Source organism: Streptomyces sp. NPDC008079 (genome assembly GCF_042957385.1).
In the GTDB taxonomy this organism is placed as follows: domain Bacteria; phylum Actinomycetota; class Actinomycetes; order Streptomycetales; family Streptomycetaceae; genus Actinacidiphila.
Genome location: NZ_JBIBIC010000020.1, coordinates 57,672 through 164,236, shown reverse-complemented (window position 1 = coordinate 164,236; position 106,565 = coordinate 57,672). Strand labels below are relative to the sequence as shown.

The 106,565-nt window shown below is 72.1% G+C and carries 72 protein-coding genes and 1 riboswitch; of the genes, 42 read left to right on the top strand and 30 right to left on the bottom strand.

The genetic code is table 11. The features are described 5' to 3' along the window. Positions 1-363: 363 nt before the first annotated feature. Positions 364-1,083, top strand: coding sequence for a chaplin family protein (locus ACFZAM_RS31150; RefSeq protein WP_391050741.1), 720 nt, complete (start codon positions 364-366; stop codon positions 1,081-1,083). Here the strand turns inward: ACFZAM_RS31150 and ACFZAM_RS31145 are convergent. Further along, positions 1,053-2,051, bottom strand: a complete 999-nt coding sequence (locus ACFZAM_RS31145) for a YihY/virulence factor BrkB family protein (protein WP_355347663.1) — start codon at positions 2,049-2,051, stop codon at positions 1,053-1,055. The genes ACFZAM_RS31150 and ACFZAM_RS31145 overlap by 31 nt on opposite strands. 176 nt (positions 2,052-2,227) lie before the next feature. Between ACFZAM_RS31145 and ACFZAM_RS31140 the strand changes: the two genes are divergently transcribed. Next, on the top strand, positions 2,228-3,313 hold the full coding sequence (locus tag ACFZAM_RS31140; protein ID WP_355347666.1) for an S-(hydroxymethyl)mycothiol dehydrogenase: 1,086 nt from the start codon (positions 2,228-2,230) through the stop codon (positions 3,311-3,313). Between the two features lie 85 nt (positions 3,314-3,398). After that, the gene (locus tag ACFZAM_RS31135) at positions 3,399-5,165 is read left to right on the top strand and encodes an ATP-binding cassette domain-containing protein (protein ID WP_391050739.1); all 1,767 of its coding nucleotides are present in this window, start codon (positions 3,399-3,401) and stop codon (positions 5,163-5,165) included. Positions 5,166-5,256: 91 nt separating this feature from the next. Here ACFZAM_RS31135 and pgm read toward each other — a convergent pair whose 3' ends face one another. After that, a complete protein-coding gene (gene pgm, locus ACFZAM_RS31130) occupies positions 5,257-6,897 on the bottom strand; it encodes a phosphoglucomutase (alpha-D-glucose-1,6-bisphosphate-dependent) (protein ID WP_355347672.1) in 1,641 nt (546 codons plus the stop codon). 222 nt (positions 6,898-7,119) lie between these two features. On the opposite strand from pgm, the gene ACFZAM_RS31125 reads away from it, so the two are divergent. Beyond that, positions 7,120-8,652 (top strand): MFS transporter, encoded by a 1,533-nt coding sequence (locus ACFZAM_RS31125; protein ID WP_355347675.1) that lies wholly within the window; start codon positions 7,120-7,122, stop codon positions 8,650-8,652. 91 nt (positions 8,653-8,743) lie between these two features. Here the strand turns inward: ACFZAM_RS31125 and ACFZAM_RS31120 are convergent, their stop codons facing one another. From ACFZAM_RS31120 to ACFZAM_RS31090, 7 genes are all read right to left on the bottom strand, one after another. Continuing rightward, positions 8,744-9,196 carry a MarR family transcriptional regulator gene (locus tag ACFZAM_RS31120; RefSeq protein WP_391050737.1) on the bottom strand — a complete coding sequence of 151 codons (453 nt, stop codon included), beginning with the start codon at positions 9,194-9,196 and terminating at the stop codon, positions 8,744-8,746. A 29-nt stretch (positions 9,197-9,225) separates the two neighbouring features. Beyond that, complete coding sequence (locus tag ACFZAM_RS31115; protein WP_391050750.1) at positions 9,226-10,845, bottom strand: MFS transporter; 1,620 nt, start codon at positions 10,843-10,845, stop codon at positions 9,226-9,228. A 202-nt stretch (positions 10,846-11,047) separates the two neighbouring features. Beyond that, complete coding sequence (locus ACFZAM_RS31110) at positions 11,048-11,560, bottom strand: DUF664 domain-containing protein (RefSeq protein ID WP_355347681.1); 513 nt, start codon at positions 11,558-11,560, stop codon at positions 11,048-11,050. A 254-nt stretch (positions 11,561-11,814) separates the two neighbouring features. Next, positions 11,815-13,248 carry a ricin-type beta-trefoil lectin domain protein gene (locus ACFZAM_RS31105; RefSeq protein ID WP_355347684.1) on the bottom strand — a complete coding sequence of 478 codons (1,434 nt, stop codon included), beginning with the start codon at positions 13,246-13,248 and terminating at the stop codon, positions 11,815-11,817. A gap of 267 nt (positions 13,249-13,515) precedes the next feature. Then, positions 13,516-17,799, bottom strand: coding sequence for a discoidin domain-containing protein (locus ACFZAM_RS31100; protein ID WP_391050735.1), 4,284 nt, complete (start codon positions 17,797-17,799; stop codon positions 13,516-13,518). A 373-nt stretch (positions 17,800-18,172) separates the two neighbouring features. Next, a complete protein-coding gene (locus tag ACFZAM_RS31095; protein WP_355347690.1) occupies positions 18,173-18,544 on the bottom strand; it encodes an STAS domain-containing protein in 372 nt (123 codons plus the stop codon). Between the two features lie 235 nt (positions 18,545-18,779). Further along, on the bottom strand, positions 18,780-19,286 hold the full coding sequence (locus tag ACFZAM_RS31090; RefSeq protein WP_355347693.1) for a MarR family transcriptional regulator: 507 nt from the start codon (positions 19,284-19,286) through the stop codon (positions 18,780-18,782). Positions 19,287-19,488: 202 nt separating this feature from the next. On the opposite strand from ACFZAM_RS31090, the gene ACFZAM_RS31085 reads away from it, so the two are divergent. Then, positions 19,489-20,667, top strand: a complete 1,179-nt coding sequence (locus ACFZAM_RS31085; protein ID WP_355347696.1) for a PP2C family protein-serine/threonine phosphatase — start codon at positions 19,489-19,491, stop codon at positions 20,665-20,667. A 67-nt stretch (positions 20,668-20,734) separates the two neighbouring features. Here the strand turns inward: ACFZAM_RS31085 and ACFZAM_RS31080 are convergent, their stop codons facing one another. Then, on the bottom strand, positions 20,735-21,949 hold the full coding sequence (locus ACFZAM_RS31080) for an aromatic acid exporter family protein (protein ID WP_355347699.1): 1,215 nt from the start codon (positions 21,947-21,949) through the stop codon (positions 20,735-20,737). A 231-nt stretch (positions 21,950-22,180) separates the two neighbouring features. Between ACFZAM_RS31080 and ACFZAM_RS31075 the strand changes: the two genes are divergently transcribed. From ACFZAM_RS31075 to ACFZAM_RS31065, 3 genes are all read left to right on the top strand, one after another. Beyond that, positions 22,181-24,346, top strand: coding sequence for an NPCBM/NEW2 domain-containing protein (locus ACFZAM_RS31075; RefSeq protein WP_391050731.1), 2,166 nt, complete (start codon positions 22,181-22,183; stop codon positions 24,344-24,346). 332 nt (positions 24,347-24,678) lie between these two features. Continuing rightward, on the top strand, positions 24,679-26,799 hold the full coding sequence (locus tag ACFZAM_RS31070; RefSeq protein ID WP_391050749.1) for a discoidin domain-containing protein: 2,121 nt from the start codon (positions 24,679-24,681) through the stop codon (positions 26,797-26,799). 375 nt (positions 26,800-27,174) lie between these two features. Further along, positions 27,175-28,659, top strand: a complete 1,485-nt coding sequence (locus ACFZAM_RS31065; protein ID WP_391050729.1) for a hydrolase — start codon at positions 27,175-27,177, stop codon at positions 28,657-28,659. Between the two features lie 42 nt (positions 28,660-28,701). Here the strand turns inward: ACFZAM_RS31065 and ACFZAM_RS31060 are convergent, their stop codons facing one another. From ACFZAM_RS31060 to ACFZAM_RS31050, 3 genes are all read right to left on the bottom strand, one after another. Continuing rightward, entirely contained in the window at positions 28,702-30,843 is a 2,142-nt protein-coding gene (locus ACFZAM_RS31060) for a SpoIIE family protein phosphatase (protein ID WP_391050727.1), read from the bottom strand. 326 nt (positions 30,844-31,169) lie between these two features. After that, positions 31,170-31,718 (bottom strand): hypothetical protein, encoded by a 549-nt coding sequence (locus ACFZAM_RS31055; protein WP_391050725.1) that lies wholly within the window; start codon positions 31,716-31,718, stop codon positions 31,170-31,172. Between the two features lie 732 nt (positions 31,719-32,450). Next, positions 32,451-32,639: a hypothetical protein gene (locus ACFZAM_RS31050; protein ID WP_391050723.1), complete on the bottom strand. Its 189-nt coding sequence runs from the start codon at positions 32,637-32,639 to the stop codon at positions 32,451-32,453. Positions 32,640-33,357: 718 nt separating this feature from the next. On the opposite strand from ACFZAM_RS31050, the gene ACFZAM_RS31045 reads away from it, so the two are divergent. From ACFZAM_RS31045 to ACFZAM_RS31005, 9 genes are all read left to right on the top strand, one after another. Next, entirely contained in the window at positions 33,358-34,185 is an 828-nt protein-coding gene (locus ACFZAM_RS31045) for a peptidoglycan-binding protein (RefSeq protein ID WP_391050721.1), read from the top strand. A gap of 414 nt (positions 34,186-34,599) precedes the next feature. After that, the gene (locus ACFZAM_RS31040; protein WP_391050720.1) at positions 34,600-36,780 is read left to right on the top strand and encodes a hypothetical protein; all 2,181 of its coding nucleotides are present in this window, start codon (positions 34,600-34,602) and stop codon (positions 36,778-36,780) included. A gap of 159 nt (positions 36,781-36,939) precedes the next feature. After that, positions 36,940-38,541, top strand: coding sequence for a GT4 family glycosyltransferase PelF (gene pelF / locus ACFZAM_RS31035; protein ID WP_391050718.1), 1,602 nt, complete (start codon positions 36,940-36,942; stop codon positions 38,539-38,541). Beyond that, positions 38,538-40,295: a hypothetical protein gene (locus ACFZAM_RS31030; RefSeq protein WP_391050716.1), complete on the top strand. Its 1,758-nt coding sequence runs from the start codon at positions 38,538-38,540 to the stop codon at positions 40,293-40,295. The genes pelF and ACFZAM_RS31030 overlap by 4 nt, the downstream gene beginning before the upstream one ends. A 91-nt stretch (positions 40,296-40,386) precedes the next feature. Continuing rightward, the gene (locus ACFZAM_RS31025) at positions 40,387-41,388 is read left to right on the top strand and encodes a GDP-mannose 4,6-dehydratase (protein WP_391050714.1); all 1,002 of its coding nucleotides are present in this window, start codon (positions 40,387-40,389) and stop codon (positions 41,386-41,388) included. A gap of 89 nt (positions 41,389-41,477) precedes the next feature. Beyond that, positions 41,478-42,191 (top strand): sugar phosphate nucleotidyltransferase, encoded by a 714-nt coding sequence (locus ACFZAM_RS31020; RefSeq protein ID WP_355347729.1) that lies wholly within the window; start codon positions 41,478-41,480, stop codon positions 42,189-42,191. A gap of 6 nt (positions 42,192-42,197) precedes the next feature. Then, a complete protein-coding gene (locus ACFZAM_RS31015; protein ID WP_391050711.1) occupies positions 42,198-43,160 on the top strand; it encodes an NAD-dependent epimerase/dehydratase family protein in 963 nt (320 codons plus the stop codon). Further along, positions 43,157-43,843, top strand: coding sequence for a spherulation-specific family 4 protein (locus ACFZAM_RS31010; RefSeq protein WP_355347735.1), 687 nt, complete (start codon positions 43,157-43,159; stop codon positions 43,841-43,843). Before ACFZAM_RS31015 ends, ACFZAM_RS31010 begins: the two co-directional genes overlap by 4 nt. Next, positions 43,840-44,814, top strand: coding sequence for an endo alpha-1,4 polygalactosaminidase (locus ACFZAM_RS31005; RefSeq protein WP_391050709.1), 975 nt, complete (start codon positions 43,840-43,842; stop codon positions 44,812-44,814). The genes ACFZAM_RS31010 and ACFZAM_RS31005 overlap by 4 nt, the downstream gene beginning before the upstream one ends. A gap of 18 nt (positions 44,815-44,832) precedes the next feature. Here the strand turns inward: ACFZAM_RS31005 and ACFZAM_RS31000 are convergent, their stop codons facing one another. After that, the gene (locus tag ACFZAM_RS31000; RefSeq protein ID WP_391050707.1) at positions 44,833-47,463 is read right to left on the bottom strand and encodes a glutaminase domain-containing protein; all 2,631 of its coding nucleotides are present in this window, start codon (positions 47,461-47,463) and stop codon (positions 44,833-44,835) included. 62 nt (positions 47,464-47,525) lie between these two features. Further along, positions 47,526-49,970 (bottom strand): RICIN domain-containing protein, encoded by a 2,445-nt coding sequence (locus ACFZAM_RS30995; protein ID WP_391050705.1) that lies wholly within the window; start codon positions 49,968-49,970, stop codon positions 47,526-47,528. Positions 49,971-50,401: 431 nt separating this feature from the next. Between ACFZAM_RS30995 and ACFZAM_RS30990 the strand changes: the two genes are divergently transcribed. The 8 genes from ACFZAM_RS30990 to ACFZAM_RS30955 all read left to right on the top strand — a co-directional run bounded on the left by ACFZAM_RS30990 (position 50,402) and on the right by ACFZAM_RS30955 (position 59,899). Then, positions 50,402-51,493, top strand: coding sequence for an ABC transporter substrate-binding protein (locus ACFZAM_RS30990; protein WP_355347747.1), 1,092 nt, complete (start codon positions 50,402-50,404; stop codon positions 51,491-51,493). A gap of 328 nt (positions 51,494-51,821) precedes the next feature. Then, positions 51,822-53,534 (top strand): ATP-binding cassette domain-containing protein, encoded by a 1,713-nt coding sequence (locus tag ACFZAM_RS30985; protein ID WP_391050703.1) that lies wholly within the window; start codon positions 51,822-51,824, stop codon positions 53,532-53,534. Beyond that, on the top strand, positions 53,531-54,499 hold the full coding sequence (locus ACFZAM_RS30980) for an ABC transporter permease (RefSeq protein WP_391050701.1): 969 nt from the start codon (positions 53,531-53,533) through the stop codon (positions 54,497-54,499). Before ACFZAM_RS30985 ends, ACFZAM_RS30980 begins: the two co-directional genes overlap by 4 nt. An 8-nt stretch (positions 54,500-54,507) precedes the next feature. Then, on the top strand, positions 54,508-55,542 hold the full coding sequence (locus ACFZAM_RS30975; RefSeq protein WP_391050699.1) for an ABC transporter permease: 1,035 nt from the start codon (positions 54,508-54,510) through the stop codon (positions 55,540-55,542). Positions 55,543-55,643: 101 nt separating this feature from the next. Next, positions 55,644-56,660, top strand: coding sequence for a LacI family DNA-binding transcriptional regulator (locus tag ACFZAM_RS30970; RefSeq protein ID WP_355347756.1), 1,017 nt, complete (start codon positions 55,644-55,646; stop codon positions 56,658-56,660). 183 nt (positions 56,661-56,843) lie between these two features. Further along, the gene (locus ACFZAM_RS30965) at positions 56,844-57,968 is read left to right on the top strand and encodes a galactose-1-epimerase (RefSeq protein ID WP_391050696.1); all 1,125 of its coding nucleotides are present in this window, start codon (positions 56,844-56,846) and stop codon (positions 57,966-57,968) included. Then, positions 57,965-58,387: an NTP pyrophosphohydrolase gene (locus tag ACFZAM_RS30960; RefSeq protein WP_391050694.1), complete on the top strand. Its 423-nt coding sequence runs from the start codon at positions 57,965-57,967 to the stop codon at positions 58,385-58,387. Before ACFZAM_RS30965 ends, ACFZAM_RS30960 begins: the two co-directional genes overlap by 4 nt. 105 nt (positions 58,388-58,492) lie before the next feature. Then, positions 58,493-59,899 (top strand): AlkA N-terminal domain-containing protein, encoded by a 1,407-nt coding sequence (locus tag ACFZAM_RS30955; protein WP_391050692.1) that lies wholly within the window; start codon positions 58,493-58,495, stop codon positions 59,897-59,899. 117 nt (positions 59,900-60,016) lie between these two features. On the opposite strand, the gene ACFZAM_RS30950 is transcribed toward ACFZAM_RS30955, so the two are convergent. Continuing rightward, positions 60,017-61,132 (bottom strand): DUF5954 family protein, encoded by a 1,116-nt coding sequence (locus tag ACFZAM_RS30950; protein WP_391050690.1) that lies wholly within the window; start codon positions 61,130-61,132, stop codon positions 60,017-60,019. A gap of 113 nt (positions 61,133-61,245) precedes the next feature. After that, positions 61,246-62,427, bottom strand: coding sequence for an ROK family protein (locus ACFZAM_RS30945; protein WP_317452715.1), 1,182 nt, complete (start codon positions 62,425-62,427; stop codon positions 61,246-61,248). Between the two features lie 157 nt (positions 62,428-62,584). Here ACFZAM_RS30945 and ACFZAM_RS30940 point away from each other — a divergent pair, with 157 nt between their 5' ends. From ACFZAM_RS30940 to ACFZAM_RS30925, 4 genes are all read left to right on the top strand, one after another. Further along, positions 62,585-63,760: a Gfo/Idh/MocA family oxidoreductase gene (locus ACFZAM_RS30940; RefSeq protein WP_355347772.1), complete on the top strand. Its 1,176-nt coding sequence runs from the start codon at positions 62,585-62,587 to the stop codon at positions 63,758-63,760. Between the two features lies 1 nt (position 63,761). Next, complete coding sequence (locus ACFZAM_RS30935) at positions 63,762-64,682, top strand: sugar phosphate isomerase/epimerase (RefSeq protein ID WP_355347775.1); 921 nt, start codon at positions 63,762-63,764, stop codon at positions 64,680-64,682. 117 nt (positions 64,683-64,799) lie between these two features. Continuing rightward, a complete protein-coding gene (locus ACFZAM_RS30930) occupies positions 64,800-65,543 on the top strand; it encodes a sugar phosphate isomerase/epimerase (RefSeq protein WP_355347778.1) in 744 nt (247 codons plus the stop codon). Continuing rightward, a complete protein-coding gene (locus ACFZAM_RS30925; RefSeq protein WP_391050687.1) occupies positions 65,540-66,643 on the top strand; it encodes a Gfo/Idh/MocA family oxidoreductase in 1,104 nt (367 codons plus the stop codon). Before ACFZAM_RS30930 ends, ACFZAM_RS30925 begins: the two co-directional genes overlap by 4 nt. 144 nt (positions 66,644-66,787) lie before the next feature. Here the strand turns inward: ACFZAM_RS30925 and ACFZAM_RS30920 are convergent, their stop codons facing one another. The 7 genes from ACFZAM_RS30920 to ACFZAM_RS30890 all read right to left on the bottom strand — a co-directional run bounded on the left by ACFZAM_RS30920 (position 66,788) and on the right by ACFZAM_RS30890 (position 78,996). Then, complete coding sequence (locus tag ACFZAM_RS30920; protein WP_355347784.1) at positions 66,788-68,326, bottom strand: aldehyde dehydrogenase family protein; 1,539 nt, start codon at positions 68,324-68,326, stop codon at positions 66,788-66,790. A gap of 258 nt (positions 68,327-68,584) precedes the next feature. Then, positions 68,585-70,834 (bottom strand): RICIN domain-containing protein, encoded by a 2,250-nt coding sequence (locus ACFZAM_RS30915; RefSeq protein WP_391050685.1) that lies wholly within the window; start codon positions 70,832-70,834, stop codon positions 68,585-68,587. 162 nt (positions 70,835-70,996) lie between these two features. Further along, positions 70,997-71,833: an undecaprenyl-diphosphate phosphatase gene (locus ACFZAM_RS30910; protein WP_355347787.1), complete on the bottom strand. Its 837-nt coding sequence runs from the start codon at positions 71,831-71,833 to the stop codon at positions 70,997-70,999. 133 nt (positions 71,834-71,966) lie between these two features. After that, on the bottom strand, positions 71,967-73,520 hold the full coding sequence (locus ACFZAM_RS30905) for a chitinase (protein ID WP_355347790.1): 1,554 nt from the start codon (positions 73,518-73,520) through the stop codon (positions 71,967-71,969). 230 nt (positions 73,521-73,750) lie between these two features. Next, positions 73,751-75,133 carry a S8 family serine peptidase gene (locus tag ACFZAM_RS30900; RefSeq protein ID WP_391050682.1) on the bottom strand — a complete coding sequence of 461 codons (1,383 nt, stop codon included), beginning with the start codon at positions 75,131-75,133 and terminating at the stop codon, positions 73,751-73,753. Between the two features lie 213 nt (positions 75,134-75,346). Next, complete coding sequence (locus ACFZAM_RS30895) at positions 75,347-76,231, bottom strand: ABC transporter permease (protein ID WP_391050747.1); 885 nt, start codon at positions 76,229-76,231, stop codon at positions 75,347-75,349. Positions 76,232-76,245: 14 nt separating this feature from the next. Next, positions 76,246-78,996: an alpha/beta fold hydrolase gene (locus tag ACFZAM_RS30890; RefSeq protein ID WP_391050680.1), complete on the bottom strand. Its 2,751-nt coding sequence runs from the start codon at positions 78,994-78,996 to the stop codon at positions 76,246-76,248. A gap of 160 nt (positions 78,997-79,156) precedes the next feature. Between ACFZAM_RS30890 and ACFZAM_RS30885 the strand changes: the two genes are divergently transcribed. Next, positions 79,157-79,606, top strand: coding sequence for a nuclear transport factor 2 family protein (locus tag ACFZAM_RS30885; RefSeq protein ID WP_355347799.1), 450 nt, complete (start codon positions 79,157-79,159; stop codon positions 79,604-79,606). Between the two features lie 327 nt (positions 79,607-79,933). Here ACFZAM_RS30885 and ACFZAM_RS30880 read toward each other — a convergent pair whose 3' ends face one another. Next, on the bottom strand, positions 79,934-80,575 hold the full coding sequence (locus tag ACFZAM_RS30880; protein ID WP_391050678.1) for an LAETG motif-containing sortase-dependent surface protein: 642 nt from the start codon (positions 80,573-80,575) through the stop codon (positions 79,934-79,936). A gap of 282 nt (positions 80,576-80,857) precedes the next feature. Between ACFZAM_RS30880 and ACFZAM_RS30875 the strand changes: the two genes are divergently transcribed. Beyond that, positions 80,858-81,538, top strand: a complete 681-nt coding sequence (locus ACFZAM_RS30875) for a hypothetical protein (RefSeq protein WP_391050676.1) — start codon at positions 80,858-80,860, stop codon at positions 81,536-81,538. An 8-nt stretch (positions 81,539-81,546) separates the two neighbouring features. On the opposite strand, the gene ACFZAM_RS30870 is transcribed toward ACFZAM_RS30875, so the two are convergent. The 3 genes from ACFZAM_RS30870 to ACFZAM_RS30860 form a co-directional block, all read right to left on the bottom strand. Further along, on the bottom strand, positions 81,547-82,779 hold the full coding sequence (locus ACFZAM_RS30870) for a VWA-like domain-containing protein (RefSeq protein WP_391050745.1): 1,233 nt from the start codon (positions 82,777-82,779) through the stop codon (positions 81,547-81,549). A 245-nt stretch (positions 82,780-83,024) separates the two neighbouring features. Beyond that, complete coding sequence (locus ACFZAM_RS30865) at positions 83,025-84,332, bottom strand: AAA family ATPase (protein ID WP_391050674.1); 1,308 nt, start codon at positions 84,330-84,332, stop codon at positions 83,025-83,027. Between the two features lie 121 nt (positions 84,333-84,453). Next, on the bottom strand, positions 84,454-85,815 hold the full coding sequence (locus ACFZAM_RS30860; protein WP_391050672.1) for a hypothetical protein: 1,362 nt from the start codon (positions 85,813-85,815) through the stop codon (positions 84,454-84,456). Between the two features lie 422 nt (positions 85,816-86,237). Here ACFZAM_RS30860 and ACFZAM_RS30855 point away from each other — a divergent pair, with 422 nt between their 5' ends. The 3 genes from ACFZAM_RS30855 (at position 86,238) to ACFZAM_RS30845 (ending at position 91,151) form a co-directional block, all read left to right on the top strand. Next, positions 86,238-89,168, top strand: a complete 2,931-nt coding sequence (locus ACFZAM_RS30855; protein WP_391050670.1) for a discoidin domain-containing protein — start codon at positions 86,238-86,240, stop codon at positions 89,166-89,168. A 111-nt stretch (positions 89,169-89,279) separates the two neighbouring features. Beyond that, complete coding sequence (locus tag ACFZAM_RS30850; RefSeq protein ID WP_355347198.1) at positions 89,280-90,284, top strand: aldo/keto reductase family protein; 1,005 nt, start codon at positions 89,280-89,282, stop codon at positions 90,282-90,284. Between the two features lie 159 nt (positions 90,285-90,443). Continuing rightward, complete coding sequence (locus ACFZAM_RS30845) at positions 90,444-91,151, top strand: phosphatase PAP2 family protein (RefSeq protein ID WP_391050667.1); 708 nt, start codon at positions 90,444-90,446, stop codon at positions 91,149-91,151. Here ACFZAM_RS30845 and ACFZAM_RS30840 read toward each other — a convergent pair. Further along, positions 91,133-92,452, bottom strand: coding sequence for a transglycosylase family protein (locus ACFZAM_RS30840; protein ID WP_391050666.1), 1,320 nt, complete (start codon positions 92,450-92,452; stop codon positions 91,133-91,135). The two genes, ACFZAM_RS30845 and ACFZAM_RS30840, sit on opposite strands and share 19 nt — an antisense overlap. Positions 92,453-92,615: 163 nt before the next feature. On the opposite strand from ACFZAM_RS30840, the gene ACFZAM_RS30835 reads away from it, so the two are divergent. The 8 genes from ACFZAM_RS30835 to ACFZAM_RS30800 all read left to right on the top strand — a co-directional run bounded on the left by ACFZAM_RS30835 (position 92,616) and on the right by ACFZAM_RS30800 (position 105,004). Beyond that, a complete protein-coding gene (locus ACFZAM_RS30835; RefSeq protein ID WP_391050664.1) occupies positions 92,616-93,641 on the top strand; it encodes an MsnO8 family LLM class oxidoreductase in 1,026 nt (341 codons plus the stop codon). Positions 93,642-93,664: 23 nt separating this feature from the next. Then, entirely contained in the window at positions 93,665-94,561 is an 897-nt protein-coding gene (locus ACFZAM_RS30830) for an MBL fold metallo-hydrolase (RefSeq protein WP_355347186.1), read from the top strand. Then, positions 94,558-95,631, top strand: a complete 1,074-nt coding sequence (locus ACFZAM_RS30825; RefSeq protein WP_391050661.1) for an inositol-3-phosphate synthase — start codon at positions 94,558-94,560, stop codon at positions 95,629-95,631. Before ACFZAM_RS30830 ends, ACFZAM_RS30825 begins: the two co-directional genes overlap by 4 nt. A 170-nt stretch (positions 95,632-95,801) precedes the next feature. After that, on the top strand, positions 95,802-97,148 hold the full coding sequence (locus tag ACFZAM_RS30820) for a D-alanyl-D-alanine carboxypeptidase family protein (protein ID WP_391050659.1): 1,347 nt from the start codon (positions 95,802-95,804) through the stop codon (positions 97,146-97,148). 135 nt (positions 97,149-97,283) lie between these two features. Next, positions 97,284-99,407: a restriction endonuclease gene (locus ACFZAM_RS30815; RefSeq protein WP_391050657.1), complete on the top strand. Its 2,124-nt coding sequence runs from the start codon at positions 97,284-97,286 to the stop codon at positions 99,405-99,407. Positions 99,408-99,784: 377 nt separating this feature from the next. Continuing rightward, positions 99,785-100,939, top strand: coding sequence for a transcription termination factor Rho (rho, locus tag ACFZAM_RS30810; protein ID WP_355347174.1), 1,155 nt, complete (start codon positions 99,785-99,787; stop codon positions 100,937-100,939). Between the two features lie 140 nt (positions 100,940-101,079). Beyond that, a complete protein-coding gene (locus ACFZAM_RS30805) occupies positions 101,080-101,922 on the top strand; it encodes a phytanoyl-CoA dioxygenase family protein (RefSeq protein WP_391050655.1) in 843 nt (280 codons plus the stop codon). 10 nt (positions 101,923-101,932) lie between these two features. After that, entirely contained in the window at positions 101,933-105,004 is a 3,072-nt protein-coding gene (locus tag ACFZAM_RS30800; protein ID WP_391050653.1) for an AAA family ATPase, read from the top strand. A 179-nt stretch (positions 105,005-105,183) separates the two neighbouring features. On the opposite strand, the gene ACFZAM_RS30795 is transcribed toward ACFZAM_RS30800, so the two are convergent. Further along, entirely contained in the window at positions 105,184-106,149 is a 966-nt protein-coding gene (locus tag ACFZAM_RS30795) for a peptidoglycan DD-metalloendopeptidase family protein (RefSeq protein ID WP_391050651.1), read from the bottom strand. A gap of 3 nt (positions 106,150-106,152) precedes the next feature. After that, positions 106,153-106,368, bottom strand: a riboswitch (cyclic di-AMP (ydaO/yuaA leader). Positions 106,369-106,565 lie beyond the last annotated feature (197 nt).

The window sequence follows — 106,565 nt, the reverse complement described above, 5'->3', positions numbered from 1 at the left end:
CTTTTTTTTTTTGTAGTCGCCCGCGCCCCCGGTGCACGGGGGGCGCCACCCACCCCCCCCCCCCCCCCGGCGGCCCCGGGGGGCGCCCACCCCCCGGGGGCCCCCCGCCGCTGTCGTGTCGGGACAATCCGTTACCACGTTCCATCGGCCGCTCATGGGTAATTCATAGGAATAGCGGAACCGATAGCCGGAATACCGGGAAAAGTGCTGGCCGCACGTCCTGTCGGCCCGTCAGGGACGAGGCCGCGACACGGTCACTCGTTGGGGTGATTTATCCGTCGGCCATGACCTGATTGGCCCTGAGCGCGTTGTCTCCGGTGCGGGCATGCGGCCCGTGAGGATTTCCGGAAGGCAGGAAAGCGTATGAACAGGGTTGCCCAGAAGGGACTCGTCACCGCCATGGTCGCCGGCGGTCTGTTGGCGGGCGCCGGGTATGCCCAGGCCGATTCGGCCGCCCAGGGTGACACCACCGGATCGCCCGGTGTCCTGTCGGGCAATTCGGTGGAAGTGCCCGTCTCCATTCCGGTGAATGTATGCGGAAATACGATCAATGTGATCGGTTTGCTGAATCCGGTGACGGGCAACGCGTGCGCCAACACCTCGGCTCCGGCCGCCACGCACTCCTCCCCCGGTGCCAGGCCGGGTCGGCACGCGGGCGCACCGGCCGATGAGCGCGCGGTCCCCGCCGGGACGAACTCGGGCTCGGGCGGCGGCGCACACGCGGCGGGCGGCACCCGTAACTCGCCCGGCCTGCTGTCGGGCAACAGCATCCGGCTGCCGATCGACGTGCCCGTCAACATCACCGGCAACAGCGTCAATGTCGTCGGGATCGGCAACCCCTCCACCGGCAACACCTCGACGAACGGCTCGACTCCGCCGGTCGTCAAGCCCACTCCGGTGCCGACCACCCCGCCCGCCCCGGCCCACACTCCGGTGCCCGCGCCGCCGAACGTCGAGGACCCCGCGGCCCCGACGCTGGCGCACACCGGTGCGGACGGCCTGCCGTACACCGCCGGTGGCAGCGCCGCCCTGCTGCTCGGCGGCGTCGTGCTCTACCGCCGTTTCCGGCCCGGCCGCGGCTGAACCGGCAGCGGTGCGACGTCCGGGGCCGCTTCCGGCGTCTTGGACGCCGCCGGGGCCTCCGGCGGCGGCGCGGCCTTGCCGTCCAGTGCCCGCTGGGCGTTGAAGTGGGCGCCGACCAGCAGGGCCAGGTTGGAGAACCACAGCCACACCAGGAAGACCACGGTGCCGGCCAGCGGGCCGTAGAGCCGGTTGTACGTGCCCGCGCGGGCGGTGTACGCGGCGAATCCGACCGAGGTCAGCAGCCACAGCAGGACGGCGAGGGCGCCGCCGGGGGCCATCGCGCGCAGGCCGCGGGTGCCGCGGGGACCTGAGCGGAAGAGCACCAGGACCAGCGCGGCGGCCAGCACCAGCAGCAAGGGCCAGCGCAACACCCGCCAGGCGGTGATCACGGGGGTGTTCATGTGCGGCAGCTCCCCTATCCGGTGGGCGACCTCGCCGCTGACCACCAGGCTGCTGGCGCTGCACACCAGCAGGACGAGCAGCGCCACCGAGGTGATCACGATGCGCGGGGCGGTGCGCCAGGCGGGGCGGTGGTCGGTCACCCGGTACATCGAGTGCAGGGCGCGCCGGAAGACGCTGGAGTAGCTGCACGCCGACCAGACGGCGCCCGCGCTGCCGATGATCACCAGGGAGAGGGTCGCGGACCGGTCGTCGGCCATGTCCTGGAGCGCGGAGGCGACGATCGGCCGGGACGCGGTCGGGAGCAGGGAGGTGACCTCGGAGGCCAGCTGGTTCTCCGAGGCACCGCCCGCCAGGCCCAGCACCGACACGGTGACCAGCAGCGCGGGGAAGAGCGCGAGCACCGCGTAGTACGTGAGGGCCGCCGCCCGCTCCGTGGCGTCCTCCTCCCATGCCGCCCCTATGGCGCGGCCGAGGGCCCGGATGGCGCGGAAGGTCGCGACGGTCTTCGGCAGCCGTCTTCTGTCAGCCGGCCGCGTGCCGCGGACCGCGCTGTCCTCAGTGGTCAAAAGTGCCCCTCACAGCGTCGAGCGGTAGGCGACCCGTGGCCCGCAGTGACGTATGCCCGGTGCCGGTCCACCCATGTGCGCCTTTCCGGGTACTGCCCGCCGCGGGGTCGCGGCACCTATCGTCGGCAGCGAACAGTGGCCGAACGCTGGGCACACGACGAAGGGAAGGACCGGACATGGCACAGGAAGTCCGCGCAGTGATCGCACCGGGCAAGGGCGAGCCGGTACGGGTGGACACGGTGGTGGTGCCGGATCCGGGGCCGGGCGAGGCGGTGGTGCGGATCCAGGCGTGCGGGGTCTGCCACACCGACCTGCACTACCGGGAGGGCGCGATCAACGACGACTTCCCGTTCCTGCTCGGGCACGAGGCCGCCGGCGTGGTCGAGACCGTCGGCGACGGCGTCACCGAGGTCGCGCCGGGCGACTTCGTGATCCTCAACTGGCGGGCCGTGTGCGGCCGGTGCCGCGCGTGTCTGCGCGGGCGCCCCTGGTACTGCTTCGACACCCACAACGCGAAGCAGAAGATGACGCTCAAGGACGGCACGGAGCTGTCGCCCGCGCTGGGCATCGGCGCCTTCGCGGAGAAGACGCTGGTCGCGGCCGGGCAGTGCACGAAGGTCGACCCGGCGGTGTCGGCGTCGGTGGCCGGGCTGCTCGGCTGCGGGGTGATGGCCGGGATCGGCGCGGCGCTCAACACCGGGAACGTGGGCCGCGGCGACTCGGTCGCGGTCATCGGCTGCGGCGGCGTCGGCGACGCGGCCGTGGTGGGATCGCGGCTGGCCGGTGCGGCCAGGATCATCGCCGTCGACATCGACGACCGCAAGCTCGCCACGGCGTCCGCGATGGGCGCCACGCACACCGTCAACTCCCGCGACCGTGACGCCGTGGAGGCGATCCGCGAGCTGACCGGCGGGAACGGCGCCGACGTCGTGATCGACGCGGTCGGCCGCCCGGAGACGTACAAGCAGGCGTTCTACGCGCGCGATCTGGCCGGGACGGTGGTCCTGGTGGGGGTGCCGAGTCCGGAGATGACGCTGGAGCTGCCGCTGTTGGACGTGTTCGGCCGCGGCGGCGCGCTGAAGTCGTCGTGGTACGGCGACTGCCTGCCGTCGCGGGACTTCCCGATGCTGATCGACCTGCATCTCCAGGGGCGCCTGGACCTGGGCGCGTTCGTCACGGAGACCATCGCGCTGGACGAGGTGGAGGCGGCGTTCGCGCGGATGTCCGAGGGCGACGTATTGCGTTCGGTCGTGGTGCTGTAGCGGCTCTAAGGTGAAGGCGGGCGCATGCGCGATGAGGCGCATGCGCGCACCTGTACTGCGAAGACGTCATTTCGAGGAGCCTTCAATGGCGCTGCCGCAAGGCACGCTCAGCCACCGCTACCGCGGCGAACACCCCGTCCGTACCCTCCTCTACCTCTTCGAACCCGACCGTCGCCGGGTCGGGTTCGCCGTACTCGCCTTTTTCGCCAAGCACACCCCCGTCTGGCTGCTGCCGCTCATCACGGCCAACGTGGTCGACGTCGTCGTGCAGCACCGGCCGATATCGGTGCTGTGGTGGAACTCGGCCGTCCTGCTGGTGATCCTCAGCCTCAACCTCCCGCTGCACCTGGCGTACGTGCGCTGCATGCAGGGCTCGATCCGCAGGACCGGCACCCGGCTGCGCACCGCGATCTGCCAGCGGATGCAGCAGCTCTCCATCGGCTACCACTCCCGTGTCAGCGCCGGCGTGCTCCAGGCCAAGGTGATCAGGGACGTCGAGACCATCGAGACGGCGGCGCAGCAGACCGCCGACAACGGTCTGGCCGCGATCGCCACCCTGAGCGGCGGCCTGGTGGTGATCGGCATCCAGGCGCCCGCCTTCCTGCCGGTCTATCTGATCGTGGTGCCCGCCTCCGCGATGCTGGTGGTGCGGCTGCGCCGCCGGTTGCGGCACGACAACGAGTCCTTCCGCCAGCAGGTGGAGCAACTGTCCTCGCGGGTCAGCGAGATGACGACCCTGATCCCCATCACCCGTGCGCACGGCCTGGAGAACACCGCGCTGCACCGGGTGGACCGCACGCTGGGCGAGGTGCTGCACGCGGGGCTGCGGCTCGACCGGCTCAACGGGTGGTTCGGCTCGCTGGCCTGGATCCTGCTCAACGCGATCGGTGTGGCCTGCCTGGCGGGCTCGGCGCTGGTCGCCTACTACGGCTGGCTGAACGTTTCGGCGGGCACCGTGGTGATGCTCAGCGCGTACTTCTCCAGCCTCACCGGGTCGGTGACCACGCTGCTGACGCTGACCCCGCAGATCGGCAAGGGCCTGGAGTCGGTCCGCTCGATCGGCGAGGTGCTCCAGGCGCCCGACCTGGAGCAGAACGACGGCAAGGCCGAAGTGAAGGGCGTGGTGGGGCACTTCGAGTTCCGCGGGGTCGGCCACACCTATCCCGAGAGCGACCGGCCCTCGCTGGTCGACTTCGATCTGGACGTGCGGCCGGGCGAGACGGTCGCCCTGGTGGGCGGTTCCGGCGCGGGCAAGTCGACCGTGCTCAATCTGGTGATCGGCTTCCTGCGGCCGACGCATGGGCGGATTCTGCTCGACGGCGTCGACATGGAGGATCTGGACCTGCGCGACTACCGGACCTGGCTGTCGGTGGTGCCGCAGGACTCGATCCTGTTCGAGGGCACCGTCCGCGACAACGTCACCTACGGCATGACCGATGTGCCGGAGGAGAGGGTCAGGGCGGCGCTGCGGGACGCCAACGCGCTGGAGTTCATCGACCGGATGACCCACGGTCTCGACACCGTCGTCGGTGAGCGGGGCGCCCGGCTCTCCGGCGGGCAGAAGCAGCGGCTGGCCATCGCCCGCGCGCTGATCCGCGACCCGCGCGTGCTGGTCCTGGACGAGGCGACGTCCGCGCTCGACTCCCGCTCGGAGGCGCTGGTCCAGCAGGCGCTGACCCGGCTGGTGCGCGGCCGTACGGTCTTCGTGGTGGCCCACCGGCTGTCCACGATCCGCAACGCCGACCGTATCGTCGTCCTGGACGAGGGCCGTATCGCGGAAGTCGGACCGCACGCCGAGCTGGTGCGCGGCGGCGGCGCGTACGCGGGTCTCCAGGCCGCCCAACTGGCCTGAGCCGCCCGCGCGTCGAAGGGCCTGTCGTCCCTCACCCGACGGAGCGGAGCACGCGCTCCGGGGTCGCTCCGTCGGGTGGAGGGCGCGGCCGTCAGCCGTTCAGGGCACGGGCGACGATGGCCTGTGCCTCCTCCTGGACGGTGGCGAGGTGGTCGTCGCCGAGGAAGGACTCGGCGTAGACCTTGTAGACGTCCTCCGTCCCCGAGGGCCGCGCGGCGAACCAGGCGTTGTCGGTGCTGACCTTGATGCCGCCCAGGGCCGCGTTGTTGCCGGGGGCGTGGGTGAGCACGGAGGTGACGGGGTCTCCGGCGAGTTCGGCGGCGGGCACCTGCTTGGGCGAGAGCTCGGCGAGTACGGCCTTCTCCTCGCGGGTCGCGGGCGCGTCGATCCGCGCGTAGGAGGGGGCGCCGAAGCGCTCCGTGAGGTCCGCGTAATGCTCGGACGGGGTGCGGCCGGTGACGGCGGTGATCTCGGCGGCCAGCAGTGCCAGCAGGATGCCGTCCTTGTCGGTGGTCCACACCGAGCCGTCGCGCCGCAGGAAGGACGCGCCCGCCGACTCCTCGCCGCCGAAGGCCAGGGTGCCGCCGAGCAGCCCGTCCACGAACCACTTGAAGCCGACCGGGACTTCGGTCAGCGGACGGCCGAGGTCGGCCACCACCTTGTCGATCATCGAGGACGACACCAGCGTCTTGCCGATCGCCAGGTCGGGCCGCCACTGCTCGCGGTGCCGCGACAGATAGGAGATGGCGACGGCCAGGTAGTGGTTGGGGTTCATCAGGCCGCCGTCGGGCGTGACGATGCCGTGCCGGTCGGCGTCCGCGTCGTTGCCGGTGGCGATGCGGTACTCGTCCTTGCGGGCGATCAGCGACGCCATCGCGTACGGCGACGAGCAGTCCATCCGGATCTTGCCGTCCCAGTCGAGCGTCATGAAGCGCCAGGTGGGGTCGGCGACCGGGTTCACCACGGTCAGGTCGAGGCCGTGCCATTCGGCGATCCGGCCCCAGTACTGGACCGACGCGCCGCCCAGCGGGTCCGCGCCGATCGTGACGCCCTCGCGCCGTACGGTCTCCAGGTCGAGCACCGACGGCAGGTCGTCCACGTAGCGGCCGAGGAAGTCGTAGCGCCCGGTGGTGTCGGCGGCGAGCGCCCGGGTGTACGGGACGCGGCGCACGCCCTTGAGGCCGTCGGCGATCAGCTCGTTGGCCCGGTCCTGGATCCAGCCGGTGGCGTCGGAGGCGGCGGGGCCGCCGCTCGGCGGGTTGTACTTGAAGCCGCCGTCCGCGGGCGGGTTGTGCGAGGGGGTGACGACCACGCCGTCGGCGAGGTGGGTGGTACGGCCCCTGTTGTACGACAGGATCGCGTGCGAGACGGCCGGGGTGGGCGTCCAGCCGTCGCTCTCGTCGATCAGCACCGAGACCTCGTTGGCGGCGAAGACCTCGAGCGCGGTGACCCGCGCGGGCTCGGACAGCGCGTGCGTGTCGGCGCCGAGGAAGAGCGGTCCCGTGGTGCCCTGCGCGGTGCGGTAGTCGCAGATCGCCTGGCTGGTGGCGGCGATGTGGTCCTCGTTGAACGCGGTGTTCAGCGACGAGCCGCGGTGCCCCGAGGTGCCGAACGCCACCCGCTGGCCGGTCTCGCCGGGGTCCGGGTGCAGCGCGTAGTAGGCCGTGATCAGGCGGGGTACGTCCACCAGGTCGTCCGGCCGTGCCGGTGTTCCGGCGCGCTCGTGCGGCATCCGCGTCTCCTTCGCTGCGTCATCGGTCGGGCCTGCCCTGACCATTCTTACCCCCGATGCGCGCCGGTGATCAGCGGGCGCGGTCGCGGTCGCGTGGCGGGCACGGTCGGGGATGCGCGGCGGGCGCGGTCGCGGGTGCGCGGCGGGCGCGGTTTTCACGGTTGCCGCGGCGCGGGGCCGCGACACTCACGCCTCGGCTCCCGGCGCTCTATGGTGACGGTCATGAGTAATCCGGAGCCGCCCGCCGAGGGTGTGCGGCTCTCCTCGGCGACCGGGCGCTGGGTGCTGGCCTGCTCGGTGCTCGGCTCGGGCATGGCGATGCTGGACGGCACCATCGTCAACATCGCGCTCCCCCGGATCGGGGAGGGCCTCGGCGCGACCCTGGCGGCGCTCCAGTGGACCGTCAACGGCTATCTGCTGACGCTCGCCGGGCTGATCCTGCTCGGCGGCGGCCTCGGTGACCGGTACGGGCGCAGGAAGGTCTTCGTCATCGGCGTCGTCTGGTTCGCGCTGGCGTCCGCGCTGTGCGGCGCGGCGCCCGACAGCGGCGTGCTGATCGCGGCGCGGGCGCTCCAGGGCGTGGGCGGGGCGCTGCTGACGCCCGGTTCGCTCGCCCTGGTGCAGTCCACGTACCGCCCGCAGGACCGCGCGAAGGCGGTCGGCGCCTGGTCGGGCCTCGGTGGCGTGGCGGGCGCGATCGGCCCGTTCCTCGGCGGCTATCTGGTGGACGGTCCCGGCTGGCGGTGGATCTTCCTGATCAATCTGCCGCTGGCGGCGGTCGTGGTGGCCATCGCCGTCCGGCACGTGCCGGAGAGCCGCGACCGTACGGCGAGCGGGAGCTTCGACATCCTGGGCGCGGTACTGGCCGCGCTCTGCCTCGCGGGCGTCACCTACGCGCTGATCAGCGCGTCCGGTCACCCCTCCCCCGTCGCGGTCGCCGTGCCCGCGGCGGCGGGTCTGGCGTGCGGCTGGGCCTTCCTGCGCACCGAGCGGCGCCGCCCGTCCCCGATGCTGCCGCTGTCGGTCTTCGCCTCGAAGCTGTTCACCTCGATGAATCTGGTGACGCTCTGTCTGTACGCGGCCATCGGCGGGGTGTTCTTCGTGCTGCCGGTGCAGCTCCAGATCGCCGCCGGGTACAGCGCGCTGCGCGCCGGTCTCGCGACGCTGCCGGTGACCGTCCTGATGCTGCTGCTGTCCGCGCCCGCGGGCGCGCTCGCCCAGCGGATCGGGCCGCGCTGGCCGCTGACGGTCGGTCCGCTGGTCACCGCGTGCGGCCTGCTGCTGCTCACCCGCGTGTCGCCGGACACCTCCTCGTACGTCGTCGACGTGCTGCCCGCCGTCGTCGTCCAGGGGCTCGGCATGTGCCTGTTCGTGGCGCCGCTGACCGCGACCGTGCTGGCCTCGGTGGAGGTCGATCACGCGGGGGTGGCCAGCGGGGTGAACAACGCGGCGGCCCGCGTGGCGCAACTGCTGATCGTCGCGGCCCTCCCCCTGGCCGTCGGCCTGTCCGACCACGCCTACCGGTCGCCGCACGCGGTGAACTCGGCGTTCGGGAAGGCGATGCTGATCTGTGCGGGCCTGTGCGCCGTCGCCGCGGTGCTGGCCGCGGTGCTGGTGCCGTCGGGTGCGCTGCGCGAGGACGGGGCGAAGGGGCCGCTCGCGCAGCCGGAGTGCGCGCCGCACTGCGGTGTGCTGGCGCCCCCGGTCGAGCCGGGCCGGCCCGAGCGGCCCGGACAGCCGGAACAGCCCGCCTGAGAGGCGGGGGCAGCCGCGGGGGCAGTTCGTAAGGGCCGGACCGCCGGGGCCGGACCGTGAGGTCCAGACCGCCGGGGTCAGTCCGCCCGGGTCAGTCCGTCGGGGTCCGTTCGGTGAGGAGCAGTTCCAGGACGGGGAGCGCCGCGTCCAGCATCGCGCGCTGCTCGTCGGTGAGCCACGCCATCCTCCGGGCGAGCAGTGCCGCCCGCTCGCGGCGGATGCGCTCCAGCAGGGCGCGTCCTTCCGGGGTGATGCTGACGAGCCAGGAGCGGCCGTCGGAGGGGTCGGCCTCCTTGCCGATCAGCCCGGCCTCCGACAGCGGCCTGACCGTACGGGTCAGGGAGGGGGCGGCGACCTGTTCGCGGGCGGCGAGTTCACCGAGCCGGATGGGGCCGAACTGCCCGATCCTGGCCAGCGCGGAGAGCTGCGCGTACGTCAGGTTGAGGTCGTCGGCGGACGCCTGGGCGAGCTGGCGGTAGAGCCGGGCCACGATCAGCGCGACCGCGGCCGGAGTGGCGCCCCCGCGCCCGTCGGGGTGGTCCATGGCGGGGGGCGCCTCCTCGGTCGGTTCGGTTACTCCTGCGGGGCGTGGGCCGCGCGGACGGCGCGGCTGCGGATCAGTGACGCGCCCGCCGCGACCAAGGACATCACGATGGCCAGGGCGAACACCACCACGAGGCCGTCGTGGAACGGCCCGGAAATCAGGTGCGGGAAGAATTCACGGCCGGTGAGCGTGTGCTGGTTGGCCGCCGGGAGCTTGCCGAGCAGGTCGGGGCCGAGCAGGTGCTGGATCGGGTTGTAGCCGAGGAAGGCCGCGAAGAGCGTGCCGACCGGCGGCAGATTGGCGATCTCGTGCGCGTTCGCCCCCGGCACGCCCTGGGCGACCAGGCCGCTGCTGAGGGTGCCGGGCAGCGAGCGGGCGAGTCCGGCGACCATGAGCGAGAAGAACACGCCGATGGAGAGCACCATGCCCGCGTTCTGGAAGGTGGCGCGCATGCCGGAGGCGGCGCCGCGGGCCTCGGCGGGCACGCTCGCCATGATGATCGAGGTGTTCGGCGCCGCGAACAGACCGCCGCCGACCCCGTTGAGGAAGATCAGGAACGCGAAGGCCAGATAGTTGAAGTCGGTGGGGAGCAGCAGCAGTCCCGCGAAGGACGCGGCCATCACGACGAATCCGGCGGCGGCGAAGAGCCTGGCGCCGTACCGGTCGGAGAAGTAGCCCGCGATGGGCCCGGAGACCAGGAAGCCGACGGTGAGCGGCAGCAGGAAGATACCGGCCCACAGCGGGGTGTCGACGTAGTCGTAGCCGTGCAGGGGCAGCCAGATGCCCTGGAGCCAGATGATCAGCATGAACTGGAGGCCGCCGCGGGCGATGGAGCCGAGCAGGGTGGCCGCGTTGCCGCCCGCGAAGGCCACGTTGCGGAACAGGCCGAGCGGGAACATCGGCTCGCGCACCTTGGCCTCGACGAGGCAGAAGACTGCGAGCATCGCGACGCCGCCGATCAGGCCCGCGAGCACCCAGGGGTTGGTCCAGCCCATGGTGTGGCCGCCGTAGGGCTGGATGCCGTAGGTGATGCCCGCGAGCAGCGCGGTCAGGCCGACGGCGAAGGTGACGTTGCCCCACCAGTCGACTCTGGCCTTGCGGCGGATGCCGGTCTCGTGGAGCGAGCGGTAGGCCCAGACGGTGCCGATCAGGCCGATCGGGACGTTGACCCAGAAGATCGAGCGCCAGTCCCACTCGGAGAGCAGGCCGCCGAGGACCAGGCCGATGAAGGATCCGGCGATGCCCGCGACCATGTTCACGCCGAGCGCCATGCCGCGCTGGCGGGCCGGGAAGGCGTCGGTGATGATCGCGGCCGAGTTGGCCATCAGCATCGAGCCGCCGACGGCCTGGGCGACGCGCCAGCCGATCAGCCAGAGCGCGCCGCCGCCGCCCTGCATCGGGTCCAGGGAGAGGATCACCGAGGTGACGGTGAAGATCAGGAAGCCGGAGTTGTAGATCTTGACCCGGCCGAGGATGTCCCCGAGCCGGCCGAGGGTGACCACGAGGACCGCCGTGACCAGCATGTATCCCATCAGCATCCAGAGCAGATAGCTGACGTTGCCGGGCTGGAGGGGGTCGAGGTGGATACCGGTGAAGATCGCGGGGAGCGAGATCAGCACGATCGAGGAGTTGATCGTGGCGATCAGCATGCCGAGCGTGGTGTTCGACAGTGCCACCCACTTGTAGCGCGGATGGTCGGCCGCTATGCGCGGTGGCCTCCGTTGTATTCGTGCCGCTGGCTCTTCGGCCGTCTTCTCGCTCGCCAACCCTCACACCCCACAGGTCGCGCAGGTACTTAACTTAGGTTAAGTAACTCTAACACCGAAGGGTGAACGGCCGACGCCGACGCCGTCACCGCCTGCGCATCAGCAGCCCCCGCAGATACGCCGCCTGCCCGGCGTGCTGGAGGTCGTCGGAGACGACGCTGATCAGGCGTACACCCAGGGTCACCGGCGGATTCCAGCGCTTGTCCACGACGCGGTCGAGGTCGTCGTCGGTCAGCTCCCGCACATGGCGGACGGTGTTCTCGTATACGGCGTCGTGGTAGCCGGTGAGCAGGTCGGCGGAGCTCACCCGGACGGCGGCGACGTCGTCCGGACCGTCGCCGTAGCCGATCGCCCCGGCGGGGAAGGGCAGGTCGAAGCGGGCGTCCCAGCCCTGCGCGGTCCAGGCCTGCTCGGTGCCCGCGACCTCGGCGACATGGTCGTCCTGGACGCGGGTCAGGTGCCAGATCAGCCAGCCGACGCTGTTGGCGCCCTCGTCCACGCGGAAGGCCAGCTCTTCGGGGGTGAGGCCGTCCACGGCGTCGTGGACCACTTCCTGGATCCGGCCGAAGGCGTCGGCCAGCAGTTCCGTGCTGTTCATCGGGGCTCCTCGTGAAGGATCGACAGCGGGCCACCGATGACAAGCGGCGGCGCCCCCTACTCCTTCCCGCCCCGCGCACATACTCCGCAATATCTCCGTACCGCAGATTTTTTACGTATCCACGTCGATTGTTTGCGAGGAGCCCCGTAAGATCACTGCCGTACAGCGCACCGGTCCCGGGCGGGTGACATCGTCCCCGCCCGGGACCGGTCGATTCGACTGTCCGCTCAGCTAGCGCTCAGCGGACGCGCGGGTCACGAAGGCAGCGTCCACTGCTGGTTCGCGCCGCCCGCGCAGGTCCAGATCTGGAGCCGGGTGCCGTTGGCGGAGCTGGGCCCGGTCGCGTCCAGGCACTTGCCCGAGCCGGTGTTGACCAGGGTGCTGCCGCTGCGGGTCCACTTCTGGGCGGCCGTGCCGTTGCAGTCGTAGAGCTGCACCTGGCTGCCATTGGCGGTGCCCGCCGCGGCCACGTCCATGCACTTGCCGAGAGCCTGGAGCGAGTTGTCGCTGCCGACCGTCCAGTTCTGCGCGGTGGTGCCGTTGCAGTCGTAGAGCTGGACCGCCGCGCCGTTGGCGCTGCTCGCGGAGGCCACGTCCACGCACTTGTTGGCGTAACCGGACCGGATCGGCCCGGTGGCGCCGCCGGTGGGCGGCGGAGTGGTGCCGCCGCCGGTGATGGCGTTGAAGATGCTGGAGAACTGGTACTGCGACTGGGGTGTGCCGCTGCACGAGTCCGACAACTGGCCGTTGGTGGCGCATGCCTTGTCACGGCCGAGCGACCAGAAGGACAGCTCCTGGATGCCGTTGTTCTTCGCGAAGGTCTCCAGCGACTGCGCGTTGGCGGTCGAGAAGACCTCGTTGGTCGAGTCGTTCACCCCGATCATGGGGGTGTTGCCCTCCATCGCCCAGAGCTGCGCGGAGGTCTTGGTGTTCCAGATGGCGCCGAGCTGGCTGTGCAGCGCGGTGGCCGCGCTGATGGCCGCCTGGCCCATGTCCATCGACGGCCCGTAGTCCATCGTCATGATGTTGACGAGGTTGACGTTGAGGCCGTTGCTCTTGGCGTTGTTCAGCAGGCTGAGCGAGTTGGACTCCAGGCCCGTGGGGTTGACCGGGAGCGTGTAGTCGATGTCGAGCTTCTTGCCGGCCGCCGCGTACTCCTGCTGGAGCTGCGCGAGGGCCTGGTTGCGCCGGTCGTTGGCGGTGGTGTTGTTGAGCGCGCCGCCCTCGATGTCGAAGTCGAGGCGGGTCAGGTTGAGTCCGTCGATCACGCGCTTGTACTGGGTCTTGAGCGCGGCGACCGACGTACAGGAGATGCCGATCTCGGTGCCGCCCGCGCCGCCGAAGGAGGCGATGACATCGCCGCCGCCGGACCGCAGGGTGTTGATGGCCGACGTCCAGCTCGCGTCGGTGACCGAGGTACTGCCGTTGAAGGTGGCGTTGCAGCCGCCGCCGTCGATGACGAACGCGAGGGTGAAGTACTTCAGCCCGGTGGCGTTCTTCACCGCCGCCAGCGCCGACGGGGAGTTCCAGACCTCGGCGTAGGGCGCCGCGTACTGCGCGGGGAAGCCGGGGCCCGGATTGGCCGCGGCCTGCGCCGGAGCGCCCGCGGCCAGCAGCAGTCCCGCCGCGAGTGCGGGGACGGCGGCGAGTGCGGTCAGCGCCTTGAGCCGAATGCGCGGTCTGTTCATGGGGGGAGACCTTCCGGTAGCGGACAGCCGGACCCGCGCACCCGGATCGGTTCTGATCCGTGAACGGCGGACTCCGACATGACTGAGGGCGCATCGGCGAAGGTAGGACTAGACCAATGCCACGTCAAGCCCTCACGTTCACCAACTGAAGACAACCGCACGCCTTTTGCTCTCCAACCCCGCCCGTGAACGCATGCGGGAGGTGCCCGCGTTCGAGAGCCGAACGCGGACACCTCCCAGCTGACGGCCGCTCCTCAGCGGCTGCCCTTAGTTGTTGACCTTGATGGTGAAGGTCGAGGTGGTGTTCTTGATGTCCTGGAAGTTGTCGCTCAGGTGCAGACCGTTGAAGGTGACGGAACCAACGGCCGGTCCCTGACCGGCCTCCGGCAGCTCATTGGCCCACAGACCGAATCCCGACTTCGCGTCGTACGCGTCACCGCTCTTGTGGGCACCGGTGATCGAGATGTTGGTCAAGATGGTGTCCGTGATCGGGAACTGCGGCTGACCGCCCACGTAGTTGGTCTGGAACATGATGCCGCTGTACGTCGGATCGGTGATGTCCACATCGCTGATGCGGATTCCCTGGAACACCTTCGAGGCCGAGAACAGCCAGATGGCGGGGAAGGTCTGGCCGTTCCAGAAGTGACCGCCCGTTCTGGCGAGCGACACGTTCTGGATGTTGGTCGGCACGGTTCCGAAGCCGTTCATCGCGTAACCGAAGTCCAGCGAACTGACGGTGATTCCGGAGTAGACCAGGGTGTCCGCGATGTAGATGTTCCGGAAGGTGTTGTTGTACCCGCCGTACACCGCGACGCCCGCCGCGCGCCAGGTCAGCAGCGACGTCAGGTTCTCGAACACGTTGTTCTTCTCGTCCGCGCCGCCGGCGTCGATGGCGGAGAACAGCGCGAAGCTGTCGTCACCGGTCGCCCGCGACTCGTTGTTGAAGACGTGGTTGTCCGTGGAGCCGTTCGTCATGTTGACGCCGTCGGCGAACGTGTCACGGATACGGGAGTTGCTGATCACCATGTTGTCGGTGTTGGCACCCCAGTACATGCAGACCGTGTGCTCGACCCAGATGTTGTCGATGGTCATGTTGGCCACGTTGGAGAGGTCGAAGACCTTTCCGGGACCGTCGATGCGCGAGGTGTAGTTGCCGAAGAACGCGAATCCGGAGAACGTCGTCCCGTTGGCGGTGGCGTCCGCGCGGAATCCGGCGTCGGTGTTCGACTGGTCGGCCGGAGTGCGGAAGCGGGTGAACCACGGACCGGCGCCGATCACCTTGATCGACCGGCCGTAGACCTGGAACTTCTGGGCGGTCGAGTAGTCACCGGTCGGCAGGTAGACGCCGAGCTTGGTGGTGTCCTGTCGCGCCGCGTCCAGGGCGTTCTGCACGTCCTGCTGGGTGAAGCCGGCCGGCACGACGTACTTCGTCGGGTCCGGGTTCGGGATCACCGTGGCCTGCTCGGTGTTGATGAAGTCGATCGCGTACGTGCTGGTGTTCGCGGCGTCCTTCTGGAGCTTGATCGTGCTGCCCGCCGGGACGGTCGTCCCGAGCAGCAGGTTGGCCTCGTCGTAGATGTGACGGGGGCCGCCCGCACCCGGGCTGTTGCCGGGGCCGGTCTCGTTGCCGTACAGCCAGGCGTACTTGGACGTCAGGTCGATGGCCTTGAGGAACGTGCCGTTGACGTAGACGTTCAGGTTGGAGTTGATGCCGTCGCCGCCCGCGGCGTCCGGGATGGAGTAGCGGACCACCAGCGTGTTGGTGCTGGCGCGGGTGGTGAAGGACACCGACTGCCCGGTGGAGTTGAGCGTCACCGCCTTGCGGCCGGACGCCTCGCCCGCGATGTCGCCGACGGTCCGGTTGGGACCGACGACCTGGGCGCCGCCGCCGAGCACGCCGTCCTCGGCCTCGTACGAGTCGTACGGCATGTTGGCGCCGCGACCGACGAAGAAGGACAGGGTGCTGGTGTTGTTGGCCTGCTTGGTCGCCACCTCGTTGGCGTCGACGGCGATCACCGTCTTCACGGTGTACTTGCCGTTGACCGCGGTCCAGCTACCCAGGTTGATCGGGCTGGTGGTCGCTCCGGCCGCGATGGCGCCGCTGTAGGAGCCGGTCAGCGTCTTGATGACACTGCCGGTGGTGGCGTCGGCCAGGGTGAGCGTGACGTTGTGCGCGCCGCTCGCCGAGGCCACGGTGCCCTGGTTCTTGATGGCCACCGAGAAGTTGACGTTGTTGCCCGCCGACGGGTTGCCCGGCGACCAGGCGACCGGCGAGGCCACCAGGTCGGAGGTGTCGACCGGCTTGACCACCAGGGCGGTGGGGTTGGTGTAGCTGTTGTTGGTCTCGTTCTGCTCGACGACCTTGTTGGACTCGTCGACCTTGGCGGTGAGCTGGTAGCTGCCCGCGTCCTTCGCGCCGATGTTGGCGGTCACGACGCTGCTCGCGCCCGCGGCCAGCGCGCCGACGGTGCCGGTGCCGACCTTGGTGGTGCCGAGGTAGAAGTTGACGTCGGTGGAGGCCGCCGCGTCGGTGCCGATGTTCTTCACCGTCGCGCTGAGCGTGATCGGGTCGGTCTCGATCGGCGAGGCGGGCGAGGCCGTCAGGGAGCTGACGGTCAGATCGGGGTTGGGCCCCGGTACGCCGATGACCTGGAACTCGGCCGCCTGGCCGCCGCCCGCACCGGTGTTGGAGCTGAAGGTGAGGCGCACGTCAGCGACCCGGCCGGAGACCGGGATCGTCACCGAGTTGCCGGTGGACGGGCTGAAGTTGTACGCGGTCGCGGGCGAGAGCTGGGTGAACGTGCTCGCGCTCTGCTCCCGGCCGGAGACCGCGATGGTCTGGGTCCGGTTGCCCCACGAGGCGTCGGGGTTGAGCTTGACCACCACGGAGCTGGTGTCCACGTTGGAGCCCAGCGAGACGGTCAGGGTGCTGGTGCCGCTGCCTTCCCAGTACGTCGACAGGCTGTCGTCGTTGGCGTTGGCGGCGACGAAGTTCTGCACGGTGGCGGACGCGACGATCGGCTTGCCGACCGCCAGGTTCGTACCGCCGACGCTGGTGCCGTTGCGGGTCACCGTGTTGCTGTTCGCCGACTCGTTCCCGGCCGCGTCCTTGGCCCGTACGAAGTACGAGACGGTCGCGGTGTCGGGCTGGCTGTCGGTGTAGGTCAGCACGTTGGCCGCGGTGGTGGCGATCTGGCTGCCGTTGCGGAAGACCTCGTAGCCGGTGACACCGACGTTGTCGCTCGACGCCGTCCAGGTCAGCTTGATCTGGCCGGAGGCGGGCTGGGTGTACGCCAGGCCGCCCGGTGCGGTCGGCGCCTGCGTGTCACCCGAGGTGCCGGTGCGCGTCACGGTGTTGCTGTGCGCCGACTGGTTGCCCGCCGCGTCCTTGGCGACCACGTAGTACGCCACGGTCGCGGTGTCGGGCTGGCTGTCGGTGTACGTCAGCACGTTCCCGGCCACCGAGGTACGCAGCGCGCCGTTGGCGTACACGTCGTAGCCGGTGACGCCCGTGTCGTCGGTGGAGGCGCTCCAGGTCAGCTTGACCTGGCCGGACGCGGGCTGGGTGTACGCCAGGTTGGCGGGCGCGGTCGGCGCGGTGGTGTCACCGGTCGTCGGCCCGTACACCTCGAACTCGGATATCTGGCCCGCGGGCCAGCCGGTGTTGCCGGTGATGTTCAGCCGGACGTACCGGGTCGTCGTCGAGTTGAAGTTGATGGTCACCGTGTTGGCCGACGACGGGTTGAAGGAGTAACCCGCCGAGGCGACGATGTCGGTGAACGTGGTGCCGTTGGTGCTGCCCTGGACGGCCAGGGTCTGCGTGCGCGTCGACCAGCTCGTGGCCGGCGGCAGCTTCAGCACGACCTGGTTGACCGCCACCGCGGAACCGAGGTCGACCCGGAGCCACTGCGGGAAGGCGTTGTTGGAGCTCTCCCAGTACGAATTCGCGTCGCCGTCAACGGCGTTGCCCGAGCCGTAGACGTCCGCGTGGCTGGACTCCGCGGTCGGCTTGCCCTTGGCGAGGTTGACCGTCGAGGCCGCGGCGGCCTGCGCGGTGATCTCGGAGAGCTGGGCGGAGGACCCGGCGGAGTTCCCGGTCACCTCGGCGCGCACGTAGTGCGCCATGGAGGCCGGGAAGGAGATCTTGACGGTGTTGCCGGTCGACGGGCTGAAGGTGTACTTCGCCGAGCCGACCAGGGTGTTGAAGGTCTCGCCGTCCTCGCTCGCCTGGATCGAGAGCGTCTCCGACCTGGACTTCCACCCCGAGGGGACCTTCAGCCGCACCTGGTCGATGCGGGTGGTGCGGCCCAGGTCGATCTGCGCCCACTGCGGCAGGGACTTGCCCGAACTCTGCCAATAGGTGTTCTGGTCGCCGTCGTTGAGGTGGGCGGCGCTGTTCTTGCCGCTGGTGCTACTGACCGAGACCGCGCTGTCGGTCGCCGGACTTGGCTCTCCCGATGCCATGGCGGGAAGAGCGGACCCGCCCAGGAGCAGCAGGCTCGTCGCGGTCACCCCCGCCATCAGCCGTGGGATGGAGCGCTTCGTTCTCATAGCGTCCCTCTATGTCGTGTCCGGCGCTTCGTCGCGACCGGAGCGGTGGGAGGTTCAGGAGACGGACTATCCGAAACGTGCGGGTTGAGCATATGAAGTTGCGCTCTTCCCATGCAGATCCATCGTTGTTCTGCGAAAAATTTGCGTTTGTGTTGGCAGAGTGTTACAGACGCGCTACGGCGGCGTCTACGCCTCGGAAGGCAACGATTCATGCCATGGCAAAGCCAGTTGGCGGACCTGCCGGTTTCCGGACATGCCTGAGCGCCCGCGCGTGGGCGGGTCGGGTGACAGTGGGTACGCGTGAGAGCGGTCTCACGTCACAGCGGGTTCGCCCCCGTGCTTCAGGGGAAGGCGCGCAGTGCGGCGCCGAGCGTTACGCGCGGTCGTCGGAGCCGGCCAGCGCCTCTTCGACGGAGTCACGGACGGCCAGCACCATCGGCAGTCCGACCAGGCCGAAGAGCCGGGCGACGAAGGGAGAGGGAGCGGCGAGCCACAGGCGACCGGGGCCAAGATCGACATCGGCCCGCAGCAACTCGTTCACCGTGGAGGAGTCACAGAAAGTGACCTGCGACAGATCGAGCACCACGCGGGGCGCGTCGTCGCGCCTGGCCGCGGCCAGCGCAGCCCGCAGCGGCTCCAGGGTTTCCAGGTCGAGCTCGCCGCGCAAGGCGAGGACCAGCGCGGTCCCGGCCCGGCGGACGGCCACCTCGACCGGTCTCCCGGCACCCTCTCCGCCACCGCTCACAGCGCTTCCTTCACTCTCTGCCGCACCGGCGGCCGTACGAGGCGTTCCGTCGCCCCCGTGCTGCCCGACATGCGCAGTCACGCGAGCCACCCTAGTAAGATCGTTGCCACTTGACAACAATATCCATCGGACAAGAGTCTGTGCCGACGCACACGTGTTCGTGTCACGGCATGGGTGCGGGTCGGGATGCGAGTGCGCGGGCGACAGCGCCCGGGGCGGGGAGCGGTGCGTGATGCTAGGCGGAGTCCGCCGCACGGCGTGCGGGGTCGGCGGTGGTCGCACCGGGTACGGCCGCACCGGCGGCGGCACGGCGGAAGGCCGTCAGTCCCTCGGCGAGCGCCGCCAGCTCGTCCGGCGCCATCCGGCCCAGCACGGCCTTCACCTCGCGGGCCCTGAAGTCGCGGAATTCGGCGAGTGCCGCGTGCCCGCGCCGGGTCAGCCGCAGTTCCACCTCGCGGCGGCTGGTCGGGCTCGTCTGCCGGTCCACCAGACCGACCGCCTCCAGCCGGTCGCAGAGCCTGCTCACCGAGGACGGCCGCGATCCCAGCGCGTCGCCCAGTGTCCGCAGATTGGCGCCCTCGTACTGTTCGATCGCGAACAGCGCCCGCACCTGCGACGGTGACAGGGGGCCGGACGGTGCGGCCTCCTGGCCTCTCCCCCACAGGACCTCCAGCAGTTCCGACACAGCACTGGCTTCATGAGCGACCTGCTCATGGCGGTGAGGCGGAACGATGTGGGGCACCTGGCCACTGTGCCACTGACGACGGCGGTTTGTCAGCCTGCGCCTCCCCGCACCGGCCCGCTGCCACCCGCCGCGCCCCACCTCGTCACCCCGCCCTCACCTCGGCCGCCGTCCCCGACCCCCTTCACCGCCGCCGTCCGTCAGCACCGCTTCAGCCCCCCACCCGCCGTCTCTCCCACCGATAGCAAAGGCTGTCCCGCCCGTGACGAACTTCCTGGCCGTAGAACGCGCTCTGCGCTCCGCGGCTCCCTACGCTCTGCTGGACACCGCGCGCACCGCGCTGGCCGAGCACTACGGCACGGTCTCGGCCGACCTGCTGCTGGCCGACTACAGCACCACGGTGCTCCAGTCGGTCGACGTCTCGGCGCCCGCCAGGCTCTCGCTGCCGGTGCACAACACCCCGCAGGGCAGGGCGTTCGGCAGCCAGCAGCCGGTGGAGCAGCGCGCGGGGCGGGACGGCGAGGTCACCGTGCATCTGCCGGTCACCGTGCGCGGCGACCGGCTGGGCATCCTCACGGTCGTGCTGCCCGCCGACCGGCACGCCGTGCAGGGCGTCGGCGAGCTGGCCGAGGTGGCCGAGCTGCTCGGACGCGAACTGGTGGTCGCCGAGCGGGACACCGACCACTATCTGATCGCGCGCAGGGCCACGCGGCTCACCCTGGCGGCCGAGATGCAGTGGGAGCTGCTGCCGGGCCGCGCCTTCGCCCGGCCCGAGTACGCGCTCGGCGCCCAGCTGGAGCCCGCCTACGCCATCCACGGCGACAACTTCGACTGGTCGGCCAGCCCGGACACCCTGACCCTGGCCATCACCAACGGCATGGGCGCGGGCATCGACGCGTCCCTCCTGACCAGCCTGGCCGTCAACGCGCTGCGCAACGCGCGCCGGGCGGGCATCGGCATCGCCGACCAGGCCGCGCTCGCCGACCAGGCCCTGTGGTCGCGCTACCGCGGCGCCGCCCACGTCGCCACGCTGCTGCTCTCCTTCGACGTGCCCAGCGGTGTGGTGCAGGTGGTGGACGCCGGGTCGCCCCGGCTGTGGCGGCAGCGCGGCAAGACCGTCGAGCGGGTGGCATTCGACGAGCAGCTGCCGCTCGGGATGTTCGAGGAGACCCTCTACGTGGCCGAGGAGTTCCAGGTGCTGCCCGGCGACCGGCTGCTGTTCGCCAGCGACGGCGTCTACGCCACGTACTCCCCCGAGGGCGACGCGTACGGCGACCGGGCGCTGATCCGCGGCCTGTCGGCGACGAGTCTGCTGCCCGCCGCCGACGTGCCGGGCGCGGTGCTGCGCGAGCTGCCCGACTACCGGGGGCACGAAGCGGACGACGACGCGCTGGTGGTCTGCCTCGACTGGTTCGGCCCGCAGGAGGAGACCGGGGCCTGAGCCGTACGGTCGTATACGGTCGCCGCGCACGTCAGCCGTACGTTGACGCGAGTTCGCGCGCCGGCCGTCAGCGCAGGACCGCACGGGCGGCGCCCAGCCGCTTCTTGATCATGTGCAGCCAGGGGTGCCGGTCGCTCTGCTCGCGCGAGTAGCGGTCCAGCTCCTCCACCAAACGCTCCGACCGCTTCTCGACGGCCAGCTCGTCCAGGATGCGGTCGACCTCGGCCAGCAGCGCGCCGTGTAGCTGCCACTGCCGGGGGTGCTCGCGCACCTTGGCGAGCAGCAGCTGGGCGGTCCTGTCACGGCTGGCCGTGCTGTCGGTGAGGGCCTGCGCCAGCTGCTCCTCCGCCGACTGCGCGTTGGCCGCGACCTGGGTGGTGATCAGTACGGCGAAGCTCTCGATCGCGTGCGCCACGTGGTCGAACAGCTCCTCCAGTTCGACGGCGACGTCGTCGGGGAACAGCGACTCCTCGGTGCGGTGCTTGGCGAGGTCGGTGAGGGTCCTGGACAGCACGCGCAGCACCACCGCGCAGATCTCCAGGGTGTCGAGCCCCGTCCGCAGCACGATCCGGGAGAGCACGCCCTCGCGGACCCGCGGATTCCACCGCAGGCTGTCCTCCGCCTGCCGCAGCGAGGCGTCGACCTCGACGATGTCGTGGTCGACGCGGCGCGCCTCGTGCAGCCGGGCGGCGGCGCGCTCGACGGGGAGGTGTCCGGCCAGCTCGCCGCCCATGTCGCGGAAGAGGGCGCCCATCCGGCGGGACAGCGACTCGATGGAGCCGCCCGCGGACTGCACCCAGACCGGCGGCGCGAACAGCAGGTTGAACAGCAGGCCGACGCCCGCGCCGATCAGCGTCTCCAGCACCCGGTCCCACGCGGTGTCCGCGACCCGGGTCACGCCGAGGACGAGCATCGCGCTGATCGCGACCTCGGGCACGAACTCGCCGACCCGTACGACGCGGCCGATCAGCAGCGCGCTGAAGATCGTCAGACCCAGGCTCCACCAGCTCAGCCCGACCAGCGCGCTGAAGCCGATGGCGATCAGGACGCCGACCACCACCGAGTTCACCCGCCGGATGCCGGTGGTCAGCGTGGAGTAGAGGGTGACCTGGACGACCAGCAGAGCCGTCAGTGGCGCGGTCAGCGGGGCGGGCTGCGGGGTGAGCTGGACGGCGGCGACATAGGCGATGACGGCCGCGGCGGTGGACCTGAGGGTCTGGGCCGCGGCCGGTTCCGTGGTCCACCGGACCAGCTTGACCATGGGTTCTGGTACGTCGGGCATCCCGTGCACGTTCCCGCTCTCGGCGATCTCAGTGGTCCGGGCCCACCCTAAAGTCGATCTCCTCCGGAACGGCCGGTGGCGCGCCTCGTACGGTCATTCGGGATTGGCGCACGGCACTTCGGGGTTCACCGCACCGCGCTTATTGACATGCTCACGCTGCACCGCTGAAATGTGGTTGCTTTCGTTCGACCCCGTTGGATTGTGCGCCATTGAAATGACTCGGAGCCGCACATGCCGCACGAACGACACACCAAAACACACCACCTCCGGCAGCGTCTCGCGGCCTCGGCCGCGTCGCTCACCCTCGTCGCCGGGGCGGGAGCCGGACTCACCGCACTGGCCGCGACCGCCGCCGTGACCGCTCAGATCGCCGCCGCGCCACCGGCCGCGGCCCTCGACAACGGCCTGGCCCTGACCCCGCAGATGGGTTTCAACAACTGGAATTCCACCGGCTGCGGGTCCCAGTTCAACGAGGCGATGGTCAAGGGCATCGCCGACCTCTTCGTCTCCCAGGGCCTCAAGGCCGCCGGATACACCTACGTCAACCTGGACGACTGCTGGGCGCTGCCCAGCCGCGACGCCTCGGGCAACCTCGTCGCCGACCCCGTGCGCTTCCCCGACGGCATCAAGAACGTCGCCGACTACGTCCACTCCAAGGGGCTGAAATTCGGCCTCTACTCCTCCGCGGGCACCAAGACCTGCAACAGCGCGGGCTTCCCCGGCGGCCTCGGCCACGAGCAGCAGGACGCCAACCTGTGGGCGTCCTGGGGCGTGGACTACCTCAAGTACGACAACTGCAACAACAACAACGTCGACGCGCAGCAGCGCTACAAGGCGATGGGCGACGCGCTGAAGGCCACCGGCCGGCCGATCCTCTACAGCATCTGCGAATGGGGCTCCAACCAGCCGTGGAACTGGGCGCCCGCGGTCGGCAACTCCTGGCGTACGACCGGGGACATCAGCGACTCGTGGTCCAGCATGATCAACATCGCGCACCAGAACCAGCAGCTCGCGCCGTACGCCAAGCCCGGCGCGTGGAACGACCCGGACATGCTGGAGGTCGGCAACGGCGGCATGACCGACACCGAGTACCGCACCCACTTCAGCCTCTGGTCGGAGATGGCCTCGCCGCTGCTGATCGGCAGCGACATCAGGACCGCGTCCGCCGCCACGCTGACGATCCTGAAGAACGCCGACGTGATCGCGGTGGACCAGGACCCGTTGGGCAAGCAGGGCTCGGTGGTCTCCTCCTCCGGCGGCCTCGTGGTGATGTCGAAGCCGCTGGCCAACGGCGACCGCGCGGTGACGCTCACCAATGAGAACGCCTCCGCCCAGACCGTCAGCACCACCGCGCAGGCCGTCGGCGTCGGCGGCGCGTCCTCGTACGCGCTCAAGGACCTGTGGTCCAAGGCGACATCGAGCACCGGCGGCACGATCAGCGCGTCGGTGCCCGCGCACGGCACGGTGATGTTCCGGGTCACCCCGGGCAGCCCGGTGCCGCCGCCGACCGGGCTCAACGAGCTGAGCGACCTGTCGTGGACCTCGGCGGTGAACGCCTGGGGCCCGGTCGAGCGCGACCACAGCAACGGCGAACAGGCCGCGGGCGACGGCAGGACGCTCACCATCGGCGGGACCACGTACGCGAAGGGACTCGGGGTGCACGCGCCCAGTGACATCTCCTACTACGTCGGCGGTCTGTGCGGAAAGCTGACCGTGGACGTCGGGGTGGACGACGAGGTGGGGAGCAACGGCTCGGTGGACTTCCAGATCTACCGCGACTCCACCCTGGTCGCCGACAGCGGGACCCGTACGGGCAACGACGCGGCGGCGCACCTGACCGCCGACCTGACCGGAGGGACGACGCTGCGGCTGGTGGCCACCGACGCGGGCGACGGCATGAACTACGACCACGCCGACTGGGCCGACGCCAAGATGGCCTGCGGCAAGGGCCCTTCGGCCGGCACGCACGCCCTCAGCGACCTCAACTGGTCGTCGGCGGTGAGCGGTTGGGGCCCGGTCGAGCGCGACCGCAGCAACGGCGAACAGGCCGCGGGCGACGGCAGGACGCTCACCGTCGGCGGCACCACGTACAGCAAGGGGCTGGGCGTGCACGCGGCCAGCACGGTCGTCTACTACCTGGGCGGCGGGTGCTCCTCGGTCACCGCCGACGTGGGGGTGGACGACGAGGTCGGCAGCAAGGGCTCGGTGGACTTCCAGATCTACCGCGACTCGACGCTGGTGGCCGACAGCGGGGTGGTGACCGGCAGTGACACGGCCCGGCATCTGACGGCCGCTCTGGGCGGCGGTACGGAGCTGCGGTTGGTGGTCACCGACGGCGGCAACGGCAACGACTCCGACCACGCCGACTGGGCGGGGCCGGTACTGACCTGCGGCTGACGCGCAGGACTGGACCAATCATGGCGGCGGAGATTTTTCTCCGCCGCCATCGTCATGTTCACCGTCTCAAGCTCTTGCACACAGCGACAAGCCGCTTAACTCCCTTATCGGGACGAGTGGTTCGTTGACCCTTCGAGTGTCGACATCAAGGCGGGTCCGAGTGAATTCGCGGGGCGAATCTCGTTCACTTTCTTGACGTGTCAGCAACAGCGCCGTAATCATCGCAGCATTCAGAGAGCGCTCTCTCGCTCGGCGACCAATCAGGAGACGCCGTGATCGGCAACCCCCCACAGACCCTTCCGTCCCCCACGACACGATTCCCCAGATCGCTGATCTTCGCCTTCGTCGCGGCCCTCGTCGCGACGCTCGCGCTGGCGGTCTCACAGACTCCGGCCAAGGCCGCGGGCACCCTGCTCTCGCAGGCGAAACCGGCCACCGCCTCCTCCACGGAGAACGCGGGCACTCCCGCGTCGGCCGCGGTCGACGGCGACCTCGGCACCCGCTGGTCCAGCGCGGCGGCCGACCCGCAGTGGCTCCAGGTCGACCTCGGCGCCACGTCCACCCTCTCCCAGGTGGTGCTCAACTGGGAGACGGCGTACGCGAAGGCGTACCAGATCCAGGTCTCGGCCAACGGCACGACCTGGACGAACGTCTACAGCACCACGACCGGCGCCGGCGGCACCGAAACCCTCGACGTCACCGGCTCCGGACGCTACGTCCGGATCAACACCACGGCGCGCGCCACCCAATACGGCGTCTCGCTCTGGGAGTTCAAGGTCTACGGCTCCACCGGCACGGGCAACGCGGCCTGCGGTACGGCCAACTCCGCGCTGAACAAGCCCGCGACGGCCTCGTCCACGGAGAACGCGGGCACCCCCGCGTCGGCCGCGGTCGACGGCAACATGGGCACCCGCTGGTCCAGCGCGGCGGCCGACCCGCAGTGGCTCCAGGTCGACCTGGGCAGTTCGCAGAACGTGTGCGGTGTCCAGTTGAGCTGGGAGACGGCGTACGCGAAGGCGTACCAGATCCAGGTCTCGGCCAACGGCACGACCTGGACGAACGCCTACTCCACCACCACGAGCCCCGGCGCGACCGAGCTGATCACCCTGACCGGCACCGGCCGCTACGTCCGGGTCTACACCACCGCGCGCGCCACCCAATACGGCGTCTCGCTCTGGGAGTTCCAGATCTTCACCGGTGGCGGCGGCAGCACGACCCCGCCGACCACTCCCCCCACCACACCCCCGACCACCCCGCCCACCACGCCGCCGGGCGGCGCGGTCCTGCTGTCGTACAACAAGCCGGCCTCCGCCTCGACCTACCAGAACGCCAATAGCTGCGTCGGCTGCACGCCGGCCAAGGCGTTCGACGAGGACCCGGCCACCCGGTGGGCGACCAGCGACACCAACGGCTGGGTCGACCCCGGCTGGATCAGCGTCGACCTGGGCGCGACCGCGCACATCACGCAGGTCGTCCTCCAGTGGGACCCGGCCTACGCGACCGCGTACCAGATCCAGGTCTCGCCGGACAACACCAACTGGACGAGCATCTACTCCACCACCACCGGCAAGGGCTTCAAGGAGACCCTGAACGTGGACGGCACCGGCCGCTACGTGCGGATGTACGGCACCGCGCGCAGCAACGGCTACGGGTACTCGCTGTGGACCTTCGACGTCTACGGCACCGGCGGCAACCCCACCGCGCCGCCCGCCCTGCCGCCCGACCCGGGCAACCCCACGCACCTGGTGTGGAGCGACGAGTTCAACGGCGCCGCGGGCACCAAGCCGGACACCGGCAAGTGGACCCAGGACATCGGCGGCGGGCAGAACGGCGAGCTGGAGTACTACACCAACGGCGACAACACCTCGATGGACGGCAACGGCAACCTCGTCATCGAGGCCAGGAAGGAGAACGTCCAGGGCCACCAGTACACCTCGGGCCGGATCAACACCTCGGACCACTTCAACTTCACCTACGGCCACGTCGAGGCGCGGATCAAGGTGAGCGGCACGCAGGGTCTGTGGCCCGCGTTCTGGATGCTGGGGTCCAACTTCAAGACGGGCACGCCGTGGCCCAACTCCGGTGAGATCGACATCATGGAGCACGTCGGCAAGGTCGCCGACTCCGTCTACTCCACGCTGCACGCCCCCGCCTACAACGGCGGAAACGGTTACGGGTCCCCGTACACCCTCGCGGGCAGCGACTTCGCCTCGGACTTCCACACCTACGCCGTGGACTGGGACTCCCACCACATGACGTTCTCGGTGGACGGCCATGCCTTCTTCACCGCCGACAAGGCGACGGTGGAGGCGACCAGGGGTCCGTGGGTGTACGACCACCCGTTCTACATCATCCTCAACAACGCGGTGGGCGGTGACTGGCCCGGAGCGCCCGACGCCACCACGGTCTTCCCGCAGCGCATGCTGATCGACTACGTGCGCGTGTCGCAGTAACCGCGACGCCGCGCCCGCCGCGGTAGGCGCGTCCGCCTCCCCGTATGTGATGACGGTTCACACGGGGAGGCGGACGTATGTCCGGGGCAGGGGGGTTGCCGGACCGGGGGTTCGGGGGTCAGGGGGTTCGGGGACCATGGGGTTCGGGGACCGCGATCCGCGCTCCGGCGCACCGGGCGGCAATGTTGTCAGGGTCGCGTCATGAGCCTAGAGTGACGCGCGGAGTTTCCGGCCCCCACCCACCGGACGCGCGCGGCGAGAGCCGACCGGCAGCATTCACCCGCTCGTAACGCACGGCACATCAGTCACAGGTTCTACGCGCGCAGAATCATCTCCCGCACCCCCACTGACCGCCCCCCACCTGGAGGTTGACGGATGCTTGGAACCCGTGTGCCCCGCAGCCGTGTGCTGATCGGCGCGGCAGCCGCACTGGGCGCGATCGCGCTCGGCGCGGCCGGTCTCAGCGGCGGCTCCGCTCAGGCCGCCCCCGGCGCCCCGGTCGCGCCGGCCGCGGCGACGACGCACCGCGTGCTCTTCGACAACACCAAGGCCGAGACGGCCGGGAACGCCGACTGGATCATCAGCACGAGCCAGCCCGACCCGCTCGGCCAGAACGCCAACCCCACCAAGGAGACGGACTGGACCGGCGCCTTCTCCGCCTGGGGCGTCGCGCTCCAGAAGGCGGGCGGGTACACCCTCAACACGCTGCCGTCCGGCCGCACGATCACCTACGGCAACAGCTCCAACGCCCAGGACCTCAGCAACTTCGACACCTTCGTGCTGCCCGAGCCGAACGTGAAGCTGAGCGCGGCCGAGAAGACCGCCGTGATGAAATTCGTGCAGAACGGCGGCGGCCTCTTCCTGATCTCCGACCACAACAACAGCGACCGCAACAACGACGGCTGCGACTCCCCCTGCGTCATCAACGACCTGCTGACCAGCAACGGGGTCGACAACACCGACCCGTTCGGCTTCTCCGTCGACCTGCTGGACATCAGCACCGACAATCCGCGGGCGATCAGTGACGCGTCCAACCCGGTGCTGCACGGCCCGTTCGGCAATGTGACGGGCAGCATCCTGCGCGACGGCACCACCTTCACCCTCAAGCCCGCCGACAATCCGAACGTCAAGGGGCTGCTGTACAAGACGGGTTCGTCCGGCAACACCGGCGCGTTCTTCGTCACCAGCACCTTCGGCAGCGGCCGGGTGGCGATCTGGGGTGACAGCTCACCCGCCGACGACGGCACCGGCCAGTCGGGCAACACCCTCTACAACGGCTGGGACGACCCGGCGGGCACCGACGCCGCGCTCGCGCTCAACGCGACGGCCTGGCTGGCGGGTTCGGGATCGGGCAGCACGACGCCGCCCACCACTCCCCCGACCGGCGGCACCTGCACCGCGCGCCAGCTCCTGGCCAACCCCGGCTTCGAGTCCGGCACTTCGTCGTGGACGGCGACCAGCGGCGTCATCAACAACAACGCGTCGCAGGCGGCGCACAGCGGCTCGTACAAGGCGTGGCTCGACGGATACGGGACCGCCACCACGGACACCGTCGCGCAGTCGGTGACCATCCCGGCGGGCTGCGCCGCGAGTCTGAGCTTCTGGCTGCACATCGACACCGCGGAGACCGGCACCACCGCCTACGACACGCTCAAGGCGCAGGTCCTGAACTCCTCCGGCACCGTACTGAGCACCCTGGCCACGTACTCCAACGTCAACGCGGCCTCCGGCTTCCAACAGCGCACCTTCGATCTGGGCGCGTACGCGGGGCAGACGGTCACCGTCAAGTTCACCGGGACCGAGGGCTCCAAGCTCCAGACCTCGTTCGTCATCGACGACACGGCGCTGAACGTGAGCTGAGCGCGGCCGCGGTACGGGCGGCCGGGTCCCGGGAGTGGGGGCTCAGCCGTCCGTACCGGTCTCGTCCGGGTCGAATTCGCACCAGACGGCCTTGCCGTCGCCGCGCGGCTCCACGCCCCAGCAGGCGGCGAGCGCGTCGATCATCAGCAGGCCGCGGCCCGAGGTGGCCGCCTCGCCGGGCGATCTGCGGCGCGGCCAGACGCTCGACCGGTCCTGGACCGACAGCCGCACCCGGCGTACCGGTTCCGGCAGCACCTCAAGGGTGAGGACGGCGCCGCCCTCGGTGTGCAGCAGCACATTGACCAGCAGCTCGCCCGCGGCGAGTTCCACGTCGTCGGCGAGGTCGGCCAGGCCCCAGTCGGTGAGCGCCTGCCGCAGGGCGGACCGGGCGTCGGCCAGGCCCTCGGGGTCGGCCTGGTGGACGTAGCTGTGCATCCGCGGGGCGCGCGGGGTGCCGGTGTCGGGGGCGCGGCGCAGGATCAGCAGCGCGACGTCGTCGCCCGAGCCCCAGCGCTCCCAGAGGTTCTCCGCGAGGTGGTCGGCGAGCGCCTCGGCGGGCTGCGGGCCGAAGTGCACCGCCTCGGCCAGCGCCTCCATACCGATGGTGATGTCCAGACCGCGCTCCTCGACCAGGCCGTCGGTGCAGAACACCAGCGTCTCGCCGGGCACCAGGTCGATCCGGGTCTCGGGGAACTCGTGCAGTTCCAGGGTGGTGGCCAGGCCCAGCGGCAGGCCGCCGCGCACATTCGGCCAGCCCGTACGCCCGTCGGTGTGCCGGATCAGCGGCCCGAGGTGGCCCGCGCGGGCGGCGGAGACGGAGCCGGTGGCGAGGTCGATCTGCGCGTAGGCGCAGGTGGCGAAGCGCTCGGTGTCCAGTTCCGCCAGGAAGCGGGAGGCGCGGGCGAGCACGGTGGACGGCGGGTGGCCCTCGGCCGCGTACGCGCGCAGGGCGATCCTGAGCTGGCCCATCACGGCGGCGGCGTGCGTGTCGTGGCCCTGCACGTCGCCGACGACCAGGCCGACCCGGTTCTGCGGCAGCGCGACCACGTCGTACCAGTCGCCGCCGACCTCCCGCCCGCTGCGCGCCGCGTGGTAGCGGACGGCGATCTCGGCGCCGTCGACGCGCGGGATGTGCCGGGGCAGCATCGCGGCCTGGAGGCCGGTGGCGAACTCCCGCTCCTGGTCGAAGAGGATCGCGCGCTGGAGGGACTGGGCCAGGATGCCCGCGAGCGTCATGTACAGCTCGCGGTCCTCCGGCCGGAATTCGGTGCGGTCGTGGTAGAAGAGCGCGAGGCCGCCGATGGAGCGGGCCTGGGCGACCAGCGGCAGGAAGGCCGCCGCGAAGTTGCTGTCGGAGTCGACGCCCGCGCCGGGCTTCATCTGGGCGCGCAGCAGCGGAAACTTCTCGGCCAGCGCCGGGAAGTCCGTGGCGAACCGCGGCTGCTGCGTGATGACGGCCTGGGTGAGCGGCAGCGAGTCGTCGAGCCGCCGCAGCCGCAGCCCCTCGTAGAAGGACATCTCCCGGCCGCTGAAGGCGACCACCTTGAGATTGCCGGTCTCTATCAGGCCGAGCGTCAGTCCGTCGGCGCCGAAGCGCTCCAGGCCGCCCGCGCCGGTGAGTACCGCGATGACGTCGTCGACCGTGACGGCCGTGGACAGCGCCTCGATCGTACGGCGCACGATCGAGGGCAGGCTGCGGCGCTCGTGCCGTGGCGGCGGGGTGCTGGGCGCGGGGGTCTGGGTCAGCTCGGCGGTCGCGTCCCTGACGATGCCCAGGACGCGGTACGCGTTGCCGAGGTCGTCGCGCAGGATGGCGCCCTGGGTGTGCGTCCACTGCTTGGCGCCGTCCCTGCGGGTGACCTGGAAGTATCCGCCGTAGCTGCGGCGGCCCGCTTGCAGGGCCCTGCGCAGCGCGATGTCGAGGCGGGCGCTCTCCTCCGGGGTCACCCGCAGCACCAGCGAGTCGATCCGGCCGTCGAATTCCTCCGGGCGCAGGTCGAAGACGTCCAGTCCCGCCTGGTCGAGGTCGAAGGTGCCGAGGTCGAGGTCCCAGTCGAACGTGCCCATGCCGTTCATGGCAAGCCGCTCCCCGGGGCCGATCTCCGGGGCCGTCGGCAGACCCGTCGGGAAAGGCCCCACGCGGGGGTCGTAGCCGCCACCTGGTGGCCGCTTGCGTGCCGTCATGCACCTGCTCCGGGGTCGGGCGGCGGTCATCTGACCACATCCGCGAGGCGGGCCACACGGACCACCAGGATAGCTTTGGCATGATTTATCGCCATGAGGGACATTATCCAGCGTCCCACATTCCGCCACGGGGCCGCGCTTCCGGCTTCTAGGCGGCTCGTGCAGGCGGCTCGTGCAGGTGGCTCGTACGGGCCGCTCGTGCAGGCCGCTCGTACGGGCCGCTCGTACGGGCCGCTCGTGCAGGACTCAGTCGGGGCCCCGTGGGGATGCGCGTCAGGTGCGCGTGGACGACCGCGCGAGGGAGCCTCGCGGGCGGCGGTACGCCGTCAGCCGCGGGTGGCGCGTCTGCGGCGGACGACGAGCACGCCCGCGGCAGCGACCAGGACGCCGCCCGCCAGGATCTCCCGCGCGTTCGGGGCGGACACATCGCCGCCGAGGCCGGTTCGCACCGCGCCGGTCCGCACCGCGGCGGTCGGCTTCGTACCGGTGGACGTCGTACCGGTGGACGTCGTACCGGCCGCGACGGTCAGCGCGGCGGTGCCCCGCTGGCTCCCGCAGGTGAAGGTCACGTCGTACCGCGCGCCGGGCTTGGCCTCGCCGTCCACCGTGGCGGTGGCGACCTGCCCCGGCCCGTGGCCCTTGCCGAGGGTCACGTCGCCGAAGAGCGCCGGGGCCGAGGCGGTCGCCCGGCCGGCGCAGTCGGTGGCCGTGAGGGTGACCTTCCCGCCGGGCACGACGGTGGTCGGCGAGACGCCGAAGCCGAAGGACGTGAGGTCGGAGTCGGCCCGCGCGGCGGGTGCGGCCAGGGCCAGCGCGAGCGCCGTTCCCGCGACGAGGGCGGCCGTTGTCCGTCCGGGGGCACGTCCAGAGCGCATGCGGTCTCTCCACGCACCGGGGCGGTCTGGCGACCGCTCATGGGGGGACCGGCACGCTCCCCACCCAACCCGGCACCGTCGCTGTCCGCCTTCCCTGCCGCCGCCTCAGGCCGTCCGGCTCCTCCCAACCCCCGTACCGCCGCGCCTCCTTGCCCTCGCCCGCCCCGTTCCCGGCCTCCGACCCATCCGGGTGACACCTCATCCCGTCGGCCGGGCGCTCACCCCCAAACACCCGATGGGCCATTCGGCCGCCGTCCCCGCACCGCGCGGAACGCGGTTCCCCAAGGCCGCCGCGAGGTGCCCTGGCCCTGCGCAAGGCAGTGTCGTGAGGGGCCTGGGGCCGCGTTCGATGTGCGGCTGCCGCCACGGGGGCGCGACCGGCCACGACGCTCCCGCATGTCACCACCCGCCCCGGAGGGGCATTCCGGTCGGTCCCCGGACCACCCGCCGGTGGGGGCCGGTCGCGCAGTTCCCCGCGCCCCTAAGGGGCACGTCCCGGCCCGGAGCGGCTGCCGCCGCGTAGGCGCAACCAGCCACGACGCCCCCGCACGTCACCACCCGCCCCGGAGGAGCATTCCGGTCGTCCCCGGACGACCCGCCGGTGGGGGCCGGCCGCGCAGTTCCCCGCGCCCCTACGGGGCACGTCCCGGCCCGGAGCGGCTGCCGCCGCGTAGGCGCGACCAGCCACGACGCCCCCGAAGGTCACCGCCCGCGCCCCTGAGACGGGAGCCGTCAGGCGGTCGGGGTGAGGACGGACAGGACGACGAGGCCGGGCCGGGAGCGGGCCGGGGCAGGGGGACCGACCGCGGGAAAGCGGTCGACCAGGGCGTCGAAGACGCGATACGCGCTGGCCTCGTCGCGCGCGGTGATCAGGACGTGCACCACACCAGGTTCCCGAAGGTCTTCCCAGTCCTCTGCCATCACCGGCTCCTTCCGCCGTGGATCGGTCCCCCGGACAGACAACGCGCCGTGGGCGCGCAGTTGCGGGCGCCGGCGCGGTTCACTCCCACGGGAGCGCGCGCGGGGGCGTGCGGCATAGGCGCGCGATGACCGGGTACGTGTCGTGACCAGTCGGCGAGGATCACGAAGAGGTCCTCGCCAGGACCTTCGGAGGCAGCGATGACCAACCCCGTGCCCGAGCCCTTCCCGACGCCGGGGCCCGATCCGTTCCCGTCGCCGGTGCCCGGTCCCACCCCCGGCCCGGGTCCGGTCCCGGTGCCGGATCCGACGCCGACACCTCCGGGACCCGAGCCGGTGCCTCCCGGCCCGGCGCCCGACCCGGTGCCGCCGACGCCTGAGCCGAGTCCCGCGCCGCCCCCGCCGCCGCCGTCGATGTACTGAGCACCGCCGCCGTACCGCCGGTCGCCGGGCCGGACGCGCAGCAGAAACGATAATTCTGCCCCGTCGGGCCCGGCCGCGGGCGACAACCGTGGATCACGCACGGTGCCGCTGCGCCTGTTGATACGAAAGAGGGGACGCCGAGGGACCGGTTCGGCCCGTCGGCTCCCCGATGGCTCACCCTTGTCCGCGGATGTCAAGGCCCCCTTGGCGGGGCCACCTTGTTACCGCACCCTGGGGTGCGGAAGTTTTCGCGGGTGGGGATGATCCGGCAGTGGCGTGAGTGAAACCGGTGATGGACATGGAAGACGACAGGGCGGGGCGGCGGGCAGCGGACGGGGAGCGTCGGTACCGGCCGGACCGCGCGGCGACGGCGGTGGCGGCACCCGAGTCCCGAGGCGGCGGCCAGGAGCCGCCGGATGTGATCGACGTGGTGTTCCCCGTGCCGGGGGCCGAGGACACCGGCCGCGCGGCGGCCGCTGGACCCCGCGGCGGGCCCGCCCGACGTGAACGGCTGCGCGAGCGCCCGCTGTTGCTCGGCGCCGTGTCCATCGCCGCGGTCGCGGTGGCGGCGGTGGTCGCCTGGCAGGTGTGGCCGCAGTCGCCCGGCGCGACGGCGCCCGACCGGCCGGCTCCCCCGCCCTCCAGCACCCGGCCGCTGACCAGCGGCGGGATATCCGGCCACGCGGCCGGACCGCTGCCCTCGGCCGGCGGCCACACCGGCCGGGCCCCGGCCGCCGACGGCGATCCGACCCGTCGGGCCACGCCACCGGCCGGGCCGTCAGCGATGCCCGGAAGCGGAGCGGAAACCGGGACCGGGCACGGGAACGGCTCCCCCGCGCCGGGGTCGAGCGTGACCGGCGCGCCGCCCACCACCGCCCCCAGCGACTCCCCCGCGCCGAGCGCCACGGCCCCAACTCCCCGCACGCTCCAGGCGGGTGACACCGGATCGGATGTGACCGATCTTCAGCGGCTGCTGTTCGCGCAGGGAATCACCTATGTGTCGCCCACCGGGGTGTACGACGACGCCACCGTGCGCGGTGTGACGCAGATTCAGCGGGACCGCGGAATCACCTGTGACCCCACGGGTGTCTATGGCCCCTGCACTCGCGCCGCATTGGCCCCGTAACCGCTTTCCGCACGGTCTCGCCCCGGTACGCCCCCGCTGTGCGCCTTATACGCCCCGCGTATTCCCCTCGTTCTCCGGGAATTCGATTCGATCATTTTCCGGTCATTTTCCACCACGCGGACGATCGATCCTCACCACGGTCGAGAAAATCGCAAATCCGAGCGATGATTCATCATTCAGGTCGATAATCCTTTCGCGCCGTGCTCATGTCATTCAGTAAACTCGCAGGTGGGAAGGGTCGGGCAGGCGCGTCACGCCGTTCGGTTTCCCCTGCCTTCCGGCCACCTCCGCAGAATGGTCACAAGTCCTCCGCACCGTGCCCCACGATGGTCCCCGTAATTGCGGCCGGGATTCGGCCGCTGCCAGTAGGAAGACGCTGAGCCGATTCATGCCGTCTTCCGGGGGAGGAAAACTATGGGCAGAGCATTGCGTGCTGCCGCTCTGAGTTCAGCGGCGGTTCTCGTGGCCCTGGGGGTGGCACCGAGCGGGGCGCAGGCCGCGACACCGCCCCGTATCGATCTGAGGGTGCTGGTCGTCGACGACGGCGGACCGGCGACACAGGCCATCACCGCGGAACTCGACGGGGCGGGGACCCCGTACACGAGGATCGATCTCAACCAGGCGGGCCGGCCGACCATCAACGCCGCCTACCTCAGCGACACCGTGAGCGGCCGGGCACGCGCCAAGTTCCAGTCGGTGGTGCTGCCCAACGACAATCCGTTCGGGGCGGGTTCCGCCGAGATGGCCGCACTGGCGGCGTACGAGACGGACTTCGGCATCCGCCAGGTGGACGCGTACACTTACGCGCAGCCCGGCGTCGGGCTGAACTACGCGCAGGATCCGGGGTACATCGGCCAACTCGACGGCATTCAGGGCCAGGTGACGGCGCAAGGCACCGCGGGCGACTTCGGTTACCTCAAGGGCGCGGTGCCCTTCGAGGACAACGACCCGAACGTGGCCGAGAGTTACGGCTTCCTCGCGACGCCGCTGGCGACCCAGGCCGCCGGGGCGACCTTCACCACGCTGGTCGACGCGCCGATTCCGGACAGTTCGGCGCGCGGTGTGCTGGTCGGGCAGTACAACCACGACGGGCGCAGCGAGTTGGTGCTGCCATTCGTCTACAACCAGTACCAGCGGCAGTTCCGGCTGCTGGCGCGCGGGATCGTGGAGTGGATGACCCAGGGCATCCACCTCGGCGCCGACCGCAACTACTTCGAGGTGCAGGTCGACGACATCTTCCTGGCCGACGACCGGTGGAACACCACCCTCAACTGCACGCCCGGCGACGTGGACTGCCCGATCGGCACCGGTGAGGACACCGATCCGATCCGGATGACCGCGGCGGACGCGCAGTACGCCAAGCAGTGGTCGCAGGCGCACGGCCTCACCCTCGACTTCGTCTTCAACGGCGGCGGCAGCGAGGACTGGAAGGCCGACCACGACACCACCGTCGACCCGCTGGCCACCCAGCTCCTGGCCGACAAGAGCGCCTACCGCTGGGTCAACCACACGTATCTGCACCCCTTCCTCGGCTGTGTCCAGGACGTCAGCGTGGTGCCGTGGGTCTGCGGGACGGACGCCTCGGGGAATGTCCAGTGGGTCAGCAAGGCCGACATCACGGCCTCGGTGCAGGACAACCGCAACTGGGCCGCCTCGCACGGGCTGTCGCTGAACAACCAGGAGCTGGTGACCGGTGAGCACTCCGGGCTCAAGGTGCTGCCGCAGCAGCCGGTCGACAATCCGAACCTCGCGCCCGCGCTGACCCAGCTCGGCGTGAAGTACCTGGCCAGCGACAACTCCCGCGACCCGGGCCAGCGTCAGGTCGGTCCCGCGGTCACCGTGCCGCGCTTCCCGATGAACGTCTTCTACAACGCCGGTACGGCGCAGGAGGAGACCGACGAGTACAACTGGATCTACACCAGCTCCGCCCAGGGCGGCAGCGGCGCCTGCGCGACCTCGGGCAACTCCACCTGTCTGACCGCGCCGTTGGACACCGACACCGGCTACGCGTCGTACATCGTGCCGCTCGAGGCCAAGATCGACCTCGGGCACGTGCTGGGCAACAACCCGCGCCCGCACTTCATGCACCAGTCCAACCTCGCGGAGGGCCGCATCGCCTACCCGGTGCTGGAGCGCATCCTCAGCGACTACGCGTCGCTGTTCGCCGCCAGCACTCCGACCGTCAACCTGCGGACCTCGGACATCGCCACCGAGTTGCAGCGCAGGGCGGCGTGGGACACCGCGTGGAAGGGCGGCCAGGTGACCGCCTACCGGATCGGTGACGCGGTGACGGTCAACGCGCCGAGCGGTACGCAGATCACCGCGACGATGCCCGCCGGTACGCGACAGTCCCAACTGCTCGGCACGACCGCCTTCGGCACCTCCTACGCGGGCAAGGTGTCCGGCTGGACCACGCCCGGCGTGCTCCAGAGCAATGTGTCGCTGACGCTGCCGTCCGGCGCGGTGCCCGCGCTGGTCAACCTGAACGTCTCGCTCGGGCCGATCACGATCAAGGCTTCCGTCGGCCATCTGCCGGTGCCCAAGGGCGTCGCCAAGGCCGTGCCCGTGGGACCGGGCGACCACACCAGGAAGTAGCACCGGGAAGTGAACCACCCGCGGGCGGGGCGTGCTCGGCCCCGCCCGCGGTACCGGGGCGCCGCACGGTCACCGGCGCCCCGTGACACGAGAACGTCCAGGGGGGACACCATTTCCACGCACAGAATCTTCGGCGCAACGCCCTCGCGCACCGCGCGGGTGACGTTGCTGACCGAGGGCACGTATCCGCACAGCCCCGGCGGGGTCAGCGTGTGGTGCGACCAGTTGGTCCAGGGGATGCCGGACGTCGAATTCTCGGTGATCGCGGTGACGGGCACCGGCCGCGAGACCCCGGTCTGGCCGCTCCCGGCGCAGGTCACCGGGCTCGACGTGGTCCCGCTGTGGGGGCAGGCGCCGGAGGGCAGGGCGCCGCGCGGCCGGGACCGCCGCGCGTTCCTCGCGGTGTGGGAACGCTTTCTGCGGGCGCTGCTGCACGAGGACGGCGCGGACGAGCCGCCGGCCCGCGGCGGCCGGTCCGCGGCGCCCGACGAGGACTTCGGACCCGCGCTGTACGCGCTCGCCGGGTGGGCGGGCATGGGCGCGCTGTCGGCCGGGCTGCGCTCGGAGGAGGCGGTGCGGACGCTGATCCGGCTGTGGCGCCGCCCCGGTACGACCGTGTCGGCCGCGGTGCCGACCCAGGCCGACGCGCTCAGCGCCGTCGATCTGCTGGAGCACGCGCTGCGCCCGCTGGCCGTGGTACCGCCGCCGGGTCAGGTCGCGCACGCCGTCAGCGGCGGGCTGGCCACGCTGCCGGGACTGGTGGCGCACGAGCGGTACGACACTCCGCTGCTGCTCACCGAGCACGGCGTCTACCAGCGCGAACGCTATCTCGGCTACCGCACGGGCCCGTACCGCTGGCCGGTCAAGGCGCTGCTGCTCACCTTCTTCCGGCTGCTGTCGCGCGAGACGTACCGCAACAGCGCGCTGATCACGCCGGGCAACCGCTACAACCGGCGGTGGGAGGAGCACGGCGGGGCGGCGCCTGACCGGATCCGTACCGTCTACAACGGAGTCGATCCCGGGGCGTTCCCGATGGCCGGTCCCGAGCCGGAGGTGCCGACGCTCACCTGGGCGGGGCGGATCGACCCGATCAAGGACCTGGAGACGCTGATCCGCGCCTTCGCGCTGGTCAGGGCCGAGATACCCGCCGCGCGGCTGCGGATCTTCGGCGGCACTCCGCGCGGCGGCGAGGCGTACCGCGAGCGGTGCGAGGCACTGGCGGCGACGGTCGGCGCGGCCGACGCGGTCACCTTCGAGGGCCGGGTGGACGACATCCGCACCGCGTACGCGGCCGGGCAGGTCGTGATGCTCTCCAGCATCAGCGAGGGCTTCCCCTTCACCCTCATCGAGGCGATGTCCTGCGGGCGGTGCACCGTGTCGACCGATGTCGGCGGGGTACGGGAGGCCGTGGGCGACACCGGTCTCGTCGTGCCGCCGCGCGATCCGAAGGCGATGGCGCGGGCCGCGGTCGAGCTGCTGCGCGATCCGGCGCGGCGCACCTCGATGGGCTGGGAGGCGCGGCTGCGGGTCATCGACCAGTTCACGCTCCGTCAGACGATCGACGCCTTCCGGGGGATCTACACGGGACTGAGCCGGGTGGAGGACCGCGGCGCGCAGATCTACGGCGGTGTCACCTGGATGTCCCGTGTCTGGCGCGGGGGTTCAGCGGACGCCGAAGCTGATGGGCAGTCAACAGCCCTCGCTGAGAACGCCGATGACGCGACAGTCGTCGGTGTGCGGGCTGTCGGGGACGGCCGGTGAGCGGGCCGATGTCCCTGCTCAGCAGGGTCGCGGGCGGCGGTGTGGCCGCGCTGCCCGAGCTGCCGCGCCCGCGCCGGGTGCCGTCCTGGGCGGTCGGCGACCCGGTCGCGGAGCTGGCGGAGCGGCTGTCGGCGGCGTGCTCGGCGGCCGTGCACCCCGACGAGATCGCGGCGGTGCTGGAGTCCGAGGGGCTGACCGACGAGCAGATCACCGGCCGCTACGGGCACCCGGACCTGTTCTCGCTCGCGCGGGAGCTGTTCGAGACGGTGCCGCGGCGCTTCCCCGAGCCCGAACCCGCCGACGACCCGTGGCAGGTCGATGTGTGGCGCTGCGTACTGCGCGGGTTGACCTTCGCGCTGCCCGGCGTCGCCTATGTGCTCGGCGGGCGCTGGGCGGGCGGCGACGACGGGCCGTTCGGGGTGTCCCGCGCGGTCGCCGCGTGGGGCGCGGCGGCGCTGTGCGGGTGGGGCTGGAACCAGGCGCTCGCGCACCGCGCGCACCTGCACCTGCTCGCCCAGCGCCCGCGGGCCGCCGCGCGCTGCCTGGTCACCGGCGCGGCGGTCGGGGTCTGCCTGGCCGGCGCCGCCGCCGCGGCCGTCGCGGGCCCCGGCCATCTCTCCGCCCTCGCCTTCGCGGCCGGCCAGTCGGTGTACGTCGCGTCCGCGACCGTCCTGCTCGTGCTCGGCCGCGAGCGCTCCCTCCTCTACGTCCTGACGCCGCTCGCCGTCGCGGTCGCCTGCGGGGCCGGCGGCCTGCCGTCGCCCGCGGTCGCCGCCGTCCTGGTCGCCACCGCGGCGGCGGCCGGCGGGGCGGCCCTCGCCACCGCGCTGCGCACCGCCCTGACCGGCGAGCCGCCCGAGCGCGGGCCCGCCAAGCCGCCGCGCGCGCCCTGGCGCGAGCGTGTACGCGCCGACCGCGGCGCCCAACTGCGCGCCCGCGCAAGCCGGTTCGGCCGCGGGCCCACCATGACGGGTACGGACACCCCCACCACACCCGGCCGATTCGGCCGCAGTCGCGCCAAGACCGGCACGGACACCCGCACCACACCCGGCCGATTCGCCCGCACCACACCCGGCCGATTCGGCCGCAGGGCAGCCGGACCCGGCACGGACACCCGCACCGGGCTCGTCTCCTCGCTCCGGACCCTGCCGGAGGCGGCCCGGCTGCTGTGGCGGGCCGACGACGGCGTCACCGACGCCAAGGGCCTGTCGCCGTATCTGTCACTGCCGCACGGGATGGCGGGGCTCGCGGGCGGCGCGCTGGTGGTCGCGGCGGCGCTCACCGGGGAGTTCGTGGCCGCGCTCACGGTGAGCATGGGCGTCGCCGAATGGCTGCTCTTCCGCTTCCGCAGCCGGTGTCTGACCGCTCTGCGCGGGACGACCGTGCACGAGCGGCTGCTCGCCAGGTCGTGGCGCGTGCTGGCGGGCTGTCTCGCGCTCTACGCCGTCGCGCTGGCCGCGCTCGCGGCCGTCGAGGCGGCGGTCGTGCCCGGCGCCGCCGCCTGGAACCCGGCGCACCTGTCGGTGCTGCTGGCCCTCGGCGGCACGCTGTGGCTGTCGCTGCTCCTCCAGTCCTGCGGCCGGGCGTGGACGGGGAGTTACGTGCTCGCCGCCGCCGTCCTGACGGCGGTCGTGCTGCTGGCGGCGCACACCGCGACGGCCGGGACCGTACTCGGCCTGGTCTGCGCGGGAGCCGCCGCCGTCCTGCTCACGTCGGCCTTCACGATGACCGGCCGCGTGACCACCCACCGCTGACCCCGCGTCCGCGGCGCGCACACCCGCGCCTCACACCACCGACCTCCGACCACACCACTCCAACCGACCCTCCGCAGAAGGAGATTCATCCGTGTCCACCGAGACACCCGTCGCCGTCACCGGCGCGGAAGGCTTCATCGGCTCGCACCTCGTGGAGGCGCTGGTCGCCTCCGGGCGCCGCGTCCGCGCGATGGTGCAGTACAACTCGTTCTCGTCCCACGGCTGGCTCGAAGTGCTCCCGCCCGACGTACTGGACCGGGTCGAGGTGGTCCTCGGCGACGTCCGCGACTCCGGTTCCGTACGGGATCTGGTCGCCGACAGCGACACCGTCTACCACCTGGCCGCGCTGATCGCGATCCCGTACTCGTACCGCGCGCCGCGCAGCTACGTGGACACCAATGTGTCCGGCACCCTCAACGTCCTCGAAGCCGTAAGGGAGTTCGGCGTCCCGCGGCTGGTGCACACCTCCACCAGCGAGACGTACGGCACCGCGCGGACCGTGCCGATCACCGAGGACCACCCGATCGTCACGCAGTCGCCGTACGCCGCGTCGAAGGCGGGCGGGGACCGGCTGGCGGACAGCTACCACGCCAGCTTCGAGACGCCGGTGGTGACACTCCGGCCGTTCAACACCTTCGGGCCGCGGCAGTCGATGCGCGCGGTGATCCCGACGGTGATCGGCCAGGTCGCGGCGGGCGAGCGGGAGGTGACGCTCGGGGACCTGCGGCCGACCAGGGACTTCAGCTACGTCAAGGACACCGCCGCGGCCTTCGTCGCGGTCGGCACCGCGCCCGCCGAGAAGGTGGTCGGCCGGACCTTCAACGCCGGTACGGGCGGCGAGATCTCGGTCGGCGACCTGGTGCGGCTGATCGGCAAGCTGATGGACACCGAGCTGCTGGTGCGCGAGGACGCGCAGCGGCTGCGGCCCGCCGGTTCCGAGGTCATGCGGCTGGTCTGCGACGCGACCCGGCTGCGCGAGGCCACCGGCTGGCGACCGGCCCACAGCCTGGAGGACGGGCTGGCGCACACCATCGACTTCTTCCGCGACCCGGCCCACCTGGCCCGTTACAAGACCACCGCGTACAACGTCTGACGCCGCCTCATCAGCGCCGTGCCGGGCACCTGTTGACCACTCTCATCGCAGCAGAGAACCGCTGACATCCAACCGCAGGGGGGACCACCATGCACGCAGTCATTCTCGCCGGGGGCAAAGGCGTGAGGCTCCGGCCGTACACCACCGCACTGCCCAAGCCACTGGTGCCGATCGGCGACAGCCACGCGATCCTGGAGATCGTGATGCGCCAGCTCGCGGGCTTCGGCTTCCGCCGCTGCACCATCGCCATCGGCCACCTCGGCAACATCATCCGCGCGTACGTCGGGGACGGCTCCCAGTGGGGCATCGAGGTCGACTACGTGACCGAGGACAGTCCGCTGGGCACGATGGGGCCGCTGCTCACGATGATCGACCAACTCCCCGAACACTTCCTGGTGATGAACGGCGACGTACTCACCGACCTAGACTTCTCCGCCGTCCTCGACCAGCACCGGGGCACGGGCGCGCCGCTCACCATCGCCACCTACGCCCGTACCGTGAACATCGACTTCGGGGTGCTCAGCACCGACGACGGGCGGGTGGTCGCCTTCACCGAGAAGCCGAGCATGGACTACCGGGTGTCGATGGGGGTGTACGGGGTCTCCCGGAGCACGCTCCTGCGCTACACCCCCGGTCTGCCGCTGGGCTTCGACGAGGTGGTGCTCGATCTGCTGGCCGCGGGTGCGCAGCCGCGGGCCTTCGACTTCGACGGCTACTGGCTCGACATCGGCCGCCCCGACGACTACGACCGGGCGAACGCCGAATTCAGCAGCCGTCGCGGCCTGTTGCTCAAGGGGGCGTGAGGGGCCATGACGCGGACGCGGATTCTCGTACTGGGCTGTGGCGGTTTCCTGGGCTCCCGGGTGACCGCGCGGCTCCAGCGGACGCCCGGTGCGCGGATCCTGCGCGGCGGGCGGGGCGCGGGGGACGGTGCCAAGGGCGGTACGCGGGGCGGTCCGAAGGGCGGCGCCGGACTCGATCTGGCGGCCGACCTGGCGACCGTGCCGGTCGATGTCCTGGCCCGCCAGCTCGCCGCGCTGGCCCCCGACGCGGTGGTCGACTGCGCGGGCGTGGTGGCGGGCCGCGCGAGCGCGCTGTGCGCGACCAACGCGCGGGGGCCGGCCGCGCTGTGCGAGGCGATGGCGCTCGCCACGCCGTCGGCGCGGCTGGTGCACCTGGGCTCGGCGGCCGAGTACGGACCGGCGGAGCCCGGCGCCGCACTGGCGGAGTCGGCGCCCGCCCGGCCGGAGGGCGTCTACGGGGCGGCCAAGCTCGCGGGCACCCTCGCCGTGACCGGCTCGGGCCTGGACGCGGTGGTGCTGCGGGTCTTCAACCCGGTCGGCGCGGGCTCGCCGACCTCCGGGCTGCCCGGCAGGCTGGCCGCCGCCTTCCGCGAGGCGCCGCGCGAAGGGGTGGTGCGCACCGGCAGCCTGGCCGCGTACCGCGACTTCGTCGCCGCGGACGACGTGGCGGACGCGGTGGCCCTCGCGGTGGCCGCGCCCGGCTCGGTGCCGCCCGTGGTCAACATCGGCTCGGGCAAGGCGACCCAAGTGCGCACGCTGGCGGCGGAGTTGGCCTCCGTCAGCGGCTTCACCGGCCGGCTGGAGGAATCGGGGCGGGGCTCGGAGCGCTCGGCCGGGGTGTCCTGGCACCAGGCGGACATCACGCTCGCGGCGTACGCGCTGGGCTGGCAGCCCACGCGGACGCTGCGGGACGCGCTCACCGCCCTGTGGGCGGCGGTGCCGGGCGAGCCGGTCAGGATCTCACCGTGAGCCATGGCTCCCCCGCGCCCTCCGCGGGCTCGCTGCTCGTGCCGCTGTACGTCCACCCGGCGGTGGACCCGGCCGCGTGGCGGGCCCTGGAGGACGCGGCACCGGCCCTGTACGGGGTGGTGCTCAACGCCGCGGACGGTCCCGGCGACCGGCCGGACCCGGTGTACACGCTCGCCGCGCGGCGGTTGCGGGAGGCCGGGGCGCCGGTGCTCGGCTATGTCGACACCGACTACGCGGCCCGCCCGGCGCACACGGTCTACCGCGATCTGCGCAGGCACCGGGCCTGGTACGCCACCGACGGCGTGTTCTTCGACCGGGTGGCGTCCGACGCGCGGCGGATCCCGTACTACCGGTGGCTGGCCAGGACGGCCCGGCTCTGCGGGGCGCGGACGGTGGTGTTCAATCCAGGGGTGCACCCCGATCCCGGCTACGCCCGTCTCTGCGACCTGCTCGTGACCTTCGAGGGGACCTGGGACGACTACCAGGGCGCGGGCGTGCCGCGCTGGACGGCCGGGCATCCGGCCGAACGGTTCTGCCATCTGGTGTACGGGGTGCCCGACGGTCTCGCGGGGCGGGCGGCCCGGCTGGCGGCGCTGCGCGGTGCGGCCGTGCGCTGCGCGGTCCCCGGTCTGCCGCCCAATCCGTGGCGGACCGCGCCCGTCCCGATCGGAGGAAACGTATGACCGCCCGCCGTAAGGCGCTGAATCTCACCGTGCGCACGGTGACCGCCGCCCTGCTGCTCGTGCTGGCGGCCTGCTCGTCGTCGGGCGACGGGGACGGGGACGGTGGCGGAGGTGGAGGTGGAGGTACGGACGGCGGGGGCACGGCGGGCAGCAGTCCCTCGGTGACCGCGTCCGGCCCCGCGAAGGGCGCCGCGTCGAGCCCCGCCACGACCGGCCCGGCGAGCGCCCCGGAAGGTACGCCCACGCACGCGGCGACCGGGCGGGGCGCGCCCGCGTACTGGCATCCGCGCGCCCGCACTCCCTGGCAGTGGCAGCTCAGCGGCACGGTCGACACCTCGGTGGACGTACCGGTCTACGACATCGACGGCTTCGAGAACGGCGCCGAGGTGGTCAGGAAGCTGCACGCGGCCGGGCGCAAGGTGATCTGCTACATCAACGTCGGGGCGTGGGAGTCCTTCCGCCCCGACAGCGGGAAATTCCCCGCGTCGGTGCGCGGCGAGGGCGACGGCTGGGACGGCGAACGCTGGCTGGACATCCGCCGGGTGGACGTCCTGCGCCCGCTGATGGCCGCCCGCTTCGACATGTGCCGCGAGAAGGGCTTCGACGCGGTGGAGCCCGACCTGATGGACGGCTACGCGAACACCACCGGCTTTCCGCTGACGGCCGCTCAGCAGATCACGTACAACCGGATGATCGCCGACCTGGCGCACGAGCGTGGGCTGGCCGTCGGTCTGAAGAACGACGTCGGCCAGGTGGCCACGCTCGTGCGGTACTTCGACTTCGCGGTCAACGAGGAGTGCGCGCAGTACGACGAGTGTGCGCAGATGGCGCCGTTCATCGCGGCGGACAAGCCGGTCTTCCATGTCGAGTACAAGCTGAAGACCGGTCAGTTCTGCTCTCAGGCGAGAAAGTTGGGGCTCAGTTCGATGGTGAAGCACCTTTCGCTGGACGCGTGGCGGGATCCCTGCTGAGCGGTCGGGCGAGGGCGCTCAGATCATCCGCCACAGGTGGTCGGCGCTGCCGTTGTCGGTCCACTGGGTGACCTGGGCGGCGTCGGCCTGGGACATGCCGTCGACCGCGAGGACCTTGCCCGAGCGGACGTTGACGATCTTCCTCCAGCCGTCGCCGTTGTCGACGATCCGCCACAGGTGGTCGGGTGTTCCGTTGTCCTGGTACTGCTGGACGTGGGCGCCGTCGTCGAGGCTCTGGTCGTGGACGGCGAGCGCTTTGCCGCTGTTGCGGTTGATGATGCGTACGGTGCCGTCGCCGTTGTCGAGCACGGTCCAGACGTGGTCGGCGGTGCCGTTGTCGGCGTACTGGGTGACCTCGGCGGTGTCGGCGCGGGACATGCCGGAGACGGCGAGCACCTTGCCGGAGTTGCGGTTCTGGATCCGGCACCACACCACGGTGGACGCGGCGGGTTTCAGGAGCAGGGCCAGCGCGCCGCCCACCACCGGGCGGGCCTGGAAGCCGCGTTGGGCGGCGCTGGCCACGGTGTACCAGTCGCTGAACGGGACGCGCTGTCCGGTGGTGTCGGCGTAGGCGTAGACGCCGTTGACGAGCAGGTCGCGGACGCGGGGCCGGTCGGCGAGCCAGGCCGCCGTCCACAGTTCCCAGTCGGCCTTGGTGTAGTCGTTGCGCGGGTCGAGTTCGATGCCGTAGGTGCCGGCGTGGGAGGCGTACCAGTTGGCCTCCTGTTCGGCGAAGCCGACCGGGACCAGGTCGAGGCCGAGCAGCCGGTCGGGGAAGCCGTTGTACTTCAGGCTCCAGGTGCCGTCCTGGTCGTAGGCCAGTTTGAGGTGGGTGCCGGAGGAGTCCTGGGCGAGGGTGGTCCACTGGCTGAGGTAGCCGCGGGAGACCGAGCGGTAGCGGGCGGCGTCCGCGGTGTTGCCGGTGGCGGCGGCGATGACGCCCATCGCGCCGATGCCGACCATGCCCTTGAGCGCGAGGTTGGCGCTGTGCGCGATGAAGCCGGTGAAGTCGTCGGTCTGGTTCTGGTAGCCGGGGTCGAGGGTGTTGGCGACCAGGTACTCGGCCCAGCGGCGCAGCACCGCGTAGTGGGCGGCGGCGTATGACGCGCCGTCAGCGGTGGGCAGCCGCTGGACGATCGCCGCGACCATGATGAGCATGTTCGCGGACTCCTCGACCGGCATGCTCTCCTCGTTGCCGTCGGCGCGGCCGAAGGCGTTGGGGTAGGTGCCGAGGTCGTGCGGTGCGAAGTCCTGTGACCAGCCGCCGTGTTCGACGTAGTGGAAGAGCGGTTCGAGCACCAGTCGCAGGTAGGCCGGGGAGAGGTAGAGGTAGGCGGGGAAGGCGGGGTAGATCACGTCGACGGTGGACATGTCGCCGTTGGAGGAGATCTCCTTCAAGAACGCCCAGGGGCCGCCGTCGCGGTCGACCAGTTCGGTGCCCGCGACGGCCTGGCGCAGCGCGAGGGCGCAGACGGCGGCGTAGTGGTCGCCGGTGCTTCCGCCGCCGGCCGCGGTGACCGCGTCGTCGTGGATCTTCTGGTCGAGGGCGGTCGCGGCGGTCAGCGCGGCGCCGCGGTCGGCGTCGAACCAGTCCACCATGGCGGTCCAGGAGCTCCAGTAGTGCGTCCACCAGGGCTGGAGTTGTGCGCCGAGGTGGGTGACGGCGGGGGTGCGGACATGGCCGAGGACGACGGTGAACTCCGCCGACGGTGTACCGGAGTCGACGGTGCCGAAGTCCCGGTTGAGGCCGAGCACCGGCCATCGGTCGTTGATCGCGCGCGGCTTGGCGGTGTCCACCGAGCCGTCGAGCCGCCCGGTGGCCGCCGAGGCCGCGCGCACCACGGTGTCCTGGCCGATCTGATGGGTCACCGCGCCGCCGGTGGCGGTGGCCAGCACGAGCCGTCCCCAGGACGCCTGGTCGCCGCTCTCCTGAAGGACGCCCGGGGTGGCGGGTTCCGCGCTGAGCACGGTCATCCGGCCGGTGGTCGTACGGTCCCACGTGATGGGCGTGGCGACGTTGTTGTGCACCCACTCGCCGGAGGCATCGAGGTGGACGTCCACGGTGTGGGAGCGGCCGTCGTTGCTCGCGGCCCGCACGGTGACGTAGCTGAGCGGTACGCACTGGCGCTGGAGATCGCCGACATCGACGGGTGAGAAGAAGGTGACGGTGAGCGTCACGCCGCCGCCGCTGAGCTGGTAGACCGAGCGGGTGGCGGTGAGTTGCAGCGACACCTGCTGCATGGTGGTGAGCGCGGGGCCGCCGGGCAGCGCGGGGTTGCCGAGGAAGACGTACGCGGCGCCGTCGATCCGGGCGAGACCGCACAGCGCGGTGACGTGGCCGGTCCAGAAGGCGGGCCAGGTCCCCGCGAGGTTGTCGGCGGGCAGCCAGGTCGACAGGTACGGCGAGCGGACGGCCAGCGGTACGGCGGGCGGGCGCAGCGGGCTGAAGGTGGAGGCCGCCGCCTGGGCGGCGTGCGGGGCCGCGCCCGGAACGGCCGTCGCGGTGACGGCGTTCGCTGTGGCGGCTTGTGCGGGCACGGCGGCGAGCCAGCCGCCGGTGGCCGCGGCGGCGGTCAACGCGCCGCTCCAGCGCAGGAGTTCGCGGCGTCCGGGGCGGGCGTGCGGGGTCGCGGAGTCGTCGGAGGTCACGGGAGTCCGTCCTCAGAGGTGGGGGGAAGGAGAGCGGAGCGGGGGTGGGGGGAGCCGGGGGCTCAGCGCAGTTGCCACAGGTGGTCGGCGGTGCCGTTGTCGTCGTACTGCACGACCGGCGCGCTGTTGGCCGTCGACATCAGGTCGACGCCGAGCACCTTTCCCGAGTTCTTGTTGCGGATGCGGTACCAGCCGTCGCCGTTGGCCACGAGCTGCCACAGGTGGTCGGCGGTCCCGTTGTCGTCGAACTGCACCACCTGGGCGCTGTTCGCGGTCGACATCAGGTCCACGCCCAGCATCTTCTGCGAGTTGAGGTTGCGGATGCGGTACCAGCCGTCGCCGTTGTCGACGAGCTGCCACAGGTGGTCGGCGGTGCCGTTGTCGTCGAACTGCACGACGTGGGCGCTGTTCGCGGTCGACATCAGGTCGACGCCCATGACCTTGTTGGAGTTCTTGTTCCAGATCCTCAGGTAGTCGCCTGCCGGTGCCCACGGGGTGCCGTTGGGAGTGGCGGTGGGGAAGGCGGAGATCCGCAGCCGGGCGGCGCCCATCGGGATCAGCGTGACGGTCTCGACGGCCGCGGTGCTGCGGGCCGGGCTGGTCTGGAGCGGGTTGACGACCTGCTGTCCGTCCGCCTTCCACTCGGCGATACGGCGGGCGGGCACGGTGATCCGTACCGGCGTGCCGTCGTGCGTGAAGGGGTTGGCGGCCAGCGAGCCGCCCGACTTGGTGAAGGACGGGGACCCGGAGTCGAGCGCGAGCCCGTAGTTCCAGGGCGTGGTGGCGTGCACCTCGTACTCGGGGAACTCGGCGTTGCCCGCGTACCGCACGTAGTTCTCACCGATGTTCAGCGCGTACGTGAGCGGTCCGTGGTCGACGGAGACGGCGCCGTGGTTGGCGGACCAGGTGCGGACGGTGGTCTGCTGCGGGAGCTGGACGGTGACGGTGTCCCCGCTGTTCCAGGTGCGGCTGATCTTGGTGAAGGCGGGTCCCGAAGGGGCGCTGACCGCTTGGCCGTTGACGGTGACGCGCGGGGCGGAGCACCAGCCGGGGACCCGCAGGTACAGCGGGAAGGCCAGTGCGCGCGGTGCGGTGATCCTGAGCGTGACCGTGTCCGCGAAGGGGTAGTCGGTGGTCTCGGTGATGGTGACCGAGGTGCCGTCGGCGACCTTGGCCGTGACGCTGCTCGGTGCGTACATCGCGGCGGCCAGGCCGTTGTCGGGGGTGGCGAGCCACAGCTCCTCGGTGAAGTACGGCCAGCCCATGCCGTAGTTGTGCGGGCAGCAGCGGTACTGGTCGACGCCCGGCTGGAAGGACTGCATGGCGAAGCCGTTCTGGAACTGCCCTTGCGTCTTCGGGGTGTTGTTCAGATCGACGCTGTTGGCGCTGGTGATGTAGTGCACGCCCTTGCCCGCCGGGTCGAGGGCCGCGGGCAGTGAGTTGAAGGCCAGGTCCTCGCAGCGGTCGGCCCACAGCGGGTCGCCGGTGATCCGGGCCAGCAACTGGTGGCTGGCCATGAACTCCACGATGCCGCAGGTCTCGAAGCCCTGCCGGGGGTCGCCGAAGCCGGGTCTGGCGTTCTCGTCGCCCGCGAAGCCGCCGCCGGGGAACTGCCCGTAGGCGGACATCACCGCGGTGTAGTTCTGGTAGGCGGCCTGGGTGAGGGCGTTGGACGGCGAGCGGAGCGCGTACTGCGCCGGTTCCCTGAAGCCCTGGGCGATGTTGACGTTGTGCAGCGACGGGAGGTTGTTGACCCAGTTGGCGCCGCCCGCGTGGATCTTGTCGGCGAGGTCGAGCAGGTAACTCTCGCCGGTGCGGTTGTAGAGCCAGAAGACGCTGTCCAGGCCGTCGCCCCAACGCACCGACACCCAGCTCTGGTTGAAGGCACCGGGGCCCTGGGCGTTCATGTAGCGGAAGAAGGCGGACAGCAGCGGGATGATCCTGGTGTCCCCGCTGTACTCCTGCCAGTTGCGCAGTGCCCAGGTCAGCGGCAGGAACGGCCAGAAGTCGGGGCCGCCGCCGAGCGAGGTGCGCAGGGCCGTCGGGCCGAAGAAGCCGTCGGACTGCCGGGTGGCCACGATGGCGTCGATCCAGCGGCGTACGGCGGCCAGCGCGGTGGCGTCCTGGGTGAGCACGGCGAGGTCGACATAGCCGCGCAGCCAGTACGGCACTTCCTCCCAGCCGGCGCGGTCGGGGTGCGCCCAGCCGCTGTTGTCCATGGCGAGAAAGTGCGAGATGTCGGCGTACCGGCCGCACAGACCGGCGAGTTGGAGGCGCAGTTGGCCGTCGAGCCAGCCGCGCGCGGTGACGGCGCCGGGCGGCAGCCGCAGGAAGGCGGTGGGGGCCAGCGGTGCGGCGTTCGGCGCGTAGAGGCCGCCGCGGGCGGGGGCGACGCGGGCCGCGGCGGGGGTGGGGGCGGCCTGGGCGCCGCCCGCGAACCGCAGTTGGAGCCCTGCGGTGCCGGCGGCGAGTGCGGTGAGTGCGAACTGACGACGGTTCAGGGGCATGGGGGGTGGCTCCTGGTGGCTTCGGGTGGGGCGCTGCGGGGGCGCGAACCCTGGCGGCGACGGTCCTTCCAACGTTGGAAACGGCGGTGCCACCCGGAATGACAGCACGCAGGGATGGGCATGTCCAGAGCAGCGACAGAAGTCGTACGGGCCTGTCGGGGTTGTTGCCTGAGCACGGATCACAGCGGTGGGAAGCATTTTGGAAACATCGGGAACGACGGGTTGTCGAGGTGCCGCCGCGCGTATATAACGTTGTAAAGCCGAGGGAGGGAACGGGCGTTCCCACCCCCGGAGCGCCGCCATCTCCGCACGTCATACCGCCTCCTCGGGGAGCCCGGACCGGGCCCCGGAAGCGCACCCGCCCCGGCACGGAGCCGGACCCACGTACGACTCGACGGCCGCTGCCGTCGCGACCAAGGAGTGTCGTGAGCATGACGAACCACAGAACCCGCGCACTGGCCGCCACCTGTCTGCTGCTGGCCACCGCAGGGCTGGCCGCCACCGGCTGCTCCAAGTCGGAGTCCAGCGACAAGGGTGCCTCCCCCTCCGGCTCGGACCAGGCGGCGCAGCAGCAGGTCACCACGGACCCGACGGCGTCCGGCGCGGGCTGCACCCTGACGGCGTACGGCGCCCCCAAGCTCGACCTGAAGAACGCGGTGGTGGGCTTCTCCCAGTCGGAGAAGGAGGACAACCCGTTCCGTATCGCCGAGACCCAGTCCATCAAGGACGAGGCCGCCAAGCTCGGCGTGAAGAAGCTGCTGACCACCGACGCGCAGTCCCAACTCCCCAAGCAGATCAGCGACATCCAGGACATGCTCGCGCAGGGCGCGCAGCTCCTGATCGTCGCGCCGCTCAACTCCGACGGCCTGGACCCGGCGCTGAAGGCCGCCGCCGCCAAGCACGTGCCGGTGATCACCATCGACCGGAAGATCAACGCCACGTCCTGCAAGGACTACGTCACCTTCCTCGGCTCGGACTTCGTCGAGCAGGGCAAGCGCGCGGCGGACGCCATGATCAAGGCCACCGGCGGCAAGGGCCAGGTCGCGATCCTGCTCGGCTCCTCGGGCAACAACGTGACCACCGACCGCACCAAGGGCTTCGTGGACGAGATCGCCGCCAAGGCGCCCGGCCTGAAGGTCGTCGCTCAGCAGACCGGTGACTTCACCCGTGACAAGGGCCAGCAGGTCATGGAGCAGCTCATCCAGTCCAAGCCGGGCATCACCGCGGTCTACGCGGAGAACGACGAGATGGGCCTCGGCGCGGTCACCGCGCTCAAGAGCGCGGGCAAGAACCCGGGCAAGGACGTCAAGGTCGTCTCGGTCGACGGCACCCGCAACGCCGTGCAGGCGATCGTCAACGGCACGTACAACGCGGTGATCGAGTCCAACCCGCGCTTCGGCCCGCTGGCCTTCGCCACCGCGCAGAAGTTCTACAGCGGCGAGGCGATCCCGGAGAACGTCATCATCTCGGACCGCGCCTACGACGAGTCCAACGCCAAGGCGTCGGTCGGCGGGGCGTTCTGACCCTCGGTCAGGAGGAATCGGTCGCGCGGCTCCCCCCGCGCCACCCCTCGGACAGGCGTACGGCGGGGTGCCTCCCCGCCGTACGCCGCACCATCGGCGGGTCGGCCCGCCGGGCTGTCGAGCCGGTGGGGGCGCCTGTAGCCCGTACGACCACAGGGCCGCCGCCTGCCGGCCAGCTCCACCCGTAAGAGCGCGCCCCACCCGTAGAGCCCGCCCAGCCCGTAGAGCCTGCCCCACCCGTAAGAGCCCGCCCCACCAGTAGAGCCCGTACAGCCCGTCAGCCCCTAGAAGAGTTCCCGCTTCCCCGCGACCCCGGAAGGCCACGACCATGGCACCACCCGAAGCCGCCGCGGCCCAGTCCGCGCCGCCCGGTCCGCCGAGCCCGCCACCGGCGGCCGGGGCCGTACTGGAGGCCGTCCGCGTCAGCAAACGCTTCCCCGGCGTGGTGGCGCTCGACGACGTCTCCTTCACCCTGCGCGAGGGCGAGATCCACGCGCTGGTCGGGGAGAACGGCGCGGGCAAGTCGACGCTGATCAAGCTGCTCACCGGGGTCTACCGGCCCGACGACGGCGAACTGCGGCTGGCGGGCGAGCCGATCGCCTTCCACCACCCGCACGAGGCGCAGCGCGCCGGGATCTCGACCATCTACCAGGAGGTGAACCTGGTCCCGCTGATGAGCGTGGCCCGCAACATCTTCCTGGGACGGGAGCCGAAGAACCGCTTCGGCCTGATCGACTTCCCCCGGATGCACCGCGAGACCGCGGAACTCCTCGGCGGCTTCGGCATCACCGCCGACCCGCGCCGCCCGCTGCACACCCTGGGCATCGGCACCCAGCAGATGGTCGCGCTCGCCCGCGCCGTCTCCGTGCGGGCCCGGGTGGTCGTCATGGACGAGCCCACCTCGTCGCTCGAACCGCGCGAGGTCGAGACTCTGTTCCGGGTGATCCGTGAGCTGCACGAGCGCGGCATCTCGATCCTTTACGTCAGCCACCGGATGGACGAGCTGTACCGGATCTGCGACCGCGTCACCGTCCTGCGCGACGGCCGCCTCGTGCACAGCGGCGACCTGGCCGACACCGACCGGGTGCGGCTGGTCTCGCTGATGCTCGGCCGGGAGATCGCCGAGGTCCGCAGGCACGGTGCCACCAGCTTCGGCGAGGGACACACCGCCGAGCGCCAACCGATGCTCACGGCGGCAAGACTGACCCGCCGTCACCTGCTGCACGACATCGGCCTCGACCTGCGGCCCGGCGAAGTGCTGGGCCTCGGCGGCCTGTTGGGCTCGGGGCGCAGCGAGACCGCCAAGGCGCTGTCCGGGGCGCTGTCACTGGACAGCGGCGAGGTCACCGTCGGCGGGCACACCGTGCGCCGCCTCACCCCGTCCGCCGCGATCAGGGCCGGGATCAGCCTGCTGCCCGAGGACCGCAAGGCCGAGGGCATCGTGCCCGGCCTCTCGGTCCGGGAGAACATCGTGCTGGCCGCGATGCCCCGGCTGTCCCGCGCCGGGATCGTGTCCCGGCAGCGGCAGGACCGGATCGTCGACATCTTCATGAAACGGCTGCGGATCAAGGCCGCGGGCCCCGAGCAGAAGGTCGGCGAGCTGTCCGGCGGCAACCAGCAGAAGGTGCTGCTGGCCCGCTGGCTCTGCCTGGAGCCGAAGGTCCTGCTGCTGGACGAGCCCACCCGCGGCATCGACGTCGGCGCCAAGGCCGAGGTGCAGTCGCTGATCGACGACCTCGCGGGAGAGGGCCTGGCCGTCCTGCTGATCTCCTCCGACATCGAGGAGCTGGTCGAGGGCGCCGACCGCATCGTGGTGCTGCGCGCCGGAGCGGTGGCCGGTGAGCTGACCGGCGACGACGTCGAGGAGAGCGCGTTGCTCGCCGTACTGGCGGAGACCGGGGACGACGACAGCGCCGCCGCGCCGGACACCGACCCGGAACCCGCGGACGCGGACCCGGAGCCCGTACCCGCCGACGCAGAGCCCGCACCCGCTCCCGCGGCGGAATCCGGCTCCGCCACCGCGAAGGAGGACCCGCGATGACCTCGGCCCCGTACTCACTCCCGCGCGGCCTGGACCGGTCGCGGATCGCGGACTGGCTCCAGCGGTACGGCGTGTACGCCGCGGTCGCCGCGCTGCTGGTCTTCAACGGCGTCTTCACCGACCACTTCATGACGACGGACAATCTGCGCACGCAGCTCGTCCAGGTCTCCCCCGTCGTCATCGTGGCACTGGGCATGGCGCTGGTGATCGGCACCGAGGGCGTCGACCTGTCGGTGGGCTCCACGATGGCGCTGGCCAGTTCCGTGCTGCCGCTCTACCTCGGATACGGCCTGCTGCCCGCGCTGTCGGTGGCGCTGCTCGCCGGTGTGCTCGTCGGCCTGATCAACGGCTCGCTGGTGTCGCTGGTCGGGCTGCAACCCATCGTGGCCACCCTGGCGCTCTTCGTCGGCGGCCGGGGCCTGGCCCTGGTCATCGCCGACGGGAAGCTCAAGCAGATCGAGAACCAGAATCTGCTGAACCTCGGCACGAACAGCGTGCTCGGCGTCCCGATCGTCGTCCTGATCGCGGGCGTGCTCGCGCTGTTGGTCGCCTTCCTGGTGCAACGCACCACCTTCGGACGCCAGTTGGTGGCCATCGGCGGCAACCGTGCCGCGGCCAGGCTCGCCGGACTCCCCGTCAAACGGGTGCTGATCGGCGTGTACGTGCTGTGCGGGGTGCTGGCCTCGCTCGCGGGTGTGCTCGCCACCGCGCGGCTGACCGCCAGCGACCCGTCCTCGCTGGGCAATCTGATGGAGCTGTCGGCCATCACCGCGGTCGTGGTCGGCGGCACCCCGCTGACCGGCGGCTCGGTACGCGTCCTCGGCACGGTGTTCGGCGCGCTGCTGATGCAGCTCCTGCACGCCACGCTCGTCACCCACAATCTGCACGACTCCACCGCCCAGATGGTCCAGGCGGGCATCATCCTCGTCGCCGTCTACGTCGCCCGGGAGCGTCGATCCCGATGAAAGCCCTCGTGAAAACAGCCGCCCCCGCTCCCGCGCTCGCCGTGGCCGGTGACGCGCCGCTGCCGGTGAGCGCGGAGTCCCGCCCCTCCGGGCGGCAGCGCGCCGCCGAACTCCTCCAGCGCCAGGGCGTCCTGGCCATCCTCGTCCTGCTCTGCCTGATCTCGTCCTTCGTCTTCGACTCCTTCGCCACCCTCGACAACACGCGCGGCATCACCATCCAGGCGTCGTTCCTGTCGATCGTCGCGCTCGGCATGACGATGGTGATCGTCACCGGCGGCATCGACCTGTCGGTCGGCTCGGTCTTCGCGCTCGGCGGTGTGCTGGCCGCGTGGGCCTCGCAGTACGGATTCCTGCCCGCGCTGCTGGTGCCGCTCGTGGTGTGCGGCGCGATCGGCACCTTCAACGGACTGCTGGTCGCGCGGGCCGGGATGGCCCCGTTCATCGTGACCCTGGCCTCGCTGCTCGGCGCGCGCGGGCTGCTGCTCGCGCTCACCCACGAGGGCGCCACCACGTATCTCGTGCCGCGCGGCTCGGCCTTCCAGGAGCTGGGCGGCGGCGCGGTGTGGGGCTTCGGCTACCCGGTGCTGATCGCGCTGGCCCTGTTCGGGGTCGGCGGCCTCGTGCTCCAGCGCACCTCGTTCGGCCAGGCGCTGTTCGCCGTCGGCGGCAGCGGTGACGCGGCGCTGCTGATGGGGCTGCCGGTGGCCCGTACGAAGGTGCTGGTCTATACGCTCAGCGGGCTGCTCGCGGGGCTGGCGGGCGCGTTGAACGCGGCCCGGCTGTCCTCGGGTGTGACCATCATCGGTGTCGGCATGGAGCTGGACGCGATCTCCGCGGTGGTGATCGGCGGAACGCTCCTGGTCGGTGGCGCGGGTTCGGTGTCGGGCACGCTGTGGGGCGTGCTGCTGCTCGGTGTGATCCAGAATCTGATCAATCAGATCGGTTCGCTCAACTCCTCCTACCAGTCGGTGGTCAGCGGCGGCTTCCTGATCGTGGTCGTCGTTGCCCAGCGCTATCTGTCGGCCGCCCGCCGGGGCACCTGACCGGGCCGGGAGGGGCCGTCCGCGATCCGCGGGACCGGCTCCAGCACACTGAGGCCGGAACCGCCGCGCCTCGCACGAGGTCGGCCGAGGGAAGGAACTCCGTGGGCGCCAGCCTGAAGGATGTCGCGCGACTGGCGGGCGTGTCCGTCAAGACCGTGTCGAATGTGGTGAACAACTATCCGCATGTCACGCCGGGGATGCGGGAGCGCGTGCAGCGGGCCATCGACGAGCTGGGCTACCGGCCGAATCTGACGGCCCGCCATCTTCGGAAGGGCCGCACCGGCATCATCGCGCTGGCCGTCCCCGAACTCGGCAACCCGTACTTCGCGGAGCTGGCCGGGGCCGTCATCGACGCCGCCGCCCGGCACGACTACACGGTGCTGCTCGACCACACCGCGGGCCAGCGCGAGAAGGAGGTGCTGGTCTCGCAGGGCTTCCGGGCCCATGTCATCGACGGCCTGATCCTCAGCCCGATCGAGCTGGAGGCCGCGGACCTGCTCGGCCGCATGGACGACGCGCCGCTGGTGCTGCTCGGCGAGCGGGAGTACGACGCCCCGTACGACCAGATCGCCATCGACAACGTGGCGGCGGCCCGTACCGCCGTACGGCACCTGACCGGCCTCGGGCACCGGCGGATCGCGTTCCTCGGCGCCCGCAGGGAGAGCGCCAGGCAACCGGCGCACCTGCGACTGCGCGGCTGGCGCGAGGAGTTGGCGGCGGCCGGGCTGCCGGACGACGACTCGCTGGTGGCCGCCACCGACGGCTACGGCCGCTGGGACGGCGCCGCCGCGATGAACGCGCTGCTCGACCGCGGCACCCGCCCCGACGCCGTGTTCGCGTACAACGACCTGATGGCGCTCGGCGCGATGCGGGCCCTGGTCGAGCGCGGGCTGCGGGTGCCGCAGGACGTGTCGGTGGTCGGCTTCGACGACGTCGAGGAGGGCCGCTTCTCGACGATCGCGCTCACCACGGTGTCCCCGGACAAACAGGCCATCGCACGGCTCGCCGTGGAGCGGGTCGTGGCGCGGCTGACCGGTACGCCGCAGATCAGGCCGGAGCGGATCACGCCCGGATACACGCTGGTCACCAGGGAGTCGACCGCGCCCAGAGCGGGGTGAGCGCGCCGCGTAGCGTTGTCCCCGGGGGGTCGGCCACCGGTGCCCGCCCGTGGTCGCCCGTGGTCGCGCCCCCGGCCGGTTTCCCCGCCCGGTCTCTCCGTCGCCTTCCCGCCGCCCTTCCCGCCGTCGGACGCCCGCCGCGTCCGGCATCCGTCGCCCCGACCCCCTTTACGAGGACTGCCGATGCCCCGTCCCACCCCGCTCAGCGAACCCTTCGGCACCACTCCCGACGGGTGGCGAGTGGAACGCTGGCGGCTCAGCTCGGCCTCCGGGGTGAGCGCCGAGATCCTCACCTACGGCGGCGTCCTGCACGCGCTGCACGTGCCCGACCCGACGGGCCGCCCCGCCAACGTGGTGCTGTCCCTGCCCGACCTGGCGGCGTACGCCTCCGACACCCCGTACTTCGGCGCGCTCGTCGGCCGTTACGCCAACCGGATCAGCGAGGCCCGCTTCACGCTCAACGGCCGCCACTACCGGCTCCCGGACAACGACGGCGGCCACAATCTGCACGGCGGCCCCGAGGGCTTCGACAGCCGCGTCTGGCGGGCCGAGCCCCTGCCCGGCGCGCTGCGGCTGACGCTGCACAGCCCGGACGGCGACATGGGCTTCCCCGGCGCGATGGACGTCACGGTGACGTACGCGCTCGACGACGACGGGACGCTGTCGCTGGACTTCGAGGCGCGCAGCGACCGGCCGACGGTGGTCAACCTGACCAACCACGCGTACTTCAACCTGGGCGGGTCGGAGGCGAGGGACGGCGCCGAAGCCGCGTCGCGGATCGCGGGAGGCGACGTGCTGCGCCACACCCTGTACGTCGACGCCGACCGCTTCCTGCCCGCCACGCCCGAGTCCATCCCCTGGGGGCCGGAACAGGCCGTGGAGGGGACGCCGTTCGACCTCAACGAGCCGCGCCCCATCGGCGACGGCGTGCGGGACGCCGACCCGCAGATCAAGACGGCCGGAGGGTACGACCACTGCTTCGTGCTGCGCGGCAACTGCGGCGGTACGGGCGAGGCCGTGGGCGAGCCGCGGGTCGCCGCCGTCCTCTCCGACCCCGACAGCGGCCGGGTGATGGAGGTGCGCACCACGCAACCGGCCATCCAGGTCTACACGGCCAACAAGCTCGACGGTTCGCTGACCGGCCCCGACGGGCGGACGTACCACGCGCACGACGCGGTGTGCCTGGAGACCCAGCACCTGCCGGACTCGCCGAACCACCCCGAGTACCCCTCGACCGAGCTGCGTCCCGACGAGGTCTTCCGCAGCCGCACCGAATTCCGCTTCCCGCACCTGGCGGGCGGCCGGTGACGAGCGCGCCGACCGCACCCCTGCTCGTCGTGGACGGCGCCAACGTCGTCGGCTCGGTGCCCGACGGCTGGTGGCGCGACCGGCGCGGCGCCGCCGAGCGGCTGCGCGACGCGCTCGTACCGCTCGCCGCGTCCGGCCTCGCCGAGGACAGCGGCGCCCCGCCGTGGGCCCGCGGCCACCGGCTGGACATCGTCCTGATCGTCGAGGGCGCGGCGCGCGGCGTCCAGCCGGTACCCGGCGTACGCGTGGAGTCCGCGCCCGGCAGCGGCGACGACCTCATCACCGAGGTCGCCGCCCGCTCCCGCACCGCGGACCCCGACCGCCCGTGCCTCGTCGTCACCGCCGACCGTGGCCTGCGAGCGCGCGTCACGGAGGTCGGCGCGGCCGTCGTGGGGCCGCGGGCGGTCCGGCCACGCTGACGCCGGTGCCCTCGGGGGCGGGGCTCCGGTGACGCCGCGCTCGCCGGAAGGCCGTGTCCGATTTCCGCCAGCTCGGGGCGCCGGAGCCCTCGCATACTGGGACGCGTGACAGTCGAGGACAGCAGATACGAGGCGGTGAGCAGCCGGGACGCGCGCTTCGACGGAGTCTTCTTCTTCGCCGTGGCCACGACCGGGATCTACTGCCGTCCGAGCTGCCCCGCGATCACCCCGAAGCGCGAGAACGTGTCCTTCTACGCGACCGCCGCCGCGGCCCAGGGCGCGGGCTTCCGGGCCTGCCGCCGGTGCAGGCCGGACGCGGTGCCGGGTTCCGCCGACTGGAACGCGCGGGCCGACGTGGTGGGCCGCGCGATGCGGCTCATCGGGGACGGCGTCGTCGACCGCGAGGGCGTCGCGGGCCTCGCCACCCGGCTCGGCTACAGCGCCCGGCAGGTGCAGCGGCAGCTCAACGCCGAGCTGGGCGCCGGGCCGATCGCCCTGGCCAGGGCGCAGCGCGGCCACACCGCGCGGGTGCTCCTCCAGACCACCTCGCTCCAGGCCGCCGAGATCGCCTTCGCGTCGGGCTTCGCGAGCGTGCGGCAGTTCAACGAGACGATCCGGGAGATCTACGCCGCCACCCCGACCGAGCTGCGCACGGACGCGCACTCCGGGCCGGTGGGCGGGGCTGCCGGGGTGCCGCTCCGGCTGGCCTTCCGGGGCCCCTACGCCTCCGCGCGGGTCTTCGACTTCCTCGCCGCACGCGCCGTGCCCGGCGTCGAGGAGATCGTCGGCGCCCCCGGCAGCCGTACGTACCGCCGTACCCTGCGGCTCCCCCACGGCACGGGCATCGCCGAGGTCGCCGAGCCGCCCGGCAGGGGCAATTGGCTGGACTGCCGACTCCACCTGGGCGATCTCCGCGACCTCACCACGGCCACCCAGCGCGTCCGCCGGCTCTTCGACCTCGACGCCGATCCGTACGCGGTCGCCGAACGCCTGGGCTCCGACCCGCACTTGGCCCCGCTGGTCGCCGCCCTTCCCGGCCTCCGCTCCCCCGGCTCCCCCGACCCGGCGGAACACGCCGTCCGCGCCGCCCTGGGCGAAGGCGCCGCGCCGTTCTCCCCGGCACCCCTGGCCGCCTTGGTCGCCCGATACGGCACCCCGCTGAGCGCCCCCGACGGCGCCCTCACGCACCTCTTCCCGCGGGCCGAGGACCTGGCCGAGGCCGACCTGGGCAGCCCGGCCGGCCGCTCCCCCGTCAGAGACCTCTGCCGCGCCCTCGCCGACGGTACGGTCGCCCTCGACCCGGGCGCCGACCGCGACGCCGCCGAACGGTCCCTCCTGACCGTCCCCGGCATCACTTCCCTGACCGCGGCCCACATCCGCATGCGCGCCCTCGGCGACCCGGACGTCTTCCCCTCGACGGAGCCGGTGCCGCCCGGGACGGAGAGGTGGCGCCCGTGGCGGTCCTATGCGGCTCATTACTGGTGGGGGGTGGGAGGGGGAGGTCAGGGGTGAGGGGGCGCCTTGCGCGGGCGCACCGTCCTTCCCCTCTTTTGCCGCCCCTCCGCCTCCCCGCGCCGCCGTACCGCAGGGGCGCAGGCTCTTGGGCGGAGGGCTGCCCGGCTGGCTGGGTCAGGGGTGGGGCTTGTTCTTGAGGTTGTCCCGGCGGAGCCGTTCTTCCTCGAAGAGGCGCATGAACTTCCGCATGTGCTCGTCCGGTTCGGGGTCGGCTTCCTCGTCCTCGTCGGTGAGGAGGCCCTGTTCGCGCAGTTGCTGGTCCTGGACCATGACGGGCGGGGTGGGGTCGGGGTCGGAGGGGCGGGGGCCCTCGGGGCCGTCGGGGCCGATGCGGATGAGGCGTTCGACGCGGATCACGCGGAAGTGGCGTCCTGCGACGTCGAGTTCGTCGCAGCGGTGTTCGTCGAGGTGGTCGGCGGCGCGGGAGTAGATCTCGCGTTGCTCGGGGCTGAGGTCCTTCTGCCAGGGGAGCATGACGCGCAGTTGCATGGCGAGGCCGTCGCGGGCCGACTGCGGGGTGGTGGCGGTGCCGCTTGAGTCGGGGCGCCAACTGCCGCCGTCGCGTTCCGCGGTCATGAAGGTGGCGGGGAGCAGGACACCGCCGGGGTGGGTGTCGGCGGCGTGCCGTGAGTCGTCGCGGACGTCGGCGGGGACGGTGCCGCTTTTGCGGAGGGCGGCGAGGAGTTCCACCTTGAGGATGCCCTCGGACATGCCGGTCGCGTTGACCGGGTCGATGACCAGGCCCGCGGCGGGGTCGAAGCCGCCGGACTCGCCGGGGCCGCTCGGGTCGGGGTCGGTGTCGCGCGGGGGTTCGGGACCGTCGGGCCCCATGCGGATGAAGCGTTCGGCGCGCACCACGCGGTAGCGGCTGCCGCGTACCGTCACCTCGTCGAGAGCTTCCCAGTCCATGCGCTCGCCCGCGGCGAGGAGTTCGGCCCGCGCCTCGGCGTCACCGGCCTCGTCGGCCGCGTGGGCGAGGCGGCGGAAGTGGGAGCCGAGGCTGTCGCGGGCGTCCTGCGGGGCGAGTCCGCTGAAGTACGGGTGCAACTCCCAGCCGCCGGATTCCAGTTCGCACGCGATGCCGAAGACCGGGCCGCCCGCGAACAGCATCGAGGGGTAGGTCTTTCTCGCCTTCCACGCCTCGATGTCGGCGAGCGCCGCGACCGGGGACTCGGGCGTGGTGACCCGGATCGACTGGTAGGCAGGAACATCGTCGCCGTGCGCATCCATGGGACCAGCATGCCCACACCGCGGGGGCGTACGCGACCCATACGCCAAAGCCGTCATGGGTCCGTGAGTTGACGTGACGCGCGTCCACCGGCAGGTATGGGGGCAACAGTGGTTCAGACCGCGGGCTCCGCGAGCACGTGTCCGATGCCCTCGGGCGAGAGCAGATGCTGCACCGCCAGCCGCCGCGCGCCCTCGATGCCCGCCCTGCGGCCGAGCATCGTGGTCTCGATGGCGACGGTTCTGGTGGCCAGCGGGAGGGCCCTGCGGTAGACGGCGCCGCGGATGTCGGCGAGCAGGTCGTCGTGGAGGCTGGCGATGCTGCCGCCGAGCACGATGGTGTCGGGGTTGTAGAAGCTGACCAGCGAGGCCAGGACGTCGCCGAGCCGTTGGGCGGCCAGCCGTACCTGGCGGCGGGCCACCGGGTCGCCCGCGGCCACGAGGCGGACCACGTCGGCGGCGTGCTCGGCGGGCAACCCTGCCTCCCGCAGCTTCGCCGCGATGGCCGCTCCCGAGGCGACGGCCTCGACGCAGCCGGTGTTGCCGCAGTGGCACAGCACGTCGTCGTGGCCCGGCACGCGGATGTGGCCGATGTCGCCCGCGGCGCCGCTGGCCCCGCGGTGCACGACGCCGCCGGAGACGATGCCGCAGCCGATGCCCGTACCGACCTTGACGTACAGCAGATGGGCGGTGGCCGGACGGTGGCCGTACTCGCCCAGGGCCATCATGTTGACGTCGTTGTCGACGAGGACGGGCGCGTGGTAGCGCCCGGCGAAGAAGCCCGGGACCCGGTAGCCGTCCCAGCCGCGCATGATCGGCGGCCGGATCACCGTACCGGTGCGGGCCTCGACCGGGCCCGGCACGCCGATGCTGATCGCGCGTACGTGGTCGGCGGGGTGTCCCGCGTCGGCCAGCAGGCGGCCGATCTGCTCGTGCACCCCGGTCAGTACGGCCTCGGGTCCCGCGTTGATGTCGAGGGCTTCGGTTGCTTCGGCGAGGACCCGGCCGCCGAGTTCGGCGACGGCGACCGTGCGGTGGGTGGCGCCGAGGTCGACGGCGCAGACCACGGCGTTCCGCGAGGCGAGTTGGAGGGTGAGCGGCGGGCGCCCGCGCTCGGTGGCCATGGTGCCGGTCTCGACCAGCAGTCCCTTGGCGATCAGCAGGTCCACCCGCTGGGCGACCGCGGCCCTGGACAGCCCGGTGGCGGTGGCGAGTTGGCTGCGCCGGGTGGCGCCGCCCGCCACCAGTCCCGCCAGTTCGCTGAGCGCGGTCAACTGCCGGTCGCTTGCGGCTGTCACCGGTTCCTGCCCTCCCCTGCGCCGTACGTCCGTCGTCCCGGTCCGCGTCCTGTGCGGCCCGGCCCCCGATTTATGACAGAAGATAGCGGAAATATTGCCATTGTCAACCGAAACAGCGGTGGCTAGCGTTTCAAGCAAGCGGAAAGGGAGGGCACTTGTGGGCGGGACTAGCTCGGTTACAGCGGGTTCTTCGCTGCGCACGTCATCGCGTCCGGCACTGCGTACGGCCATCGCCGGTGTGGGGATGATCGGCCAGGTGCACCTGGACGCGGTGCGCAGGAGCGGTGCCCCGGTGGTCGGGGTCAGCGCGTCGACGCCCGCGCGGGCCAAGGAGGCCGCGGCGGCGCTCGGGGTCGAGCGGGCCTTCGACTCCTCGGAGGCGCTGGTCACCAGTGACGACGTCGACGTGGTGCACATCTGTACGCCCAACGACGCGCACGCCGGGCTCGCCGAACTGGCGCTGCGGGCGGGCAAGCACGTGGTGTGCGAGAAGCCGCTGACCACGTCGTCGGCCACCGCGGACGCGCTCGCGGCGCTCGCCGCGGACAGCGGTCTGGTGGCGGCGGTGCCGTTCGTCTACCGCTACCACCCGATGGCGGCCGAGGCGCGGTCCCGCGTGCTGGACGGCCGGGCGGGCGAGGTCCGGCTGGTGCACGGCCACTACCTCCAGGACTGGCTCTCGGAGCCGGGCGACACCAACTGGCGGGTCGACGCGGCGGCGGGCGGGCCCTCGCGCGCCTTCGCCGACATCGGCTCGCACTGGTGCGACCTGGTGGAGTGGGTGACCGGGCACCGGATCGCGGAGCTGACCGCGGTCAGCCAGACCGTGGACCGTACGGGTCCCGCCGGCGACGGCGGCGCGCGGGTCAGGCCGGACACCGAGGACGTGGTGCAGCTCCTGTTCCGCACCGACCGCGGCGCCACCGGTTCCGTGACCGTCTCGCAGATCTCGCCCGGCCGGAAGAACCGGCTGTGGTTCGAGGTGGACGGCACGCGGACCTCGCTCGCCTTCGACCAGGAGAACCCCGAGTCGCTGTTCGTCGGCAGCCGCGGTGAGAACGCTGCGGTGCTGCGCGACCCGGCCACGCTCTCGCCCGCCGCGGCCCGGCTCTCGGTGGTCCCCGGCGGCCACCCGATGGGATATCTCGACTGTTTCGCCGCCTTCGTCCGCGATGTGCACGCAGCGATCCGCGCCCCGGGCGCGGCGGGCGGGTCCTCGGCCGACGGCACCGGGGACACGTTCCCCACCTTCGACGACGCCGCCCGCATGGTGCGCCTGACCGAGGCCGTACTGAAATCGGCGGCGGACCGGACCTGGAAAGAGGTCTCCTGAGATGAAGCTGGGCTTCCTGACCGCCTGCCTTCCGCAGCTCCCGCTGGACGAGATCGCCGCGTGGGCGGCCTCGCACGACTACCAGTCGCTGGAGGTGGCCACCTGGCCGTCCACCGGCTCACGGGAGTTCGAGGCCAGCCACATCGACGTGACCGGCTTCGGCAAGCAGCGGGCCGACGAGGTGCGCGGCCTGTTCGACCGGCACGGCCTGACGCTGTCCGCGCTGGCGTACTACGAGAACAACCTGCACCCGGACGAGACCCGCAGGGCGGAGATCGCCGCCCACGTACGCGCCAATGTGGACGCCGCCCAACTGCTGGGCGTGGACTACGTCGGCACGTTCGTCGGCCGCCACCCCGGTCTGACGGTGAAGGAGAACATCGCGCTGGCCGAGCGGGAGCTGCCGCCGCTGGTGGAGTACGCGGGCGAGCGCGGTGTGAAGATCATCATCGAGAACTGCGTGATGGAGGGCTGGCACCCGGACGGCTATCCGGGCAACCTCGCCTACTCCCCCGAGCTGTGGGAGTGGATGTTCGGCCTCGGCCTCTATCTCAACTACGACCCCTCGCACCTGCTGTGGCTGGGCATCGACCCGGTCGAGGCGCTGAAGCCGTACATCGACCGCATTCCGCACGCGCAGGCCAAGGACGCGCAGCTCGACCCGCGGGCCAGGGACCGTTACGGCTTCTTCGGCCGGTCGGTGGCGCGGACCGACGGCTGGGACAGCGGCTGGTGGCGCTACCGGGTGCCGGGGCTCGGCGACGTCGACTGGCGCCGGATCGTCGACACCCTTTACGAGGGCGGCTTCACGGGCACGCTCTCCGTCGAGCACGAGGACCCCGTCTGGAGCGGCGACGTCCAGCGGATCACCCAGGGTCTGGAGATCGCCCACCGCACGCTGCGGCCGTTGATCGTCGGCTGATCCGACCGCGCGTCACCGCCGGCCGCCGCTTCCCCGCACCACCCGCACGCGCAGTACCCCGCCGTACCCGCACCCGCCGTACCCGCACCCGCCGTACTTCCAGGAGGCATCGTCACGATGGCCACGCCCTTGAGCATCCAGCTCTACACCCTCCGGGACCAGATCGCCGCCGACCGCGACGGCACGCTGTCCCGCCTCGCCGGGATCGGTTACACCGCCGTCGAGGCGTACGACCCCACGGCCGACCCGACCGGTTTCCGCAAGGTCGCCGACGACCTGGGGCTGAGCGTCAACAGCACGCACGCCTACGCCCTGTTCGACAAGGAGGCGTCGGAGGTCTTCGACGCGATCGCCACGGTAGGCACCGACCTGGTGATCATCCCCGGCGGGATCGCACACGAGGAGTTCACCACCCCCGACGGTCTCTCGCGCACCGCGGACCTCCTCAACGGCTTCGCCGAGAAGGCCGCCGAGCGCGGTATGCGGATCGGCTACCACAACCACTGGTGGGAGATCGAGCCGCGCTTCGACGGCAGGACCGCGCTGGAGGAGCTGGCGGACCGGCTGGCCCCCGAGGTGTTCCTGGAGGTCGACACGTACTGGGCGGCGGTCGGCGGGGCCGATGTGCCGGCGCTGCTGCGCGCGCTGGGCGACCGGGTGCTGGCGCTGCACGTCAAGGACGGTCCCGGTGTGAAGGACGAGCCGCACACCGCGGTCGGCAAGGGCAGCATCGACGTGCCGTCGATCCTGGCCGCCGCGCCCGACGCGCAGCGGATCGTCGAACTCGACTCCTGCGCGGGCGACATCTTCGAGGCCGTCGCGGAGAGCCTCTCCTACCTCACCGCGCTGGAGCGTTCATGACCACAGGCCCGGTCGGCGTCGCCGTCGTCGGCGCCGGTGTCATCAGCGCGCAGTATCTGGACCATCTCACCGCCTTCCCCGACCTGCGGGTGCTCGCCGTCGCCGACATCGACGTCGAGCGCGCCCGTACGGCGGCCGGGACGTACGGGATTCCGGCCGCGGGCGACCTCGCGTCGGTGCTGGCGATCCCCGAGGTGGAGATCGTTGTCAACCTGACGATCCCGGCCGTGCACGCGGAGGTCGCCACGGCCGCCCTCCAGGCGGGCAAGCACGTCTACGGCGAGAAGCCGCTCGCGCTGGCGCCGGCCGACGGGGCGAAGATCCTGGCCGAGGCGCGGTCGCGCGGGCTGCGGGTCGGGAGCGCTCCCGACACCTTCCTCGGGGCCGGGCTCCAGTCCGCGCAGCGGGCGCTGGCCGCCGGGGTCATCGGCGAGCCGGTGAGCGCGACCGCCGTCACGCAGGGGCCCGGCCCCGAGTCGTGGCACCCGAACCCGGAGTTCCTCTTCCAGTACGGTGCCGGGCCGCTGTTCGACATCGGTCCGTACTATCTGACGGCGCTGGTCGCGCTGTTCGGGCCGGTGGCGCGGGTCTCGGCCTCGGCGCGGCAGGCGCGTGCCCAGCGGGTGATCGGTTCCGGGCCGAAGGAGGGCACGTCCTTCGCGGTGGAAGTGCCCACGCACGTGCACGCGTTGCTGGACTTCGCCGGTGGCCCCAGCGGCTCGGCGACCTTCAGCTTCGACTCCTCGGTGCCGCGCCGCCTCATCGAGGTCACCGGCACCGAGGGCACGCTGTCGCTGCCCGACCCGAACACCTTCGAAGGGCCTTTGCAGGTCCGGGCGTTCGGTGACGACGACTGGCGTGACCTGCCCGTCACCGGTACGGTCGCCGGTCGCGGCCTGGGCGTCCTGGACATGGCCCGCGCCGTCCGGGGCGGCACCGAGCACCGCGCCTCCGGCGAACTCGCCCAGCACGTACTCGACTTGATGGCCACGGTGACGGACGCCGCGCAAGAGCACACCGTCCGCACCCTCGAAACCAGCGCCCCGGCCGTGTCACCGCTGCCGGACGCGTGGGACCCGGCGGCCTCGACGCTGTCCTGACGCAGCGGTCGACCCCCGTCGGCCCCGGTCGGCCCACCCGTGGGGGGATGGGTCGACCGGGGTTTTTCTGAGTACCGTTCACCGCCGCTTCACCGCTGCGCGGTGGGGTTCGCCGGTAGCCAGCGAGCCAAAGGCGGCTTCCCCCTAGGCCGCGGGCAATTGGTAGTCGGGGAAGTTGCCCGGGAGGCGGTCGAGGGTGGGGCCCTCGGTGACGGCGTGGACGAGGAGTTCGCCGCCGACGAAGGCGCCGCGCCAGGAGGCGCCGAGGCCGCCGAAGAGTTCGTCGCGGTCACCGCGGGAGCGGGGCGCGCCGCGGCCGACCTTGAAGGCGCGGACCTGGGAGGCGAGACGTTCGGTGGTGCGCGGGTCGTCGCAGGACAAGGCGGCCACCAGGGCGCCGTTGCTGGCGTTCATGGCGGAGAGCAGCTCGGCCTCGGTGTCGACCAGGACGATCGTGTCGACGGGTCCGAAGGGCTCGGTGTGGTGGAGCGGCGAGGACGGCGGAGGGCCCAGGAGCGTGACCGGGGCGAGGTAGGCGGAGGTGTCCTGGCCGGGGAGAAAGAGGCCGGGGTCGAGGGCGCCGTGGTGCAGCGGCACCGCGCCGCGGTCGACGGCCTCGGCGACCAGATCGGCCAGCTCCTTCGCCTTGGCCGCGTTGATCAGCGGCCCGAAGTCGAGTGCGGGCAGCGGGTCGTCGGGCGCGGCGACGGCCAACGGGTGGCCGGTCCTGACCGACTTGACCGCCGGGAGGTACGCGGCGAGGAAGTCCGCGAAGCGGGAGCGCTGGACGACGAACCGCGGGTAGGCGGTGCAGCGCTGCTTGGCGTAGTCGAAGAGCTTGGGGATCTGCGCGCCGAAGGCGTCCCAGTCGCTGTACTCCCACAGGCCCCAGCAGTTGAGCCCCTCCTGTTCGAGGATGTGCCGCTTGCCGACGTCGGCGACGGCCGTCGCGATCCGGGCGCCGGTGTCCCGGCCGCCGACGAAGGAGACGCAGCCGATCTCCGAGGACTGCACCAGGGCCTCGGAGAGTTCGCCGCCGCTGCCGCTGACCAGCGTGACGGGAATGCCCTCGCGCCTGGCGAGCGCGGCGGCGAGGGTGAGGCAGGCCAGGCCGCCGTCGGTGGGCGTCTTGGCGATGACCGCGTTGCCCGCGAGCGCCTGGACGAGCATGGCGTGCACCAGCACGCTCATCGGGTAGTTCCAGCTCGCGATGTTGGAGACGGGACCGGCAAGTGCGGTGCGGCCCGCCACCATCGGCTCGATGCCGTCCACGTACCAGCGGACGCCGTCGATGGCCCGGTCCACGTCGGCGCGGGCCAGCCGCCAGGGCTTGCCGATCTCCCAGACCAGCAACAGGGCCAGCAGGTCGCGGTGTTCGGTGAGGGCGTCCAGAGTCGCCGAGACACGCGCCTTGCGGTCGGGCAGCGGTACGTGCCGCCAGCTCCGGTGTTCGTCGAGCGCGGCGCGTACCGCCTGTCGCGCGGTGGCCGCGTCGAGCCGGGGCGGCCCGGCTATCGGGCTGCCGTCGACCGGTGAAGTGGCGGGCAGCGGGCGGCCGTCGGCCTGCCAGCGGCCGTCCCACAGATTCAGCACACGGTCGTCGCGGAATGCCTCGGGCGCGGTCCGCAGGGCGCGCCGCCACGCGTCGCTCCAGGCCGTTCCGGGCTTGAGGATGAGGGTCATACGGAACTCCGCTCTCGTCGGGGGGCGGAACTCGCGCGGCGCACCACCGCGCGTCTGCCGACGATAGCGACTGGACTCCCGGGGGTTCCGGTGTTCGACCACGGGTGTGTCGGTCGTCACCGTGCCCGGCCACGGCACGGGAGGAGGCGGGTTACGGCGCGGGTGAGCGGGGGTCACCGCACGGGAGAGGGGCCGGCCGACGGGATGCGCCCCCTGTGCCGGCCGGCCCCACTGTGTCCCCCGTGTACCCCTGTGTGACTAGGGGTAGCTGGTCAGGTACGTGACCTGATGGCCGCTGTTCACGGCCGCTCCCGTGGTGTTGATGACATGGCTGATGGTGCCGACACCGCCGAGCGAGACGGTCACCATGTCGTGGAACTTCACCCCGGAGGTGTTGGGCACCTGGAAGGAGTTGGCCGACACCACCGAGGAGTTGGCGGAGAAGTAGCAGTAGCTGCCGAGCCCCCACGCCTCATGGCTGGTGACCGAGTCGGCCACCTTGTAGGCGGGGTAGCCCTGCGAGGAACCGTTCATCCAGGAAGCCTGGTTGGGCGGGTCGTAGGGCATCTCGTTCTGGAAGAAGTACGTTCTGCCGCCGTTGCCGTTCCACTGCACCTGGGTCTGCTGGTAGTGCTCGACGAACAGGCCGTACATGGTGACGTTCTGGCCGTTGACGACGAGGCCCGTGGCGGCGGTGTTGGTGTTCCAGCCGACGGTGCCGCCGTTGCCGTGGTCGGCGCGCCACAGCCACATGTGGTCGCCGATGACGTTGTTGCTGTTGACGACCAGCGACTGGGTGGCCTTGCCGACCGCCGCGCCGCCGATCCGGAAGAAGACGTCGGACAGGCTGGTCGGGTCGGCCGCGTGGTTGGCGGACGAGCCGGCCGGGCCGATCTGCATCAATGTCTGCGAGTTGGTGGTGCCCGCGTCGATGAGCAGCCCGGCCAGCTTCACACCGTCCACGTCGGCCGTGGTCAGCGCGGTGACGCCGCCGTCCGGGACGAGCGTGGCCAGACCGAGACCGAGGACGACGGTGTCGGGCCGGGTCACGTTGATCGTCTGGTTCAGGTGGTAGACACCCGGCGTGAACAGCAGGTTCTTGCCCGCCGCGAGCGCCGCGTTGATGTCGGAGGCGGTGTTGCCCGGCTTGACGATGAAGAACTGGTCGATCGGCAGCGACTGTCCCGCCGGCGTCTTCCCGCTCCAGGTGGTGCCGGACGCGTTGGACTGGAGGGCGGGCACGAAGACCTGGTACTTGCCCGCGCTGTCGATGTACAGGAAGGGCTTCTCGCGCACCACGGGCGCGCTGGCGACGGTGGTGTACGTCGGGAAGCTCTGCGCGGGCGCGCCCTTGTCGCCGACGAAGACCATGTTCCAGTTGGAGCCGCTCCAGGACCCCATCTCGGTGTCCTTGGTGAGGAACTGCTGCTGGGAGCCGGACTGGATCTGCCCGTCGATCTTGGAGTCGGAGATGAAGCCGCCGCTCGACCAGCCGCCGTCGTCCAGCGCGAGGTTGCCGCGGACGTGCATCCGCCGGTACGGGGCGGCCTGCGAGACGGCCCAACGGTCGCTGCCGCCGGTCGGGTTGACGGACATGTTCTCGGCGTCACGCCAGAAGTTCTGGGTGGCGTTGCCCTGGAACCAGTCGGCCTCGGCGTGCACCTTGCCGTTGATGGTGACCGAGTCGGGGCTCAGGCCGAGTCCTGCGACCTGGGTGTAGAAGCCGACGTTGACGTCCGCGCTGTAGGTGCCGGGCTTGAAGAGCACCGCGTAGCGCTGGCTGCCGAACTGGTTGGTCTCCTGCTGGCTGAAGATCGAGTTCAGCTTGGACTGGATGGTCGAGGCGGACATCGACGGGTCGAAGACGACCGTGTTCGGGCCGAGGTCGGGGTCGCCGCCGCTGGGCGGGGTGGTCGGCGGCGTGGTGCCGCCGCCGCTGCCGCTGACGTTGAACGACTGCGCGGTGGTGCCGTTGCACGTGTACTGCTGGAGCTGCACACTGTCGGCGGTCGACGCGCCGGGCACGTCGAGGCACTTGCCGCTGTTGCGGTTGACGAAGTGGAAGGCGCCGCTGCTCTCGGCGACGGGCTGCCACTGCTGGTTGCTGCCGCCGCCGTACAGCCAGAGCTGTGTGGTGGCGCTGTCGGCGGTGGAGACGCCGGTGACGTCCCACACCTGGGCGGGCGCGGTGGACACGCCGATCCGGTAGTAGCCGCTGTCGGTGGCGGTGAACTGCCACTGCTGGGCGGCGCTTCCGTTGCAGGCGTACTGCTGCACCGCTGTGCCGTTGGCGGTGGCCGCGGCGCGCGCGTCCACGCACTTGCCGCTGCTGACGCTGGTGACGCTGGCCGGGGCGGCCGGGATGGTGGCGGCGCCCGCGTCCCGTGCGGTGACCAGGGCGATACAGGCCGAGACCGGCAGGACGAGCGCCGCCGCTATGGCGGCTGTTCGTCTGCGGGTGCGGGATGTGCGGGTGGGCGTGCCGGGCACGGTGGGGACCTGAGTCACACGTGTCTCCTCGGTCGCGTTGTGGGGTCGCGATGCGGTGTGGACGCTAGGGGCCGCCCGTCGGCGAGTCAATACACATCAAAAAATAAGTCGTGAACTATCCGGCCGGAAAAGAGGGCCCGGCCGTCCCGGCCGGGCCCTCGGAGCGCGTCTGACGGTAAGTCAGGAACTGATCGTGTCCGTCGTCAGCAGGCCGATCAGCAGGAAGCCGACCACGATCCGGTAGATCACGAAGGAGTTGAACGAGTGCTTGGCGACGAACTTCAGCAGCCAGGCGATGGAGACGTAGGCGATCACGAACGACACCACGGTGCCAACGGCGAGCGCGGGCACGCCGACGCCCCCGCTGGTGGCGTCCTTCAACTCGTACAGCCCCGCGCCGGTGAGGGCGGGCAGGCCGAGGAAGAACGACAGGCGGGTGGCGGCCACCCGGTCCAGGTCGCGGATGAGCGCGGTGGAGATGGTGGCGCCCGACCGGGAGAAGCCGGGGAAGAGCAGCGCGAGGATCTGCGAACAGCCGACGATCATCGCGTCCTTGAAGGTGACCTGGTCCTCGCCGCGCTTGAATCGCGCCATCTGCTCGGCGCACCACATGACGACGCTGCCGCCGATCAGCGAGAAGGCGACGACCCACAAGGACGCGAGGGCGCCGTCGATCAGCGGCTTGGCGGCCAGTCCGACGACGACGATCGGGATGGTCGCGTAGATCACCCACCAGGTGAACTTGTAGTCGTGGTTGTCGCGCTCCCTCTTGTTCGCGAGCCCCTTGAACCAGGCGCCGACGAACCGCTTGATGTCGGAGAAGAAGTAGACGAAGACGGCGGCGATGGCGCCGGTCTGGATCACCGCGGTGAAGCCGACGACAGCCTTGTCGTCCACCGGGATGTTCATCAGGCCCTCGGTCATTTTCAGGTGCCCGGTGGAGGAGACCGGAAGGAACTCGGTCACTCCTTCCACGACGCCGAGAATGACGGCTTGGCCGACGCCGATGACGCTCATTGGGTGGTCCCGCCCCTTGTCCGCCGGTGATCACCCCGGCCCGTTACGACTACATGTTCGTAGACAACGGTCAGACTTTAGAGGATCGGCGGCCGGACCCCGAATCCGGGGCCCGGCCGCCGCGGGAGGCGGATCAGCAGGCGCCGAGGTCCTGCCAGACACCCCACTCACCGGTGGTGCCGGGCGTCTCGCCCGTCGTCCACCACTTGGCCTTCCAGGTGTGACCGGCGTACGAGACGGTGTTGCCGCCCACGTAGACCGCGCTGCTGTTCCACGCGGTGGCGGTGCAGCCGGTGGTGGTCCCGGTGACCGTGAGCGTGTACGCGGCGGTGTGGGTCGTGGTGCCCGCCTTGCCGGTGACGGTCAGGGTGTACGTGCCGGGGGCCGCCGAGGCCGTGGTGGCGACCGACAAGGTGGCGTTGCCGCCCGCGGTCACCGAGGTCGGGCTGAGCGTGGCGGTGACACCGGCCGGGGCGCCGGAGACCGTCAGCGCGACGGACTGCGCGGTGCCGGAGGCGACGGCGGTGTGCACGCTGGAGGTGGTGGAACCGCCCGGCGCGACGGAGCCGGAGGCCGGGGTCAGCGACACCGAGAAGTCGTTCGCCGGGGGCGGGGTGGTGGTGCCGCCGCCGGTGAAGGGCTGGAAGGTGTGGCTGAACTGCCAGGTGCTCTGTGCGACGCCGGAGCAGGTGTCGGAGCCGCCCTGGCCGGGGCAGCCGCCGTTGTCGCGCTGGAGCGCCCAGAAGGACAGCGTGTTGATGCCCTTGCTGACCGCCCAGTTGTAGACGGTGGTGGCGTTGGCGGTGGTGAAGGTCTCGGCCGCGCCGAAGTCGTCGATGCCGGGCATCTCCGTGACGCCGACCATGCCCCAGATCTGCGCGTCGGTCTTCGACGGGTAGAGCCCGGCGAGCTGGTCGTGCAGGCCGGTGGCGGCGGTCTGGGTGTCGGTCGCCATGTTGTGCGTGGCGTTGTCGTAGTAGTCGAACGTCATCAGGTTCACGACGTCGACCTTGACGCCGTTGGAGATGGCGTTCTGGATCACCGACAGGCCCGAGCCGTCGCCCGCGGTGCCGGTGGTCAGCCCGTGGGTGGTGGTCGGCAGGGTGTAGGAGAACTGCACCGAGCGGCCGTTGCTCGCCGCCCAGTCCTGGACCATCTTCACGGCCTTGTTGCGGCGGTCGATGCCGCCGGCGTTGGTCAGCGAGTTGTCCTCGATGTCGAGGTCGATCCGGCTGATGTCGTAGGTCGTGATGACCTTCTCGTAGGCCGCGGCGATCGAGCTGACGTTGGTGCAACTGTCGGCGATCTCGGTGCCGCTGTTGTCGGCCGCGTAACCGCCGAAGGACGGGATGACGTCGCCGCCGCCCGCCTGGAGGGTGTCGATGTCGGCGCCGAAGTTCGCCTGGGCGATCGGCAGCGAGCTGTCGCCGTTCCAGTACGGGGTGCAGGAGCCGACGGACGGCGTCTGGATGAACGCCATGGTGAGGAATTTGTTGCCGGAGGCCGACGCCAGGCCGGAGAGGCTGTCGCCGTTGTACGCCTCGAAGTACGGGGCGAACACGTGGGCGGGCAGCGGGGTGGCGGCGTGGGCGGTGCCGCTGCCGGTCAGGGCGAGCCCGGCCGCCGCGGTGGCGGTGACGAGTCCGGTGAGCAACGCGCGGAGGGGTCTGCGAACGGGTCCGGTCATGGACCGCGCTCCCTTCGAGGGGGGATGTGTGGGGGCCGACAGCACAGGGGGCGCTGCTGGTCTGGACCAATACTGTTGGTCTGGACCACCCGACTGTCAAGAGTCCTAACAGATAACGGAGTTGGACCACTCACCCCGCGGGACCGGACATTTCCGGCGCCCGGACAGCACGTGTCACCGCCGCGCCCGCGCGGACGCGGCGGTGACCTGTCAGTACCCCGCTCGGACGGTCAGCGCCGCCAACTGGCGATCGCCAGCGCGGGAACGAACCGCGCGGCGTCCAGCGTGCCGACACCGGTCGCCATGTCGTACCCCTTCACCGCGGTGTAGCCGGTGACGCCGTCGTAGGAGTTGTTCGTCCCGTCCTTGACGTCCACGATCCCGGTGAGCCTGCTGTCGCCCCGGTAGAGCGCGTACAGCGCCTGGTGGATGTCGCCCACCCGGTGCCCGGCGAGCTGGTCGGCCAGCGCGACGATGCCGGAGAACAGCGGGCTGGACTCGCTGGTGCCGCCGTACACGTCCCATCCGACGGCCGTCGGGTCGAAGGAGGAGTACACCCACGCGCCGCCGTCCACGGCCGCGGTCATCGAGATGTCCGGGGTGCCGCGCCGGGCGCCGACGACGTTCTTGACCACGTCCTGGTATGAGGGCCTGGTGAAGACGTGCGACTGGCCGCCGCCGCCCGCGCCGTAGTCGTTGTAGACGCTGTCGGGCGCGGTGCGGTCGCCCGCGTCGTCCAGGTGGAGCTGCGTGCCGCCGATCGAGGTGACCAGCGGGTCGGACGAGGGCCAGGAGTTCACCGGGTACGGGTAGTCGGTGGCGCCGTCCGCCATCGAGTCGGTGGCGCCGCCGTCGCCGGAGGACGACAGCACCGTCACGCCGTGCGCGGCGGCGGCCTTGAAGGCGTACCGCAGCTTCTGGATGCTGGAGAAGTCGCCCCGGTCGAAGCCGGGGAAGGTGTTCTCGGTGGCGCCGAAGCTCTGCGTGATCACGTCGCCGACGCCGTGGTCGATCATCGACTTCTCGGCGTCCATCATCTCGGGCAGCCCCTCGACGCCCTCGGTCTCCGCGACGCCGGTCTCCACCAGCACGATGTGCGCGTCGGGCGCGACGGCGTGCGCCATCTCCACGTCCAGCGTGCTCTCGCTCGCCCAGCCGGTGTGGTCCGGATTCGCCGGGTCGAACGGCGGCACATCACCCCACTTGACGACCTGTACGTGCGAGCTGGCGATGCCGAACTGCCGGCTGTACACGTCGAGGTCGTGCTGGATCGTCGGCGACCCGAACGAGTCCACGATCACGATCGTCCGCCCCTTGCCGGTGATACCGGCGCGGTAGAGCGGCTTGAGGTCGTACGCCTGGCGGTACTGCTGCGGGGTGTAGCAGTTGATGCCCCACTTCGCCTGGCACTGCGCGCTGCTGAGCGGGCTGCTCACCCCGCTCACCAGCCGGTGTCCCGTGACCGCGGGCACGGCCTTCACCACCGGTGCGGTACGCGCCGGGGCGGCGGTGGCGGACCCGGCGACGGGAGCGGCTGTCAAAGCGGCGGCGGCGAGGGCGGTGACCCCTGCCGCCGCGACCGCGGCGCGGGGCCGCGGACGGAATCTGCGCATGGACTCTCCTTGTGTGGAGTGCGACCGCACGAGACGGATGCCGCGATCACACCCACAGATCATGCCCAGGACAAGAGACTTCGCCGTTTGCTGCCGACCGCTTTACTCCGGATGGCCGTCCCTTGGTTATTTCATGGGCATGCCATGACGAGGCGTCGTGGCGCGCTGTCATGCGGCGGCGTCACGCCACGTCACGACACGGCCGACGGCGGGTCAGGACACGATGTCCTTGGTGCGGAAGCCGCGGAAGGCCAGCGCCGTCAGCACGATCGCGTACGAGACCGACACCGAGGTGCCCTGGAGCATGCCGGACCACTCCATCGTCGGCTGGAGCGCGTCCGCCCAGGAGAACTGCCAGTGCGCGGGCAGCACGTCACGCCACCGCCCCAGCGCGGTCACGGCGTCCAGCACATTGCCGACGATGGTGAGGCCGACCGCGCCGCCGACCGCGCCCAGCGGCGCGTCGGTGACCGTGGAGAGCCAGAAGGCGAGCGCGGCCGTGACGAGTTGGCTCACGAAGATGTAGATCACGGCGACCGCCAGCCGCGGCAGCGCCTCACCGGACGCCAGCGCCCCGCCGGTCGGCAGTTCCAGGTCCCCCCAGCCGTACGCGACGGTGCCCGCCACCAGCGCGACCGCGGGCAGCAGGACGAGCGCGACCGCGCTGAAGCCCAGCGCCACGGTGAGCTTCACGGCCAGCAGCCTGGTCCGCGGCACGGGCGCGGCCAGCAGATAGCGCAGCGAGGACCAGCCCGCCTCCGAGGCCACGGTGTCGCCGCAGAAGAGCGCGACCGGCACGACGAGGACGAAGCCCGCGGAGACGAACAGGCAGGTCGCGCAGAAGTTGGCGCCCGAGGCGGTGGCGGTGTCGATCAGCGTCGGGCCGTTCCTGCCCTCGCCGTTCGGGGTGCCACCGATCGCGAAGGCGGCGATCAGGATGAACGGCAGCGCGGCGAGCAGCGCGGCCACGATCATCGTGCGGCGCCTGCGCAACTGCCGCCTGGCCTCGACGCGCAGCCGCAGCGTACGGCCGGGGCGGTAGCCGGGCGCGGTGGCGCGGGCCGGTGACCCGTCCGGTGCGGGCGCGGGGGCGGGCAGGGCGGGTGCGGCGCTCACGAGGAGCCTCCGATCAGGGTCAGGAAGGCGTCCTCCAGGCGGCGGTGCGGCCCGACCTGGGCCACGGGCACGTCGAGACGGACGAGTTCGGCCACGAATTGCGCCGGGGTCAGGCCGTCGAGCACCGCGAGCAGACCGTCCTCCTCGCGGACCGCGGTGGCGACCCCGGGCAGTGCGGCGACCTTCTCGACCGCGCTCTGCGGCAGTTCGCCGTCGATCCCGACCAGCACGGTGTCCGCCGAGCCGATGATGTCGGCGACGGGACCGGCCGTGACCAACCGCCCGCGGTCCATGACCACCAGATGCGTACAGGTCTGCTCGACCTCGGCCAGCAGGTGGCTGGAGACGATCACGGTCCGGCCCGCCTGCGCGTAGCGGATCAGCACCTCGCGCATCTCGCGGATCTGCGGCGGGTCGAGTCCGTTGGTCGGCTCGTCGAGGATCAGCAGGTCCGGCAGGCCGAGCATGGCCTGCGCGATGGCCAGTCGCTGCCGCATGCCCTGCGAGTAGGTGCGCACGGCCCGTTCCAGCGCGTCGCCGAGGCCCGCGATCTCCAGGGCCTCCGCCAGGTGGGCGTCCTGCGCCGGGCGGCCGGTGGCCTGCCAGTACAGGTCGAGGTTGGCGCGGCCGGACAGATGCGGCAGGAATCCGGCGCCCTCCACGAAGGCGCCGAGCCGGGACAGCACGGGCGCGCCGGGCCGTACCGCCTCGCCGAACACCCGGATCTCGCCCTCGTCGGGACGGATCAGGCCCATCAGCATCCGCAAGGTGGTGGTCTTGCCCGCGCCGTTCGGCCCGAGCAGGCCGAGCACCTGGCCGGGTTCGACGCGGAAGGACAGGTCGCGTACGGCGTACTGGTCGACGGACTTCGCGTACCGCTTGCTGAGGCCGGTGATCTGCAACGGGACCGCGGCGAGCGCCGGGTCGGCCGGGCGCGGGCGGACCCGGCGGCGGCCGGTGAGCAGCAGGACGGCGGCCACGGCCAGCGCGATCAGCGGCAGCGCCCAGGCCCACCACGCGACCGAGGTGGCGTCGGCGCCGAGCCCGGTGTCGGTGGGCAGGGTGAGCGTCGGCGACGCGAGCGAGACGGTCAGGGCTGCGGGCGCGGCCGGGGAGGCGTAGCCGAGGTCGGTGGTGGACAGCACCACGCGCAGTCGGTGCCCGGCCGCGAAGTCGTGGTCGACGGCGGGCAGTCGGACCGTGACGGTGGTGCCCTGCCCGGACCCGACGACGCGTACGGGGGCGGCGAGCGAGGCGGGCAGGGTCTCCTTGCCGCCGGGCGCGACGTCGTAGAGCTTCGCGAAGAGCACGGCGTCGGGCGCGTCGGTGGCGACCTTCACCCGCACCGACGGCGCTCCGGTGAGTTGGACGCCGTCGCGCAGCGGCGCGGACTCGAACACCGCGATCTGGCCGGGGAAGTCCAGGGAGATGCCGGCGCCGACCGAGGAGAGCTGGGTGAGCGCGCCGAGGCCGGGGACGGCGGAGATCGCGGGCGGGGCGCCGCCCGCCGGGTTGGTGATCCGCTGGGCGGAGCCGGCGAGCGCGATCTTCCGGCTGCCCGATCCGTCGAGGCCGGGGTAGCTGTCGCCGCTCGCGCCGCGCAGGGTGACGCTGCCGTCGGTGGAGTTGAGGCCGCCGGTGCGGGTGACCCGGAAGGCGGGTCCCGTGCTCGTGGACGTCTCGCCCTTGAGGTAGTGGTCGAACCAGGCGGTGACCCGCTGGTCGATCCTGCCGTTCTCGGTGTTGCCGCCGTCGTGTCCGCCCGCGATCCAGTCGACGGTCACGGGTGCGCCGTTGGCCTTGATCGCCTTGGCCATCGCGTCGGACTGGGCGAGCGTGAACAGCGAGTCGGTCTGGCCCTGCACGATCAGCGCGGGGACCTTGATACGGGAGCCGACCGCGGACGGGCTGAGCGCGTCGAGTCGCGCGCGGGCGGCGGCGTCGGGCTTTCCCGCCTGGGCCACGCGTTGGTAGAGCGCGCAGACGGACGGTTCGAACCGGCCGCAGAGGGGGTCGGCGGTCGTCGGCGCTCCGGCGGGCGTGCCCGTGCCTGTGCCTGTGCCTGTGCCCGTGCCCGCGCCCGCGCCTGTGTCCGGGGTCCGGTCGCCGCCCGTTGCCGCGTCCAGCGGGGTGGAGCCGCTGGAGAAGAAGATGCCGGCCCACAGCTTCTTGTAGACGTCGTTCGGGAAGAGCGCGTCGCTCAGATTCCAGTACGTCATGCGCGGCGCGATGGCGTCGATGCGCTGGTCGTAACCGGCGGCGAGCAGCGAAATCGCGCCGCCGTACGAGACGCCGGAGATGCCGACCCGCGGGTCGCCCGGCGCGTCGAGCCGCACGTCGGGGCGGTCCGCGAGCCAGTCGACGAGCTTGCCGACGTCGGCGACCTCGCCGTCCGGCGCGTTGAGCCCGATGCGTCCGGTGGAGTGCCCGAAGCCGCGCGCGGACCAGGTCAGTACGGCGTAGCCGTGCCGGGCGAGCGCTTCGGCCTGGCCGCGCACGTCGTCCTTGCTGCCGCCGAAGCCGTGCCCGAGCAGTACGGCGGGCCGCCTGCCGGGACCGCCCGAGGTGAAGTACGAGGTGTCCAGGCGTACGCCCCCGGCGCCGTCGAGCATCGCGTCGCTGCGGTGCACCGAGCCCCCGTCGCCGGACGCGGTCGCCGTACCGACCGCGACGCCGCCCGCCACCAGCACCACGAGCGCCCCCGCGGCGGCGAACCACCTCTTGCGTCGCGGCCATCGAAGATCCATCCCTCGATCCTAGGCGGCTCGGGCCGCGGACCGGGCGTGGGCGGAGGGTTCTCCGGGTATTCCCATACTCCGCGCCTGTCAGGTGTCTTGACTTCTCCGGCGGCGCGTGCCATCCATGCGGTGCCCACGCGTCCGTCCGGGCGCGGGCAGGAGGGGCCGCATGCTCTCGCTCGGCGATATCTCCGACCGGCTGGAAATCCAGGATCTGTTGATCGAATACAGCCACGCGGTGGACACCGGCCAATGGCCGCTGCTGGACGCGGTCTTCACCAAGGACGCGGTCCTCGACTACACGGCGACGGGCGGACCGCGTGGAACTCTGCCGGAGATCAAGGAATTTCTCGCGGCCGTCATGCCGCGTTTTCCCGGATATCAGCATTTGCTCGGGAATTGCGCGATCCGGCTCGACGGGGACCGCGCGACGGGCCGCACCATGTGCCTCAACCCGCTCGTGCTGCCCGAGGGCGGCAAGGCCGCGGAGCGCGGTGTGCTGCTGTGCGGCTTCTGGTACGTGGACGGTTTCGCGCGGGACGGCGGCGGTTGGCGGATCGCCTCGCGGCGGCAGGAGACGTCGTACATGTACCGGGCGCCGGGCTCCGCGCAGGCGTGAGCGACCGGCCGCCTTCGGCACGTACCCGGTTCGCGCGGTGTCCGTGAACCGCCGCGGCGGGGGGGGGGGGGGGGGGGGGGGGGGGCCCCCCCCCCCCCCCCCCCCCCCCGGGGGGGGGGGGGGGGGGGGGGGGGGGGGGGGGGCGGCCGCCCCCCCCCCCTGCGCGGGGGCGCCGGGGCCCGGGCGGGGGGGCCCCCCGCCCCCCCGCGCCCCGCCCCCGGGGGGGGGGGGGGCCCGCCCCCCGCGGGGGGGGGGGGCCCGGGGGGGGCCCCCCCCCCCCCGCGCCGGGACGCCGCCCGTGGGACGGGCGGCCGGTGGTGCGGCGGATCAGCGGTGTGCCGCGCCGCGCCTGCGGTTGAAGACGAGCAGGCCCGCGCCCGCGGCGACGACGGCCGCGGCGATGCCCGCGATCATCGGCGTCGAGCTGGAGCTTCCGGTCTCGGCCAGGTCGCCGGAGGCCGGGGAGGTGCTGGCCTGCACGACCGGGGCGTTCGAGGTCGCGGTCGTCTCGGGAGTGGTCGGCGGCGCGGTGGGCGTCTCGGACGCCGGGGTGGTCGGCGGCGCGGTGGGCGGCGGCGTCTCGGGCGTGGTGGGCGGCGGCGTGGTCGGCGGCTTCTCGCACGGCTCGGACGTCTTGTACTCGTCCCTGCCGTACTGCTTGCCGTCGCCCGCCTTCACGACCAGGTGCACCTTGATCGCGGTGCTGTGGTCGGGCAGCGCACCCGTGAAGTCGTAGCTGCCGCCGAACGACTCATTGCTCGCGAGCACGGCGCCGCCGTCCACGGAGACGGTCACCGAGTTGGTGACCCGGGCGTTGTAGGCGGTGAGGTGGACCGAGACCGAGTCGCAGTCCACCGACCAGTTGGGGGTGTGTGCCGATGCGGGCGCGGCCAGTACGGCCGACCCGATGAGCGCCGCCATTCCGGCGACCGCTATGACACCGGAGCGCCTGCGGCTCTGGCGCGTCATTTGCATGAATCCTCCCTGAATTTCGCTGTGTTCTCCGACTCCCTGGCGACGCCCCCGTCCGCCATAACTACGGGGACCGGGACCCTACACCCGGCGGAATTCCGCCCGGCGACCGCCCCCCACCATTACGGAGCCCGTATCAATTCACCTGCAATTCCAGGGGATTCGATCACCGGGCGCCGGTCCGGGGCCCGCTGGTCGCGGCGCGCGGGGAGTGTCGGCCGCGGGCGGTACCGTGCGGGAGACAGCACGGGGCACGTCAGGCGGAAGGAGGCAGGTCGCGTGGCCAAGGCACTGACCCCCGCTCAGCGGAAGGCGGTCGCCGGCTCCGATCCGTCGACCGGCCGGCTCTCGGCGCGCGCCGACGTCTGCGCGGCGCTGGTGGCGGCGGGTCTCGCGGTGCCGCACGGCCGCAGCGGCCACCCCGCCTACTACCTGTCCCAGGAGGGTCTGCGGCAGCGCGCCGCGCTGGCGGCGGCCGAAGCGGCACGGCAGGCGGCGCGGGAGGCGGAAGCCGCCGCGGAGCCGCCCGCGGTCCCCGACGGCACCTTCACGGCCGACGACGGTACGGGGACGGTGACGCCCGGCCGCGGTCCCGCGCGCGCGGCCGAGGTGGCCGCCGCGTGGGAGGGCCTGCTGGGCATCCGGGCGGTGCTCCTCGACGGCGTGACCGACGTGCCCGCGCCGTGGGAGCGCGAACGTCTCGTGCACGCCGTGGCGTTGGCCCTCGAAGCGGCGGGCTGTCCGCCCGCCCCTGACGGTTATACGGTCACGCCTTCCGCGCAGGACGGCGCCGTCGAGGTGTCCTGGCGGGGCGCTGCCGCCCCGGACGAGGCCGCCGGCCACCTCGGCCGGTGCGCGGCGCTCCTCGACGCCCGCGGCTGGCAGTCCACCCGGCACCGCGACCGCGCCGCCCGCCCCTTCCTTCTCACCTCCCCCCGGCGGTCGGCGCCCCGCCGCTGAGGTGCCGCTCAGCCGATGGTGACCACACGCGCCCAGGACGGCGGGGAGTCCGGGACGTACTCGGCGTCGTCGTCGCGCACGGCGCGCGAGGGGCGGGGGAAGAGGCCGACGACGGTACGGCAGGGCGGCTGCTCGGACGGCCACGGTGTCTGACCGTCCGTCAGGGTGACGACGACGTCCGGGCGGGGCCGGGAGCGCAGGGCGCGGGCGAAGCCGGAGCGCAGATCCGTACCGCCGCCGCCGATCAGCTCGATGCCCTCGGCGCGGCAGATCGGTACGGCCACACCGGCGGCGACGTCGCAGGAGATCACCGAGACCAGGTCGCGCCGCCCGCCCACCGCCCGCGAGATCGCGGCCACCTCCAGCAGCGCGGCGCCCAGTTCGGCGTCGCTCACGGAGCCGGACGTGTCGATGACGACGCAGACCCGCGGCGGTGTACGGCGCAGGCTCGGCAGCAGCACTCCGGGGACGGCGGCCGAGCGCCGTGAGGGACGCCGGTAGCTGTGGTTCTCGCCCGCGCCCGGCGCGCCCGCCGCCGAGCGGACCGCGGCGCCGAGCAACTGCCGCCACGGCTGCGGGGGATGGAACGCCTCCTCGGCCCATCTGCGCCAGCCCTCGGGCGCCTCCCCCGGCCGCCCCTTGATCCCCTCGGCGACCCGGAAGCGGACCGCGTCCCGCTGCTGCCTGCTCAGGGCGTGCGCCCCGTCCGGTCCCAGCTCCCACGACCTGGCCTGCCCGTCGGCGCCGCTGCCGCAGTCCAGCCAGGCCAGGTCCCCGACGAGCCCGGACATCGACGCCGTCCGCAGATACTCCTCCATCAGCAGGCCGTCGGGCAGCCGCAGCAGCGACGGCAGCACGGCCCCGGCGGGCCGGGGCAGACCGTCCCCGTAGATGTCGTCGTTGATCTCGAAGTCGGCGGCGATGTTGCGCCGCAGCCTCTCCCGGCCCTCGGACGGGGGCATTCCCGCCCCCTCCCGCCCGCCCGGACCGGGCTCTTCGTGCTCCCTGGCGTACCGCTCGCCCCGCGCGTGGTGGTCCCTGAGCAGGTGGGAGACCTCGTGCACCCAGACGCCGGCCAGTTCCTCCGTCGGGGTGCGCGCGACGAAACCGGGCGAGACGTAGCAGCGCCAGTACGCGTCGACCGCCATCGTCGGCACCGACCGGTCCTCCACCACGTGCAGGGCGAAGAGGGCGCTGGCGAGGTAGGGGCGGACCTTCACCGCGTGGAGCCGCGCCGCCATCAACTTCTCGGTGTCGAGGGGCAGTCCGGGAGCGTACGGCTGGTCGGCGGGGCGCTGCCGCCTCGGCGCGAGAGGCCGTACCGGGCGCGGCGGCGCGGGCGGAGGCATCGGGCGCGGTCGCGCGGTGACCGGCCGTTTCCCGGTGACCGCCACCGGCTCCTTCGCGGTGACCGCCACGGGCCCCTTCGCGGTGACCGCCACGGGCTCCTTGACGGTGTCCGTCATCCGACGCTTCGCCGTGTCCTTCATCGGCCCGTCCTCTTCGTCCGGGCCGCCTCGGCGTCCGCGACCCGCGCCACCGACTGCTCGGCGCGGCGGGCGAGGCCGATGACCGAGACCAGCCGCTCCACCGCGGCGGGCACCTCCCAGTCGTCGCGCCGCAGTCCGGCCAGCGCGGTGGCCGGGGCGACCAGCAGGTCGGGGGCGCCGGACTCCAGCGCCCTGACCAGCACCGCCCAGCCCGCCTCCCACCGCGCCCGCTCCGGCCGCGCGCCGACCGCGGCCACCACGGCCTCCAGCGCCGCCTGCCGCAGGTCGCCGCGCTCGGGCAGTTCCACGGTCGGCGGGTCGGCCATCAGCGCCTCGGGGTCGGGCAGGTCCATCCGGTCCAGGTGGGCGAGGAGTTCAAGTCCCGGCCCGTCCCCCACCGCGCCCCGCACCAGCAGGGCCAGCACCTCGCGGGACGCGGAGGCCGCCGTACCGAACGCCAGCAAGGTCAGCGCGGCCTCCCAGCTCCGGGGCGAGGGCCACGCGCCGCCGCGCCGCGTCTCCGTGCTCGGCAGCCGGTGGATCAGCGTCGGCCTGGCTTCGAGGAAGCCGCAGACGGCGCGCCGCGCGAGGGCCACGGCCTCGGGCAGCGACTCCGGTACGAGCCTGGGCAGTTCCGGGCGCGGCCAGACGCCGCCGAGGCCGCGTACCACCACCTCACGGTCGTGCACCCAGAACAGATGGACGAAGCGGTTGGCCAGCGGCGGGCTCAGCTCCCATCCGTCGGCCGCGGACGCGCGCGGGTTGGCGGCGGCCACGATCCGTACGCCGGGCGGCAGTTGCAGGGCGCCGACCCGGCGCTCCAGCACGACCCGGAGCAGCGCCGCCTGAACGGCCGGTGTGGCCGTGGACAGTTCGTCGAGGAAGAGCAGTCCGCGCCCGGCGCGGACCAGTTCCACGGCCCACTGGGGCGGCGCCATCGGCACACCGCGTACCGCGGGGTCGTCGCCCAGGACGGGCAGCCCGGAGAAGTCGGTCGGCTCGTGGACGCTGGCGATCACGGTCGTCAGCGGCAGGTCGAGGGAGGCGGCGAGCTGGGTCAGCGCCGCGGTCTTCCCGATGCCGGGCTCCCCCCACAGCAGTACGGGCAGGTCGGCCGCGACGGCCAGGGCGAGCGCTTCGAGCTGTTCGTCGGGGCGCGGTTCCGTGGTGCTGGTCCGAAGGAGCGTCAGAAGGTTGTCGGCGACAGTGAGTTGGGGGTCGCTCACGGGGGCGGAGGCAGAGGTCAAGGCGGTCGTGGGAGCGGACGTGAAGGCGGTCGTGGCCAGGAGGGTGCTGGACGTCATGGGCATCACCTGGGGTTGGTCAGGGGAACGGGACGGCCCGCTCCGAAGGGTTTGTGCGGCATGGCGGCGCTCAACGCGTCGTGCAGGTATAGGACCTGACTGGTAATCAGGTGGCGGAGGGTCAGCGGGCGGTTCCGGTGCGGGGCCTGGCCCGGCTGACGCGCTTGGCGCGAATGTGCCGCGGCGTATGGCGGACGAGGCGCGGACGGCGCTGCGCCGAGGCCGGGTGTTCCGCGACGAGTCCCGCGCGGAAGACGCCGTGGTCGACGCGGCGGACGGCGGCCCGCTCCAACTCCTCGCGGAGCGGCCCGTCGCGGAGTACCGCGCGCGGCCCGAGCAGTCCTTCGACGACGGCCAGCGCCCCGGCCATGTCGCCGTGGCGCAGCCGTTCCCGTACCGCGGGCAGTGCCTCGGGGTCGCGGTGCACGGCGTCGATCGCCCGCAGGCAGGGCAGCGCCGGTCCGCCGAGGGCCACCAGCAGGTCCTCGCGGCGCAGTTCGGCCGGGTCGTGGTCGACCGCCGTCAGCACCCCGTCCCGCGGCGCGATCCGGTGGATCTCGCCGCGGCACTCCACCCGGTGCGGATCACCGGGCTCGGGGCCGTGACCTGCGGCCGGGGCGGTGTCGTACGACGCCAGCGCCGCGGCGACCAGCGGGTGCAGCCGGTCGGCCGTGATCAGCCCGGCCCGTAGCAGTTCCAGGTCCGGCAGGACGCGGGCCGCCGCTTCCGGCAGTACGGGCAGCGCCGCGATGTCGTGCGGTCGCAGCGGTTCGCGCAGCGGTCGGCAGGTCGGGGCATGGCTGTCGTCGGGGGCGACGAGTTCGAACGCGGCGCGGTCGCGCGCGCCCAGCCGTACGGCGAAGGCGCCGCGCGGGCGGCCTTCGGCTCGCAGCAGCAGTTCGGCCTCCGCGGCCCACCGCCCCGACGCCCACGGACCCTCGTCCGCGCCGCAGCGCCGCGCCAGTTCGCCGCTCCGCCCGGCGTCCCAGAGATGCCGGTGCAGGTCGAGCCGGAAGCGCCGCTCGGGATACGGGTGCGGGTGGATTCCGGCGGCGCCGTGCCCCGGCTCCTGCCACAGCGCCAGCGCCATCCGCTGCCCCGCGTCGGCTCTGGCCGGCGGTGTCCGTACGACCAGGTCGACCGGCGGACCGGCCGAAGCGCCGTACCGCGCGAGGAGGATGGTCACACCGGGCCGCAAGCGGCCGTCCGGCGCGATCCTCGGCATGTGCCAGCGCAGCAGATCGGGTGCCAACCGGCGCAGATCCGCCCGGAGTCGGGCGGCCAGTTCGGTGCCGTGCCGCGTGCGCACGGCTCGCAGATCGAGATCCGCGTCGACCCGGGCCGCGGCGCACGCCCCGGCCCAGTCGCCGACGGCGCGCCGCGCGGTGGCGGTCTCGATCATGGACGGTGGCACGGCGTACTCGCGTACGCGGCGCCACATCAACACGTGGGCGGGAATCTCGTCCGTGAGGTGAGGTGCCATCAGCACTCACCCTGGTCGAACGATTCCCCCATTCCGTACGAGAAGGAGTTCGTCATCACGCCCATCATAGGCACAGCCGCCGCCCGGACTCCATCAACGGGTGAGCCTCCATCAGACGGCCGGGGAGCCGGCGGCTCCGGCGGACGGAGAGCAGACGGCTCCGGCGGACCGGAAGCCGGTGACGCCGGCCGCCGGGCGTGACGGCCTCGGATGTGTGGAGCATCGGGAATTATCGGATTTTGGAGCCGTCTATGACGGTCAGGTGTCGTGAATATTGCGAGGAGCCATCGCATTTTTGCGCAGACTCATGGACTTACTGCGACCCGCCTCGTAGTCTCTCCACGCCTGGCCGGGTGTTCCCCCCTAGTTCCCCCTAGTTCCACCCCCCTCTCACCCCCCTCGACGCGCAAGGACGTGTGCCTGTGTCGCACTCATTGCAGAGCCATGAGTTGAGTCCTCAAAGAAGCCGCAGAGTCAGACAGCGCGGCGCCGCCGCGGTGCTGTCGTTCGCCGTGGCCGCGGCAGCCGCGCTGACCGCCGTGACCTTGGCGAACGCCCCCGCCGCCCACGCGGCAGGCGTACCCGCCCCTTCACCCGTCGGCATATCGGGCCGCGGCGCGAACGTGCCGTTCAAGGAGCTCGAGGCCGAGTACGCCAACACCAACGGCGCGCTGATCGGCCCCGACCGCTACTACGGCCACCTGCCGTCCGAGGCGTCGGGCCGTCAGGCCGTCACCCTCAGCGCCGCCGGACAGTACGTGGAGTTCACGCTGACGGCGCCCGCGAACGCGATGTCGCTGCGCTACAGCCTCCCGGACACCGCGGACGGCAAGGGCAGGGACGCCACGCTGGACGTGCAGGCCAACGGGACCTCGATCAAGACCCTGCCGGTGACCTCGAAGTACAGTTGGTACTACGGCGGTTACCCGTTCAACAACAACCCGGGCGACACCAACCCGCACCACTTCTACGACGAGTCGCGGACGATGTTCGGGACCACGTACCCGGCCGGCACCAAGATCCGCGTGCAGGTGACGTCCACGGCGCAGTCCCCGACGTTCACCATCGACCTGGCGGACTTCGAGACGGTCGCGGCCCCGATCGCCAAGCCCGCGGGCGCGCTCGACGTGGTGACGGACTTCGGCGCGGACCCGACGGGTGCCACGGACTCCACCGCCAAGTTCCAGGCGGCCGTGGACGCGGGCAAGGCGCAGGGCAAGACCGTATACATCCCGCAGGGCAACTTCACGCTGTACAGCCACGTCATCGTCGACAAGGTCACCCTCGTCGGCGCCGGCCCCTGGTACAGCGTGCTCGGCGGCCGTGACCCGGTGAACCGCTCCAACGCGGCCGGTATCTACGGCAAGTACACCAACCAGGGCGGGCCGAGCACCAACGTCAACCTAAAGGACTTCGCCATCATCGGCGACATCCGCGAGCGCGAGGACAACGACCAGGTCAACGGCCTCGGTGGCGCAATGTCCAACTCCACCGTCGACAACCTGTGGTTGCAGCACGTCAAGTGCGGTGCGTGGATGGACGGTCCGATGGACCACTTCACCATCAAGAACAGCCGCATCCTGGACACGACGGCCGACGGTGTGAACTTCCACATCGGCGTCACCAACTCGACGGTCACCAACACCTTTGTGCGCAACACCGGTGACGACGGTCTGGCGGGCTGGCCGGAGAACGTGCCGAACGTCAACGACAGCTTCGACCACAACACGGTCGTGCTGCCGATCCTGGCGAACAACATCGTCACGTACGGCGGCAAGGACTTCAACATCTCCGACAACGTGATGGCCGACACCATCTCCAACGGCGGCGGCCTGCACATCGCCAACCGCTACCCGGGGGTCAACGCCGGTTCCGGCACCGCGGTCGCGGGCACCATCACGGCGGCGCGCAACACGCTGATCAGAACCGGTAACAGCGACTTCAACTGGCAGTTCGGCGTCGGCGCGATCTGGTTCGACGGCCTCCAGGGCAAGGTCGACGCCAACATCCAGATCACCGACACGGACATCCTCGACAGCTCCTACGAGGCGATCCAGTCGATCGAGAGCGGCGTCACGGGCGTCACGTTCAAGAACGTCAACATCGACGGCGCGGGCACCTACGCGATCCAGGCGCAGGCACCGGCCGACATGACGTTCATCAACGTCAAGGCGAAGAACATCGCCCAGTCCGCCACCCCGATCCACAACTGCGTCGGCACCGGCCTGAACATCATCGACGGCGGCGGCAACTCCGGTATCACCGGGCAGACCTGCACCGGCACCTGGCCGACCCCGATCTGGACCAACGGCGGCGTTCCGACCGGCGGTGGCGGCGGTACGACCACGCCTCCCACCACCCCGCCGACCACGCCCCCGACCACGCCGCCCACCACTCCCCCGACGACCCCGCCGACGACTCCGGCCAACGGCAACCTGGCGCAGGGCCGCCCCGCTACCGCCTCGTCCGCGGTGCAGAGCTACTCGGCGGCCAACGCCGTCGACGGCAACGCGTCCTCGTACTGGGAGAGCAACAGCAACGCCTTCCCGCAGACGCTGACCGTCGACCTCGGCGCGGCCAAGTCGATCGGCAAGGTCACGCTCAAGCTTCCGCCGTCGGCGGACTGGGCGACCCGTACCGAGACCCTGTCGGTGCTGGGTTCGACGGACAACAGCTCCTGGAGCACGCTGAAGGCTTCGGGCGGCGTCTCCTTCAACCCGTCGTCGGGCAACACGGCCACGCTGACCTTCAACGCGGCCACCGCGCGGTACGTCCGGCTGAACATCACCGGCAACACCGGCTGGTCCGCGGGCCAGATCTCGGAGTTCGAGGTCTACGCGGCCGACGGCACGCCGACCACGCCGCCCACGACTCCCCCGACCACCCCGCCGACGACCCCGCCGACGACGCCTCCCACCACGCCTCCCACGACCCCGCCCGCCAACCCGAACCTGGCGCAGGGCCGTACGGCCACCGACACCGGTCACTCCGACATCTACGTCGCGGCCAACGCGGTGGACGGCAACGTCAACTCCTACTGGGAGAGCGCCAACAGCGCCTTCCCGCAGTCCCTGACGGTCGACCTCGGCTCCGCCAAGACCGTCGGCCGGCTGGTGCTGAAGCTGCCGACCAACTGGGGCACCAGGACCGAGACGCTGAGCGTCCTCGGCTCCACCGACAACAACACGTACAGCACGCTCAAGGCGTCCGCGGGCTACACCTTCACCCTGGGTACCGACACCGCGACCGTCACCCTGACCCCGACCACCACCCGCTACCTGCGGCTCACCTTCACCGGGAACACCGGCTGGCCGGCGGGCCAGCTCTCCGAGCTGGAGGCCTACGCCTCCTGATCCGGTGACCGCACCGACTCCCCGCCCCGGCGGCCCCGTAGCTCAGGGCCCCCGGGGCGGGGCATTCGTGCCGGTCGCGGCGGTACGGGCGGGCGATCTAGAGTCGGTCCCATGGAATACCGTCACCTTGGCCGCAGCGGCCTGATCATCAGCGAAATCGCCTACGGAAACTGGCTCACCCACGGCTCCCAGGTGGAGGAGGACGCGGCGACCGCGTGTGTGCGGGCGGCGCTGGACACGGGGATCACGACCTTCGACACCGCGGACACGTACGCGCAGACCCGCGCGGAGTCGGTGCTCGGCCGGGCGCTGAAGGGCGAGCGCCGGGAGGGTCTGGAGATCCTCACCAAGGTCTTCTGGCCGACCGGTCCCGGACGCAACGACCGGGGTCTGTCCCGCAAGCACATCATGGAGTCGATCGACGGCTCGCTGCGACGGCTCCAGACGGACTACGTCGACCTCTACCAGGCGCACCGGTTCGACCGGTTCACGCCGCTGGAGGAGACGATGGAGGCGTTCGCCGACGTCGTGCACTCCGGCAAGGCGCACTACATCGGCGTCTCGGAGTGGACGGCCGACCAGATCCGCCGCGGGCACGCCCTCGCCCGCGAGCTGCGCATCCCGCTGGTCTCCAACCAGCCGCAGTACTCCGCGCTCTGGCGCGTCATCGAGGCCGAAGTGGTGCCCGCCTGCGAGGAGTTGGGCATCGGTCAGATCGTGTTCTCGCCGATCGCGCAGGGTGTGCTGACCGGCAAGTACGTGCCGGGGCAGCAGCCGCCCGCCGGTTCGCGCGCCACCGACGCCAAGGGCGGCGCGAACATGATCGACCGCTGGATGAACGACGAGGTGCTGGGGCGGGTGCAGCAGCTCCACGCGCTGGCCGCCGACGCCGGTCTGACGATGGCTCAGCTCGCGGTCGCCTGGGTGCTCCAGAACCCGAACGTCTCGGCCGCGATCGTCGGCGCGTCCCGCCCCGAGCAGGTCGCGGAGAACGTGAAGGCGGCCGGCGTGACGCTGGACGCGGGTCTGCTGGCGAAGCTGGACGCCGTCCTGGAGCCGGTCGCGGTCACCGACCCGCTGAAGACACCGCAGATCACGCCCGCCGCGCGGCCGTAGCGCCCCAGGCACACACCCGCGGAACACGGTCCGATCCATCGCGCCGAGGGGAAGCCCGCCCGGCCGCCGCGTACAGTATGTCTACGTGCCTGTAGACGAAGCTGACGCCCGCGGCCGGGCGGGCCTTTCGCGTACCGAGCGAGAAGGGCCGCTCCCCCGGTGACCGCCCGCGCGCCATGGCGCCGCGTACTGCTCCCGGCCGCCTTCGCCGCCGCCTTCGCGGTGCTCGCCTGGGTGGTGCTGGCCGGGCACGGCACGCCGTACGCGGTGGACACCGGGCCGCACCGCTGGTCGGTGGAGCACCGGCCGCACGGCATGGTGACCGTGGCCCGTACCGTCACCGACCTCGGCACCGGCCCGTTCCCGTATCTCGCCGCCGTGCTGGGCGGCTGGCTGGCGGGCGGCGGCGGTGTGGGACGCGGCGCGCTGCGGACCTCGCGCGGTGTGCCCATGGCGCTGCTCGCGCTGGTCGTGCTGCTCGCGGGCCAGGCGGTACGCACGCTGCTGGTCATGGCACTGCACCGGGCCAGGCCGCCCGCGGCGGACTGGGCGACGCACGCCTCCGGCTACTCCTTCCCCTCCGGGCACACCGCGTCCAGCGCGATGGCCGCCGGGCTGCTGGCCTGGGGGCTGCTGCGCTGGCGGCCGGGCCGCACGGGGCGGCTGCTCACCGCGCTGTGCGCGCTCGTCGCGCTGGCCGTCGGCTGCACCCGCGTGTATCTGGGCGTGCACTGGCCGACGGATGTCGTCGGCGGCTGGCTCTTCGCCGGTTGCTGGCTCGGCGCGGCGCTGCCGCCGCTCACGACGTTCGTCGGCCGGAGCGGGCCGGGCGGACCCGGCCCGTCCGATCAGATCGAGACGCCGTGAGCCCGCAGGTAGTGCAGCGGGTCGATGTCGTCGCCGTATTCGGGTCCCGTCCGCATCTCGAAGTGCAGGTGCGGTCCTGTGACGTTGCCGGTCGAGCCCGAACGCGCTATCCGCTGGCCGGAGGTGACCTTCTGTCCGACCTTGACCGAGATCTGTGACAGGTGCGCGTACTGGCTGTAGTCGCCGTCCGCGTGCCGGATGACGATCTGGTAGCCGTAACTGCCGCCCCAGCCCGCCGTCACCACGGTGCCCGCGGCCACCGACTTCACGCTGGTGCCGGTGCCGACCAGGAAGTCCACCCCTGTGTGGTAGCCGCTGGCCCAACTGGAGCCGGAGGCGTGGTACGGCGTGCCGATCGGCGCGCCGCTGACCGGCAGGGTGTACGCGGTGTGGGTCGGGGCCGCGGCGGGCTTCGTCGTACGGTCCAGCGTGCGGGTGCCCGCGGGGGCCGCCGACTTCTTGGGCGTGGCCTTCGGGGCGGCCTTGGGCGTCGGCTTCGGCTGCGCCTTGGGACGGCTCGTGGTCTGCGGCTCGCGCTGCGTCGTGTGCTGCGGGTGCGCCACCGGGGTCCGCAGGTCGAGCCGCTGGCCGGGGAGGATCAGGTCGGGGTCGTCGCCGACCACCGAGCGGTTGTCGGCGTAGAGCCGGGGCCAGCCGCCCGCCACATGGTGGTCGTCGGCGATGCCGGACAGCGTGTCGCCCGACCTCACCGTGTAACGGTCCTTGCCCGGGGCCGACTTGGGCTGCGCGGTCTTCGGCGCGGTCTTCTTCGCGGGCGCCTTGGCCGGGGAACTGGCCCGGGCCTTCGCGGTGCTCTTGGTCTCGCTCCTGACCGGGGCCTTCGCGGGCGTCCTGCGCGCCTGGTCGGACGCGGTCCGCACCTTCGCGGCGGGCACCTCGACCTTGTGGGAGGCGGTGGCGGCGGTACGGGTCAGCCCGGCGCGTACCGAGCAGACCGGCCAGGCGCCGGGGCCCTGGCTGTGCAGCACCTTCTCGGCCACGGCTATCTGCTGGTTCTTCGTGGCGAGGTCGGCGCGCGGCGCGTAGGCCGTGCCGCCGAAGGACTTCCAGGTGCTGGAGGCGAACTGGAGCCCGCCGTAGTACCCGTTGCCCGTGTTGATCTGCCAGTTGCCCGAGGACTCGCAGTTGGCGACCTTGTCCCAGGTGCTCTCGGCGGCCGCGTGGGCGCTGCTCAGCCCGATCAGCGGCAGGGCGAGACCGGCGCCACCCGCGGTGACGGTGAGGGATGCCTGCGATACGCGGCTGGGGCGGTATCGGCGGTGACGTCCGCGTAAGGGCATAGCACGAGTCCTCTCCAGGACCGGCCCGTGGGGCCTGGGCTGCCGTACGCCCGAATTGCCGGGCGGGCCAAAGATAGGGCCCGTACACACTCGGCCACAAGGGGTGACGACAAGTGTTCGGTTTCGGGCGGTTCGGGAATGACGGAGTCCGGTACGCGTTGGAATGAACGTGAGTTCTCCGCTGCGCGACACCCCGTTCTCCGTCCTTGACCGCTCCCGCACGAGGGAGGGCCAGGACGGCGCTCAGGCGCTGCGCGACACCGTGGCGTTCGCGCGCGAGGTCGAAGCGCTCGGCTACCACCGCTTCTGGGTCTCCGAGCACCACAGCGTGCCCGGCGTGGCCGGTTCCGCGCCGACGGTGCTCGCGGCGGCGGTCGCGGCGGCCACCTCGCGGATCAGGGTCGGCACCGGCGGCGTGATGCTGCCCAATCACCAACCTCTGGTCGTGGCCGAGCAGTTCGGGGTCCTGGAGGCGCTGTTCCCGGGCCGGATCGACATGGGTCTGGGGCGGTCGGTGGGCTTCACCGACGGCATCCGCAAGGCGCTGGGCCGCGGCAAGGAGGCCGCGGGCGCGTTCGACGCGCAGATCGACGAACTGCTCGGGTACTTCACCGGCACCCAGCGGGTCCACCCGCAGGTGCACGCCTGGCCCGCCGAGGGGCTGCGTCCGCCGGTGTTCCTGCTGGCCGTCGGCAGCGGCGCGGACCTGGCCGCCGCGCACGGCCTGCCGCTGGTGATCGGCGGTGTGCGCGGCGAGGACGCGATGCTGCGCGCGGTGGACCGCTACCGCGCCGCCTTCCGCCCCTCCGCGTGGTCGGCCGCCCCCTATGTCGTGCTGTCCGGCACCGTCGCGGTCGCCGACAGCGGCGAGCGGGCCCGCAGGCTGCTGGTCCCGGAGGCGTGGTCGACGGCCTGGTCCCGCACCCACGGCGTCTTTCCGGCCCTCGCGCCCTACGAGTCGACGGCCGCGCGCACGATGACGGGTCCGGAGCGCGAACGCTTCGAGGAGGCGATGGCCGGGCATCTGCACGGCACGCCCGAGGACGTCGCGAAGGCGCTGGAGTCGCTGCTGGAGCGCAGCGCGGCCGACGAATTCCTCGTCACGACCAGTACGTACGACCGCGCGGAGCTGCTGGAGTCCTACCGGCTGCTGGCCGCGATCACCTCGGGAGATCCGGCCGCCGCGTGAGAGCGCCGGGTTAGGGTCACCGGGTGAGCGAACAGATCATCGAACCGGTCTCCGGCGACCTCGATGTCCGCTGGCACGCGGGGTGGCCGTCGGCCAAGCACGACCCGGCGCCGGAGATCCAGGTGCACGCGTACGACGAACACACCCTGATCCTGCGGCAGAACATGTCGGTGCACTTCGAGGCGCCCTTCCTCTTCCTGCTCCTCGGCGCCGAGCGCGCCCTGCTGCTGGACACCGGCGCCACCGCCGACGCCCGCCACTTCCCGCTGCGCCGCACCGTGGACGCGGCGATCGAGGCGTGGCTGGCCCTCCAGCCGGGCACAGAGCCGGACGCGTACGAGCTGGTGGTGGCGCACACCCACGGCCACGGCGACCACATCGCGGGCGACGCCCAGTTCGCCGACCGGCCCCGTACCGTCGTGGTCGGTCCGGATCTCGACGCGGTGACCGCCTTCTACGGGCTGCGGGACTGGCCGCGGGGCACCGCCACGTTCGACCTCGGCGGCCGGGTCCTCGACGTGCTGCCGGGCCCCGGGCACGAGGCCGCCGCCACCGTCTTCCACGACCGGCGCACCGGAATCCTGTTCACCGGCGACACCCTCTACCCCGGTCATCTCTACGTCCGCGACCCGGCCGCCTACACCGCGACCGTGGACCGGCTGCTGGCCTTCTGCGAGCGGCACCCGGTCACCCATCTGCTCGGCTGTCACATCGAGATGACCACCACGCCCGGCGACGACTACCCCCGCGGCACCACCCACCAGCCGGACGAGCCGCCGCTCCAGATGGACGTGGGCCACCTGCGCGCCCTGCGCGCGGCGCTGACCGCGGTCGACGCCCGCCCCGGCGTCCACGGTTTCGCCGACTTCCTCGTCCACATCGAACCCCGCACCGAACCTCTCGACCCGGAGCGCGCATGAGGACCGTCAACGTCGGCGTCATAGGCGTGGGGAACTGCGCCTCCTCCCTGGTCCAGGGCGTGGAGTTCTACGCGTCCGCGGCCGGGGGCGGCGACGGCCCGGAAGCGGGCCCGGCGGGCCTGACCCACCCGGTGTGCGCGGGCTACGCCGTCTCCGACGTGCGGTTCACCGCCGCCTTCGACGTCCACACGGCCAAGACCGGCCGCGACCTGTCCGAGGCGATCTGGGCGCCGCCGAACAACGCGCGGGCCTTCGCGAAGGTGCCGCACCTCGGCGTGGAGGTGACCGAGGGCGCGCTGAGCGACGGCGTCGGGCGCAGCGCCGCCGACCAGGTCGACGCGCGCGGTACGGCCACCGTCGACGACATCGCGCGGCGGCTGCGGGACAGCGGCACGCACGTCCTGGTGAATTTCCTGCCGGTCGGCAGCCAGGCCGCGTCCGAGCTGTACGCGCGGGCCGCGCTGCGCGCCGGGTGCGCCTTCCTCAACTGCATCCCGTCGGTGATCGCCCGCTCCCCGCGGTGGGCGGGCCGGTTCGCCGAGGCGGGGCTGCCGCTGGCCGGTGACGACCTGAAGAGCCAGTTCGGCGCGACGCTCGTGCACCGCGCGCTGGTGGACGTGCTGACGCGCAACGGCGTACGGCTGCGAAGCACGTACCAACTGCTCGGCGGCGGGAACATGGACTTCCTGAACATGCAGGACGCGGAGCGGATGGCGAGCAAGAAGGCCACCAAGACGCAGGGGATGTACGGGGGTTCGGGCGAGGCGGCGCCGTCGCACGTGGGCGCCGACTTCATCCCGTTCCTCGCCGACCGGAAGGTGGCCTTCATCCGGGTCGAGGCGGAGGGCTTCGGCGGCACACCGCTGGAGATCGACCTGCGGATGGAGGTCGACGACTCGCCGAGCGCCGCGGGGAACGTGCTGGACGCCGTCCGCTATCTGAAGGCCGCGCTCGACCGCGGTCTCGGCGGCGTGGTGGACCCGGTGTCGGCGGCCGTCATGAAGGCCACGCCCACGCCGCTGGACGAGGCCGCGATCGAGGCGGGGCTCGCGGCGCTGTCCGACGAGTGATCAGCGGGCTTCGGGGACCGGGGATGTGACGGCGCGTCGGATTCGGTCGCCGATCGGTGAGCGGCCGTCAGCCGGTCGGCCCCCGGGCGTCACGCCGGTGGCGGCGGTGTCTCATCCTTATGGGTCACGTCGCCGCGCCGACCCGGCCGCGGCGTTCCTACGGTGACGGCATGAACGTCTTCCGCGCCTCGTCGTGCCGCCACGACCGTCCTCGTAAGACCGCCGCCCCCGCCGTCGCGGCCTCGGTGGCCGCCGCCAGGTGTCTGGCCGTCGGCTGCTGCCTCGCCGCCGCGGCCGCGCTGGCCACCGTGTCCGCCGCCGCGACCGCCTCCGCGGCGGCCCTTCCCGCGGACGGCGGGCGCGGCTCGTCGGGCCCCGGCGCCGCGACGGTGGTCGCCGGCGGTCCGCTGCTCGCCGGGCACGGGGTGCTGGTGCAGCCGCACGCCGGGTCGCCGCGGCTGCCGTCCGGGCTGTCCGCGCTGTCGTGGACGGTCTCCGACGCGCGCACCGGCCAGGTGCTGGCCGCCAAGGACCCGCACCGCAGGCTGCCGCCCGCCAGCACCCTGAAGACGCTGTTCGCGGTCACCGTGCTGCCGCGCTTCCCCGGCGACGCCACCCACCGCGTCACCGACTCCGACCTCACGGGGATCGGCGCGGGCAGCAGCCTGGTCGGTATCCAGGCCCGGCAGACGTACACCGTCGCCGACCTGTGGCGCGGTGTCTTCCTCAGCTCGGGCAACGACGCCGTGCACGTCCTGGCGCACATGAACGGCTCGGTGCCGCTGACCGTCAGCCAGATGCAGGCCAAGGCCGAGATGCTGGGCGCGGACGACACCCATGTGGTCTCCCCCGACGGCTACGACATGCCGGGCCAGGTCTCCTCGGCCTACGACCTGGCCGTCATCGCCCGCGCGGGCCTGGCCATGCCGGACTTCGCGACGTACGCCTCCACCCGGTGGGCGCAGTTCCCCGGCGGCTACGACGCGCACGGCAAGTACGTGAAGTCGTTCGGCATCCAGAACACCAACCGGCTGCTCACCGGCGCCGACGGCGTCAAGCGCTACCCCGGCGTGATCGGTGTGAAGAACGGCTACACCACCAACGCGGGCAACACCCTGGTCGCCGCCGCCAAGCGCGGGGACCGCACGCTGATCGCGACCGTGATGAATCCGCAGTCCGGGCTGCCGCAGGCGGTCTACCACGAGGCGGGCGCGCTGCTGGACTGGGGCTTCTCGGCCGCGGGCCGCACCTCGTCGGTCGGCACGCTGAACACGGCGACGACCGCCTACCACGACGATTCCGCGCACGCCTCACAGGAGGCCGAGCGGCCCGCGCGGCAGCCCGCCCAGGAGCCCGCGCGGCAGGAGCCGAAGCCCGCCCCCGCGCCGCAGGCGCCCAGCACCGCGGACGCCGCGTCGTCGTCACCGACCACCTGGTACGTGGGCGGCGCGCTGGCGCTGGGCGCGGCGGGCTCGGTGGTCGTGCTGCGCCGCCGGTCCGCGGCGAAGGCGCGCTGAGCGAGGAGCGCCGACTCGGGCCACGCTGTGGGCCGGAAGCGGTGACGACGCGCTGGCCAGGGGCGTACTCTCAGTTGCCGGGCAGGGGGCACGCACGGTGTCCGCAGCGCCGCGCCGAGAGGGAGCCGTACCCGCATGAGCCGCCGTACTTCCGGTCCCGTATCCACCTGGGCCGAGGTCCAGCGGCAGCGCCAGCGGCAGCAAGAGGCCCAGCAGCGCGCCTGGTTGCAGGCGCGGCGGGAGACCGAGCGGCAGCAGCGCGCGGCGGAGCGGGCCGCCTCCCGGCGCAGCCGTGAGCAGCAGGCCGCGTACCGCGCGAGCCGGGAGGCCGACGCGCGGCAGCGGACCGACGACCTGGAGCGCCGGTTCGCCGAGCTCCAGGGCCTGTTGGCGGCCGGCTGCGCGGCGCCCGTCTTCACCCCCGCGGCACTGCTGACGCCCGAGGTGGTCGAGCCGTTCGCCCCCGGACGGCTCGCCGAGCCGATCCCGATGCCCGACCCGAACGCGTACACGCCCCGGCAGGGCGGCGGTTGGGGCGCGGCACGGCACGAGCGCGAGCGGGCCCGCACGCTGTACGAGAACGACCTGCGGGCCGCGCAGGCCACCGAGGCGTTGCGGCAGCGCCAACTCGCCGACTACCAGCGGCAGTACCGGCAGTGGGCCGATCAGCGGCTGGCGGAGATCCGGCGGCAGAACGCCGAGGTCGAGACATCCGTCGCCGCGCTGCGCGACGGGGACCCCGAGGCGGTCGAGGACTATCTGACGGCGGCCCTCTACGCCTCCGCCGCGTGGCCGCACGGCCTGCCCCGGCAGGTCTCGGCGTCCTACGACCGGGCCGACCGGCAGCTCGTGCTCGACTGGGAGCTGCCCGCCTTCTCCGTGGTGCCCGAGGCGTCGCTGGTGCGGTACATGCCGGGCGCCGACCGGGACAAGGAGGTGGCGCGCCCGGTCGCGGAGCGCCGCGCCGCCTACCGGGACGTCCTGGCCCAGTGCCTGCTGCTCGTGCTGCGCGAGCTGTTCGGCGCCGACGCGCACGACGTCCTGGACTCCGTGGTGCTCAACGGCTTCGTGGACGACACCGACCCGGCCACCGGCCACCGTACGAAGACCGTCGTCGCCTCCGCGCTGGTGTCGGACGCCGCCTTCGCGGCGGTCAACCTCGACCGGGTCAACGCGGTCGACTGCTTCACCGAGGCGCTGGACGGCCGGCTCTCCCCCCGCCCGGACAAGCGCGCGGCCGTCGAGCCCATCCGGCTGCCGGGCGAGGCGGGCCGCACGATGGTCTCGCACGGCGGCGAGGAGGAGCCCGACCTGCTGGCCATGGACCCGCTGGAGTTCGAGGAGCTGGTCGCGCGGCTGTTCCGGGCGATGGGGATGAACGCGGTCACGACGGTGCGCTCCGGCGACGGCGGTGTGGACGTGGACGCGCTGGACCCGGACCCGATACGCGGCGGCAAGATCGTGGTGCAGGTCAAGCGCTACCGCAACACGGTTTCGCCGAGCGCCGTACGCGACCTGTTCGGCACGGTGCAGAGCGTCGGCGCCAACAAGGGCGTGCTGATCACCACCTCCGGTTTCGGGCCGACCTCGCACGCCTTCGCCAACGGCAAGCCGCTGACGCTGGTGTCGGGCCCGGACCTGGTGGACCTGCTGCACAGCAACGGGCTCGGCGGCCGTCTGGGCCCCGCCCCCGGCACCGTCGAGCGCACCCCGACGCTGGTCTCGACGGTGCTGCCCGGTATCGACGCCGACGCGGACGCCGACTCCGAGGCGAGCGTGCTCGGCATGTGGTGGGCGGGCGGTGTGCGGCTCGACGTCTGCGCGCTGGTGTGCCGGGGCGGCCGGGTGCTGGACGACGACCACTTCGTCTTCTTCAACAATCCGCGCACGCCCGACGGCAGTGTGCGGATAATGCCCGCGCTCGGCGGGGACAAGGCCGCGATCTGGGTGAGCTTCGACCGGCTGCCCGCCCGCGCGGACCGGGTGGTGCTGGTCGCCGCCGTCGACCCGGAGGCCGATCCGGACGCCGATCTGACCGGATTCACCGACGCCCGGATCAGGCTCACCGACCCCAGCGGAGCCGAGGCCGACCGCCTCGAGGTCTCCGACGGCAGGCCCGGCGAGACGGCGCTGGTGCTCGGCTCCTTCCGCAGGAGCGGTACGGGCGCCGACTGGCGCTTCGTGGCGGGCGGCAAGGGCTACGCGGGCTCGGGCGGGCTGGTGGCGCTGGTCGGGGAGCACGGGATCGCGGTCGACTGAGCGGCGGGTTCCCGCCCCGGGATACGGGTTCGGGAACATCCGCCGACCCCGCCGTGTTATGGTCTGTGTGCAGCACATGTCTGCGCCCCTTCTTGCGGCGCCGGTGCTCGTTCTGAATGACAGCTCCTCGCGGTGACGCGCCCCAGGCCCCATGGCTCTGGTCCCGGTCCCCACGGAGTTCTCGAATCACCTGACGGTCGCACGACGGCCCTGTGGTGATCTCCGCGGTACGTGGAGCGTGTTGTGCCCGCTCACGCCGAAATCCCTTTCCGGCATGCCCGTTTGACGCATCACACGCCAGACCCGCCGCACCCCGTACTCGCACGGCGACCTGCCGCGCACACGACTTTCCTCTCGTCCGAGAAAGGACGACTCCCATGACTGACATCCTTGAACGCCCTCCCGTCCGGCAGGAAACGCCGGTTCGGGTGGCGGGCGTACTCGACATCCACGGCGGCCAGGGCCGCCTCCGATCCGCCGGGCTGCTGCCGACACCCGACGACGTACACGTACCGCAGGCCCAGATCCGGCAGGCCGGACTCAGGAACGGCGACCTCGTTGAGGGCACCCTCGGCGGAAAGCCCGGCACGTTGGGCGGCGTCGACCTGGTCAACGGCGTCCCGGCCGAACACCTGCGCGGACGACCGCACTTCAGGGACCTGACGCCCCTTCACCCCCGGCAGCGGCTGCGGCTGGAGAGCCCGGCGCTGACCGGCACCGGCGCGCTCGCCGGACGGGTGATGGACCTGGTGACCCCGGTCGGCAAGGGGCAGCGCGGCCTGCTCGTGGCCCCGCCCAAGGCCGGAAAGACGATGCTGCTCCAGAGCATCGCGACGGCCGTCGCCGAGAACCACCCCGAGTGCCACCTGATGGTGGTGCTGCTGGACGAACGCCCGGAGGAAGTCACCGAGATGCGCAGAACCGTGCGCGGCGAGGTGATCGCCTCGACCTTCGACCGTCCGGCCAAGCAGCACATCGCGGTCGCGGAACTCGCCGTCGAGCGGGCGAAGCGGCTGGTGGAACAGGGCCAGGACGTGGTGGTCCTGCTCGACTCGCTGACCCGGCTGTGCCGGGCGCACAACTCGGCCGCCTCCACCGGCGGCCGCACGCTGACCGGCGGTGTGGACGCCGCCGCGCTGATCGGCCCCAAGCAGTTCTTCGGCGCCGCCCGGCTCGCCGAGGAGGGCGGGTCGCTGACCATCCTGGCCACCGCGCTGGTGGACACCGGGTCGCGCGCCGACGACTACTACTACGAAGAGCTGAAGAGCACCGGCAACATGGAGCTGCACCTGGACCGCTCCCTCGCCGAGCGGCGGATCTTCCCGGCCGTGGACGTCGGCATCTCCGGCACCCGCCGCGAGGAACTGCTGCTGCCCGGCCCCGAACTGGCGGTCGTACGCGGCCTGCGCCGGGTCCTGCAAGGGCGCGGCACCCAGTCCGGCCTCGAAGTCCTGCTGGACAAGATCCGGCAGACCCCGGACAACAACGCCTTCCTGCGGCAGATCCGGAGCACGGTGCCCGGCGAGGTCTGAGCCGGCCGGGACCCGGACCCGGACCGGGACCGGGCACGAGCCCGCGCCGGTGCCCGCACCCGCACCCGCACCCGCACCCGCACCCGCACCCGGAGAAAATCCGGTGGCCGTCGCACATCGCGCGACGTGATGATCGGGGGATGGACGACGCCACGGACAGCCACGCCGACGACGCGTGGGAGCGGGCCTTCCTCAGGGACGGCTTCGTGAGGATCGAGGGCGCGGTACCCGCCCCGACCGCCCGCGCCTGCGCCGATCTCCTGTGGAAGGAGACCGGCTGCGACCCCGCCGACCCCGCGACCTGGACACAACCGGTGCACTGGGTGGGCGGCATGGCCCAGCCGCCGTTCGCCGAGGCCGCCAACACCCCCGTCCTGCACGCCGCGTTCGACCGTCTTGTCGGCGCCGGACGCTGGTCGCCGCGGTACTCCCTCGGCTCCTTCCCGCTGCGCTTCCCGCACCCGGACGAGCCGGACGACGCGGGCTGGCACATCGAAGGCAGCTACGAAGTCCCCGGCGAGCAGTGGTACTTCGCCAACGTCCGCTCCCGCGACCGCGCGCTGCTCATGCTGTTCCTGTTCACCGAGGTGGACGAGGAGAACGCGCCGACCCGGATCCGCGTCGGCTCCCACCTGGACGTGCCCGCGGTGCTCGCCCCGTACGGCGAGGCCGGCGCCTCGATCCTGGCGGTCTCCGAGCAGATCGCGGCGGCCACGGAACACCGCCCGCTCGCCCTCGCCACCGGCTCCCCCGGCGACGTCTACCTCTGCCACCCGTTCCTCGTGCACGCCGCCCAGCCGCACCACGGCAGCCGTCCGCGTTTCATGGCCCAGCCGCCGCTCCTGCCCGCGGCGCCGTACGAACTGGAGCGGGCCGACGGCGGCTACTCGCCGGTCGAGACCGCGATCAGACGCGGCCTCGGCATGGAGTCCGCGCGGGGGCCCGCGGGGAGGGAGGCGGACTCCCGGCCCGTGATCGGTTAGCGTGCCCGGCATGTTGTACGGACGGGACACGGAGACGGCCGCGCTGGAAGAACTGCTGGCGGGGGCGAGGGAGGGCCGCAGCGGAGCGCTCGTGGTGCGCGGTGACGCCGGGATCGGCAAGACCGCGCTGCTGGAGCAGACCGTGGCGGCGGCGGGCGACCTGACGGTCGTCCGCAGCTCCGGCGTGGAATTCGAGGCCGAACTCCCCTACGCGGGGCTTCAGTTGCTGCTGCGCAGGGCGATGGGTTCGCTGGACGCGCTGCCCGTGCCGCAACGGCGGGCGCTGCGGGCCGCGTTCGGCCTGGCGGCCGACGCCGCGAGCGAGCCGATGTTCGTCGGCCTGGCCGTGCTGTCGCTGCTGTCGGACCACGCGGGCGAGGGGCCGCTGCTGTGTGTCGTGGACGACGCGCAGTGGCTGGACCGGGCGTCCACCGACGCGCTGGTCTTCGCGGCGCGACGGCTCGACGCCGAGGGCGTGGCGATGGTCTTCGCCGTACGTGACGGCGCCGGGTCGTTCACCGCGCCCGGCCTGCCCGAACTGCGGCTCGGCCCGCTGCCCGAGGACGCGGCGCGGGCGCTGCTCGCCGACCGCGGCGGCGCACCGGCCGACACCGTACGCACCCGCGTGCTCTCCGAGGCGCGGGGCAATCCGCTGGCGCTGCTGGAACTCCCGCTCGGACCGTCAGCCGACGCGCGGGGCGCGGGCGGTTCCGCCGCGGCCGGCGGCGGGCTGCCGCTGACCACGCGCCTCCAGATGGCCTTCCACGGCCAGGTCAGCCACCTGCCGCCCGGCACGCAGACGCTGTTGCTGGTGGCCGCGGCCGACCACACCGGCGACCCCGACATCCTGGTACGCGCGGCGGCGGTGCTGGGCGTCGGCGTCGACGACCTGCCGCCCGCGGAGGAGGCGAACCTGGTCTACGTGGACGACGAGGACATGCTGCGCTTCCGGCACCCGCTGGTCCGCGCCGCGATCCATCAGCGTGCCGCCCTCCCCGACCGTCTCGCCGCGCACCGCGCCCTCGCCGAGGCCGCCGACCCGGTACGCGACCCCGACCACCGCGCCTGGCACCTGGCCGCCGCGGCCACCGGCCCCGACGAAGCCGTGGCCACCGCCCTCCAGCGGACCGCGGGCCGCGCCCGCGAACGCAGCGGCCACGCGGCGGCCTCCGCCGCCTACGAACGCGCCGCCCGCCTCAGCACCGACCCCGTCGCCCGCGTCGAACGCCTCCTCCTCGCCGCCGAATCCGCCTCCGAAGCGGGCGACATCCCCCGCGCCCGCGCCTTCGCCGACCAGGCGACCCGCGCCGCCGAGACCGAGGCGGAAGCAGCGGCCGTACGAGGCGGCGCGGAGCCGTCGTCGGCCCCAACGGCCCACGCGGAGCCGGGCACTTCACCGCGCGCGTCCACGCCGGGCGGTCAGGCACCCGCCGGATCGACTTCCGCTGTCGACGCCGCCGCCGGGCAGAGCGCTCCGCCCGGCTCGTCCGGACCGGGCGGCCCCGCACCCGGCGATCCGGCGTCCACCGCCGACACCGGCGGCGTTGGTGGGCCCGTTCCGCCGCACCCGTCCGGGCCGGGCGGCCCGGCGCCCACCGAAGCCGGGTCCACCGCGGCGCGGGGCGCGGCGAATCCGTTGTCCGCCGTGCGCGGCAGAGCGCTCTATGTGCGGGCGCTCGCGGACTTCTGGGAGGGGGATTTCGGCGCGGCGCATCAACTCCTTTTGGAAGCGGCGGATTTGCTGGCGGAGGCGGATTCGGCGGCGGCGGCGCGGATGCTGGTGCAGGCGACGCATACGGCCTGGTACCTCGGCGACGACGAGGTGGCGGGGACGTTGGGGCGGCTGGCGGCGCTGGAGCTGCCGCCGTGGGCGCCGATCCGGCCGGTGGCGGAGTTCCTGGTGCGGGCGATCGGGCCAGGCAGCGCGGCGGCCGGGCCGCCCGACGTGGCCGAGGCCGCGGCGGCGTCACGGGCCGCGCGCGGCGGCCGGGTCGATCCTCGGGACCTGGTGATGCTGTGCGGGGTGGGCCTGGCGCTCGGGCAGGACGCGGCGGCGTACGACCTGGCGACGACGCTGGCGGCGGAGAGCCGCGAGAGCGGCGGTGTCGGCAGGCTGACGACACTGATGTTCTTCCGCGCGGAGGCGGAGTTGTTCGACGGCCGCCTCGACGAGGCCGTCGCCACGGCGTCCGAGGGGCTGCGGATCTCACGGGACACCGGACAGCGGCAGTGGGTCAGCCAGTTGAGCAGTGCGCTGGCGCATGTCGCGGCGCTGCGCGGGGACGGGGACGAGTGCCGCCGTCTGGTGGACGAGGCCCTGGCGGGCGGCGCGGGCAGGGCGATGGCGCCGGGCGCGCCGTGGGCGTACTGGTCGCAAGGGCTGCTCGAACTGGGCCTGGGCCGTACGCAGTTCGCGCTCGACCGGCTGTCGCTGCTGACCGAGCCGACCGTACGGCACCACATCTCCGCGACGCGCGGCGTCCCCGACCTGGTGGAGGCGGCGGTGCGGCTGGGCGTGCCGGAGCGGGCGGACGAGCCCCTGGCCAGGTTCGAGGCGTGGGCCACGCGTTCCGGGCAGGACTGGGCGCGGGCGCTGGTGGCGCGCTGCCGGGCGCTGCGGGCCAAGGACGCCGACGCGGAGGCGTACTTCATCGAGGCGCTGGCCCGTCACGACCCGCACCGAAGGGTGTTGGAGTCGGCGCGTACGGCGCTGCTGTACGGCGAGTGGCTGCGCAGGGCCCGTCGCAAGAGCGAGGCGCGCGGACACCTGCGGGCCGCGCTGGAGACCTTCGAACGGCTCGGCGCGCGCCCGTGGGCGGACCGGGCGCGCAGTGAACTGGGCGCGTCGGGAGCGTCGGTGACGGTGGGTCAGGACACGGTCAGGTCGGTCGCGGACGAGGCGGGGCTGACGCCGCAGGAGTCGCAGATCGTCCGGCTGGCCGCGCTCGGGCTGACCAACCGGGACATCGCCGCGCAGCTCTTCCTCAGCCCGCGCACGGTCGGCCACCACCTCTACAAGGCGTATCCGAAGCTCGGTGTGGTCTCGCGCGGCGAGCTGGCCGCGCTGTTCCCGGACACGTGAGCGCGTAACGACATGACCGCGTAACGACGTCACCGCGTGACCACGTCACCGCGTGACCACGTCACCGCGTGACCACGTGGACTCGCGGCCCGTCACGCGGCTGTGCCCGCCCGGTGGTGAGGAACCGGGCGGGCACGGATGCCGCGAGGAGCCGCCACAGCGGCTGTGGAGCGGGTGGGTCAGGAAACGGTGACGCCGTGGGAGGCCAGGTAGGCGACCGGGTCGATGTCGGAGCCGTAGTCCGGGGTCGTGCGGACCTCGAAGTGCAGGTGCGGGCCGGTCACGTTGCCGGTCGCGCCGGAGACGCCGATCTGCTGGCCCTCGGTGACGGTCTGCCCGGCCGAGACGAGCGCCTGGGTCAGGTGGCCGTACAGCGTGTACTTGCCGTCGGCGTGCTTGACGATCACGTCGTTGCCGTAGGCGCCGTCCCAGCCCGCGGAGACGACGGTGCCCGCGGCGACCGACTTCACGCTGGTGCCGGAGCCGACCAGGAAGTCCACACCGGTGTGGTAGCCGCTGGACCAGTTGGCGCCGGAGGCGTGGTACTGGGTACCGATCGCCGCGTCCCCGACCGGCTTGGTGTAGCCGGAGGAGCTGGCGGCGGTGGTGTCGGCGGACTTGGTGGTCGTGGTCGTCGTGTCGGACGACTTCGACGGGGCGGTGGTCTCGGCGGGCGCCGGGGTCGCCTTCTTGGCGGGGGCCGGGGCCGACTTCTTCGGCGCCGGGGCGGACTTCTGCGCGGTGGCGGGCTTCTCGGCGGAGGCGCCGTTCAGCGTGAGGTGCTGGCCCGGGTAGATCAGGTTCGGGTTGGAGCCCACGACCGACTTGTTGTCGGAGTAGAGCTGCTGCCAGCCGCCGTTGACGTGGTGGCTGTCGGCGATCTTCGACAGCGAGTCACCGCTGACCACGGAGTACTTGGTGGCCTTGGCAGCCTTGGGCGCGGCGCTCTTGTCCGCCACGGTCGCCGCCTTGACGGCGGAGGTGTGCGAGGCGGTGGCGGGGGCGCTGTGGGCGGGCTCGGCCGCCGAGGCGATGCCCGCGCCGACCAGCGGCAGGGCGATGGCCACGCCACCCGTGCCCGCGGCGATGCAGATGCGGGTGAGGCGGCTCATACGGGTCTTGCGGTGCTGTCCCTTTGCGGGCATGGGGGATTTCCTCTCCTACGCCTACGAGGTGAGCTGTCGGGTTCGGGCAGGAGATGCCCGGTCACGTGGAAATGCCGTTGCGTGTACGCAAGGCGCCGCGACTTCACCCCGAGCCGTCCGGTACTGCTGGACGGCGACTTACCTGGGTCCCCCGCCCCTGCCGTGTGTGATCAAAGATCCAGGAAACCGGGCGGCGGCAGGATTCGGCGTTCCGCCCGACGGACATTCGCAATTCGCGGGCATCCGGCCCGCAGGAGGCGAAGCTAAACGACCGGCCGAGCGGCGGGCAACCAACCGTGATCGTCGTCGGGCGCACCGCTCGGGGCGCGGTCACTCCCGGTCGTCCGCCGTCACCGCTGCGTGTGCGGGCCGCTCACCGTCCGTGCCTCCGTGACCGATTCCTGGTGACAAACCGC

Excerpts from the sequence above, each read along its gene's own strand:
- ACFZAM_RS30890 (WP_391050680.1), bottom strand. The coding sequence starts at position 78,996 with ATGGATCTTCGATGGCCGCGACGCAAGAGGTGGTTCGCCGCCGCGGGG.
- ACFZAM_RS31135 (WP_391050739.1), top strand. The coding sequence starts at position 3,399 with ATGGCGCTGCCGCAAGGCACGCTCAGCCACCGCTACCGCGGCGAACAC.
- ACFZAM_RS31075 (WP_391050731.1), top strand. The coding sequence starts at position 22,181 with ATGCCGCACGAACGACACACCAAAACACACCACCTCCGGCAGCGTCTC.
- ACFZAM_RS30885 (WP_355347799.1), top strand. The coding sequence starts at position 79,157 with ATGCTCTCGCTCGGCGATATCTCCGACCGGCTGGAAATCCAGGATCTG.
- ACFZAM_RS31120 (WP_391050737.1), bottom strand. The coding sequence starts at position 9,196 with ATGGACCACCCCGACGGGCGCGGGGGCGCCACTCCGGCCGCGGTCGCG.
- ACFZAM_RS30925 (WP_391050687.1), top strand. The coding sequence starts at position 65,540 with ATGACCACAGGCCCGGTCGGCGTCGCCGTCGTCGGCGCCGGTGTCATC.
- ACFZAM_RS31125 (WP_355347675.1), top strand. The coding sequence starts at position 7,120 with ATGAGTAATCCGGAGCCGCCCGCCGAGGGTGTGCGGCTCTCCTCGGCG.
- ACFZAM_RS31110 (WP_355347681.1), bottom strand. The coding sequence starts at position 11,560 with ATGAACAGCACGGAACTGCTGGCCGACGCCTTCGGCCGGATCCAGGAA.
- ACFZAM_RS31065 (WP_391050729.1), top strand. The coding sequence starts at position 27,175 with ATGCTTGGAACCCGTGTGCCCCGCAGCCGTGTGCTGATCGGCGCGGCA.
- ACFZAM_RS30920 (WP_355347784.1), bottom strand. The coding sequence starts at position 68,326 with ATGACCCTCATCCTCAAGCCCGGAACGGCCTGGAGCGACGCGTGGCGG.
- ACFZAM_RS31150 (WP_391050741.1), top strand. The coding sequence starts at position 364 with ATGAACAGGGTTGCCCAGAAGGGACTCGTCACCGCCATGGTCGCCGGC.
- ACFZAM_RS31040 (WP_391050720.1), top strand. The coding sequence starts at position 34,600 with ATGGGCAGAGCATTGCGTGCTGCCGCTCTGAGTTCAGCGGCGGTTCTC.
- ACFZAM_RS31015 (WP_391050711.1), top strand. The coding sequence starts at position 42,198 with ATGACGCGGACGCGGATTCTCGTACTGGGCTGTGGCGGTTTCCTGGGC.
- ACFZAM_RS30995 (WP_391050705.1), bottom strand. The coding sequence starts at position 49,970 with ATGCCCCTGAACCGTCGTCAGTTCGCACTCACCGCACTCGCCGCCGGC.
- ACFZAM_RS30805 (WP_391050655.1), top strand. The coding sequence starts at position 101,080 with ATGGACGACGCCACGGACAGCCACGCCGACGACGCGTGGGAGCGGGCC.
- ACFZAM_RS30800 (WP_391050653.1), top strand. The coding sequence starts at position 101,933 with ATGTTGTACGGACGGGACACGGAGACGGCCGCGCTGGAAGAACTGCTG.
- ACFZAM_RS30825 (WP_391050661.1), top strand. The coding sequence starts at position 94,558 with ATGAGGACCGTCAACGTCGGCGTCATAGGCGTGGGGAACTGCGCCTCC.
- ACFZAM_RS31005 (WP_391050709.1), top strand. The coding sequence starts at position 43,840 with ATGACCGCCCGCCGTAAGGCGCTGAATCTCACCGTGCGCACGGTGACC.
- ACFZAM_RS30950 (WP_391050690.1), bottom strand. The coding sequence starts at position 61,132 with ATGGATGCGCACGGCGACGATGTTCCTGCCTACCAGTCGATCCGGGTC.
- ACFZAM_RS30880 (WP_391050678.1), bottom strand. The coding sequence starts at position 80,575 with ATGACGCGCCAGAGCCGCAGGCGCTCCGGTGTCATAGCGGTCGCCGGA.
- ACFZAM_RS30840 (WP_391050666.1), bottom strand. The coding sequence starts at position 92,452 with ATGCCCTTACGCGGACGTCACCGCCGATACCGCCCCAGCCGCGTATCG.
- ACFZAM_RS30815 (WP_391050657.1), top strand. The coding sequence starts at position 97,284 with ATGAGCCGCCGTACTTCCGGTCCCGTATCCACCTGGGCCGAGGTCCAG.
- rho (WP_355347174.1), top strand. The coding sequence starts at position 99,785 with ATGACTGACATCCTTGAACGCCCTCCCGTCCGGCAGGAAACGCCGGTT.
- ACFZAM_RS31080 (WP_355347699.1), bottom strand. The coding sequence starts at position 21,949 with ATGCCCGACGTACCAGAACCCATGGTCAAGCTGGTCCGGTGGACCACG.
- ACFZAM_RS31045 (WP_391050721.1), top strand. The coding sequence starts at position 33,358 with ATGGAAGACGACAGGGCGGGGCGGCGGGCAGCGGACGGGGAGCGTCGG.
- ACFZAM_RS31115 (WP_391050750.1), bottom strand. The coding sequence starts at position 10,845 with ATGCTGATCGCCACGATCAACTCCTCGATCGTGCTGATCTCGCTCCCC.
- ACFZAM_RS30985 (WP_391050703.1), top strand. The coding sequence starts at position 51,822 with ATGGCACCACCCGAAGCCGCCGCGGCCCAGTCCGCGCCGCCCGGTCCG.
- ACFZAM_RS31020 (WP_355347729.1), top strand. The coding sequence starts at position 41,478 with ATGCACGCAGTCATTCTCGCCGGGGGCAAAGGCGTGAGGCTCCGGCCG.
- ACFZAM_RS30795 (WP_391050651.1), bottom strand. The coding sequence starts at position 106,149 with ATGCCCGCAAAGGGACAGCACCGCAAGACCCGTATGAGCCGCCTCACC.
- ACFZAM_RS30910 (WP_355347787.1), bottom strand. The coding sequence starts at position 71,833 with ATGAGCGTCATCGGCGTCGGCCAAGCCGTCATTCTCGGCGTCGTGGAA.
- pgm (WP_355347672.1), bottom strand. The coding sequence starts at position 6,897 with ATGCCGCACGAGCGCGCCGGAACACCGGCACGGCCGGACGACCTGGTG.
- ACFZAM_RS30835 (WP_391050664.1), top strand. The coding sequence starts at position 92,616 with ATGAACGTGAGTTCTCCGCTGCGCGACACCCCGTTCTCCGTCCTTGAC.
- ACFZAM_RS30850 (WP_355347198.1), top strand. The coding sequence starts at position 89,280 with ATGGAATACCGTCACCTTGGCCGCAGCGGCCTGATCATCAGCGAAATC.
- ACFZAM_RS30935 (WP_355347775.1), top strand. The coding sequence starts at position 63,762 with ATGAAGCTGGGCTTCCTGACCGCCTGCCTTCCGCAGCTCCCGCTGGAC.
- ACFZAM_RS31060 (WP_391050727.1), bottom strand. The coding sequence starts at position 30,843 with ATGACGGCACGCAAGCGGCCACCAGGTGGCGGCTACGACCCCCGCGTG.
- ACFZAM_RS30820 (WP_391050659.1), top strand. The coding sequence starts at position 95,802 with ATGAACGTCTTCCGCGCCTCGTCGTGCCGCCACGACCGTCCTCGTAAG.
- ACFZAM_RS30860 (WP_391050672.1), bottom strand. The coding sequence starts at position 85,815 with ATGGCACCTCACCTCACGGACGAGATTCCCGCCCACGTGTTGATGTGG.
- ACFZAM_RS30990 (WP_355347747.1), top strand. The coding sequence starts at position 50,402 with ATGACGAACCACAGAACCCGCGCACTGGCCGCCACCTGTCTGCTGCTG.
- ACFZAM_RS30900 (WP_391050682.1), bottom strand. The coding sequence starts at position 75,133 with ATGCGCAGATTCCGTCCGCGGCCCCGCGCCGCGGTCGCGGCGGCAGGG.
- ACFZAM_RS31050 (WP_391050723.1), bottom strand. The coding sequence starts at position 32,639 with ATGGCAGAGGACTGGGAAGACCTTCGGGAACCTGGTGTGGTGCACGTC.
- ACFZAM_RS30870 (WP_391050745.1), bottom strand. The coding sequence starts at position 82,779 with ATGGCGGCGCGGCTCCACGCGGTGAAGGTCCGCCCCTACCTCGCCAGC.
- ACFZAM_RS31140 (WP_355347666.1), top strand. The coding sequence starts at position 2,228 with ATGGCACAGGAAGTCCGCGCAGTGATCGCACCGGGCAAGGGCGAGCCG.
- ACFZAM_RS31055 (WP_391050725.1), bottom strand. The coding sequence starts at position 31,718 with ATGCGCTCTGGACGTGCCCCCGGACGGACAACGGCCGCCCTCGTCGCG.
- ACFZAM_RS30980 (WP_391050701.1), top strand. The coding sequence starts at position 53,531 with ATGACCTCGGCCCCGTACTCACTCCCGCGCGGCCTGGACCGGTCGCGG.
- ACFZAM_RS31100 (WP_391050735.1), bottom strand. The coding sequence starts at position 17,799 with ATGAGAACGAAGCGCTCCATCCCACGGCTGATGGCGGGGGTGACCGCG.
- ACFZAM_RS30905 (WP_355347790.1), bottom strand. The coding sequence starts at position 73,520 with ATGACCGGACCCGTTCGCAGACCCCTCCGCGCGTTGCTCACCGGACTC.
- ACFZAM_RS30965 (WP_391050696.1), top strand. The coding sequence starts at position 56,844 with ATGCCCCGTCCCACCCCGCTCAGCGAACCCTTCGGCACCACTCCCGAC.
- ACFZAM_RS31105 (WP_355347684.1), bottom strand. The coding sequence starts at position 13,248 with ATGAACAGACCGCGCATTCGGCTCAAGGCGCTGACCGCACTCGCCGCC.
- ACFZAM_RS30865 (WP_391050674.1), bottom strand. The coding sequence starts at position 84,332 with ATGACGTCCAGCACCCTCCTGGCCACGACCGCCTTCACGTCCGCTCCC.
- ACFZAM_RS30930 (WP_355347778.1), top strand. The coding sequence starts at position 64,800 with ATGGCCACGCCCTTGAGCATCCAGCTCTACACCCTCCGGGACCAGATC.